General features: G+C 31.9%; 109 protein-coding genes and 1 riboswitch (2 of these 110 running past the window's edge). Of the genes, 28 read left to right on the forward strand and 81 right to left on the reverse strand.

What is annotated here, in order from left to right; genetic code table 11:
- The 6 genes from CLCOS_RS07875 to CLCOS_RS07900 form a co-directional block, all read right to left on the reverse strand.
- A protein-coding gene (locus tag CLCOS_RS07875; protein ID WP_063600597.1) for a HAMP domain-containing sensor histidine kinase crosses the window boundary here: on the reverse strand, positions 1-611 show its beginning. Its footprint begins 916 nt before the window's first position; 611 of the gene's 1,527 nt are visible here — the first part of the coding sequence; it begins with the start codon at positions 609-611; its stop codon lies beyond the left edge, outside the window.
- Positions 608-1,291, reverse strand: coding sequence for a response regulator transcription factor (locus CLCOS_RS07880; RefSeq protein WP_063600598.1), 684 nt, complete (start codon positions 1,289-1,291; stop codon positions 608-610). The genes CLCOS_RS07875 and CLCOS_RS07880 overlap by 4 nt, the downstream gene beginning before the upstream one ends.
- Before the next feature lie 529 nt (positions 1,292-1,820).
- Complete coding sequence (locus CLCOS_RS07885) at positions 1,821-2,606, reverse strand: hypothetical protein (protein WP_063600599.1); 786 nt, start codon at positions 2,604-2,606, stop codon at positions 1,821-1,823.
- Positions 2,606-3,301: an ABC transporter ATP-binding protein gene (locus CLCOS_RS07890; protein ID WP_013239160.1), complete on the reverse strand. Its 696-nt coding sequence runs from the start codon at positions 3,299-3,301 to the stop codon at positions 2,606-2,608. Before CLCOS_RS07890 ends, CLCOS_RS07885 begins: the two co-directional genes overlap by 1 nt.
- A gap of 2 nt (positions 3,302-3,303) precedes the next feature.
- On the reverse strand, positions 3,304-3,672 hold the full coding sequence (locus tag CLCOS_RS07895) for a GntR family transcriptional regulator (protein WP_013239161.1): 369 nt from the start codon (positions 3,670-3,672) through the stop codon (positions 3,304-3,306).
- Between the two features lie 186 nt (positions 3,673-3,858).
- The gene (locus CLCOS_RS07900) at positions 3,859-4,311 is read right to left on the reverse strand and encodes an MBL fold metallo-hydrolase (RefSeq protein ID WP_013239162.1); all 453 of its coding nucleotides are present in this window, start codon (positions 4,309-4,311) and stop codon (positions 3,859-3,861) included.
- A gap of 181 nt (positions 4,312-4,492) precedes the next feature.
- Here CLCOS_RS07900 and CLCOS_RS07905 point away from each other — a divergent pair, with 181 nt between their 5' ends.
- From CLCOS_RS07905 to CLCOS_RS07915, 3 genes are all read left to right on the forward strand, one after another.
- Positions 4,493-5,164 carry an FMN-dependent NADH-azoreductase gene (locus CLCOS_RS07905; RefSeq protein ID WP_063600600.1) on the forward strand — a complete coding sequence of 224 codons (672 nt, stop codon included), beginning with the start codon at positions 4,493-4,495 and terminating at the stop codon, positions 5,162-5,164.
- A 180-nt stretch (positions 5,165-5,344) separates the two neighbouring features.
- Positions 5,345-5,719 carry a BlaI/MecI/CopY family transcriptional regulator gene (locus CLCOS_RS07910; protein ID WP_013239164.1) on the forward strand — a complete coding sequence of 125 codons (375 nt, stop codon included), beginning with the start codon at positions 5,345-5,347 and terminating at the stop codon, positions 5,717-5,719.
- An 11-nt stretch (positions 5,720-5,730) separates the two neighbouring features.
- On the forward strand, positions 5,731-7,257 hold the full coding sequence (locus tag CLCOS_RS07915; protein WP_063600601.1) for a M56 family metallopeptidase: 1,527 nt from the start codon (positions 5,731-5,733) through the stop codon (positions 7,255-7,257).
- 76 nt (positions 7,258-7,333) lie between these two features.
- Here CLCOS_RS07915 and CLCOS_RS07920 read toward each other — a convergent pair whose 3' ends face one another.
- From CLCOS_RS07920 to CLCOS_RS07930, 3 genes are all read right to left on the reverse strand, one after another.
- Positions 7,334-8,431, reverse strand: a complete 1,098-nt coding sequence (locus tag CLCOS_RS07920) for an amidase domain-containing protein (RefSeq protein ID WP_153042919.1) — start codon at positions 8,429-8,431, stop codon at positions 7,334-7,336.
- Positions 8,432-8,556: 125 nt separating this feature from the next.
- A complete protein-coding gene (locus tag CLCOS_RS07925; RefSeq protein ID WP_063600603.1) occupies positions 8,557-9,462 on the reverse strand; it encodes a M15 family metallopeptidase in 906 nt (301 codons plus the stop codon).
- A gap of 274 nt (positions 9,463-9,736) precedes the next feature.
- Positions 9,737-10,588: an alpha/beta hydrolase family protein gene (locus tag CLCOS_RS07930; RefSeq protein WP_063600604.1), complete on the reverse strand. Its 852-nt coding sequence runs from the start codon at positions 10,586-10,588 to the stop codon at positions 9,737-9,739.
- Positions 10,589-10,805: 217 nt separating this feature from the next.
- On the opposite strand from CLCOS_RS07930, the gene CLCOS_RS07935 reads away from it, so the two are divergent.
- Positions 10,806-11,942, forward strand: coding sequence for an aldo/keto reductase (locus CLCOS_RS07935; RefSeq protein WP_063600605.1), 1,137 nt, complete (start codon positions 10,806-10,808; stop codon positions 11,940-11,942).
- 674 nt (positions 11,943-12,616) lie between these two features.
- Here CLCOS_RS07935 and carB read toward each other — a convergent pair.
- The 7 genes from carB to CLCOS_RS07970 all read right to left on the reverse strand — a co-directional run bounded on the left by carB (position 12,617) and on the right by CLCOS_RS07970 (position 22,547).
- Positions 12,617-15,823 (reverse strand): carbamoyl-phosphate synthase (glutamine-hydrolyzing) large subunit, encoded by a 3,207-nt coding sequence (carB, locus tag CLCOS_RS07940; RefSeq protein WP_063600606.1) that lies wholly within the window; start codon positions 15,821-15,823, stop codon positions 12,617-12,619.
- Between the two features lie 43 nt (positions 15,824-15,866).
- Positions 15,867-16,931: a glutamine-hydrolyzing carbamoyl-phosphate synthase small subunit gene (gene carA, locus CLCOS_RS07945; protein ID WP_063600607.1), complete on the reverse strand. Its 1,065-nt coding sequence runs from the start codon at positions 16,929-16,931 to the stop codon at positions 15,867-15,869.
- A gap of 14 nt (positions 16,932-16,945) precedes the next feature.
- Positions 16,946-17,947: an ornithine carbamoyltransferase gene (argF, locus tag CLCOS_RS07950; protein WP_063600608.1), complete on the reverse strand. Its 1,002-nt coding sequence runs from the start codon at positions 17,945-17,947 to the stop codon at positions 16,946-16,948.
- Positions 17,948-18,238: 291 nt separating this feature from the next.
- On the reverse strand, positions 18,239-19,141 hold the full coding sequence (locus CLCOS_RS07955; RefSeq protein WP_063600609.1) for a fumarylacetoacetate hydrolase family protein: 903 nt from the start codon (positions 19,139-19,141) through the stop codon (positions 18,239-18,241).
- A gap of 46 nt (positions 19,142-19,187) precedes the next feature.
- Positions 19,188-19,811 (reverse strand): class I SAM-dependent methyltransferase, encoded by a 624-nt coding sequence (locus CLCOS_RS07960; protein ID WP_063600610.1) that lies wholly within the window; start codon positions 19,809-19,811, stop codon positions 19,188-19,190.
- 51 nt (positions 19,812-19,862) lie between these two features.
- Positions 19,863-22,040, reverse strand: a complete 2,178-nt coding sequence (recQ, locus tag CLCOS_RS07965) for a DNA helicase RecQ (protein WP_063600611.1) — start codon at positions 22,038-22,040, stop codon at positions 19,863-19,865.
- Positions 22,041-22,088: 48 nt separating this feature from the next.
- A complete protein-coding gene (locus tag CLCOS_RS07970) occupies positions 22,089-22,547 on the reverse strand; it encodes a hypothetical protein (protein ID WP_063600612.1) in 459 nt (152 codons plus the stop codon).
- Between the two features lie 87 nt (positions 22,548-22,634).
- Between CLCOS_RS07970 and CLCOS_RS07975 the strand changes: the two genes are divergently transcribed.
- Positions 22,635-22,931 (forward strand): hypothetical protein, encoded by a 297-nt coding sequence (locus CLCOS_RS07975; RefSeq protein WP_063600613.1) that lies wholly within the window; start codon positions 22,635-22,637, stop codon positions 22,929-22,931.
- A gap of 76 nt (positions 22,932-23,007) precedes the next feature.
- On the opposite strand, the gene citX is transcribed toward CLCOS_RS07975, so the two are convergent.
- The 12 genes from citX to CLCOS_RS08035 all read right to left on the reverse strand — a co-directional run bounded on the left by citX (position 23,008) and on the right by CLCOS_RS08035 (position 34,613).
- On the reverse strand, positions 23,008-23,523 hold the full coding sequence (gene citX, locus CLCOS_RS07980; protein ID WP_063600614.1) for a citrate lyase holo-[acyl-carrier protein] synthase: 516 nt from the start codon (positions 23,521-23,523) through the stop codon (positions 23,008-23,010).
- Between the two features lie 13 nt (positions 23,524-23,536).
- Positions 23,537-25,078 (reverse strand): citrate lyase subunit alpha, encoded by a 1,542-nt coding sequence (gene citF, locus CLCOS_RS07985; protein ID WP_063600615.1) that lies wholly within the window; start codon positions 25,076-25,078, stop codon positions 23,537-23,539.
- The gene (gene citE, locus CLCOS_RS07990; RefSeq protein ID WP_063600616.1) at positions 25,071-25,973 is read right to left on the reverse strand and encodes a citrate (pro-3S)-lyase subunit beta; all 903 of its coding nucleotides are present in this window, start codon (positions 25,971-25,973) and stop codon (positions 25,071-25,073) included. The genes citF and citE overlap by 8 nt, the downstream gene beginning before the upstream one ends.
- Positions 25,973-26,269, reverse strand: coding sequence for a citrate lyase acyl carrier protein (citD, locus tag CLCOS_RS07995; RefSeq protein ID WP_063600617.1), 297 nt, complete (start codon positions 26,267-26,269; stop codon positions 25,973-25,975). The genes citE and citD overlap by 1 nt, the downstream gene beginning before the upstream one ends.
- Positions 26,270-26,291: 22 nt before the next feature.
- On the reverse strand, positions 26,292-27,326 hold the full coding sequence (gene citC, locus CLCOS_RS08000) for a [citrate (pro-3S)-lyase] ligase (protein ID WP_063600618.1): 1,035 nt from the start codon (positions 27,324-27,326) through the stop codon (positions 26,292-26,294).
- Positions 27,327-27,366: 40 nt separating this feature from the next.
- Positions 27,367-28,545, reverse strand: coding sequence for an NAD(P)-dependent malic enzyme (locus CLCOS_RS08005; RefSeq protein WP_153042920.1), 1,179 nt, complete (start codon positions 28,543-28,545; stop codon positions 27,367-27,369).
- Positions 28,546-28,986: 441 nt separating this feature from the next.
- A complete protein-coding gene (gene citG / locus CLCOS_RS08010; RefSeq protein WP_063600620.1) occupies positions 28,987-29,859 on the reverse strand; it encodes a triphosphoribosyl-dephospho-CoA synthase CitG in 873 nt (290 codons plus the stop codon).
- Between the two features lie 571 nt (positions 29,860-30,430).
- On the reverse strand, positions 30,431-31,456 hold the full coding sequence (locus CLCOS_RS08015) for an ABC transporter substrate-binding protein (protein WP_082853510.1): 1,026 nt from the start codon (positions 31,454-31,456) through the stop codon (positions 30,431-30,433).
- Positions 31,453-32,196 carry an ABC transporter permease gene (locus CLCOS_RS08020; protein WP_063600621.1) on the reverse strand — a complete coding sequence of 248 codons (744 nt, stop codon included), beginning with the start codon at positions 32,194-32,196 and terminating at the stop codon, positions 31,453-31,455. Before CLCOS_RS08020 ends, CLCOS_RS08015 begins: the two co-directional genes overlap by 4 nt.
- On the reverse strand, positions 32,193-32,945 hold the full coding sequence (locus CLCOS_RS08025) for an ABC transporter ATP-binding protein (protein ID WP_063600622.1): 753 nt from the start codon (positions 32,943-32,945) through the stop codon (positions 32,193-32,195). Before CLCOS_RS08025 ends, CLCOS_RS08020 begins: the two co-directional genes overlap by 4 nt.
- A gap of 4 nt (positions 32,946-32,949) precedes the next feature.
- Positions 32,950-33,609 carry a thiaminase II gene (gene tenA / locus CLCOS_RS08030; protein WP_063600623.1) on the reverse strand — a complete coding sequence of 220 codons (660 nt, stop codon included), beginning with the start codon at positions 33,607-33,609 and terminating at the stop codon, positions 32,950-32,952.
- Between the two features lie 89 nt (positions 33,610-33,698).
- A riboswitch (TPP riboswitch) is annotated at positions 33,699-33,806 on the reverse strand.
- Positions 33,807-34,112: 306 nt separating this feature from the next.
- Complete coding sequence (locus tag CLCOS_RS08035; protein ID WP_013239190.1) at positions 34,113-34,613, reverse strand: TspO/MBR family protein; 501 nt, start codon at positions 34,611-34,613, stop codon at positions 34,113-34,115.
- 156 nt (positions 34,614-34,769) lie between these two features.
- Between CLCOS_RS08035 and CLCOS_RS08040 the strand changes: the two genes are divergently transcribed.
- The 6 genes from CLCOS_RS08040 (at position 34,770) to asrB (ending at position 42,175) form a co-directional block, all read left to right on the forward strand.
- Entirely contained in the window at positions 34,770-35,672 is a 903-nt protein-coding gene (locus CLCOS_RS08040; RefSeq protein WP_023161897.1) for a LysR family transcriptional regulator, read from the forward strand.
- 646 nt (positions 35,673-36,318) lie between these two features.
- Entirely contained in the window at positions 36,319-38,994 is a 2,676-nt protein-coding gene (locus CLCOS_RS08045) for a molybdopterin-containing oxidoreductase family protein (RefSeq protein ID WP_063600624.1), read from the forward strand.
- Entirely contained in the window at positions 38,994-39,608 is a 615-nt protein-coding gene (locus tag CLCOS_RS08050; RefSeq protein WP_063600625.1) for a 4Fe-4S dicluster domain-containing protein, read from the forward strand. The genes CLCOS_RS08045 and CLCOS_RS08050 overlap by 1 nt, the downstream gene beginning before the upstream one ends.
- Positions 39,609-40,277 carry a TorD/DmsD family molecular chaperone gene (locus tag CLCOS_RS08055; protein ID WP_063600626.1) on the forward strand — a complete coding sequence of 223 codons (669 nt, stop codon included), beginning with the start codon at positions 39,609-39,611 and terminating at the stop codon, positions 40,275-40,277.
- Between the two features lie 51 nt (positions 40,278-40,328).
- Positions 40,329-41,387 (forward strand): anaerobic sulfite reductase subunit AsrA, encoded by a 1,059-nt coding sequence (asrA, locus tag CLCOS_RS08060; protein ID WP_063600627.1) that lies wholly within the window; start codon positions 40,329-40,331, stop codon positions 41,385-41,387.
- Positions 41,387-42,175 (forward strand): anaerobic sulfite reductase subunit AsrB, encoded by a 789-nt coding sequence (gene asrB, locus CLCOS_RS08065; RefSeq protein WP_063600628.1) that lies wholly within the window; start codon positions 41,387-41,389, stop codon positions 42,173-42,175. The genes asrA and asrB overlap by 1 nt, the downstream gene beginning before the upstream one ends.
- A gap of 51 nt (positions 42,176-42,226) precedes the next feature.
- On the opposite strand, the gene CLCOS_RS08070 is transcribed toward asrB, so the two are convergent.
- The 3 genes from CLCOS_RS08070 to CLCOS_RS08080 all read right to left on the reverse strand — a co-directional run bounded on the left by CLCOS_RS08070 (position 42,227) and on the right by CLCOS_RS08080 (position 46,360).
- Positions 42,227-44,785: a SpoIID/LytB domain-containing protein gene (locus CLCOS_RS08070; protein WP_063600629.1), complete on the reverse strand. Its 2,559-nt coding sequence runs from the start codon at positions 44,783-44,785 to the stop codon at positions 42,227-42,229.
- Between the two features lie 144 nt (positions 44,786-44,929).
- Positions 44,930-45,760 carry a prephenate dehydratase gene (locus tag CLCOS_RS08075; protein WP_063600630.1) on the reverse strand — a complete coding sequence of 277 codons (831 nt, stop codon included), beginning with the start codon at positions 45,758-45,760 and terminating at the stop codon, positions 44,930-44,932.
- Between the two features lie 168 nt (positions 45,761-45,928).
- On the reverse strand, positions 45,929-46,360 hold the full coding sequence (locus tag CLCOS_RS08080; RefSeq protein WP_063600631.1) for a MarR family winged helix-turn-helix transcriptional regulator: 432 nt from the start codon (positions 46,358-46,360) through the stop codon (positions 45,929-45,931).
- A 294-nt stretch (positions 46,361-46,654) separates the two neighbouring features.
- Here CLCOS_RS08080 and CLCOS_RS08085 point away from each other — a divergent pair, with 294 nt between their 5' ends.
- Both CLCOS_RS08085 and CLCOS_RS08090 read left to right on the forward strand, forming a co-directional pair.
- The gene (locus CLCOS_RS08085) at positions 46,655-47,335 is read left to right on the forward strand and encodes a YczE/YyaS/YitT family protein (protein WP_013239200.1); all 681 of its coding nucleotides are present in this window, start codon (positions 46,655-46,657) and stop codon (positions 47,333-47,335) included.
- A 151-nt stretch (positions 47,336-47,486) separates the two neighbouring features.
- Complete coding sequence (locus CLCOS_RS08090) at positions 47,487-47,735, forward strand: hypothetical protein (RefSeq protein ID WP_013239201.1); 249 nt, start codon at positions 47,487-47,489, stop codon at positions 47,733-47,735.
- Between the two features lie 297 nt (positions 47,736-48,032).
- Here the strand turns inward: CLCOS_RS08090 and CLCOS_RS08095 are convergent, their stop codons facing one another.
- The gene (locus CLCOS_RS08095) at positions 48,033-48,227 is read right to left on the reverse strand and encodes a hypothetical protein (protein ID WP_013239402.1); all 195 of its coding nucleotides are present in this window, start codon (positions 48,225-48,227) and stop codon (positions 48,033-48,035) included.
- Positions 48,228-48,924: 697 nt separating this feature from the next.
- Between CLCOS_RS08095 and CLCOS_RS22350 the strand changes: the two genes are divergently transcribed.
- On the forward strand, positions 48,925-49,083 hold the full coding sequence (locus CLCOS_RS22350; protein ID WP_192847901.1) for a hypothetical protein: 159 nt from the start codon (positions 48,925-48,927) through the stop codon (positions 49,081-49,083).
- A gap of 55 nt (positions 49,084-49,138) precedes the next feature.
- On the forward strand, positions 49,139-49,816 hold the full coding sequence (locus tag CLCOS_RS08100; RefSeq protein WP_082853540.1) for a phosphatase PAP2 family protein: 678 nt from the start codon (positions 49,139-49,141) through the stop codon (positions 49,814-49,816).
- A 61-nt stretch (positions 49,817-49,877) separates the two neighbouring features.
- Here the strand turns inward: CLCOS_RS08100 and CLCOS_RS08105 are convergent, their stop codons facing one another.
- The 9 genes from CLCOS_RS08105 to CLCOS_RS08135 form a co-directional block, all read right to left on the reverse strand.
- Positions 49,878-51,197 carry a sensor histidine kinase gene (locus CLCOS_RS08105; protein WP_063601090.1) on the reverse strand — a complete coding sequence of 440 codons (1,320 nt, stop codon included), beginning with the start codon at positions 51,195-51,197 and terminating at the stop codon, positions 49,878-49,880.
- An 89-nt stretch (positions 51,198-51,286) separates the two neighbouring features.
- Positions 51,287-51,430, reverse strand: coding sequence for a cyclic lactone autoinducer peptide (locus CLCOS_RS21455; RefSeq protein WP_082853539.1), 144 nt, complete (start codon positions 51,428-51,430; stop codon positions 51,287-51,289).
- A gap of 219 nt (positions 51,431-51,649) precedes the next feature.
- The gene (locus CLCOS_RS22970; protein WP_023161902.1) at positions 51,650-51,784 is read right to left on the reverse strand and encodes a hypothetical protein; all 135 of its coding nucleotides are present in this window, start codon (positions 51,782-51,784) and stop codon (positions 51,650-51,652) included.
- 183 nt (positions 51,785-51,967) lie between these two features.
- Entirely contained in the window at positions 51,968-53,167 is a 1,200-nt protein-coding gene (locus tag CLCOS_RS08110; protein ID WP_082853538.1) for a D-glucuronyl C5-epimerase family protein, read from the reverse strand.
- A gap of 209 nt (positions 53,168-53,376) precedes the next feature.
- Complete coding sequence (locus CLCOS_RS08115) at positions 53,377-53,664, reverse strand: putative quinol monooxygenase (protein WP_023161905.1); 288 nt, start codon at positions 53,662-53,664, stop codon at positions 53,377-53,379.
- Between the two features lie 102 nt (positions 53,665-53,766).
- A complete protein-coding gene (locus tag CLCOS_RS08120) occupies positions 53,767-54,963 on the reverse strand; it encodes an alpha/beta hydrolase family protein (RefSeq protein ID WP_063601089.1) in 1,197 nt (398 codons plus the stop codon).
- 2 nt (positions 54,964-54,965) lie between these two features.
- Positions 54,966-55,607, reverse strand: coding sequence for a TetR/AcrR family transcriptional regulator (locus CLCOS_RS08125; protein ID WP_063601088.1), 642 nt, complete (start codon positions 55,605-55,607; stop codon positions 54,966-54,968).
- A gap of 128 nt (positions 55,608-55,735) precedes the next feature.
- Positions 55,736-56,113: a hypothetical protein gene (locus CLCOS_RS08130; RefSeq protein WP_063601087.1), complete on the reverse strand. Its 378-nt coding sequence runs from the start codon at positions 56,111-56,113 to the stop codon at positions 55,736-55,738.
- Between the two features lie 176 nt (positions 56,114-56,289).
- Positions 56,290-56,664 carry a MerR family transcriptional regulator gene (locus tag CLCOS_RS08135; RefSeq protein ID WP_063601098.1) on the reverse strand — a complete coding sequence of 125 codons (375 nt, stop codon included), beginning with the start codon at positions 56,662-56,664 and terminating at the stop codon, positions 56,290-56,292.
- Positions 56,665-56,742: 78 nt separating this feature from the next.
- Between CLCOS_RS08135 and CLCOS_RS08140 the strand changes: the two genes are divergently transcribed.
- Positions 56,743-57,111 carry a carboxymuconolactone decarboxylase family protein gene (locus CLCOS_RS08140; RefSeq protein WP_063601086.1) on the forward strand — a complete coding sequence of 123 codons (369 nt, stop codon included), beginning with the start codon at positions 56,743-56,745 and terminating at the stop codon, positions 57,109-57,111.
- Positions 57,112-57,189: 78 nt separating this feature from the next.
- Here the strand turns inward: CLCOS_RS08140 and CLCOS_RS08145 are convergent, their stop codons facing one another.
- Complete coding sequence (locus CLCOS_RS08145; RefSeq protein ID WP_063601085.1) at positions 57,190-57,771, reverse strand: flavodoxin family protein; 582 nt, start codon at positions 57,769-57,771, stop codon at positions 57,190-57,192.
- Between the two features lie 116 nt (positions 57,772-57,887).
- Between CLCOS_RS08145 and CLCOS_RS08150 the strand changes: the two genes are divergently transcribed.
- On the forward strand, positions 57,888-58,715 hold the full coding sequence (locus tag CLCOS_RS08150; RefSeq protein ID WP_063601084.1) for a helix-turn-helix transcriptional regulator: 828 nt from the start codon (positions 57,888-57,890) through the stop codon (positions 58,713-58,715).
- An 8-nt stretch (positions 58,716-58,723) separates the two neighbouring features.
- On the opposite strand, the gene CLCOS_RS08155 is transcribed toward CLCOS_RS08150, so the two are convergent.
- The 8 genes from CLCOS_RS08155 to CLCOS_RS08185 all read right to left on the reverse strand — a co-directional run bounded on the left by CLCOS_RS08155 (position 58,724) and on the right by CLCOS_RS08185 (position 65,547).
- Positions 58,724-60,187 carry a sensor histidine kinase gene (locus CLCOS_RS08155; RefSeq protein WP_192847900.1) on the reverse strand — a complete coding sequence of 488 codons (1,464 nt, stop codon included), beginning with the start codon at positions 60,185-60,187 and terminating at the stop codon, positions 58,724-58,726.
- A 21-nt stretch (positions 60,188-60,208) separates the two neighbouring features.
- Entirely contained in the window at positions 60,209-61,543 is a 1,335-nt protein-coding gene (locus CLCOS_RS08160) for an erythromycin esterase family protein (RefSeq protein WP_063601083.1), read from the reverse strand.
- A gap of 12 nt (positions 61,544-61,555) precedes the next feature.
- Positions 61,556-62,329 carry an ABC transporter permease gene (locus tag CLCOS_RS08165; RefSeq protein ID WP_063601082.1) on the reverse strand — a complete coding sequence of 258 codons (774 nt, stop codon included), beginning with the start codon at positions 62,327-62,329 and terminating at the stop codon, positions 61,556-61,558.
- A gap of 14 nt (positions 62,330-62,343) precedes the next feature.
- The gene (locus tag CLCOS_RS08170; RefSeq protein WP_063601081.1) at positions 62,344-63,165 is read right to left on the reverse strand and encodes a hypothetical protein; all 822 of its coding nucleotides are present in this window, start codon (positions 63,163-63,165) and stop codon (positions 62,344-62,346) included.
- Between the two features lie 15 nt (positions 63,166-63,180).
- Positions 63,181-63,918, reverse strand: a complete 738-nt coding sequence (locus CLCOS_RS08175) for an ABC transporter ATP-binding protein (RefSeq protein WP_063601080.1) — start codon at positions 63,916-63,918, stop codon at positions 63,181-63,183.
- A 335-nt stretch (positions 63,919-64,253) separates the two neighbouring features.
- Positions 64,254-64,937: a response regulator transcription factor gene (locus CLCOS_RS08180; RefSeq protein ID WP_063601079.1), complete on the reverse strand. Its 684-nt coding sequence runs from the start codon at positions 64,935-64,937 to the stop codon at positions 64,254-64,256.
- A gap of 6 nt (positions 64,938-64,943) precedes the next feature.
- Positions 64,944-65,108: a CDP-alcohol phosphatidyltransferase family protein gene (locus CLCOS_RS21465; protein ID WP_242866916.1), complete on the reverse strand. Its 165-nt coding sequence runs from the start codon at positions 65,106-65,108 to the stop codon at positions 64,944-64,946.
- Between the two features lie 34 nt (positions 65,109-65,142).
- On the reverse strand, positions 65,143-65,547 hold the full coding sequence (locus CLCOS_RS08185) for a DUF5391 domain-containing protein (RefSeq protein ID WP_063601078.1): 405 nt from the start codon (positions 65,545-65,547) through the stop codon (positions 65,143-65,145).
- 116 nt (positions 65,548-65,663) lie between these two features.
- On the opposite strand from CLCOS_RS08185, the gene CLCOS_RS08190 reads away from it, so the two are divergent.
- The 4 genes from CLCOS_RS08190 to CLCOS_RS08205 all read left to right on the forward strand — a co-directional run bounded on the left by CLCOS_RS08190 (position 65,664) and on the right by CLCOS_RS08205 (position 70,464).
- The gene (locus CLCOS_RS08190; RefSeq protein ID WP_063601077.1) at positions 65,664-66,353 is read left to right on the forward strand and encodes a response regulator transcription factor; all 690 of its coding nucleotides are present in this window, start codon (positions 65,664-65,666) and stop codon (positions 66,351-66,353) included.
- Between the two features lie 19 nt (positions 66,354-66,372).
- On the forward strand, positions 66,373-67,425 hold the full coding sequence (locus CLCOS_RS08195) for a sensor histidine kinase (RefSeq protein WP_063601076.1): 1,053 nt from the start codon (positions 66,373-66,375) through the stop codon (positions 67,423-67,425).
- A gap of 323 nt (positions 67,426-67,748) precedes the next feature.
- Positions 67,749-68,516 carry an ABC transporter ATP-binding protein gene (locus CLCOS_RS08200; protein ID WP_013239225.1) on the forward strand — a complete coding sequence of 256 codons (768 nt, stop codon included), beginning with the start codon at positions 67,749-67,751 and terminating at the stop codon, positions 68,514-68,516.
- Positions 68,503-70,464 carry an FtsX-like permease family protein gene (locus tag CLCOS_RS08205; protein WP_063601075.1) on the forward strand — a complete coding sequence of 654 codons (1,962 nt, stop codon included), beginning with the start codon at positions 68,503-68,505 and terminating at the stop codon, positions 70,462-70,464. The genes CLCOS_RS08200 and CLCOS_RS08205 overlap by 14 nt, the downstream gene beginning before the upstream one ends.
- Before the next feature lie 160 nt (positions 70,465-70,624).
- On the opposite strand, the gene pfkA is transcribed toward CLCOS_RS08205, so the two are convergent.
- The 8 genes from pfkA to CLCOS_RS08245 form a co-directional block, all read right to left on the reverse strand.
- Entirely contained in the window at positions 70,625-71,575 is a 951-nt protein-coding gene (gene pfkA / locus CLCOS_RS08210) for a 6-phosphofructokinase (RefSeq protein WP_063601096.1), read from the reverse strand.
- 108 nt (positions 71,576-71,683) lie between these two features.
- Positions 71,684-73,057 carry an MFS transporter gene (locus tag CLCOS_RS08215; RefSeq protein WP_063601074.1) on the reverse strand — a complete coding sequence of 458 codons (1,374 nt, stop codon included), beginning with the start codon at positions 73,055-73,057 and terminating at the stop codon, positions 71,684-71,686.
- Between the two features lie 165 nt (positions 73,058-73,222).
- A complete protein-coding gene (locus CLCOS_RS08220) occupies positions 73,223-74,230 on the reverse strand; it encodes a zinc-dependent alcohol dehydrogenase (protein ID WP_063601095.1) in 1,008 nt (335 codons plus the stop codon).
- A 217-nt stretch (positions 74,231-74,447) separates the two neighbouring features.
- Entirely contained in the window at positions 74,448-75,422 is a 975-nt protein-coding gene (locus tag CLCOS_RS08225) for a transketolase family protein (RefSeq protein ID WP_013239230.1), read from the reverse strand.
- Positions 75,423-75,425: 3 nt separating this feature from the next.
- Complete coding sequence (locus CLCOS_RS08230; RefSeq protein WP_063601073.1) at positions 75,426-76,292, reverse strand: transketolase; 867 nt, start codon at positions 76,290-76,292, stop codon at positions 75,426-75,428.
- A gap of 38 nt (positions 76,293-76,330) precedes the next feature.
- Positions 76,331-77,374, reverse strand: coding sequence for a zinc-dependent alcohol dehydrogenase (locus CLCOS_RS08235; protein ID WP_013239232.1), 1,044 nt, complete (start codon positions 77,372-77,374; stop codon positions 76,331-76,333).
- 19 nt (positions 77,375-77,393) lie between these two features.
- On the reverse strand, positions 77,394-78,179 hold the full coding sequence (locus CLCOS_RS08240) for an SDR family oxidoreductase (RefSeq protein ID WP_013239233.1): 786 nt from the start codon (positions 78,177-78,179) through the stop codon (positions 77,394-77,396).
- 19 nt (positions 78,180-78,198) lie between these two features.
- A complete protein-coding gene (locus CLCOS_RS08245) occupies positions 78,199-79,650 on the reverse strand; it encodes an MFS transporter (RefSeq protein WP_013239234.1) in 1,452 nt (483 codons plus the stop codon).
- 600 nt (positions 79,651-80,250) lie between these two features.
- Between CLCOS_RS08245 and CLCOS_RS08250 the strand changes: the two genes are divergently transcribed.
- Positions 80,251-81,633 (forward strand): helix-turn-helix domain-containing protein, encoded by a 1,383-nt coding sequence (locus tag CLCOS_RS08250; protein ID WP_192847899.1) that lies wholly within the window; start codon positions 80,251-80,253, stop codon positions 81,631-81,633.
- 95 nt (positions 81,634-81,728) lie between these two features.
- Here CLCOS_RS08250 and CLCOS_RS08255 read toward each other — a convergent pair whose 3' ends face one another.
- From CLCOS_RS08255 to CLCOS_RS08270, 4 genes are read right to left on the reverse strand one after another with little or no spacing between them, the layout of a single operon-like run.
- On the reverse strand, positions 81,729-82,586 hold the full coding sequence (locus CLCOS_RS08255) for an ABC transporter permease (protein WP_063601071.1): 858 nt from the start codon (positions 82,584-82,586) through the stop codon (positions 81,729-81,731).
- Positions 82,586-83,494: an ABC transporter ATP-binding protein gene (locus tag CLCOS_RS08260; RefSeq protein WP_063601070.1), complete on the reverse strand. Its 909-nt coding sequence runs from the start codon at positions 83,492-83,494 to the stop codon at positions 82,586-82,588. The genes CLCOS_RS08255 and CLCOS_RS08260 overlap by 1 nt, the downstream gene beginning before the upstream one ends.
- A 5-nt stretch (positions 83,495-83,499) precedes the next feature.
- Entirely contained in the window at positions 83,500-84,606 is a 1,107-nt protein-coding gene (locus CLCOS_RS08265) for an anti-sigma factor family protein (protein ID WP_063601069.1), read from the reverse strand.
- Between the two features lie 2 nt (positions 84,607-84,608).
- Positions 84,609-85,139 (reverse strand): RNA polymerase sigma factor SigX, encoded by a 531-nt coding sequence (locus tag CLCOS_RS08270; protein ID WP_063601068.1) that lies wholly within the window; start codon positions 85,137-85,139, stop codon positions 84,609-84,611.
- A 208-nt stretch (positions 85,140-85,347) separates the two neighbouring features.
- Between CLCOS_RS08270 and CLCOS_RS08275 the strand changes: the two genes are divergently transcribed.
- The 4 genes from CLCOS_RS08275 to CLCOS_RS08290 all read left to right on the forward strand — a co-directional run bounded on the left by CLCOS_RS08275 (position 85,348) and on the right by CLCOS_RS08290 (position 88,499).
- Positions 85,348-85,575 carry a DUF2164 domain-containing protein gene (locus tag CLCOS_RS08275; RefSeq protein WP_063601067.1) on the forward strand — a complete coding sequence of 76 codons (228 nt, stop codon included), beginning with the start codon at positions 85,348-85,350 and terminating at the stop codon, positions 85,573-85,575.
- Positions 85,576-85,606: 31 nt separating this feature from the next.
- Positions 85,607-86,434, forward strand: coding sequence for a pentapeptide repeat-containing protein (locus CLCOS_RS08280; protein WP_063601066.1), 828 nt, complete (start codon positions 85,607-85,609; stop codon positions 86,432-86,434).
- A gap of 612 nt (positions 86,435-87,046) precedes the next feature.
- The gene (locus CLCOS_RS08285) at positions 87,047-87,724 is read left to right on the forward strand and encodes a chloramphenicol acetyltransferase (protein WP_063601065.1); all 678 of its coding nucleotides are present in this window, start codon (positions 87,047-87,049) and stop codon (positions 87,722-87,724) included.
- 220 nt (positions 87,725-87,944) lie between these two features.
- The gene (locus CLCOS_RS08290) at positions 87,945-88,499 is read left to right on the forward strand and encodes a rubrerythrin family protein (RefSeq protein WP_063601064.1); all 555 of its coding nucleotides are present in this window, start codon (positions 87,945-87,947) and stop codon (positions 88,497-88,499) included.
- 262 nt (positions 88,500-88,761) lie between these two features.
- Here CLCOS_RS08290 and CLCOS_RS08295 read toward each other — a convergent pair whose 3' ends face one another.
- The 9 genes from CLCOS_RS08295 to CLCOS_RS08335 all read right to left on the reverse strand — a co-directional run bounded on the left by CLCOS_RS08295 (position 88,762) and on the right by CLCOS_RS08335 (position 102,445).
- Complete coding sequence (locus CLCOS_RS08295) at positions 88,762-89,439, reverse strand: transaldolase family protein (RefSeq protein WP_063601063.1); 678 nt, start codon at positions 89,437-89,439, stop codon at positions 88,762-88,764.
- Between the two features lie 41 nt (positions 89,440-89,480).
- Entirely contained in the window at positions 89,481-90,392 is a 912-nt protein-coding gene (locus tag CLCOS_RS08300; protein WP_063601062.1) for a glycyl-radical enzyme activating protein, read from the reverse strand.
- A 14-nt stretch (positions 90,393-90,406) separates the two neighbouring features.
- The gene (locus tag CLCOS_RS08305; RefSeq protein ID WP_063601061.1) at positions 90,407-92,761 is read right to left on the reverse strand and encodes a glycyl radical protein; all 2,355 of its coding nucleotides are present in this window, start codon (positions 92,759-92,761) and stop codon (positions 90,407-90,409) included.
- A 636-nt stretch (positions 92,762-93,397) separates the two neighbouring features.
- Positions 93,398-93,712, reverse strand: coding sequence for a DUF2149 domain-containing protein (locus tag CLCOS_RS08310; RefSeq protein ID WP_063601060.1), 315 nt, complete (start codon positions 93,710-93,712; stop codon positions 93,398-93,400).
- A gap of 24 nt (positions 93,713-93,736) precedes the next feature.
- Positions 93,737-94,030 carry a DUF2149 domain-containing protein gene (locus CLCOS_RS08315; RefSeq protein WP_013239248.1) on the reverse strand — a complete coding sequence of 98 codons (294 nt, stop codon included), beginning with the start codon at positions 94,028-94,030 and terminating at the stop codon, positions 93,737-93,739.
- A complete protein-coding gene (locus CLCOS_RS08320; RefSeq protein WP_063601059.1) occupies positions 94,005-94,706 on the reverse strand; it encodes a MotA/TolQ/ExbB proton channel family protein in 702 nt (233 codons plus the stop codon). The genes CLCOS_RS08315 and CLCOS_RS08320 overlap by 26 nt, the downstream gene beginning before the upstream one ends.
- A 214-nt stretch (positions 94,707-94,920) precedes the next feature.
- On the reverse strand, positions 94,921-95,799 hold the full coding sequence (gene modA / locus CLCOS_RS08325; RefSeq protein WP_063601058.1) for a molybdate ABC transporter substrate-binding protein: 879 nt from the start codon (positions 95,797-95,799) through the stop codon (positions 94,921-94,923).
- A 246-nt stretch (positions 95,800-96,045) separates the two neighbouring features.
- Positions 96,046-96,921 (reverse strand): molybdate ABC transporter substrate-binding protein, encoded by an 876-nt coding sequence (gene modA / locus CLCOS_RS08330; RefSeq protein ID WP_063601057.1) that lies wholly within the window; start codon positions 96,919-96,921, stop codon positions 96,046-96,048.
- Positions 96,922-97,120: 199 nt separating this feature from the next.
- Entirely contained in the window at positions 97,121-102,445 is a 5,325-nt protein-coding gene (locus CLCOS_RS08335) for an Ig-like domain-containing protein (RefSeq protein WP_063601056.1), read from the reverse strand.
- 818 nt (positions 102,446-103,263) lie between these two features.
- On the opposite strand from CLCOS_RS08335, the gene CLCOS_RS22355 reads away from it, so the two are divergent.
- Positions 103,264-103,404, forward strand: a complete 141-nt coding sequence (locus CLCOS_RS22355; protein WP_156496373.1) for a hypothetical protein — start codon at positions 103,264-103,266, stop codon at positions 103,402-103,404.
- A 66-nt stretch (positions 103,405-103,470) separates the two neighbouring features.
- Here the strand turns inward: CLCOS_RS22355 and CLCOS_RS08340 are convergent, their stop codons facing one another.
- From CLCOS_RS08340 to CLCOS_RS08355, 4 genes are all read right to left on the reverse strand, one after another.
- Positions 103,471-104,448: a Gfo/Idh/MocA family protein gene (locus CLCOS_RS08340; RefSeq protein ID WP_013239252.1), complete on the reverse strand. Its 978-nt coding sequence runs from the start codon at positions 104,446-104,448 to the stop codon at positions 103,471-103,473.
- A 71-nt stretch (positions 104,449-104,519) separates the two neighbouring features.
- Positions 104,520-104,840, reverse strand: coding sequence for a PTS fructose-like transporter subunit IIB (locus CLCOS_RS08345; RefSeq protein ID WP_013239253.1), 321 nt, complete (start codon positions 104,838-104,840; stop codon positions 104,520-104,522).
- A gap of 36 nt (positions 104,841-104,876) precedes the next feature.
- Positions 104,877-105,977 carry a PTS fructose transporter subunit EIIC gene (locus CLCOS_RS08350; protein WP_013239254.1) on the reverse strand — a complete coding sequence of 367 codons (1,101 nt, stop codon included), beginning with the start codon at positions 105,975-105,977 and terminating at the stop codon, positions 104,877-104,879.
- Between the two features lie 31 nt (positions 105,978-106,008).
- On the reverse strand, positions 106,009-106,446 hold the full coding sequence (locus CLCOS_RS08355) for a PTS sugar transporter subunit IIA (RefSeq protein WP_063601055.1): 438 nt from the start codon (positions 106,444-106,446) through the stop codon (positions 106,009-106,011).
- Positions 106,447-106,625: 179 nt separating this feature from the next.
- Here CLCOS_RS08355 and CLCOS_RS08360 point away from each other — a divergent pair, with 179 nt between their 5' ends.
- Positions 106,626-107,390 (forward strand): DeoR/GlpR family DNA-binding transcription regulator, encoded by a 765-nt coding sequence (locus CLCOS_RS08360; protein WP_013239256.1) that lies wholly within the window; start codon positions 106,626-106,628, stop codon positions 107,388-107,390.
- 203 nt (positions 107,391-107,593) lie between these two features.
- On the opposite strand, the gene CLCOS_RS08365 is transcribed toward CLCOS_RS08360, so the two are convergent.
- The 6 genes from CLCOS_RS08365 to CLCOS_RS08390 all read right to left on the reverse strand — a co-directional run.
- The gene (locus CLCOS_RS08365) at positions 107,594-109,306 is read right to left on the reverse strand and encodes a sensor domain-containing diguanylate cyclase (protein WP_063601054.1); all 1,713 of its coding nucleotides are present in this window, start codon (positions 109,304-109,306) and stop codon (positions 107,594-107,596) included.
- A gap of 163 nt (positions 109,307-109,469) precedes the next feature.
- Complete coding sequence (locus tag CLCOS_RS08370) at positions 109,470-109,964, reverse strand: hypothetical protein (RefSeq protein ID WP_063601053.1); 495 nt, start codon at positions 109,962-109,964, stop codon at positions 109,470-109,472.
- Between the two features lie 140 nt (positions 109,965-110,104).
- Positions 110,105-111,409, reverse strand: a complete 1,305-nt coding sequence (locus CLCOS_RS08375; protein ID WP_063601052.1) for an amidohydrolase — start codon at positions 111,407-111,409, stop codon at positions 110,105-110,107.
- Positions 111,410-111,440: 31 nt separating this feature from the next.
- Positions 111,441-113,207 carry an adenine deaminase C-terminal domain-containing protein gene (locus tag CLCOS_RS08380; RefSeq protein ID WP_242866915.1) on the reverse strand — a complete coding sequence of 589 codons (1,767 nt, stop codon included), beginning with the start codon at positions 113,205-113,207 and terminating at the stop codon, positions 111,441-111,443.
- 33 nt (positions 113,208-113,240) lie between these two features.
- Positions 113,241-114,299: an ABC transporter substrate-binding protein gene (locus tag CLCOS_RS08385; protein ID WP_063601051.1), complete on the reverse strand. Its 1,059-nt coding sequence runs from the start codon at positions 114,297-114,299 to the stop codon at positions 113,241-113,243.
- A gap of 3 nt (positions 114,300-114,302) precedes the next feature.
- Positions 114,303-115,343: the 3' portion of an ABC transporter ATP-binding protein gene (locus tag CLCOS_RS08390; RefSeq protein ID WP_063601050.1), read on the reverse strand. Its footprint extends 21 nt past the window's final position; only the last 1,041 of its 1,062 coding nucleotides appear in the window; its start codon lies off the right edge, out of view; it ends in the stop codon at positions 114,303-114,305.

Below are 115,343 nucleotides of genomic sequence, written 5' to 3' on the forward strand. Positions count from 1 at the left end.
ATTAAAACTATGGCACCTATATAAAAATAAAAGTAAAATTCCTTTATTACTGAAGATGCTTCATTTACGGGCTGTAGAGATGTAATTGAAAATATTATCTCCATATTCTTTTTATTAGGCACAACTGTTAATATATTTTTTGTACCATTAATTTTTTTTTGGGTAATTACAGTTACAGACCTGTTATCTCTTTTTACCTGCTCTAATAAATCAGAATTCATAGTCCAACTTACTATAATATCATTTATAGCTTTTATTCTAACTTTATCATAGCTTTGGTCTTCCGGTTTTGTTATAAATTTTATTTTTCCACTTCTATCCATTATAACTATTTTAGCATTATTATTCTGTTCAAATCTTCTAATTAAATTAGCTAACTTATCTTCATCATTTGTCTTATTGTAAAGCGTTCTAAACTTTTCAACCTGATTCAGCATGTTGCTTTCTTTTTTATTTATGTAAAACTTTCCAAAAAACAGCATTTGAAATGTTAATGTACTGCTTATAAAGATTATAAATACCAGAGCCGTTATTATAAACAATTTCCATGTTATATTTTTTCTTATTCTCGTAACAAGTTTGTTTTCACTTATAATATGACTTATTTTCATTGCTTTTTTACCTCAAATTTATAACCCACCCCTCTAACAGTGGCTATTAAATAGGATTTAACTCCTAATTTTTCTCTAAGCCTCTTCACATGAGTATCTACTGTTCTAAGATCTCCATAGTAGTCTATTCCCCAAATTGCATCTAAAATTTTTTCTCTACTTAAAACTATGTCCTTATTTTTTATTAAATAGCAAAGTAATTCGAATTCCTTTGGAGAAAGATATACGTCTTCATTATCTACTTTAACCTCATGACCTTCTCTATTTATGTAGAGTCCATCATAACTATTTTGCTTATTCTGATTTTCTTCCTCAGAATAAGTTCTTTTCAAAAGTGCTTTTATTTTGGCTACCAATACTTTTGGGCTTACTGGCTTAGTTACATAACTATCTGTGCCAAGTTGAAACCCTAAAAGCTGCTCTTCATCCTCAGCTCTAGCTGTAAGCATAATTATAGGCACATTAGAAATTTTTCTAAGTTCTTTACATGCTGTCCATCCATCCATTACAGGCATCATTATATCCAGCACTACTAAGTCTACATGATTTTCATTAAATTTTTCTAATGCTTCCTGACCATTTCCTGCTGGAATCATATTCAATCCTTCACTTTTTAAATAGGCTTCTATGAGAAACCTCATTCTCTCTTCATCATCTACCATTAAAATAGTCTTGTTCATTTAAATATCTCCTAAATATATTATTTTTATATTAAGTTAATTTCTTATATGCTAAAGTTGACTTATTAATATAGATTTCAAATACTATTAAGTTCTAAAACTTATATACATAATTATAATATAATTCTATATTATAATTTACACAACAATATATTTAAAGATATTTATAGGGTTTCTAAGCAATAACTTATCTTATTCATACAATTTTAAAAGTTAAAACTGTTGATATGACTAAGTTTTAATAAATGTATAAGTTAATTCTCGAGTTAGAAACCCTATATAAGTTTTCTAACTTAAAAATCAACTTATACGCAGGCATATTTTTACAATGATGAAGTTCTTTTAAATATTTTGCGTATAAGTCTAAGTAAAAATTCGTAAAAACTTAGAACTTTTGAATTGTCTGAGGTACGAGTTTTCAAAAGTTCTTAGCTTTTTTAGAATTTTTTACTTAGACTTATCAAAATATTTAATGAACTGAATGTTGTAAAAATATCCGAAGTATAAGTTGATTTTTCGTTTAGAAACTCTATAAGTCCAATTTATTTTCTATAAGATATGCTGTAGCATAGAATAATCCTATAAGTACTGCTACAGATACAAAAATTGATGCTATATTAATGTCAACCCCATTAGCTACTACGTTATTCGAATTAACAGAAGGTATATCTAAATTCAATACTTTTAGCTTAAATGTCTGAGGAAACGCCTCAGAAAAAATTTCATCTATTTTTCCCTGTGCTATACATAAAATTACAAATATGATAAAAGATCCAAGCTTACCAAATTTTCTATTCTTTATTGCCACTTTACTTAAAGTTATGGAAATATATACTGTGAGTAAAAAGGTAACGTATATAACTAAAATAGATAAAAAAATAAATAATGCAAATTTAGGATTTATATTTTTTATAAATTGTAAATAACTTATTTTTATATCAATTACCCCACCTTGAACAACTTTAAATATTTGAATCCACATAGCTGTAAAAATAAATATAACAAATTGTACTACGACCATTTGTATAAGAGCTGTGACAATTTTATTCATCAATATATTTTTTCCACTCTTAGGAAGGGTAAAAAGTAAAATGGAAGTATCCTCATGTATATCCCTGCTAAATAATTTTACATTCCATATGACAACTATAATTTCTGCTGCAAATCCTATGGCCATATTTAAAGCTAATATTGATCCTGAATTCCAAACATTTACTCTAGTAAATAATGCTACATTTAAAATTACTATAGCAGATATCATAATCAAAAAATCCTTAAAATATCCTTGAAGGTCATATTTTACTAACTTAAACATTATTTAAATACCTCCCTGTATATTTCATCTATTGACATTTTTCTCTCATTTCTAAGTTCTTCTGCATTCCCAAAGAGTACTATTTTTCCTTCAGATATAAAAGCCACATCATCAAACAATCTCTCAATATCGCTAACAAGATGTGTTGTTATAAGCACAGAACTGTTTTCTGTATAATTTTCAAGTATTGCATCTAGTATTTTTTCTCTAGTTGTAGGATCCACTCCCCCTAAAGGTTCATCTAGTATATAGAGTTTTGCCTTTCTTGAAAGTACTAAACTTAAATATAATTTTTCACTCATTCCCTTTGATAAAGTCTTAACTTTACTATCTGGATCCAAATTCATAAACTTTAACATGTCCTGTGCTTTATCTCCATCAAAATCTGCATACATGTCTTTAAAAAAATTAACTGCATCTTCTATTCTCATCCACTTAAAAAGATAATCCTTATCCGGCAAATAAGATACTTCAGCTTTTGTTTTTGTGCCAGGCTTATTTCCATTTATAAGTATTTCACCTGAACTCTGCCTTAGTATTCCTGCTGCAATCTTCAAAAAAGTAGTTTTACCACTTCCATTAGGACCTAATAATCCTGTTATTTTTCCTTTTTGGATTTCTAAATTCAGCCCATCTAAAGCTTGTTTTCTAAAATAAAGTTTTTTTAAATCTGTGCTTTTAAGCAGCGGTTCCATATCTATTTACCTCCCTGTACTTTTTCTTCTACAATCTTTATTATCTCATCTGAAGAAAATCCTAGTTCCTTCATTCCTATTATAAAACTATATATAATCTTCTGAGCCATTTCTTCTTTTAATTTTTCTACCATAGATATATCCTCCTTTATAAAAGTACCCGTTCCTCTTTGCTTATAAGCAATATCATTTCTCTCTAATTCTTGATAAGCCCTTTGAATAGTATTGGGATTTACTTTAAGTTTTGAGGACATTTCCCTTACAGAAAGCAGTTTATCTCCTGGCTTCAATTCTTCTTTTACTATTTTTCTCTTTACAATATCTATTATCTGCATATATATTGGTACATTGGAATCAAATTCAACATCCATTTTATCACCTCCACAAGTAGCTCATCTAGTGTACTGATATAATAATACACTAGTTTAGTAATAGAGTCAATATATTTATTTAAATAACTAAAATAATCCCTAAATTTTTTGCATTAATACAAATACTTTAGGGATGCTTTTTAATCTAATATTTAATTTTTTAAAAGGTAACCTTACATCACAGTATTATATAAAGAGAATATCATCATTAACCATATATGATATAGACCCTAATTTATGTTTAGGAAATACAATTGATTTTATTCTTATCCCATCTACGTCTACTACATCACCATCTTTAAGTTTTTTGTATTTTTCATTTTCATCACTTTTACAAGAAAACATGCCTTTTCCTGATTTTTTTAAAGAAGTTTCAGCAGAAAAATAGATATCAGCATTTTTAAACAATTTAATACATCCTGCATGATAAAAACTAGGGTAAGTTAAAAATACATGAGATACAGATTTAGGCTCAATATTTATTTTCTTTAATTCCCGATTTACAACGGAAGGTATAAATCCTGTATCAAAACATATAGTTGTTCTGAAATCAGAATATATAAAAAAATTAGAAATGAGTGATCTTACCACATATATATTACCAGTTATCTGTTGAGTTTTACTTAATTTAAACAACATACATCTTTCCCCACTTCCATGTATATCTTTCTTTTAAATAGTAAAATATATTCTTTTTATATCATTTCCCTATTTTATTAGTTTATACACTTCTATGATCTAGCATAAATTAAGATATTAGGTTAAAAATAAAATAAAGATATACAACACTTAAAATATTTTTAATTAGGAGGTATATAAATTGAAAAAGTTATTATATATAACTGCAAATACAAAACCAGAATCTTTGTCTGTCAGCAAAACTGTAGGTAGAAGTTTTGTAAAAGAATTCTTATCGAAAAATGCAGATTATATGGTAGAAGAACTGGATCTATACAATGAAAATATTCCTGAAATAAATCATAGAATATTTAAAGGCAGGGCCGAATTAGTTTCAGGAAATGATTACAATACCCTATCAGATGAAGATAAAAAAATAGTAGACAGAATAAATGAACTATGCAATCAATTTTTAAGTGCAGATACTTATGTTATTGCAGCTCCTATGTGGAGTGTAAGTTACCCAGCAAGGCTTAAATCCTATTTAGATTGTATTATAATAAATAACAGATTAATTAAAATTTCTGAAGAAGACATAAAAGGTCTTTTAGATGATAAAAAAAGAAACATGGTCTATATTCAATCTTCAGCAGCAGTATATCCTAAAATATTTAATTCCAAGTTTAATCATGCCATTGATTATTTTAGAGATGTATTTAAATTTTTAGGAGTGAATAAATTTGACTATATACTGGTAGAAGGCACTGAAGACTCTTCTGTAGGTAAAGCAAAAGCCATAGGAAATGTCCAAAACAATATAAAAAGTGTGGTAAATAAATTTACTGAAAATATTCCTCTAATGGATAGAATGTAAACAGATCTCTAAAGGGCTTATACACTAATTAATTAGTACATAAGTCCTTTAACACATATACATGTTTTTAAACAGTAGAAAATTGATAGTTAAGAAAAACATATTGACTATTTCCGTTTACAGATGTAATATTAAATTACAAATTACACGTGTAAACAGAAATGGAAGGAGCATATATCCATGAAGGAAACATCAAGCATTTCAGATGCAGAACTTACTATTATGAAAATAATATGGAAAAATCCCAATATAACTGCAAATAAAATTATAGAACAATTATCAGATAAAACTAAGTGGAAGCCTAATACTGTAAAAACATTAATAAATAGATTATTAAAAAAAAATGTAATTGGATTTAACAAGGAAGGAAAAGAATATTTCTATTATGCTGTAGTTCAGGAAGAAAGCTATATAAATGCAGAAAGCAATTCTTTTTTGAATAAAATATTTAATGGCTCCGTTATCTCAATGGTATTGAATTTTGTTGATAATAAAAAATTATCTAAAAATGAAATTAAAGAACTGAAAGATATTTTAAATAAAAACCGTGAGTAAGGGGTGCTTATATGTCAACTTTAATGAAAGCTATTTTTACAGCATCACTTAACGGAAGCATATTAGTTATACTAATACTTTTAATAAAGAACCTGTTAAAAGAAAGGTTAAAAACTGAATTTCACTATATACTATGGTTTCTTTTAATAATAAAACTTATTATTCCCTATGGACCTGAAAGTAACTTAAGCATATTTAATATATATAATTCTGTATCAGAAAAAAACTCAACTGTATCCAGTAAATATTATTTAAAAACAAGTAATACATCTAAAAATAAACTTAAAGATTCCAATGTTCCTGTTAATCTAAGCAAAAATAAAAATATAGAGAGTTCAAATAAAAGAATAAATTATAAAAGCATACTGTTTTTTATATGGCTAATAGGAATGGTATTTTTTATAGCTAATACATTATATGAAATTAGAAAAGTTGAACTTATAAAGAAAAATGCAATAAGTAATAAGTCTTCTAATTTTAATAATATATTGAACAACTGCCTAAATATAATGAACATAAATAAAAGTGTATCTTTAATCTACCCATATAAATCAATCGGTCCCTGTTTATGTGGATTAATTAAACCTACAATATTTATTCCACAAAATATTATAAAAAATATTTCAGAAGATGAATTTAAACATATTATAATACATGAACTCTGCCATTTAAAGAGAAAAGATTTACTTATTAACTGGATTATAATAATCTTAAATACTGTTTACTGGTTCAACCCAATAATACGATATGGTTTTTATAAAATGAAACAGGATTGTGAAACATCCTGTGATGCTTATGCCCTTAGGTATTTAGGCATAGATAGAAATATAAATTACGGAAACACAATTATAAAAATATTGCAATTAGAAAATACTACCCCTTCGTTAATTACTTCAGCTCCTATGGCTGTAAATAATTCAGAAATCAAAAGGAGAATTACTATGATATCAAAACATAAAAAGAATTCTTTAAAAAACATAATATGTGGAATTTTAGTTATTGCTGCTATTACCACAGTAGGATTAACAAGTGGTATTTCTAAGGCAAAACCAAATAGTGATAACTACAATTCTAAACCTTACTATGAAAGCATTATGGATTACTTAATAAATTCTGCCAAAGGTCACAGCTTTCTGTACAACATGAATTCTAGTGAAAATAATAATTTCACAAGCAATAACTCGATAGGTTTTAATGCTACAGATGAATTTCAATTTGAAGAACTGGATTTTAATGGCTATCAAAAATATTGGAGTTCTAATTTTGAAAATAATATATTTGCAGCTGATTTTGATTTCTTTAATGGGATAGAATCATATAAAATAACCTCTCATAAAACTAGCTATAGTATAAAAATAAATACAGATATAAAAAGTGGAAATGTATCCATAAAAATTTATAATGATAAAAAAGTATTATTTGAAAAGATAAACCCAGCAAACAAAACTATAACAATTTCAAAGGAAGATGCTAAAAATATTAAGCTTGACTGCATAGGAATAAAGGCTAAAGGTACTATTACACTTGAACTAAACTAACAGCATCAATGAATGGTATTACTTAGTTAGAGAAGCTGTTATATAATGAATATTTATTCACTATACAACAGCTTCTCTAATAATTCACATGAACTAGCCAAAACTTTATATTTTTATCACTCCACCCAAGATCCCAAGGTACCCTACTTCTATCTGTATTATGACAGCTTACAAGAGAATATCCTTTAGAATCCGCCCCTGTTACTACTGAAATATGAGTTATATCTCCTTTCTTTTCATAGGCTACAAAATCTCCAGGCAAAAGTTTATAAGAAGCTTTATATACTTTTTCATAACTTCCATGGGCTACTAGGGAGGCTCTTCCACTGTACATCATATAATCTTTAAATCCACCTGCATTTATCCAGGAAGCAGTAGCTCCAGTCTTATCATAATTCCAGCTAGAATTTTTTCTAAATTTGCCGCCTTCATGAAGTATTTGAGATGCAAAATTCGCACAATCTCCTCCCTGGGAATTATAATTTCTATACTTTCTATTATAGCTATATCCATACTCTTTTTCCGACGCTATACCACAGTACTTATCTGCATATTCCACTGCTCCTTTTCTTCTATCTCCTATATTTGAAAAATCTCTTTTGTTCTGAGACTGTATATACTGATTCATATTGTCAATTTTAAGGTTATTCAAATTTAGAGAGTCTGCAAAAGGATCCTTATACCATTCTTTAGTAATTATCCATCCTTCACTCCTCTTTGCAATATTAAGTATATGAGAAGTACCAATTCTAAATTTATTGATAGGTTTAGGATCATTTTTATATATATAGCTATATTCTGTGGAACATATTAGATTTACCGAATACTTATTATCTTTGCCTCTAATTCTCTTAATAACTATATCCGGTGAAATTTGAGTAAATTTCACATTTTGCTTTTCTTCCCAATTTTTAAGATATTTCATCTTTTTTTCTTCATGTTCATAAGCCCAAGTCCCATACCTGGTATTTTTATCATAATTACCTTCTATTAATTTTAAATCTCCATTCAATATAGCTTTATTTCTATTTTCAAATATATTTTGTATAGAATTTACAGCTTCTTCTTTTGAATTAGCTTCTTCACCTCTAGCTCTATAAAATGGGAATATTAAAAATATAAATAAAGTGATTATTACAACTTGGTAAAGCCTTTTTTTTAGAGAAATTTTCATAGCCATACTCCTCATATAATTAATTTGGTAATTACATAGAATTTATTATATACTTTGCATAGTTATTATTCCCAATTAAAATAATAATCACTCTGTGAATTTCACCCAAGGTTTCATATTTATTACTACTTTAATTTTTCATCTATCTTTTGAATATATCCCTTTACCAATTTATCGTTGTAGGGTGCTTGTGAATACCAAAACTTACTGTTACTATTTTTTTGTCCAAAATATATTGATTTTAAAATTATTTCTGGCCTGTATTCAAAATGCAGAATGTCAAAATGACTCCACTTTCCGCCCCATACAAAGCCATTTTTTTCAAATGCATCTACAATTTCTTTTGGGTATTCCTGTATTCTCTTATCGCCTTCTTCTTTAGTGACCCATTTCCAATAATCTCTTCTATCTCTAGCAAGATCAATAGCTATTCCAAAGGAATGGGGACTTAACAAACTAGTTCCTGAAATACATCTGTAATTAAATGTACCACTACTGGGAAACAAGGCCTTATAAACTTTTGGATTTTTCTGAGAAATAGGCATTAATTCTTTTACAGCGTTTTCAAGAGATTTAGAGGCATTATTATTTCCATTAAACTGAAATCTTCTATATCCCAAATTAGCCATTTTAAGATTAGATTCTATAGACTTTCTATCACAGCCATAAACCTCTTTTAAAAGGGGATATGCTCTAATTCTTCCAGGATCAAAATCCTTTTCCATTACTCCTTTTATAGTGCCTATGGGATAGGGCTGTTCCAACATATCCTGTAGATCCGTATCATACATTTTTTGCTGGAAACTTTTGCTGCTCTTATCATCATATAAAATTTTTTTACCGGACTTTGTAAGCACATATACTTTTCCATCATTACTTTTTTCCAAATCCGTAATATATTCCGGGTAGGCCATCATAAGACACAAAATATCCTGCTTCATTGTGGTATAATAATCATCTGTCAGTGCCTTTACAGGGCTTACACATACACAAATCAATAATAGTACTGCTATAATTATCTTTTTTTTCATAATATAGACTCCTTGTTAATAAGTAAGTGATTCACACCAAATCAAAGATTTGGGTTCTAATTTGCGTAACTCCTTCTCCTTATCAGTCGAATGAGTAAGTGATTCACACCAAATCAAAGATTTGGGTTCTCTACTTATATTATGTTGTTCATGTATTTACATTATACATTCATATAGAAGCTATAAAAAATTGGAATTTACGCAAAAAATAAGCTGACAATCTTCTAACGGTAAGAAGTTTGTCAACCTATTTTAACTGCAAATTCTATAATACTTATGCTCTTTCTTTTTCAAGCCAGCTAAGCACTTCTTTCTGGAGAGATATTCTTTTATCACAAAATCCATGATCTGTATTTAAAATTACACCTTTACAGCAAACATTTTGTTCTTTTAAAGCTCCTATAAGTGGTTTATAGTGTTTATCTATAGTTGCAATATCGTCTCTAATTCCTCCAATTATAAGTATAGAATGTCCTTTTAATTTTTCTACTATATTTATTAGATTCCAGTCTTTTCTATTTTCTATAACTTCTTGTACAACTTTTTCTGCATTTATACCCTTAAGAGGCAAGACCCAATCTTTCCAAGTTTTAATAGTTTCTTTTTTTAAATTACTATCTTTTAAGAGCATTTCTCCCATAAGTCCAAAATTAAATCCGGCTATACAGGCCGCATATTTGATTTCAGGATGTCTTGCTGCAGTCATAAGGGTAGTAAATCCTCCAAGACTGTGCCCCATCAAAATTATATTTTTTTCGTCAACTCTATACTCTTTTGCACAATACGGTGATCTTAAAAAATCAATGGCAGAATCCGCATCCTCAAGTACATTAGCTATAGAATAAGATCCTTCACTTCCCCAACTTCCTCTATAATGAAATACAAACACATTGTATCCTGCTCTCAATAAAACATGGGCAATATCAAAATTTTGCTCATATCCTGGAAATCCATGGAATAAGATTACAGTAGGATGTGGTCCCTTTCCCTGTGCAATATGTATTACACCCAGAAGCTTAGAACCTTTGCTGTTAAAAATAGACCCTTCTACTAATGTAGGGTACTCTTCATCAAATTCCTGCAAATCCTCTCTTATTGGATCTATACATACAGTTTTTAAACTCATAATAATCACTCCATCTTTTACAAATCTTTGTATAATAATTTTAATTTTAAAGTATAAAAATATTACTATATCTTAATTCATAACATTCATTATAACATATAATAGTATGATTTTACTGCGTTGACAGAACTGAACTGTCACTGTACTATACTTATTATAGAGTTTATAATCGAAAGTTAAATTTATACACATAAATATATTTTAAGGAGGATATTTTATGCAATACAGAAAATTTTGTAAAGATGGTTTTAAAGTATCTACTTTAGGTTTTGGATGCATGAGACTTCCAATAATAAATAATGATCCTTCAAAAATTAATGAAAAAGAAGCACTAAAAATCATAAGGCATGCCATTGATAATGGTGTAAACTATTTAGATACAGCATATCCTTACCACGGCGGAAATAGTGAAGTTTTAGTAGGCAAAGTACTTAAAGACGGTTACAGAGAAAAAGTTAGAATTGCAACAAAAATGCCTGTATGGCTAGTAGAAAAGTATGAAGATTTTGATAAATATTTGAATGAACAATTAGAAAGGCTTGATGTAGACTATATTGATTATTACCTGCTCCATGCTATGACCAAAGACAGAATGGATAAAATAGAAAACCTGGGCGTTTTTAAGTTTTTAAATAAAGCCCTAGAGGACGGTAAAATTAATCATGTAGGCTTTTCTTTCCATGACAATTTAATGGCTTTCAAACATATAATAAATCTATTTCCCTGGGAATTTTGCCAGATCCAATTTAATTATTTAGATGAGGATTACCAAGCAGGTATAGATGGACTGGAATATGCAGCCGATAAAGGTTTATCAGTAGTTGTGATGGAGCCTTTAAAAGGTGGACTTTTATCTGGTAATCTTCCAGAAGATATAAACAACATATTCAATAAATCAAAGGTAAAAAAAAGTCCGGTTGACTGGGCTTTAAGCTGGGTACTAAATCATCCTGAAGTATCAGTATTACTAAGTGGAATGAATTCTTTAGAACAAGTAAATGAAAATATATCTATAGCATCAAAAACTCTTCCTAATTCAATTTCTGAGGAAGACATGGATTTAATAGAGCAGGCAAAAGAAAAATTCAATGCCCTTATGAAAATAAAATGCACCCGCTGTGGATACTGTTCCCCTTGCAAGGTAGATTTAGATATTCCAAATATTTTTTCTATGTATAATAATTACTTTATGTATAAAAGTAAAGAATCTATATTTAATAAATATAATAATATGCCAAAAAAATCAAAGGCATCTTCCTGCATACACTGCGGAAAATGTGAGGATAATTGCCCGCAGCATCTTCCAATCAGGGTACTTCTAGGGCAAGTTAAATCAGCCTTTGAAGAAAAATAATGCTAACAAACATTACCCTATATAAATTCTAAACAAAGAATCAACTTATACTCCGTATATTTTTTACAACCTTCAGTTCATTAAATATTTTGATAAATCTAAGTAAAAAATTCTAAAAAAGCTAAGGACTTTTGAAAACTCGTACCTCAGACAATTCAAAAGCTCTAAGTTTTTACGAATTTTTTACTAAGGCTTATATGCAAAATATTTAGAAGAACTTCATTATTGTAAAAATATGCCTGCGTATAAGTTGATTCTTAAGTTAGAATATCCATATGTAGAATTTCTAATTGAGACTTAAACTTATACATGAAATATAATGACAAAATTGAAATCATACTTAAAAACTTTTATAAATAAGTCTTAGCTTGGTATTTTAGAAAACCTTAGGGACTTAGATATGTCTGAGATACGAGTTTATCTAAGTCCCTTTAGGTTTTCAAAATGCCAAGCTTTAGACTTATTAAAAGTTTTTATCCGATGACTACTCGCTCTAATACTCCCACTTGTGCAAGTGTGAGTAAAGAGCGACTACGTCCCTGGATAACGATTTCTAAGCATCAGGTGGAGTTTAAAACTCCATCTGATGCCAAGAACTCTGTTTATGATGATGAAATTTGTCATTATATAATATTGTATAAGTTAACTCTCTAACTGTAAGCCCCATATAATTATTAACTTCTAAGTGCTGATTCCTGCAAATATTCACCCATAGTTCTGTATTCTATATTTTCTTCATTTTTCTCTGTCAAAATAGCATTAATATAGGCATTTGCTGTATCCAAACATGTAAATACTATTTTATCATGAGCTAAAGCTGTATGTCTGAGTATAAAACCTTGCCTTGTAGTGTTATATCCTTGAGTAGCTGTATTTATGACTATATCTATTTTCTTATCTTTTATATATTCCACTGCAGTATCTAAATCAAGCTCACTGCATTTTACTCCATTTTCACTTAAGAACTTATAAGTTCCACTGGATGCACTTATACTAAATCCAAGTTCTCCATATTTTTTGATTACATTTAGTGAAGTCTTTTTATCTATATCATTTACAGAAACATAAAGATTTCCTTCTTGCAGTATCTTAACTCCTGAAGCTTTGAATGCTTTATATATAGCCTTGTCTTTATCAAAATCCACTCCTAAGACTTCTCCTGTAGATTTCATTTCAGGGCCTAGTGCCACATCTACTCCAGATAACTTTTTATTAGAAAATATAGGCATTTTGACTGCGTAAATATTGCTGTACTTATACATATCCTGTTTATAGTTAAAATCTTTTATTTTTTTACCTAGCATAACTTCTACAGCTATTTCTACCATTGGAATATTAGTAACTTTACTCAAAATAGGTACAGTTCTCGATGCTCTTGGATTTACTTCTATTACATACACTTTATCTCCGTCAAAAGCATATTGAACATTTAAAAGTCCTTTAACATTCAACTTTTTGGCAATCTTTACTGTATAATCTTCTATTTTTTTAAGTACATTCTCCGGTAAATCTGATGCTGGATATACTGCTATACTGTCCCCAGAATGTACCCCTGTTTTCTCTATATGCTCCATTATTCCCGGAATTATTAAATCTTCCCCATCTGATATGGCATCTACTTCTATTTCTTTTCCAACTATATATTTGTCTACAAGGACAGGATGTTCCTTAGATAAATTTACAGCGTCCTTTAAATACTTACACAGCTCTTCATAATTGTAGACAACCTTCATCGCTCTACCGCCTATTACATAAGATGGTCTAACGATAACAGGATACCCTATTTCAGCTACTAAGTTATCTGCTTCTTCAAGACTTGTTACAGATCCACCTACAGGTGAATTTATGTCAAGTTCTTTAAGAAGTACTCTAAATTTTTCCCTGTCTTCTGCCAAATCTATAGATTCAAAGGATGTGCCAAGTAAATTTACTCCCCTGTCATTTAACTTTTTAGATAAGTTAAGCGCAGTCTGTCCTCCAAATTGTACTATAACTCCATCCACCTTTTCCTCATTTATTACATTCATAACGTCATCTATATAAAGCGGCTCAAAGTACAGCTTATCTGAGATATCAAAATCGGTACTTACTGTCTCTGGATTATTATTTATTATAATGGCTTCATATCCTGCTTTTTTTATGGCCCAAACACCGTTAACACAGCAGTAATCGAACTCTATTCCCTGTCCTATTCTAATAGGTCCTGAACCTATTACAAGTATTTTCTTATTATTTGAAACAACATTGTCACTTTCTAAATCATAACAAGAATAATAGTAGGAAGTTTTTGCTTCAAATTCTCCGCTGCAGGTATCTACCATTTTATAAACGGATTTTATACCATTTACTTCTCTAAGTTTCTTTAAATCTTCTAATTTCATACCTATTAATTTGCAAATATATTCATCTGTAAATCCCATGATTTCAGCTTTTTGAATGGTTTCAACATTTGGCACATTGCTTGTCAATTCATTTTCCATATTCACTATATTTTCTATTCCACCTAAGAACCATTCATCTATTTTAGTTAGCTCATGGAGCTCACCTATAGTCATTCCTTTTCTAAGAGCTTCTGCTAGGGCAAAAAGTCTTTCATCATCCTGGTTGTTTATCTTTTCTATTACTTCATCTTTGCTCATATTTTCAAATTTATCTAATTTCAGTCCTATTATTTTTCCCTCTAAACTTATAACTGCTTTTAAAAGAGCACTTTCAAAACTCCTATCTATAGCCATAACTTCTCCCGTAGCTTTCATCTGAGTTTTTAAAGTCCTGTTTGCAGTTTTAAATTTATCAAAAGGCCACTTAGGCATTTTTACTACACAATAATCTAGAGCTGGTTCAAACAGTGCACTGGAATTTCCCGTAACATAATTTTTAAGTTCATCTAAAGTGTATCCAAGAGCAATTTTAGCTGCAATTTTAGCTATAGGATATCCTGCTGCTTTTGAAGCCAATGCACTGGATCTGCTTACTCTAGGATTTACTTCTATAACCATGTACCTATTACTATTAGGATCTAATGCAAATTGAATATTGCATCCACCTTCTATTTTTAGGGTCCTTATTATCTTTATGGCAGACCTTCTAAGCATCTGGTACTCTCTATCATTAAGTGTCTGAGATGGAGCTACTACTATGCTATCTCCTGTGTGTATTCCCACAGGGTCCAAATTTTCCATATTACAAACTACCATACAGTTGTCCTTTTTATCTCTCATTATTTCATATTCTAGTTCTTTCCATCCAGCTAGACTTTGTTCAAGAAGTATTTGATTTATAGGACTCTCTTCCAATCCATTTTCACATATTTCCATATATTCTTCATAAGTGCTTGCAATACCACCTCCAGTTCCTCCTAAGGTATATGCAGGTCTTATTATAATTGGAAGGCTGACTTTATCTAAAAACTCTTTACATTCTTCTAGATTTGTAGCAATTTCACTTACAGCTATAGGTTCATCTATTTCATTCATTAGATTTTTAAAGCTTTCCCTATCTTCCGCATTCTTTATGGATTCAGTTTTTATTCCAAGAAGTTCTACATTATACTTTTTAAATACCCCAATTTCATCAAGCTCCATGGCCAAATTCAAGGCAGTCTGTCCACCAAATCCAGCTAAAACCCCATCTGGTTTTTCCCTTCCTATTATTGCCTCCAGCGATTCAACAGTTAAAGGTTCTATATAAGTCTTATCTGCAATATTTTTATCAGTCATTATAGTAGCAGGATTACTATTTACCAGAACAGTTTGTATTCCCTCTTTTTTTATAGCCTCGCAGGCCTGTGTTCCCGAGTAATCAAATTCCGCAGCCTGACCTATTATTATAGGACCCGATCCTATTATCAAAACCTTTTTCAAGTTTTCTCTTAACGGCATTATATCACTTCTCCTTCTAGTTATTTCTTTGAAAATGCCTTATTTATACTAAAGTCATTAATCTCAAAAATTTATCAAATAAATAGCCCGTATCAGTAGGTCCCGGCGATCCTTCAGGGTGAAATTGTGCTGAGAATATAGGCAGCGTTTTATGTTTAATCCCCTCTACCGTATGGTCATTTAAATTAAAATGAGTTACTTCAATACTGTCTTTATTTAAACTTTCTCTTTTAACTGCATAGCCATGATTTTGAGACGTTATAAAAGCTTTATCTATATCCTTATCATATACACCATGGTTTCCACCTCTATGTCCAAACTTCATCTTATAGGTATCTCCTCCAAGTGCAAGTGATAATAACTGGTGTCCAAGGCATATTCCGAATGTAGGTAAATTACCTATTAATTTTTTTATAGTACCCATTATCTCTCCTAAGTCCTTAGGATCTCCAGGACCATTACTTAAAAGTATGCCTTTAGGATTTATACTCATTATACTTTCATAAGAAGCATTGTAAGGAAATATTGTTATATCACAGTCTCTATCCTTCAAATTTTCAATAATGTTCTTTTTGCTTCCAAAATCCAAAAGTGCAACTTTAGGCCCATTTCCTGAAATATGCTTTATGGAGTTTGTACTTACTTGAGATACTAAATTTTTATTTTCATAAGAATTTAGCATTCTTTTTATTTCACTTATAGATTCATTTTCACTGCATATTACACATTTCATAGTTCCACTTGATCTTATCTTTTTGGTTATACTTCGTGTATCTATACCACTTATACCTACGACTTTATTTTCCTTTAAAAAATTTTCAAAACTATTTTCACTCAAATAGTGCGATGTATTATTATACATATTTTTTATTACCATACCTTTAGCCTGTATATCACCAGATTGGCTAAAATTATAGTTAATCCCGTAGTTACCAATATAAGGATAACACATTGTTATTATCTGTCCTCTATAGGATGGATCTGTAAGTATTTCTTGATATCCTGTCATGGAAGTATTAAAAACCAACTCTCCTGCCGTTATTGCTTTATGTCCTATGGCTTTTCCCATAAATACAGTTCCATCCTCTAAATACAATATGGAATTCATTTTATTCCTTCTTTCTAAATATTACTTAAAGTTGCCACCATAACAGCCTTTATAGTATGAAGTCTGTTTTCAGCTTCATCAAACACTATGGAATGAGGTCCTTCAAATACTTCTTCAGTTACCTCTAATGCTTCATACCCAAACTTTTTATATATTTCTTCCCCTACTTTAGTTTCCGTATTGTGAAAAGCTGGGAGACAATGCATAAACTTAACATTTTGATTTTTACAAGCCTCTATAAGTTTGCTGTTTATTTGATATGGCATTAAAGTTTCTATTCTCTTTTTCCAAAGTTCTTTTTCTTCTCCCATGGAAAGCCATACATCAGTATAGAGGACATCTGCTCCTTCTACAGCTTTATACAAATCCTCAGTAATTGTAATAGTGCCTCCACTTTCCTCGGCTACTTTTTTACACTCTTTAACTAGCTCCTCTTCTGGGAAAAGCTCTTTAGGCGCTGCTATTTTAAAGTTCATTCCAACTTTTGAAGCACCTATCATAAGGGCATTTGCCATGTTATTTCTTCCATCTCCGATGTAAACAAAATTTACATCTTTTAACGATTTATCTATGTGTTCTTCTATAGTCAGAAAGTCCGCTAAAACCTGGGTTGGATGATCTTCATCTGAAAGTCCATTCCATACAGGTACTTTTGAGTATTCTGCCAGTACCTCCATATCTCTTTGAGAAAATCCCCTGTATTCTATACCATGAAACATTCTTCCCATTACCCTAGCCGTATCTTTCACAGATTCTTTTTTACCCATATGACTTCCCTGGGCACCTATATAGACTACATTTGCACCCTCATCATAAGCACTGACCTCAAAGGAACATCTTGTTCTCAGGGAATCTTTTTCAAATATAAGGGCAATATTTTTCCCTTGCAGTCTCTTTTTTTCCGTTCCACTATATTTTTCTTCCTTTAACTTCTTTGCAAGATCAATAAAATACTTTATCTCTTCCTTTGTAAAATCTTTTAATGTTAAAAAACTTTTACCCTTTAAATCTATCATTTTTCTTCCCCCTTAAAATCATTTTTTATAAATATAGGAAACAAATATTTCCTTAAACTTTACTTTAAACATTAGAAATATCTTTATATTAATTTATTGATATTTTATAATTATACATTTATATTAATAATAATTCAATATAAATTCAAAATTTTTTTATTTTGTATTGATTTGAAATACCTTAAAATACAAAGTTTAAAAAAATCTTCAATAGAAAATAACTATTGAAGATTTTTTAATCTAAAGTAATTTATACATTTTGTATACATACAATTTTTTATTTTTAATGCACTAATGAAGTTCTACTACCTTATTTACCAAAGTTCCTATTTTTTCAATACTACATTCAACTATATCACCTTGTTTTAACACTTTAATTGGTGTAAATCCCATACCAACTCCACTTGGTGTACCTGTTGATATAATATCACCAGCTTTTAATGTAATACCTTTAGACAAATCACTTATTATATAAGGTATATCAAAAATTAAATTCTTTGTATTAGATTTTTGCCTTACCTCTCCATTTACAGTGCAACTTATATCCAAATTAACGGGAAATGGTACTTCGGTTTTATGAACTATGTAAGGTCCCATAGGACAGAATGTATCCAAACTTTTTCCCTTAAACCACTGTATATGTTTTCCCTGAAGATCTCTTGCAGATACATCATTTATTATAGTATAGCCAAAAATATACTCTTCAGCATCCTCTTTTTTTATATTTTTTCCATCTTTACCTATTATAACTGCAAGTTCAACTTCATAATCTACCTGATTTGTAATTTCTCTAGAAAATTCAATATTATCGGCCGTTCCCACAGCTGGTGATGCTGCCTTTGTAAAATAAATTGGTACCTCTGGAATACCATTTCCAGCTATTCTAGTAATTTTTATTTCCCTAGCATGTTCTATATAATTTTTTCCAAGACAAAAAACATTTCTTTTTGGATATGGTATCGGAGCTTCAATTTTAATATTATTTATTGGTATAGTTTCTATACCTTCCTTATCTATGCACTTTTTAATTATATCCAATTTACAATCATCCAGGTAATCTATAAGCTCCAGCATAGTTCTAGGTGGATTTTTTTCTCCTATACTTTTAAATACATTATCAAAACCTATGACAGAATTGTTCTTTAAAATTCCTATGGATTCTTTTTCTTTATACAGATATGTTAAAAACTTCATATTAACATCTCCCACTTATATTAAATCAATCTTAGTTCAACTTATATTATGCCCTTCCGCTGCAGCACATCCAGTTATTTTCCTCACATACATGTATAGATACATCTTCATAACCTGCATCTACAAAGAGTTGCTTTAACTGTTCTGGGGTGTGCATAGTCATTTTATCCATATATTCATCATTTTTTTCTTTAAACTTATCACTTATGTACATCTCATTTATTACTGTAAAAGTTCCATTTGACTTTAAAACTCTTTTAACTTCTCTAAAGCTTTTTAATAAATCAGGCCAAAAATATATAGTCTCAACTGCAGTTACCACATTAAATTTAGCATCTTCAAAAGGAAGTTTTTCTACATTTGCATTATATACTTCCACTCTTTTTTCATCTATAAGCTCTTTATTAAATTCTTTGGACCAGTTAACACAATCCATAGAATAATCTACACCTATAACCTTTCCCTTTTTTGCTATGTTAGCTAATCTATTTATAGTTCTTCCGCCTCCACAACCAATATCCAAAATAATATCTTCTTGTTTAATAGAAATTTTATTGAGTCCCCAGGTGGTAACTTCAAAATGATCTTTGTTCATAGAACTAGCTATAAACTTACCCACTTCCCCTGTTGGTTTTCTACACTGGTTTAATCTTCTAGAAAGTTCACTCATAATATATTTGCTGCTTGAAACTTAATTTTCAAACAGCATTTCGCCTCCCTGCTATGCATTTTTATCTAACAAAATATAATCTTTTAATATAACCGCCTTTATCTTATCATAACTTATATCTTCAGAAAGTTTCTCTTTTATAGGTTTTAATTTTGATATTCCTATCTTTTTCGTAACTTTTAAAATTTGATTTTCTTCTTCATCTGTAAATATTCCACCAAAATTTATATTTAAATCTAGAATACCCTTTTCTTCTGCATACTTTGTTATATGTGAAAGTACCGTAGATACAGTAATTTGCCTGTCTTTTGCTATTTGTTCAAGGTCTTTGTGCTCTTTAATCATTTCTGCCGTTATTTCATGAGTTTTTAGTTCTAAATTTTTGCCTTCTTTCACATTTTTGTCGTTTTTGTCGTCTTTTAACTCATTTTTAAAAATCCACTGTGGTTTAATTTTACTTTCATCCAGGTAGTTTTTTATAGCTTCTAAAAATCTTTCACCATATTTTTTTAATTTCAATTGACCTACACCAGATACATCCAGCATCTGCTCAAAATTTATAGGACACCTGCTGCTAAGTTCCTTTAACGTAGTATCCGGGAATATCAAATAAGGAGGTATGGATTCCTCTCCTGCTATTTCCCTCCTTAAAACTCTCAAAATTTCAAATAGATCATTATTTAAAGTAATCTTTTTAGCCTTAACAATTTCCTTTAAGGTTACTTTTTCTTCTCCCTTTAGAACCTTTATGGATCTAGGATTCAATATCACAGTAGGATATTCTCCTTCTTTTAATGAAATGTACCCATGAGCTATAAGTGTATTTATGAAATTTGAAAGTTCTTCCTTTGAATAATTTTTCATTATTCCATGAGTGGACAACTTATTAAATCCGTACTGAATCACTTTTCTCTGTGAGGAACCTCTAAGTACATCCACTATCATATTTACTCCAAATTCTCTTTTCATTCTATATATACAGGAAAGTACTTTTTGGCAATCTATAGTTTTATCTACATATTCTCCTTCACTTACACAATTGCTGCAATTCCCACATTCTTCATAGTCCACTTGTTCTCCAAAATAATTTAATATATATTTTCGTAAGCATCCATTATAATGTACAAAATCTATCATTTGTTGAAGTTTTTTATATTCATTTAATCTTCTTTCAGGAGATTGAATACTTGTTTCAATAAGATACTTTTGGGTAATAACATCCTGAGGAGCAAACATTAAAATGCAATCGCTTTTCTCTCCATCACGACCAGCCCTGCCTATTTCTTGGTAATAGCTTTCTATGTTCTTAGGCATATTGTAATGAATAACATATCTTACATTTGACTTATCAATACCCATTCCAAATGCATTTGTCGCAACTATTACATTTACTCTGTCATATACGAAACCCTCTTGATTATTTTTTCTCTCTTTATCAGAAAGACCTGCATGATATCTAGTAACAGCTATATTATTTTCCTTAAGTCTTTCATATATGCTATCCACTTCTTTTCTAGTAGCTGCATATACTATACCAGATTGTTCTTCATTAGTTTTTATGTATTTTAGCATATACCCTAATCTATTTCCAATTTTCAAACATTCAATTTTCAAATTTTCTCTATCAAAACCAGATATGAAAACCTCAGGTTTATTTAGCTTTATTTGATTTACAATATCTTCTCTAACTTCTCTAGTAGCCGTAGCCGTAAAAGCTGTAACCACTGGTCTTTTAGCAAAGCTTTCTATAAACTTCCATATATATGTATAGCTAGTTCTAAAATCATGTCCCCACTGGGAAACACAATGTGCTTCATCTACTGCTATTTGAGATACTTCTATGCTTTTTATAATCTGGCAGAATTCAGAAGACTCCAACCTTTCCGGTGCTACATACAGCATTTTTATATTTCCTGCAGTTAAGCTTTCACATATATGCAAAATATCCTGGTGTGAAATAGAACTGTTTATATAAGCTGCTCCTATACCCAAATCCTTTATGTTATCTACTTGATCTTTCATAAGTGAAATAAGTGGAGATATTACAACTGTTACCCCCTTAAATAACACTGCTGGTATCTGATAACATATGGATTTACCTCCTCCAGTGGGCATTACAGCTAGAGTATCCTTCCCCTTTAGTATACTTTCAATTACCTTTCCTTGATCCTTCCTAAAGTCACTATACCCATAATATTTATGTAGAATTTCCAAAGCACTACTAAGCAATGATTTCACCCCTGTAACATAATCTATTTTTATTATAGCATAGAGATATTATAATATCCTGATTTGCACTTTTAAAAAATAAGCATCCTTTCTCACTACAACTGCACTGTACTTGTAATTAGTAACTATGTGTTCTATAGAATCATAGTATTTTTTATCTATAGAGTATACAGCCTGTTGATTTTTATCTATTAGACTGTAGGCACCATGTTCCTTCTTTATATATAAATTATCCCATTCTTCAATTTCTACTGCACTTTTAGGGATATCAAATAGTATACCCCTTGATTTCAATATTTGCAAAAGATAGGAATAAACTTCATCATAGGATTTTTCCTTTGCAATAAGTTTCTCCTTAATAGCTGAAAGTTTATCTAATTTTTCTTCTTCTTTCTTTAATTGAATCTCTAATTTTTCTTTTTTTGTTCCTAAATCTTGAACTCTATTTTGTTTATTTTCAGTATAGTTTTTTATAAATTTATGCAGCATATTCTCATTTTGATTCACAAATATTCCTCTTTTCACACTTGTTAATATATATAGCTATTGCACTGTAAATCATTATTTTATAAAATTATTATAGAGGTGTCTAAAATGGATAAAGTATATACCTTAATATTAAAGTATATAAAAAAAATTAAAAAGTCAATTATTTTTGGTATGCAAAATTTGAATTTGTTTTTTGATAAGAAAAAAACTATTGATACTGCATATAAACCTATATTAGATGAAAAATTGAAGGAAGTAAAAGATTTAGAAGATAAATTAAATGTCATGCAAAATAAAAATGCCTCTTTTGAAAAACAAATTAAACATTTAAGAGGCTCTATGATGAAAAAGGAAAAACTTATAAAAAATCTCCAGGACATTATATCCCAAAGGCAAAATTAATACTTGTATTCTATTATATCAAAATAAAGGAGAGACATACTTCCCTCCTTTATTTTAACAACCTTAGTATACCCTGCTATAAAGACTTATCCATTAACGAATAAATTTTGTTTAAAAGATCTTCCACGGAATGACGTCTGCTTCTTCCGCATACTTTGGCATTTTCACCACATAAAAGACATTTTCTCTCACTTACACCTAAGTCTGTCCTACTAATCTGCTCTCCAGTTTTAGTGAATACATCAAAATCAAATATTCTTCCAAGTTCATGGTTTTCTTCAATAGATACAGTGATTTTTTTTACACTAATTGCATCTGCATCTACATTTAAAAATGCCTCAGCACCGGCAGCAGAACTATTTAACATTTTGTGAAGTATATCTATGTTATTCTTTTTTAACTCTTCTTCCAGCAAGCAAATCCCCTTTTTATGAAGTTTAGCAAAGGATTTATTATTTTTTTCTGCTCCTGGTATATTTAATGTAAATGAAATTAGTGTGGTTTTAAATATATTCAATAATTGTTTTTGAATTTGTGCCCTTTTTTCTTTAGCTTCAAGTATTTGATCAAGGATATTGCTTGCATTTTTCATAATTATTACCTCACTATTTTACTTGCTTTATAACATCGATAATAGTACCATCTCTATATTCAACTACACCAACAATCTTATCACCATATTCAATTGCCTTAGGTTTTCCTGTAATTTCTTCTGCCTTTTCTCTTAACTCTTCTATAGTACATACTGGAAGCTTTGCTTTCTTAAATTTTTCAAGTAAATCTTTTCTAAGAGGATTTACTGCTATTCCCCTGTCTGTAACTACTACGTCTACTGTTTCTCCTGGAGTTATTACAGTATTTACTTTCTTCACAACAGTAGGTATTCTACCTCTAATAAGCGGACAAACTATCATAGAAAGTTTTGCTCCTGCTGCAGTATCACAGTGTCCGCCTGATGCTCCCCTAATTACTCCATCTGAACCTGTAATTACATTGACATTGAAGTCTGTATCTACTTCCAGTGCACTTAATATAACTATATCTAATTTATTAGATATGCATCCATTATTATGTGGGTTAGCATATAGGGATGAACTTATTTCATAGTGATCTGGATTTTCTCCTATGGATTTTGCTGCTATTAAGTCAAAGCTCTGTACATCGCAGATTTTTGAAATAAGGCCCTCTTTTTGCATTTCTACAAACTGGCCTGTAATTCCACCTAATGCAAAACTAGCTTTAATATCTTTTTCGATCATCTTTTCCCTTAAAAATCTTGCTACTGCAAGGGATGCTCCACCGGAACCACTCTGGATTGAAAATCCTGGTACAAAATATCCTGAAGCTTCAATTGCCTCTGCTGCATACTGTGCAATCAAAAGTTCTCTCGGGTTCTTTGTATATCTTGTTGCCCCGGATGCTATTCCCTTAGGATCACCAATTGCATCTACCTTAACTACATAGTCTACATTATTTTGTTCTATACTTGCAGGTACATTTGGATATGGTACCAAATTATCTGTAATAAGTACTACTTTATCTGCATACTCTGCATCTATTTTAGCATATCCTAGTGAACCACAAAAGGATTTTCCTGTATATCCATTGGCATTTCCATAGTCGTCACAGCTAGGCGCACCTAAAAATGCCACGTCTATTTTTAAATCTCCTGCTCCTATAGCTCTTGCTCTTCCACCATGGGAACGTATTATAATAGGTGTATCTAAAATCCCATTTGATATAGCTTCTGCAAGTGGTCCTCTAACACCACTAGTTATGATTTTAGTAACAACACCATTTTTTATGTGTTCAATTACTGGTTCATGGACACTGCTTAAAGAACTTGGTGCTAAAGTTAAGTTCTTTATTCCCATTTCAGCTATAACGTCCAGCACCATATTTAATATGTAATCTCCAGCTCTAAAGTGATGGTGGAATGATATTGTCATGCCATCCTTTAATCCTGTCTTTATTACAGCTTCTTTTATGCTCTCAAGCAATTTACTCTCTCCAGGTTTTATACTGGATATTTTCCTTGCAAATTTTTTCTTTGTTGGTTTAAAATCAAATGGTCCGCCGTAAGGTACCAGCTTTCCAATTCCTTCTATGTAATCTGGTATTTCTCTTCCTATTTTATTCTTAGTCAATGTCTTCTCCTCCTTCACTTACGCATATACCTGAAGCTTCTGCTAACATCAAAGCTCTCTGTGCACGTTCTATAATAGGCTTATCTACCATTTTTCCGTTTAGAGAAACTACTCCAGATCCTTTTTCTGCAGCATCTTTTGCAGCTCTTATAACACGAACAGATTTATCTATTTCTTTTTGTGAAGGTGTATATATCTTATGCACAGGAGCAATTTGCCTTGGGTTTATTACGGACTTTCCGTCAAATCCCAACTGTTTTATAAGCTTTACTTCATTTATGAATCCTTCTTCATTGTTTACATCAGAAAATACTGTGTCAAAGGCATATATTCCTGCTGCTCTGGCAGCCAATAATACATGGCTTCTTCCTGCAAGAAGCTCTATTCCATCTAAAGAACGGGTTGTCTTTAAATTAGTAACATAATCTTCTGCCCCTATTGCTATTCCCATAAGTCTTTTGCTTGCTGTAGCTATTTCATAAGCATTCATAACTCCTATAGCGCTTTCAACAGCCGCCATAATTTTTGTTTTTCCAACAGGTATTCCTGATTGTTTTTCAATTCTTTCTATTTCTTTTTCTACATCTATAACATCTTGTGCACATTCTGTCTTCGGAAGTCTTATAATATCAGGTTGTGCCCTTACTATTGCCTCTAAATCTTCCATTCCAAAAGGTGTATCAAGTCCATTTATTCTTACTACCGTTTCTGTACCTTCATAATCTATGGATTTTAGTGCATTGTATACTAAGAACCTAGCTGTATCCTTTTCATTTAGGGATACTGAATCTTCTAAATCAAACATTAGAGAATCTGCTCCATATATATGTGCATCCTTAACCATTCCTGGATTGTTTCCCGGTACATACATCATTGTTCTTCTTAACTTGTACATTACTTTTCCACCTCCCAGTTGAATTTTGTTTCTTCTGCTGCCCTCATAACTGCAGCTTGTACCCTTGCTTTTATAACACAATCTAAAGCTCCTTTGTCATTGGCACCCACAATTGCACTTTTTACATCTAGTTCCTCTAAAGTGTCCATTATAACTTTTTTTATCTTGTCTCCAAATTGTTTTTCAACGGAACTTTTTAATTTTATAGCCACCTCATTCTCCGAATTAGGCTGTACTGATATCGTAATATCACTGGACTCAAATGTTCCTGCTATAGCAGCTTTTTTTATTTCCATAAGTGAACCTCCTATATTAAATCTATTTATTTTGAATTTTATTAATTATCGGTATTGCCTCTTTTGAACACAAAAATCTGTAGGTAGTGTTCGGTACTAAATCTTTTACCTGTGAAAACTTCTCCTCTTTTATAAGATTTCTTACCTTTGATGCACTAATAACTTCTTCATTTGTACTAAACCTTGGAATTTCCACAATTTCCACACCACAATTAGGAAGCATTTCTTTCATCACATTATTGTAAGTTCTAGTAACATCACAAAAAGGCTCCTTTCCTACATATCTTCTAGTAATACCTAACGCAGGTACTATGTATTTAGTAAAGATTTCTATATCCAGCAACGATTGCAGCCTAGCTACCTCATTCTGCTTTTTTATAAAATAAGATGGAAAAGTTGCACTTGAGATTACATAATCTTCACCTTTATGAAATACTACATTGTTTAAATGCTGTACTCCCTTTCTCGCTAGTTCATACCTTATACCAGATGGAAAAACTGATTTGTTCTCCCATACTATAAACACATGAACTACATCGCTTTCTCTAGAAGCCTTTTCAATCAAGTACTTATGACCTAAGGTAAAAGGATTGCAGTTAATAACAAGAGCTGAAACTACCCTTCCATCTAACTTCTTCTTTTTTAACTTTTCTATAAACTTATATATACCTAAAGGATCATTTTCCAGCAAAATAACTTTGTCCATAACCTTGGCCACTTTATAAAATCCCATATCACTGAACATTTTATAGTTCTTAGGCTTTGTGTAAATAAAAAGGTGGCTGTTTCCACGTCTGTATTCTTCTGCTACCAGTTCAGATATTATTTTGTTCGAGATTCCCATGTTCCTACAGCTGTCATCTACAGCTATACATTTTAAAATTCTATCTTCAAAGGAACCAGTACCAATTATTTTATCTTCTTCATATATTGCTATTGTGTATTCTACATTTTTATCAAATCTTAGTCCCTGTTTTAAAAGGAATTGTTCTACTTCCTGCAGTCTTCTAAAATCTCTTTTATCTATTATTTCTTCTTGTAAACTAAGGTATTCCACTTCAGCCACCTCCCTCACTAAGCCAACAACAAATACATCCTTATGCTGTAAATTTATTATTTTTTTGTGCTACATCTATAACTGCTTTGGAAACTGCATCACAAACATTTCTATTAAATACACTTGGTATTATATATTCTTCATTCAATTCATCTTTCTTTACTAAATTTGCAAGTCCTTTAGCTGCTGCAATTTTCATTTCATCACATATTTCCTTAGCTCTTACACTTAAAGCTCCCTTAAAAATTCCCGGGAAAACTAAAACATTGTTTATTTGATTTGGAAAATCTGACCTTCCTGTTGCTATAACTTTAGCTCCTGCTTTTTTTGCTTCCTCAGGCATTATTTCAGGTATTGGGTTGGCTAATGCAAAAATTATACTATCTTTGTTCATACCTTCTACCATTTCACCAGTTACTACATTTCCAGCAGAAACACCTATAAAAACATCTGCATTCTTCATTGCATCTTTTAATGTTCCCTTCTCTAAGCCTCTATTTGTTACCTTTGCTATTTGTTTCTGAGGTTCGTTTAAGCAATTATCTCCTTCATAAACTATACCGTTTATGTCACAAAGTACTATGTTTTTTACTCCTGCTGAAATCAAAAGCTTAGCTGTTGCAATACCTGAAGCACCAGCGCCGTTTATAACAACTTTTATATCACTAATATCTTTATTTACTATTTTTAAAGCATTGTACAGGCCTGCTAATACTGCAATAGCAGTACCATGCTGGTCATCATGATATATTGGTATATCTAATTCTTCTTTTAACTTATCTTCAATATAGAAACATTCAGGTGCTTTTATATCTTCAAGATGTATTCCGCCAAATCCCGGTGCAATGTTTTTAATAGTATTTACTATATCATCAGGATCTGTAGAATCTACACATATTGGTATTGCATTTACATTTGCAAATCTTTTAAGTAACAATGCTTTTCCTTCAACTACAGGAAGACCTGCTGCTGGTCCTATATTTCCAAGTCCTAGTACTGCAGTTCCATTTGTAACTACAGCTACTGTCTTTCCCTTTATTGTATACTCATATGCCTTTTCTTCATCCTTGGCAATTTCCAAACACGGACCTGCTACACCTGGTGTATAAGCTACTGCCAAATCATCACCGTTTCTTAAAGGCATTGTTCCAACAACTTCTATAGTACCGTGTTTTTCTCTATGTAATTTTAAGGATTTTTCTTTTACATTCATACCCATACTTTTTTAGTTAGGCTCAAGAATAAACCTAACCATGCCTCCTTTTTATATTAAACTTATAATAAATGCTAAATTAAATTATTTATAACAATATCCCTTATGGTTTTTAATTTAATCTCTTGCTTAATTCACTAATATAATAGCAAACTTATTTAGTTTTGTCAAAACATTTGTAATAAAATTAAACATTTATTTAAATAAATTCTTGCATTTTTCTTTTTATAATCGTATTCAAGCTTTAAAATAGTCTTATATCCTTCTTTTTAGAAATATTTCTTTCAACAAATGTTAAATATATTAACATTTATAAATATGTATTTTAACATTAAACTCCAGTATAGAAGTAATAAAATTACTCCTATTTTTATAAAAAATTTATATAAAAATAAATAAGGTAGCTGCATAAAATATAAACTTATGCAGCTACCTTATCACTTACTTCTATAAACTTTTCATATATTCTTCTACTAAATATAAAAACACAGTTACTCCTAATAAATCTGCACTTCCTCCTGGGCTTACGTTTTTCTCTATGAATCCATTACAGAGATCATTTATTTTTTTTCTTCCTTCACTAGTCCTCATTCCTCCAGTTGAAAGTACTTTCCTAGCTTTTTCTTTAACTTCCTCTAAAATTTCAGGTGAATGCCTATATATTATAGTTGAATCATCACAAATTTGCATTATTCCAATAAGAGTATGTACCAATCTGTCATTAGTATTTAAATCCTCATTTTTCTTATAAAAGTCCAGGGAAAAGTCAAAAACTGTAGGTAATCCCCTCTCTACTTCTCCCCGTACACCTTCTGTCCTATATTTAATAAATAATCTTTCACCATGACTTAAATCTTTTTTATCTTTTAAAGTAAAAAGTTCCTTTGAAACTATGCCCGTTGTCATTTGCTTTATAATACTTCTAATTTCGCTAAATCTTTTTCCCTCATAAATGACCTTTCCTACAGCTGCGCAGGTAACACCCATCAAAAATAGCATTCCCTTATGGGTATTAACTCCCTTTGTCTTAATAAACATATCTTTTTCAGCTTTTATTCCTAAATGTCTAATACTATTAAATAGTTCTTTATAGGATTTATCTGAAAGTCCTTCTTGAACAAACATAATCATATATCTACTTAAAACAGAAGTACTGTCTATAAAAGTAAAAAGGTCCATATCCTTATGAGCACCACAGGATACGGGTGACACAAGACCAGGACTGGGATAACACGAAACCTCATAAATCATAGCTTGTACTGCGAAACCTCCAATTATCATAGAAATTTCGTTTATCTGAAACATCTTCTCATTTTTCATATTGTTTTCTCCACATATTATTTTTAGCCTATAGTTGTTTTTAGCCGTACAAAATACGGGATATATTTTATCATAGTTACAGGTAAAATGCTATAGGAGATAACTTATATAGAGTTTCTAGATTGAAAATTAACTTATACAATATCATATAATGACAAATCTCACCACAATAAAAACTTTTGGCAAGTCTAAATCTCGGTATTTTGATAATCTAAGGGGCTTATCTAAACTCGTACCTCAGACATATCTAAGCCCCTAAGATTTTCTAAAATACTTCGCTAAGACTTATGGAAAAGTTTTTAAATGTGCTTTCAATTTTGTCATTATATTTTATGTATAAGTTTAAATTTCAAGCAGAAACTCTCGTATAGATAGTTAACTCTACAATTAAACTTTACGATCTATATATAGGTATTCTAACTTAAGAATCAACTTATGTGAAGGCATATTTTTACAATAATGAAGTTCTTTTAAATATTTTATATATAAGTCTTAGGAAAATATTTAATGAACTGAAGGTTGTAAAAAATATTCGGAGTATACGTTGATTCTTTGTTTAGGAAATCTCCTTTTATTTATTGTTATCCAGAATATTTACATAAAGATCTTCTGGTTTTATATCTTTCTTTAGAAGTCCTTGTTTCTTTAACCAATCGATATTGTTCTGCCAAACACTTTTATCCTGACTTAAGAACGGTTCACCATTTGACTCCATCTTAGGAATAAGTATGTTCATACTTTTTTCCTCTACTGCTTGCACTAGTGGAAAACTATCCTTTTTTTGGTTGTCCATAAGTATCTTTAAAGCTGCCTTAGGATTTTTCTTAGTATATTCAAAACCCTTTTGAGATGCCTTCATAAACTTTTTAAGTACTTCAGGTTTTTCCTTAAGAGTTTTGTCACTAGTTACAAACACTTCTTCATAATAATTTGGCACTCCATACTTTGCAGGATCAAAATAATTTACAGGATGTCCTTCATTTTGAAGCACTGGAACCTCATGATTTATAAGTCCTCCTGTAGTTGCATCCACCTTTTTAGTTACCATAGAAGATAACAAATCAAAGCCTACATCAACCATTTTAACAGAGTTTGGATCTCCCCCTTCTTTTTTTACCATAGTTTTTACATATTGAACATTTAAAGAATTTCCTGAATAACCTACAGTCTTTCCTTGAAGATCTTTCGGTGAATTTATATTCTTTTCCTTTAAAGCTATTATTACATTAAGCGGTGTATGTACAATAGCTCCTATAGATTTCACAGGAACCCCCTGATTCGCTCTCGCAATTACAATATCCGGTTGATAGTATATTCCAATAGTAGCTTTTCCTGCTGCTGGAAGTGAAAGAGGATCTGTAGTATCTGATGGAAATTTAATATTTACGTTAAGTCCTTCTTCCTTATAGTACCCATTTTTAATAGCAGCATATATAAAACTATGTATTGCATTTGGATACCAATCAAGTACTAAATCCACATTTTCTAATTTACCATCCTTGCCTTTCGATGAATCACTACTGTTTCCACACCCTACTAACATAGCAGCTATCAATAAGAATGCCATTACAAGAGATAAATATTTATTTTTTTTCACACTTCATTCCTCCATTTTACTATTTTATTTTCTAAAACATTTAGTATTTCCACTAAAATTAGAGCAGCTAGTGATAATATGACAATAGGCGCAAACACTCCTGCACCATCCATTTGTGTCATCATTCTCTTACTAAAATATCCAAGGCCTGCTTCTGCTCCAAGCCACTCACTTACAGCTGCACCCACTACACTTAAAGGTACTGCCATTTTAAGTGCAGAAAAGAAGTAAGGAAGTGAAGCTGGAAACTTTAACTTCATAAATATATCTTTTTTGCTAGCACCATAGGTAATTAAAAGTTCTTCCATATCTTTTCTTGTAGAACGAAGTCCATCATATACATTTATAGTTATAGGAAAAAATGTTATAAGTACCGTTACAAGTACCTTACTCCATATACCATATCCAAACCAAAGTATGAATATAGGTGCAAGTGCAGTAATTGGAACTGTTTGGGTTACAATTACAATTGGATAAAGAGCTCTTTGTATTCTTTCACTTATATTCATAGCCACAGCAAGCACTACCCCAAGCACTATAGATATTAAAAGTCCCTCAATAGTAATCAAAAGAGTAGCAGGAAGATGTACTAAAAATAAAATATCTTTAAGTTCCCATATTTTTTCTAAAATGGCAATAGGAGAAGGCAGTATATACATTGCATCTATATACATTGCTAAAGCTTGCCATATTGCAAAAAACAATATTGCAACTATTATGGAAGATCTATACCTTTTCACAGCTTAACCCCCTTTTTTAGCTCATTTATAAGTTCCTCTTTTATCTTCAATATAGGAGGCATGTCTATCATACTTCTAGTCCTTGGATAGTTGAGAGGCACTTTTATTTCTTTAAATTTTCTTATTGGAGTTTCAGATGTAACAAATATCTTAGTTGATAAAAAAAGAGCTTCTTCTACATCATGAGTTATAAATAATATAGTTTTATCTAAGGCTAACCATTTATCAATGAGCCATTCCTGCATAGAAACTCTTGTTATAGCATCCAATGCACTAAAAGGTTCATCCAAAAGCAGCACTTCTGCTCCCGTAAGGAGAGTTCTTGCAAAAGATGCCCTCTGCCGCATACCTCCTGATAAATCCTTCGGGTATTTATTTTTATATTTTTCAAGTCCAAAATCCTTTAACATTTTTTCTGCTTGAACCTGTGCCTCTTTCAAATTTTTACCTTTAACTTCAAGAGGAAGATATACATTTTGAAGTATAGTTCGCCAGGGTATAAGAAGATCATTTTGCGGCATGTATCCTATATAACCTTTTAAATCATTTATATTTTTACCTTTTAAAATTATATCTCCTTCAAAAGCCTTTTCCAGCTTACAAATAAGTCTAAGTACAGTACTTTTCCCACATCCGCTAGGACCTACTATACTTATAAATTCCCCTTTGTCCACATTAAAATTGAGATTTTTTATAATGAAATCAGGATCTTCCTCATATTTGAAGCTTACATTTTTAAATTCCAGCATGATTTCACATCCCCTTGTTATAAGCCATGTCCCAGAACATACATTCATACTTGCTTGTATTTATAAATATTTCCTTTAACCTGTTAAATTTCTTTTCCGATATATTTTCCGTCAAATAATCTAACAAATCTATCACCCACTTAGTCTCCTTTTCATAATCACTAGATATATATCCTTTTATCCACTGTCCGTAAAACTCGTTGTCCAGTGACCCCTCTATTTTACTCAACTTTTTACCAATTAAATAATAACTCCACATACAAGCTAAAAGAGAAGTAGTTAAATCCATTAAATCTCCCATTTGAGATACAGACAGCATATAACTTGTATACGAAATATTTTCAATAGAGGCTTTAACATTTTCTATTTCCTCTTTTCTAATACCAATTTTTTTCATATAATGCCTATGAATATTCATTTCTCCATTTAATATATTGTCCACCATCTTTGAGAACCCCTGCATTATACTTTCTTCACTGGCTTTTACCACCCCTAATGCATACACTTTTGCATAATCAAAAAGATATATGTAATCCTGAATCATATAAAATTTGAATCTATCTATTTCTAAGTTTCCCTCTCCTATTCCCTTTACAAATGGATGTTCATAGTAAGAATTCCATATGTCTTTTACGCTTTCGTATAATTTCATAGATGTTTTCATAATAAGTTTCTCCTTTTTCATCCGACATACACATTATTAATTAAAATAAAAGGTACAAACCTCTTAGGAAGTTTGTACCTTTATTTATCAATTACATAAAAACCTCTTCCTACGCTGGCATTAACCAGATCAGGTATAGGGTCTAAGAATTATATTCTTACTCTCAGCCGGTAACACCAGCCCCCCTGGGATATTAAATCTATTTAATTTTTACATTATCCATCCAATTTTTATATTACTACAATAACAAAAATTGGTCAACATGCTAAAGAGAAAGCGACTATCATCAAATCAAAGATTTGGAATATCTGCTTGCACACAGCGAAAGCGACTATCACCAAATCAAAGATTTGGGATATCTGCTTTTCCCACTAAGTAAGATTCATTGATACATATCTTTAAAAACAAAAATCCACTTCTGAACGTAAAATAATTAATTTTAACATTCAAGAGTGAATATATAAAATATTAAATATTTTCAAAGTAATACCTAATTATATATGTCATTTATTTAGCATCCATATTGCATAATTTAATATACCTGCAAATGACACCCAAAGTATGTATGGTATCATTAAATAAGCTGCTGTTTTATCAATTTTACTGAACTCAAAAGTCGTCATTAAAATAAATACTAACAAAATCATCAATTCTAGAAAAGCTAAACCATATAACTGAAATCTAAAAAATATAATTGTCCACATAAAATTTAATGCCAATTGAATAACATACAGCACCAGTGCTCTCTTAACATCTTCTCCTTGCTTTCCTCTAATCCATATTCTATATGCAGCTGTACCCATAAGAAAAAATAAAATAATCCACACTATAGGGAATATCCAACCAGGTGGTGAAAACACAGGTTTAACAAGCTGACTGTACATTTCTTGATTAGACATTCCTAAAAAAGCACTAATAGCTCCGACTCCTTCTGCAATTATAATACTTATAATAAGTTTTCCAATATGTTTTTCTCCATTTACCTTAAATATATTACAAAACATAAATTCACCTCCTACTGCTATTATATTTTAAAGAAAAGACTTTTATTCTGAAAAATATAATAGCTATTAAGTGAAAGAATCCTATGTGAAAATGATACTTGTAATCAATTTCAAGTTATTATATAATTAATTAAAAAGCAGAATAGGTGAGGTAAAATGACAGAAGAACAATTAAAATATTTTATAACTGTAGTAGATACTGGCAGTTATATGGAAACTGCCTTAGAGCTAAATATTACTCAATCTTCTGTTAGTAAACAAATACAAGCATTAGAACATGAATTAGGTGTTCAACTCTTTAATCGTAAACATAGACGTGTAAAATTAACAATTGAAGGAAAACGATTATTACCTCAAGCTAGGCATACATTAGACGAGATTTATCGTTTAGAATATATGTCCAAAAAACTACAGCCTGGATATAAAGATAAAATAACAGTACTTTCTTTACCTATTATTGGTAACTTTGATTTGTATATTCCAATGAGTCGCTTTGAATTAGAGAATCCTTCTTTTCTAATCAATTTAGTAGAACTAGAAGAACCACGACTATTTCATAGATTGCAAAATAATAGTTTTGATATAGCACTAACTTATTGGTATGGAGAAAATCTAGCTAATAGTAAAACTCTTTTTATTCCTGCTGCTGAAGATGAAATTGTTTTAGCTGTTCACAAAGATACTCCTTTAGCAAAATTGCATTTTATTTTTCCAGAACAATTAAAAAATTCTTCTCTTATGTTAATGGAACCCTATACATGTATATCTAACTTATGTATGGCTTTCTTTGATGAACATGATATTGCTCCAGATATTATATTTAGAGGAAGACCTGAAACTATTTTGAGTGGTGTAGAAGCTAACTATGGTGCTGCTTTAATAACACGTAAGCTAGCAAGTAATTCATCATTTAATAATGTTGTTTTAATACCATTTTCACCTAGTATTTCAATTACACTAGGTGCATTTATTAATAAACATAGTCAAAAGAATCCTAAGATTAACGAACTAGTCAATATGTTAATAGCTAAAATGGCAAATGACAAAAATAAATCTTAGAAGTTCTCTATAACATAAAATTCTATTTTCCTACTTGATACATATTATTAATCATATCTAAATTTCTAAATTGGAGTTTACACAAATAATCCATACATAATCTAAAATTTAATTGTACTCTATATAAGCATTCTATAACAGCAAGTTTATAGATCAAAAAAGATCAAAAAAGATCAAATGAACTTGCTGCTACTTTATTCAAGTCCAATATGAATTCCACTCAATGGTCCTCTTTATTTTATTTCATCACAAATCATTTTACATGAATTACCTGTATAATACAGCTAAGAAAAATATGAGCTATAAATTAATATTTATCTGATGGCTACCTACTGTAATACTCCCACACACTCTGTGAAAGCGATTATCACCAAATTAAAGATTTGGGATATCTGCTTGCACACAGCGAAAGCGACTATCACCAAATCAAAGATTTGGGATATCTGCTTTTCCCACTAAGTAAGATTCATTGATAAACAATTCGAAAACGAAATAAAGCCAATTATTCATTTTTGGAATAAGCAATCAGCTTTTTTTGAATTGGAAAGCCAACATATAAGGTGGTATCTTAAAATTAGATAATTAATTTATTCACAAAATATGCACACAATTATCTAAGCCTATTAGTAGTAAAGGAGGTAAATAAATGGAAAATCAAAAAACGAATAGAAGCGATTTTCTTAATGCAACAAACATAACAGGAATTACATCAGCTATTAACGGCTCAAGTGGATTAGTAAAAAGTGAGTCAGTCCAGGATGATGCATCATCCGCTACTAAGATCGTCAGAACATGTTGTAGAGCATGTATTTCCAATTGTGGTGTTATTGCACATATTAAGAATGGACGAGTAATTAAGCTTGAAGGCGATCCTGAGAACCCAATGAACAAAGGATCAATGTGCGCCAAAGGACTCTCCGGTATACAAGCTCTTTATAATCCAAATCGTAATAAGTATCCAATGCTGAGAGTTGGCAAACGAGGTGAAAATAAATGGAAGCGTATTTCTTGGGATGAAGCTATTGACATTCTTGCCAATAAGCTTATGGAAACCCGTGAAAAGTATGGGGCAGAAGCTGTAATATGCTCTACCGGAGGAGGTGGAAACCCTGAGTTTTGGAGTATCTCTAGATTTTGTAATGTATTTGGTACTCCTAACTGGTTTGAGCCTGGTTGTGCTCAATGTTATCTACCACGTACGTTAGCCAATGGCCTGATGTACGGCGGTTCGGACTACAGTATCGCCGATTCAAACTGTCTAGAAATTTACGATTCCTATGAAACACCAATCAAATGTCTAGTCATGTGGGGATCCGCTCCTTCATACTCCAGTCCTGCAATGGGCGGAGGCGCCGTTGCAGACCTTCGTGCCAATGGAGTAAAAACCGTTGTAATCGACCCTCGTATGACTCCAGATGCAGCCAAAGCTGATGTTTGGTTACCTATAAGGCCTGGAAGCGACGTGGCGCTCATGCTGGCTTGGACACGCTACATCATTGATAAAAAACTTTACGATGAAGATTTCGTCATGAAGTGGACAAATCTTCCCTATCTTGTAAACGTCAAAACCAAGATGTTATTACGTGCTAATAAAAGTAATAACCCCAAAATTCCGGATACCTTTATGGTGTGGGATACAAAAACTAACTCAGCTAAGCCGCTTGCCTATCCTTGGAATGATAACCTAACCCCTGCACTTGAAGGAACTTTCATGGTGAACGGAATTGAATGTAAAACTGGTTTTCAGCTTTTAAAGGAAAGGGTTGAACCTTATAATCTTGAAAAGGCAGCAAAAACCTGTTGGCTTGATGTAAACAAGATTGAAGAAGCTATTAATTTATACACACAAAATTCCCCTTCAGGTCTTAACCTAGGCGTTGCCACCGACCAAAGCCCTAATTCAGTACAAGCAGCCATGGCAGCAGTTAACCTAAATGCACTAATGGGTAATATTGAAAAACCGGGAACGCTTATGCAGCGTTTTGAAACAAGTGGTGCTACACCTGTTTTAACGTATATAGTCCCACCTGCCCAGAAAATGCTTCCTGAAGAACAACTAAAAAAGCGTCTGGGTGGTACCGAATACAAAGGGCTTCTTCAATGGTGGGCAGCTCAACCTTCCAGTGTTAGGGATGCAATTATTACCGGAAAACCTTATAAACCAAGAGTATGGATTGAACGATCTGGTAATAAGTTAGGTGCTGTTGCCGAGAGTGCATCATGGGTTCCTGCTCTTAAAGAAATGGATTTTATTGTACATATGTACATGTATCCTACTTCATTCTCTAACTATGCAGACCTACTCCTGCCCGCATCAGAATGGCTAGAAACAGATATGCCTGTAGAATCCTGTAATAAAATCTTTGTTAGACAAGCTGTTACCCACCTATGGGAAACCATGGATGAAACGTTGTTTTGGTCAAAGCTGGCAAAACGCTGTGCAGAACTCGGACACGAAAACTGTAAGAAATCATTTGATGAAGAATATATGGGCGCTGATCTTCCTTACTGGAATAGCATGGAAGAACTTCTTAATCGTTGTACAAGTGTTTTTGATATGACATGGGATGAATTCAAGAAAAAAGCTCCTTTTGAATTCTTGCCTAAAAATGAATGGAAACAGTACTATGTTTACAAGCAGATCGATCCAAAGACAGGTACGGCAAGAGGATTTGATACACCTTCTAAGAAAATTGAAATTTACTTGGAAAGCCTGATTACTTTAGGAAGAACAGGAATGCCTTATTCCACATATAAATTACCTCCTGCTTCAAAGGACTATGATCCACTGCCATACTACTTAGAGCCTTCTGAAAGTCCTCTTGAAGGCAGTGAACTGGCTAAAGAGTATCCTTTAGTTATGACCAATGGGCGAATTCCTTTTTATCATCATAATACATTAAGAAATGTCCCATGGCTAAGAGAGATGTACCCTGTGCCTGAAATATGGATTCACCCTACAGCTGCAAAAACTTATGGTATTTCCCATGGAGACTGGGTATGGGTAGAATCTCTAAGGGGCAAGATTAAAGCAAAAGCTAATGTAACAAAAGGCATAAATTCCGGAACCGTATACATGGAACGTTTTACCTTCCCTGAAAATTATCATACTGAGACCGAAGGATGGCGTGAAATGAATGTCAATGTACTTTCAAAATCAACTGCTCCATTTAATGATGTTGTTGGAACGTACACTTTAAGAGGCTATCTTGTAAAAATTTCAAGAGCCGATGATGGTCCGCCAAAAGGTGTCTGGACAAAACCTGAGCACTTTAAGGCATGGCTTCCTCAGCCATCTGATCCTACGGAGGTGGTTAAGTAATGAAACAGAATATTTTGGTAATTGATGTAGATAGATGTATTGGCTGCTATGGCTGCAAGGTAGCGTGTAAAATGGAGAATGGGGTTGCTCTCGGCTCCTCAAGGAACAAATTATTGACCATAGGCCCCATAGGAACATATCCAGATATACAAATGTATTTTTTACCAGTGATGTGTCAGCAATGTGAGGATCCTGCTTGCGTCAAAGTCTGTCCTACAGGGGCATGCTATAAACGTAGTGAGGATGGTGTTATTGTTATTGACAAAGAAAAATGTATTGGTTGTAAAAGCTGTCATAGAGCCTGCCCTTACGAAATAAACAACTTCAACAACGAAATGAAGGTAATGGATAAATGTACTCTTTGCTCTCATTTAACACAAAATGGCGAAAAACCTGCATGTGTAAAAACTTGTTCTAGCAGAGCCCTATATTTCGGTGATATCAACGATCCTAATAGCGATGTATCAATAGCACTAAAAGAAGCCGGAAGTGAAAATATATACAGTTTTCGTGATTTTGGCAATCATCCTTCTGTTCGATACATTTTGCGCCATGACAAATGGATTGATGTTATTCCACAGGAGTGTAACGAACAAGATGGGAGGAAAAGATAGGTGGATAGAAAATCGGATTCCTTGAAGCTTATGAAAAACCGTGAAAATCTATATCGCTTTTTGGTACGTCTTTATAAAATAGAAATAGATGAACCGTTACTTACACAAATGAAAGCTATGAGCTTTCCTGTAGAATGCTGCCAAACTAAACTCAGTGAAGGATACCGGATACTTAGAGAATATCTCGATAATTGCAGCAGTGATCCGATCACCGACCTAGCTAGTGACTACGCAAAAATTTTTCTTGCTGCAGGTATAGCGGATGGCTCTGCTGCCTTCCCATACGAATCAGTATATACCAGTAGAAAAAAGATTATTATGCAGGATGCTTATGATCAAGTAAAGGCGATATATGCTGCAAAAGGTCTTAAAAAAAATGATGATGAAGGATCGGAATTTTATGAAGACCATATATCTTTAGAACTTGATTTTATGGCTTTTCTATGCCATGAGACACAATACATTTTAGGCACACAGGATGAATCAAAATTTCTATCCTGTGTAAAAGAGCAGATGGATTTTCTAAGTAAGCATCTGTTGAATTGGGTTCCTAGATTTTGTTCTGATATAGAAAAATATGCTGATACAAAATTTTATAAAGGAATTGGAAAAATAACTGATAGCTACTTGGCCTTGGATTATACAATTCTAAAAAGTTTGACAGATTGAATATAAATATGTGTTGTAAAAGAATTTATAGAAAGATAGGAGGATTAATCATTGGGTTACTATGTAAGTTCGAAAAGAATGGATCAAATAATCAATGAACTAAAAAAGGAATATAAAATTTATGCTCCAAAGCGTTTTAAAAACCGCGGTTGGAAGCCTAATACCGACTTAATACGTTACGATGAAATTAATTCGGTATCAGAGATTATTTATGATGAAAAATCCGATTTTTCACCGAAGGAAGTCTTTTATCCTATTAGTCAGACGCTTCTTTATTTTACTGAAGATAATTGTAAAGAAAGTAGTATTGATGATAGTAAAAATATCATTCTCTTTGCACGTCCCTGCGATATTAACGGCATTAAGAGATTAGACACTATTTTTCTTAAAAATGGTAATCAGGAAGATAACTATTATAAACGGCTGCGTGATAAATTAAAAATCTTTATGTTGGAATGCCGGGAAGGGTTTGATAATTGCTTCTGTGTTTCCATGGGTTCAAATCAAACTGACAATTACAGTGCAGCAGTGAGGTTCGAGCAAAATGGTTTACTAGTAGAAATCAAAAATAATGAATTCAAAAAATACTTTGACGGCGAAATTTCAAGGAACTTTACTCCTGAGTTTGTTCAAAGCAATCAAAAAAAGGTTAACTTACCAAAAATCGATAGCACCGACACTTTGAAAAAAGTGTACAGTTTGGAATTTTGGAAAGACTTCAATGATAAGTGTTTAAGCTGCGGTGCTTGCAATACAGTCTGCATGACATGCAGCTGTTTCGATACCAGGGACATCATATATAACGAAACCAGCCTTAACGGAGAGAGAAGAAGAGTGTGGTCATCCTGTATGCTTGAAGATTTCACAATTATGGCTGGTGGGCATGGTGTTAGAAATACAGCTGGTGAAAGAATGAGATTTAAAACCTTGCACAAGGTTTATGATTACAATTCCCGTTTTGGTGGAGATGAACATATGTGTGTGGGATGTGGACGCTGCGTTAAACGATGCCCACAAGAGATTTCATTCTCTGACACTATAAGCAAATTGAGTGAAGAAGTAGCAAAAATATCAAATGAGAAAAAAGCATCTACGGAGGTGACTAAATAATGAAAAATATCACACTACCGTCACCACATAAAATTCTAAGTATCATACATGAAACTAATGCAGAATACACCTTCAGGGTAGAATGTGACGTTGAAACCAAGCACGGCCAATTTTTTCAACTATCAATCCCCAAAGTAGGTGAAGCTCCAATATCTGTAAGTGGCAAAGGAGATGGCTGGATTGAGTTCACTATCCGAAAAGTAGGACAACTTACCAATGGTCTTTTTGCTCTAAAGCCTGGAAATATGTTGTTTATGAGAGGACCTTATGGGAACTCCTGGCCGATAGATAAATTCAAGAGCAAGGATTTGATAGTAATTGCTGGTGGTACCGGCCTGGCTCCAGTTAGAACTCTTTTGAACTATTTTTATAATCACCCAGATGAGATCAAATCAGTTAATGTGATTGTAGGTTTCAGAGACATCAACTGCGTTTTATTTGACTATGATCTTAAAAGATTTAAAACTAAATTCAATATGATCTGCACCTTAGATAATGATAAAGCAGATGGATTTGAAACTGGAATGGTCACTGCACACATCAAAAAAATCCCATTTAGTAGCTTTGAAGACTACAATGTAGTTATTGTTGGACCTCCAATAATGATGCATTTTGCAGGTAAGGAGTTACTTGTAAATGGTGTTGAAGATTCTAAAATGTGGGTATCATTTGAAAGGAAAATGTCTTGTGCAGTAGGTAAATGTGGTCACTGTAAGATAAATGAAACTTACGTTTGCCTCGAAGGGCCTGTTTTTAATTATACCAAAGCCAAAGACTTGCTCGACTAAATGACAACTTAAAAACAGGAACCTTGAGAAATATCAAAGTTCCTGTTTTTATTAAAAGCTTAAATTTTTTATTCCTGATTTTGTTATAAGAGCATCATTCAATGCACTATAAGTCCAAGTTCCCACTGTTCCGCTTGCTGGTATTCCTGCATCTGTTTGAAAAGCTATTACTGCACTTTTAGTTTGGGTTCCAAAATATCCTGTAGCACCAGAAACATTATATTCCAATTTTATTAAAGCATTCTGCAATGCTGCTACATCACTACTTGTCATCCCTAAACTTAAAGGCAATGTAGAAATATACAAAGGCTTACTATTTACTGTAATATTAAACTGCTTTATACTATCATAGCTCTTTGTACTTAACCCATCCTTACCATAAACTTTAACTGTATAAGTTCCATTTACAACAGGTGTAAATGAAAACGTACTGGAAGTGCTGAAATTACTGGATGCCACTATATTCCCGTTATTATATACCTCATATCTGTAGCTCATTCCAGAAGGACTTGCCCCTGTACCGTTGGCATAAAAACTTAATATAGTTCCTACATAAAAATACCCACTTACGTTCACATTTTTGATTTGGGGATTATACACATTTAAATTCAAGTTACTTTGAACATCAAAGGTCTTTTCAGATAGTGAATCCTTAAGGTACCCAACTACTTGATAACTTCCTGCAGCTGCTGCTTTAAAACTAAAAGTATTCGAACTTAAATAACCACTATCAGCTGCTATGCTGCTTCCATTCATAACTACAAATCTATATTGTGCACTGCCGGAACCATTTACTTCACTTATAGTATAATTAACAGTATCTCCAATAAAAATAGAATTTTTTGTACTGGCATATGTCATAGTAGGTTGATCATACACTTTAACAGCCGTAGTTTTCATGTCATCATAATCCTTTGTTGAAAGCGAATCTTTCACATATACCGTTATATTATAATTTCCTGCACTATTAACTTTGTAAAGTAAATTTGCATTACTGCTATAATCTACAGTCGTCAAAGTTGTTCCGTTTAAAGAAATTACATACTTATAAAGGTAACTCCCAGAACCTGACGCAGCAGTTGTGTTTATATTAACAGTTTGTCCAGTCAAATATTGTGGTTTATTAGTAGTTAAATTGTTTATAACAGGGTTTCCATAAACTATAAAAGAAGATGTCTTTGTATCATCATAATCAGCTGTAGAATTTTGATCTTTCATATAAACTTGCGCAGTATAATTTCCTTGAGTACTTGGCACATAATCTAGTGATGAAATATTGTTATAATCTTTTGTGTATACAACATTAGCTCCATTCATTACCACATACTTATATAAATAAGTTCCACTACCAGATGTTGCCGCCGCATTAAAGGAAATAGTGTTTCCAATAAACAAGCTATTTGTACTCTGAGTAAAGTTATTTAAGATAGCACTTGTAATGAGATTTTGTAAATATACATTTTGATAATAGAATTTTAAAATCTGATCATAAGTTTGTCCTGCACTAGCTCTGTTTTTAGCTCCGATCTGACTCATTCCAAGACCATGTCCATTTCCCATTCCTGAAAAAGTGTAAGCTCCATTTACTGCATCATAAGTTACAGTATAAAGATTACTTGGCAATCCAAGGAAAGTTCTTGTACAATCATTTGTTACAGATTTTGTTTGTATCGCTCCTGTTGCATCCTTATAAATAATATTAATGTTTGACACTCTACCACTTGCAAATTTAGTTATTGAACTTAAATCTAAACTTACAAAGGTATCTGTGGAAGCTATATATTTCCTATTTACTAAAATTGATTGTATCTGTGCATTGTTCAATACTATATTGCCCTTAGGCCAAGGTAATTTTTCAAAGGGATCTTGTACAGATCGTAGATATGGGACATAATTTCCCCATACATTTTCACTATCTTCTGATACTCCCCCATGCCAAGCGGAATATAAAGTCTCTACTAATTTATCATTGTATAAAAGAACTTGTCCTTTAGTTTGATCCACAGCACTAATCACATTAGTAAGATTTGCATCGTAACCTTTATATGTCTGATAAGCTGGAGTATCATCAAAATCATAGCCATTAGCTACAGCATATCCTATTCGTGATATTGCATAATTTCTTGCTGCCACTGATTGAGCCTTTAAGGACTCAATTGGACAACTATTATCCAATTCATATCCTACTACACCCTTTAGATAGTTTTCAATGTCAATCATATTAATAGGCAAAACTTTTCCATTATAAAACTTAATTGCAAAGGAACCTAAGTACTTATTTGACACTGAACCAGAAGTTAAAGTTATCAAGTTAGAGCTATTATTGGGAGTTAAAGTAATCTGACTCTGTACTACTCCATTTAGTGTGATACTTGTTCCACTTATCCCAAAATTTAAAACAGATCCAGATGGATATACTTGTCCATTTAAAGTATAATCTCCATTTAATGCAGCAGTAATAGTGGTAGAGGACATGCTTAAAAGTCCTACCTTTACATTATTAAAGTAACCACTGTTTTGATAAGCATAAGCTTTTTGTGTAAAGGCAATTAGAAACATAGCAGCAAAAAAAGTAAATATTATAAAACTTAGGTAACAGCGTTTAAACATAAACCATCCCCCCTCCAGATAATTTAGCCTTTAGTAAAGTATCGATAGAATACTTATTAAATAGACTGGAACCTGCAGGAAAAAAAACGAAATCACAAGATAGTACTGTGTGATTTCGCCTAATATTTATTTTAAATTGCTACTTTAAACTAATGAATAAGAACCAAGAATTTTAACTATATTATTCTTACTAATTTTGTCAATTACTTCTTTAACACTTTTTTCTTCAGGATAATGTCCATCAATGTCAATAAAGAAATAATATTTTCCAAGTGCTTTTTTAGTTGGACGTGACATTATGGAAGTTAAATTAATATTTTTCTCAGAAAATTCATTTAAAATTTTTGATAGTGCCCCAGGTTTATTGTCTGCAGCATCCATAACAATTATTGAAGTTTTATACCGTCTATTAATATCATATTTTATAGTATCTTTTGAAAGTACAATAAACCTTGTATCGTTTTCTTCCGAATCAGTTACATTCTCAATATTAAAAGAAAATTTATTACTAGCTTTTAGCATATGTCTTGGAATTATAGCTGCTTGTCCTAAAATGCCTCTTTCTACTTTTTGAAATGATTCTCCATTACTTTCTGTAGTTATAACTTTAGCATTAGTAACCTGTTCTAAAAAATTATAGCATTGTCCTTGAGTTTTAAATTGAACGTATATTTTCTCAATATCAGATATACCTAAAGTATTACTAACAATTGAAAACTGAATTGGAACAACAGTCTCATATATTATATTGAAATCTGTTTGTGAAAGTAAATCAAGTGTAAGTTGTACATATCCATCAAGGGTATTTTCAATGGGTATAATTCCTAATTCACATTCCTTACCAATTCCTTTAAAAACTTTTGTTATAGTAGGATAAAACGTCATTTCTGCACTTTTGTCAAATGTTTCGATGTATTTTTTTGCAGCAAGTTCACTAAAAGTACCTGCTGGGCCAAGTGTAGCAATCCTATTCATTTATTTAATCCTCCAAAGTACCATCTCTTTAATTTTATCTTAATTTATCAATATTGCCTGATTGAATATTTGCCTGTATTCTAACTACAATTCACTTTCTCATAAAACCACACCTCAAAATATATCTAATATGCAAGGTACTATAAATTCTATTATCATAGTATATCATTACACATATTTTTTGCAATTTTTAATACTATTCTCCATAACCTTTTCCATTAACTTTTGAAAAACGTCACATTCTATATCGCTCAAATTTTCAGTCAATCTATGATGCCACTCATCCTTTATTTCTAATATTTGGGGATAAATAGCCATAGCTTTATCTGTAGGAAAAATATTGAATGCACGTCTATCATTTGAATTTATTGTTTTAGTAATAAATCCTTTTGTTTCAAGTTGTGATAAAACCTTTGCTACAGTGCTCTTATCTATAATCAATCGTTGAGATAATTCATCTTGTGTCTGTCCAGCATTTTCACAAATACAGACTATATACATAAATTGTCCACTAGTAATTTCTAACTTTTCAAGATGCTCTGTATAAAACATTTGTGTACGACGATGTGTCACAGAAACATATTTTGATAAATCCTTCATAATAGCCCTCCTAATTAAAGTTTCATATGCAACTTTAATTTTAAAATAAGCAAACTATTATGTCAATAAATTCCCTAATAATAGAAATAGATTAGCCTAAATATTGACACTCTATTAGTAAAACATTATAATAATAGTTGCATATGAAACTATTATTATCAATGAATCTTACTTAGTAGGAAAAGCAGATATCTCAAATCTTTGATTTGGTGATAGTCACTTTCACAAAGTGCGTAGGAGATAACAGTAGGTAGCCATCAGATAAATAAAACTTCTCATTAGGAGGCATTGTTAATGTCAAAACTTAAAATAATTATAAGATATTTTATATTTATAACTGGCTTATTTTTTATGGGTTTAGGAATAAGTCTAACCACAAAATCAAATATGGGAACTTCACCCATCAACAGTGTCCCATATGTACTTTCCATGATATTTCATCTTACCCTTGGACAATTCACCTTCTTGTTGAGTATTTTATTTTTACTTACAGAGATAATTATTTTAAGAAAAGATTTTCCAAAGGAACAATTTCTTCAAGTGTTTGTAGGCCCATTCTTTGGTTTGTTCGTTGATTTAGGAATGAGCATATTTCGTTTTGTAAATCCAAATATTTATATAGAAAAAATAATCGTTTTACTTTTGGGCTGTTTTGCTCTTGCTTTAGGCGTGTATTTACAGGTTATTGCCAATGTAATTATAAATCCTGGAGAAGGTGTTGTAAAAGTTATTGCTAATAAAACAGGGAAAAAATTTGGAAACATAAAAATTATGTTTGACTCCACCCTATGCATAATTGCAATAGTGATTTCACTTTTTACTTTTGGAAAAATAAAAGCAGTACGAGAAGGGACAATAATTTGTGCCGTACTTGTAGGAAACATTACAAAAATATATAGTTTTATTTTTAAACGTTTTAAATATAAAAAGACTAAATATGAAACTGAGAGCTATGAAAGCAGTGAGAGTATATAACATTCTAACTGCTTTTAGTTTATCATAAATTTAACTCTCCTTCAAAATCATTTTTTTAACAATATAAGTTAGAAATTTATTTTTATCTACAAATTCCTAACTTATATATGATATACTATAAAAAATATTACATATTTAGGGGAGGTTCATAATGAAAAATAAAACAAAATTATTTGCAATTGGATTACTTTCAGCTGGAGCTTTAGTTCATGTTATTCATAAGGTAAGGAAAAAATCTAAATCAGAAAATATGATTATAATATCAGATGACGATTCTGATATTGATGATAAATTAAGGCTGCTTTTATCTCAGGGCAAAAAAATTAGAGCAATTAAGGAAGCTAAACATGATTTGCATCTTAATTTAAGGGATGCCAAAAAATATGTAGAACAATTATAATCCATACATTAATGTAGAATGCAGAAATTGAAAAAGCTCCGGATTTCCGGAGCTCCCTTTTTAATGTCATCAATACATTTAATATTTCAAAATCACTAAAATAATTAAGGGATGTTCATGTTGTAAATTTAAATAATAAAAATATAACACAAATTTTAATTATATAGTGTATTTTTCACCTAGTTTGTAATATAATAGTAAATATGTAGGGTGAGTGGATTGCAGGAAGCTGTATACATTCACAAAACTATGTCATGCATGAAAAAACTTATATGAGCAAGTAGCTTTTAGCCGAAGTTACTTGCTATTTTCTTTTTTAGGTTTATCTACATCGACCCTAACATCATTTAAAACTTTATCTTTTGAAACACTTGTCTTGCTTTCAAAAAACATTTTAATTTTATCTTGTTTATAACAAAATACTGATAAAATACATAGACTTGATACTTCAGTTATGGAAAGCACTATAATGCACAAAAAGAAAAAGCTCATTCATATTACCTCCTCCCATTGTGTCAACCCATTATACCTGCAATCCACTCATATAGCAATTACGGGAGAAGGTAATTTACATAACATAATTTACTGCTATTGAATACATTATATCACATTAAACCATAATTATGGTAAATCAAAGAATAACAATTTGTGAATTTATTAAAATTTTAAAAACAATTAAATTATACTGAAAAAGATATGCCCAACTGGGGATTGATCTAAGTTCTATATATAATTATATGCTATTACCTATTGAATAAATTCCTATTTAATACTATCATTTTATTAATAAATCCATATCTTGACAAATATTATCAAAACCTGTGTTTACCTATTAAATTGCAGGTTTTAAGATATATCTATTTTAAAACCTGCTTATATATTTGAATAATTTCTAATAATCAGTTCACTATATTTGCACTTTTTACCAACATGCCTTTCTACTAGATTATGGCTTCTCTTAACTTCATCTATACTAAAATCTTTATATAGATCTCTTATTATAATTTTAAGAATTAGAAACCAGTTAGAAAAATTTTAAGCAAACTCTTTATTATGAGTACTTCTAGGATTATAATGAAAATAAGAAATTGCTAACTTACACAGGTTGAGATAGAATCCAATAACTTGGCAACTGAACTTTTAATTGATAAAAAAGACATACTGATTTACATAAGAAAGGAGTTTGTTTATGGAAGAAAATAAAAAGGCAAATAAAAAAAGTTATTCTTATTTGGCTCTTGGAATAAGTTTAGGAATTCTGTTTGGAACATCATTCCATAATCTTGCTTTGGGGATAGCACTTGGCTCTGCTTTAGGTATAACTTTAAGTGACAATAAGACAGCTTAGTATTACAACTTTATAGTGTTAATAAACTTTGGTATTATTAACAGGGAGGAAGAAAATGATGTTATTAGCAAAAAGTACTTATAAAAAATATAACCACTTTTTATCGTTAACTATATTTATATTTTTAACCTTATGGTTTGCATATCTAAAAAAAACTATAGTTTCTCAACATATTATGTATTCTTATCTTGATTCTAAAATACCTTTTGTGAAAGAATTCGTTTTAGCATATTATTTCTGGTTTGCTTATATGTCTATTGGTTTTGTATATCTTGGTTTTGTATCAAAAATAGATTTCTATAAAATGGAGCTATTTCTTTCATTAAGCATGACTATTTCCTTTATAATATTTATACTATATCCAAATTCTCAATTTCCCAGACCAAGTGTATCAGGTAAAGATATTTTTTCTCGGCTAGTTAATTTTATTTATGACCATGATGGCACAAACAATGTATTTCCAAGCATTCATGTTTGTAATTCCATTGGAGTTCATATAGGATTAATTAACTGTTATAAATTAAAAGATAAAACTTTAATTAAAAATTTATCACTTATAGCTACTATATTGATATGTGCTTCTACAGTGTTTATAAAACAGCATTCAATTATAGATATTGTTGGGGGAGTTATTCTTGCTGCAATAATTTACATATGTATTTATCAAATGCCAAAATTATTTATATCTTCACTAAAAATAGGAAATTTAAAAATTGAAAACAAAAAATACTAATTCGATATCTATAATTTTCAGAGATAAATAATAGAGCGGTCTTAGGTTATAGTTCCATTATTTATCCTCCTATCTTAAATTTCACTAAAAACCTAGTGATTTCAGGACTACTTTCCACATATATTCTTCCATTATTTTCTTCAACTAATTGCTTAATAATATACAAGCCAAAGCCATGATCACTTTTCTTAGTGGTTTTTGTGGAAAATCCTCTATCAAAAATCTTTTTTCTCATGTTCTCTGGAATGACATCCCCATTATCAGCTACTTCAATACAAAAATCTTCATGTTCTATAAAAGTACTGACAGCTATCTCCTTATAATCTGTATATGTCTTAGATTGAAATGCTTCAAAAGCATTGTCTACCAGGTTGCTTATTATACTTATCAATTCATTCTGTTTAATGCTTATCAAATCAAAGGGTTCATCAATCATTACTTCAAAGTCTATATTATTTTTCATGGCATAATTGTTTTTAATAGACAGCAATCCATCTATGTAATCATTTCCCGTATTCAAGTATTTAAAAGTTGATTTTACGGTATCTGAAATTTTCAACACATAGTCATTTATTCTTTCAACAGTATTAGGCTTGTTTAACAAACATAATCCCTGTATAACATTAATATGATTTCCAAAATCATGTTTTTCCTGCCTTATTATGCTAATTATTTCTTCCATGTTTTTAATTTGGCTTTTTTTAATTTTATACTTAGCATTTATATTTACAAGTGTTTGTTTTTCTTTTAAGTTTTTGAATTTAAAGATTAGAAATACAAAATATACGGTAAAAATTAAAATATTATATATTTGTATATTTTTTATATTAAGAATGCTAAAGTTAATACAAAATGCAAAGAGAGTAACTACTCCTGATTCAATTATTAAGTTAGAAAAAACGACACCTTCTTTTTCAAATATTTTGAGTTTAACAAAATAGGAATTAAATTTAAAAATCATAGCTACAATAAAAATTTGTAATACTTTAGAAATTATTATTGTAAACCAAAAATATATAGGCTTTAAAACAGTTTGATTTAAAACTATGTTATATGCAAACATTTCAATAATTTGAATAAAAAATTCTGTACTAAGAATTATTGTAAAAAATAAAGAAACTATAACTGTAGAATCAAAAATTTTTATTTTTGTAATCCATGCTAGTAATAAAATGTCAAATATTACAAGAATCAGTGAATGATAAGCCAAAGGAATATACAATGTACTCCAATAAGTGCCAAGAATAAACAATATACAAAATAATCCTGACCTAACTTTATTTTGAATTATAAATTTTTTCTTATCACATAGTGCTTCAAAAATACCTAAAATAAGTAAAGCTTCTATAATATCTAATACTATTTCTCTTATAATAACCATATACTATCCCCTTTGTTTTTTAATTTGATTTTTTATAAACATTATAAATTAATATTTTTAATGTTTATAAAAAATCATAAGTTAGTATATTACTTCAAAAGTTCATCAGGACATTTGGGTTGATGGCAGGAACCTGATGATGCTGGAGTTATAACTAATGCTGCCAGAAACAAAGACAAATAACCTACCATTTTCATACTTTTATTTGAGAAATTCTCTTTTAAATTTTTCATTTTTCATATACCTCCTATAATGTTTTAATTTATAAGTTTTACAATAATTTAGATTTTCCTGCTATATATTACAAAAAAGAATAAAAATAAGAAAATTAATTTTTGTTTTGTAAATATTTGGCACATAAGATTCATAAAAAAATGGAGCTATATTAGACTATAGCTCCATTTTTTTGATATGATAAAGCTTATTAGTACAGCAAGCCCCTATTCTATAATTTAACTCTTTTTAACAGAATTATATTTGGATTTAGTTTTATCTTCAGGATTTATATATTCAAAGTCTCCTTGTGAATTTTTTCTTATTCCCATCTTTTCATATTGCTTATCCTTAACTTTACGCTTATTAACCATTAGTATCACCTCTAGCTTATTATCTATAACAATAAGCCATTATATTCAACGTAACTTTTATATTCTTTTCATTCCATTTTTATCAAACAATTTTCTTAAATGAATTTCTGTAAGAGGAATCGAAGCTAAAAGTAAAATTACAGATATCTTAGATGAAACTCACAAATCAGTAAAAATATTATTTTATATCAGTGTAACATAACTATTCCATAAATCTCTCATATCCTTAAAATACTTGTCTTTGGTAATATAATATATTGTGTCAAGCTGCTTTACATGTACAGAATGATAGTATCCTGCACTATTGGGTTTGGAATTGTTTGTTATATAGTACAAATCATAACTCGTAAAACCTCCAATATCGTAGTAAGGCAAAATACATTTAAGGCTGTCAATCCCCTTATTGAAATACTCATAAGCAATATTAGAATAGTACTTGTTTTGAGTTTCTTTAACGTGCCACCAATCATATAATCCCATTAAAGTGAAAATATATCCATTTAATGTATATGAACTAGTAGTATTTACATATTCCTGAAAAAATACCTTGTTTCCTAAATTCGGGTCCAATGCCTCCAGTGTATCCATTACACCTCCTTCTGAAACAGGTGTAATGAGATACTTTAAAGCCTTATTTCCAGCTTCTATATATTTTTTATCTCCTGTTATTTTAAACGCCCTTTCAAATACACTTAAAGCCTGACCTTGTGCCATACTCGATGTCCATCCAGGTTTCAAGTCCTCATAATGATTGTATGCAAAATTATATTTTAGAGCACCTTTTTTATCCATGTAATTAACTAAAAAATCAGCACAGTTTAAAAAACTCTTTTTTGTATCATTTCCATTTATATATTTACCATACATAGACAATGCATATAATTCTACTGATACAGGATTATAATAAAACTTACCACTATATTTACGCATAGGTATATTATTTAAATCAAACTTAAAATCAGCACAGTTTTCATCATTATTCTTTTCACAATCAAAATAGCACTTATAAGGACTATAATAATGACTTAATTCAACTGAATATCCCTTTAACTTATACTCCTCTTTTGATTTAGACACTAGTTGAATAAAATTTGGACAATATCTATATTTTGTGGAAATTGGTTTTTTTACCTCAGCTAGTTTCTTATAGACAATTACTTCATTTTTAATATGCCTTGGTGCCTCACTCTTTAGTATTGAATTATATCCTTTAATGGCAGATTGAAATTTTCCCAAAGCTTGATATTTTTTACTTGTAGAAAGTATTTCATTAAACGTAACTTTTCTATTTTTATTATTCAAACGTACTGAGGCATACCCTATATTGCTGCTAGAAATAATTATAATACTAAAAATTAGCAATATTCCTTTTACAAATTTCATCAGTTTTCTCCTTTTTTAATCAAAATTCTTACTATTAGTATTATTTTTCAAATGTATAGTTTTTATTAAAAATTTGCATATGAAATAAACCTCACTTTGTATAAATTCATATAGTTAAAAATTTATACAAATGAGGTTTTTATATAGAAACTCCATGCTAATAAGTTCTATGTTGTAATTCTATTCTTTGTGTCAATAAATAATTTGGATTAGAAACAATTAGTATATACGTTTATATCCATATCATTTTCTTGAATTTTTGCAAGCTGTGCCATTATTCTTACAAAATGAGGTGACTTCATGTGTCTAGTCAAACCATCTTCATCCTTCCATTCTTCTATAAAAGTTAGAATTTGTTTATTACTAATATCTTCATATAAATTATAAGATATATTAGCTTCTTCTTTTAAACTTTCTGTAATCAATTCAGAAGAAAGTTTCTTGAATTTTTCTGTTTCACCTACTTTAACACAAGCTTTTGCTACAACTTTAAGCATACTATGTCACACCTTTCCTTAAATTATGAACATTATATCATATAAATATCAAAATAAGAACATTCATGGTACACTCTTTTCTTAAAATATATACTCCATATTCTAATGTTTTTTATTAATTATTGTCTCAATCCAGTTAAAAATACGTTCACCTGCAATTAACTTAGCTCCAACCTGGCAGTGTTCTTCAGCACCTTCTTTTTTAGTAAAAAGCATAAAATCCTTTTTACACTTGAGATCATCATAGAGAAGTTTAGCTTGTCCTTTAAAGTATCCTTCATTTTCAGTATCAATAACAAGTGTAGGACAATCAATTTTTTCTGCTATTCCTTTAAGGTAATAATTTTCTGTTTTTAGGAAGCACTCAGCAGGCGTCTTTGCATCAAATACATACATTGCATTTGAAATTGACCACTTAATCGCTGAACTTTTTTTCATCTCTTCATACATACTGTTATTAACTTCTTCTGGATTATTACGCACATATTCGAAAAAACCTTCCCTTGAAAAATTAGAAGGTCTCCTGAAGCCCATGAAATCATATACCCCTCCATTAGCAATGCAGGCTGCTATACGTTTTTCATATACTGCCGCTCTTGGGGCAAGATATCCTCCAAAACTTTCTCCCATAAGCACAATACGATTTGAATCTATCTCTTTTCTTGAAATTAGATAATCTATTACAGGTGTTACAACTTTTTCATAATCATATCTAAAGAATAAATGCTGCTTTCTCACAGCTTCTCCCTGTCCAGGACCTTCAAAGGTAAAAAAGTTCATACCCCTTGCTAAGGCTGACATTGCCATTCCATAAAATTCTTCTTTAGTTCCATCAAATCCATTCACAAGAACTAAAACAGGTCTTTTTTCATCTCCTTCATAATAAAAATGTCCTGGAAGTGTTGTATTTTCGTATGGTATTTTAACAGCTTCTATAACAGGTTTGTTTAATTTCATAACCTTGGAAAAACATTTAATACCTGCATCATAGAGTTCATTTATTCTTGGATCATTTGGATTCTCATGCAAATAAAATTCAGCTGTCCTATAATAGTTAGAAGCTCTGAGATATGCCTGCTTTGCACTAACTAAATGGCCTTCCAAATAGCATTTGTCTGCAAATTCATGAATTCTCTTTGCAAGTTTAGTCCATTCCCTGCACCAGCTTTCAAAATCTCCTTCTACTATCTTGTTTGCAGTTGAAATAACTTCTCCTATATCAGAAGCTCCAGAAACAGCTCCTCCAAGAAGCCTCAGTACTTGAAATGAAAATTGGTCATCTTTAAAAATTACCTTCATAATTAATTTTCTCCCTTCACTAATTGGTTAATATTGGGTATATTTAAAATTCCTTTATGTACTCCTAGTATTCTTTCAGCTATATCTTCAGCAGCTTTAGCCTTTATTTTTAAATCTTCAAGATTTGTATGGAAAATTCCAGGATCAAACATAAATCCAGTAGCTACTAGCATATACTCTGCAGCTTCTTTTGGATACTTAGTATTAAATGCTCCCTCAATTACTCCCTGTTCTATAATTGAAGCATAAACAGGTATTAGTTTATTTATAGAATTTATAATAAATTTTTGGTGAACCCCAGCATTTTTTTCAGTATGAAGCTCTAAAAACAAATCATCTTGTCTTCTATCTAAGTTAAATTCAATTTTTGCAATTAAATTTAACTTTTCAATTGCATTTAGATCTTCTCGTTTTTGAATATCAATAATTTTCCCAATTCTTTCTTCTGATAAATTTTCAAGTACTGCAAGAAAAACATCCTCTTTGGACTTATAGTAAATATAAAATGTACCTTGAGCTATACCTGCTAATTTTACAATGTCACTTATTACTGTCTTTTCATAACCTTTTTCTCTAAACAACACTTGTGCTGCTTTTAATATATCTTTTTTCCTCTCTTCTGGTTCTTTAACTGTCCTGCTCATTTTTTCCTCCTCATTTTGAATGACATCATTCAGTAAATATATAATACCATAATGAATGATGTCATTCAACAAAAAGTTATACTTAACTACCCTATGTTAAATATAGAGCAGTTAAGTATAACTTTAATTTAAAATGTGCCTCCCTTTAAAACATTCATTAATTGTAATAAGTCTGTTTCATTAGCACCTTGTTTTTTTGCCTTATGGTCGATAGACATATGATTTTTACCTGATAAAGCAGATAAGCAATATTGTGTTGCATCATACCCTGTTAAATTTTGCGATGATTTTTGCTTTTCCATTTTATCAATAGGAATCTTACTTATTAAATGCTTATTATTACTTTCATCTACTACATATGTACAATAATATTTTCCTACTTTTTCTGATATAACTTGTTTACTTTTTTTTGATTTCTTCATATCATTGGTGCTCTCTTTACTATCTGTTACTACAGGATAAGCATAAGAATTACCACTAGAAATACTATTTACAGCTGAACTCATTTTTATACCTCCTTAATGGAATTTTTATTATATATTGTATATTATAGCATATTGTTTTCTAACCTTGAAGAACAATGCCTTTGAGAAATCCTATATATCTTATTTACATAATAATTTCTTTTCATCTGCTTTAAACGGAAGGTATAAGTGTTAATAATGGGACCGTACAATATCTGCTACTTTAGAACCCTGGTTTTAGCTATCATTTTCTTATATGTATTGATTTTTTTCTCAAGATGCAGTATATTATCTTCTATTTTACTTCTTTCAAAAGTTAACCTGTCCATTTGCTCTTCTAATAATTTTAATCGCTCTTCCAGTGTTTTGTCTCCTTCATATCTCAATTTAGAATAATATTGTATATCCTTAATTGGCATATTTGTCTCTTTTAGACGAATTATGAACTTTAACCACTCTACATCTTTTTCATTATATATTCTTCTGTTAATCTTGTTTCTCTCAGGATAAATTAAACCAAGTTTCTCGTAATACCTCAATGTGTCACTACTTAAACCAATCTTTTTAGAAAACTCTCCAATATAATAATTCAATTTGATTCCCTCTATTGACATGGAGTTAACTCCATCATATATGATAATACTATCATGAAATTAGGAGGTATTTCAATTATGGAAAATAGATATGAAAAAGGAACAAATAAGCTTAAGGAAGTTGATGGAACAGGGGGAACAGAAGTAGTAGAATCTCTTAAAGATATTGCTCCAGACTTAGGAAAATACATTATTGAATTTGCTTTTGGAGATATTTATACCAGACCAACATTTGACTTAAAACAGAGAGAACTTGTTACTTTATCTGCACTAACTGCATTAGGTGGATGTGAAAAACAGCTAAAAGTTCATATTAATGGTGCATTAAATGTTGGGATAACAAAAAAGGAAATTATAGAAGTTTTTCTACAGTGCATCCCTTACGTTGGTTTTCCAAGAGTCCTAAATGCCGTTTCAGTTGCAAAAGATATTTTCTTAAATAACTAACAAATGAAAGCCTAAAATTCTTACAAATAAGGATTTTAGGCTCTCATCCATTTCTAATTTAAATTTTATACAATCTAATTATGATTGTATATTTACTCCGATAACTTTTGCTTGTTCCTGAATCTCTAATGGAATACCCTTTCTAAAACCTGCTCCATCTAAAATTATACTGCCAACTACACTAAATCCTCCAGCTTTAACCACCGTTTCCACAGCCTGTAGTGTACCTTCACCTTGGTTTATAAGCTGACTAATTGGAAATGGGGAATTACATGCTGTAACCACAGCAGCCTTTTTACCTTTGTGAAGAGGAATAGGCTTTTCAAGTCCACTTGAACCCATTTTTTCAAAAGCAGTAAGATTCCTATCAATAAGTGTTTTTAAAGGTCCTGACATATTTCCAAAATAAGTAGGACTGCCAATAACTACTGCATCAGCAGAACGAATTTTATGCCATACATCATGCCCATCATCTTTTGAAAGAACACATATTCTATCAGGTCTGCACTTTAAACAACTTCGGCATGGTTTTATATTTAAATCATATGCATGTATCCATTCCACAGTATGCTTCAGGTCAATTGCTTTTTCAATGCATTTCATTATAGCAACCGTATAGCTATTTTTCCTAGGTGATCCATTTAAAAATAATATTTTCATATTTAATATTCCTCCAACTATATTGTTGTAAATATATTAACTCATCATTTATAATTGTAATAGAAGTTAATTTATACTAGTATAAATTATAATAGGATAGAAAGAGGATTTTAAATATGGAAGAACAACGTTATGAAGAACTAGGAGACTTTTTAAAAATAAAGAGAAATGAAATTTCACCATCACAAGTAGGACTTCCAGAAGGCTTAAGACGTCGTACTCCAGGTCTTAGGAGAGAAGAAGTTGCATATCTTTCAGGCGTAAGCTTAACCTGGTATACATGGCTTGAACAAGGACGACCTATAAACGTTTCTGCAGAAGTTATAGAAAGTCTGTCAAGGGCACTAATGCTTGATAAACAGGAGAGAGTACACCTTTATACTCTCGCAAAGCAAGTACCTCCATCTGCTATCCCCTTATATCAATCAACTGTAAATACATCTCTCCAGCATGTATTAGATAATTTAATATTAAGTCCATCTTATATCATGGATGCAAGATGGAATGTTATCGCATGGAATAAAGCAGCAAGTGTTGTATTTGCAGACTTTAATAAAATCCAAGTAACCCAGAGAAATATCGTATGGATGATGTTCAACAATTTTGATTATAAAAATTTGTTTATAGATTGGGAATCTACCTCCCAAGGAATAATATCTCGGTTTCGTTCAAATTATGCAAAATATATTGATGATCCCTGGATAGTTAACTTTGTCCATGATCTTGAGAGCAGAAATGAAGAATTTAATCTATTTTGGTCAAAACATAATGTACAGATAAAAAGTGAAATTCATAAAAAAATCAACCATCCAATTGTGGGTACAATGACTTTTGAATTTAACAGTTTTGATATTTCTGATAGTTCAAACTTAAAATTAATTGTCAATACTCCACTTTCAAAAACAGATACTAATGTAAAAGTTAAATCACTGCTAGATAAATAATTCTTTTATTATGCTCTTTTATTTGGATTTTTTATAGGTATACAAACTTTGACTTCAGCTCCACCTTCATCATTATTTTTAACTTCAACAGCACCTCCTAATTTATCTACCAAAGTTTTGACAATATAAAGTCCTAAACCTGAATGTCCTTTTTCCTTTGATCTGGATTCATCCCCTTCATAAAACTTTTTAAATACATTTTCTAAATCTTTTCTTGAAAATCCACATCCAGTATCGCAAACAGAAAAAATCACTTTATCTGAATTTAACTTTAAATTTAAAGTTATTCTTCCATCTTCTTTAGTAAACCTTAAACTATTGGAAACTAAGTTATCAAGTATTTCTGACAATACATAAGTATCCATTTTTATTAGATCATTAGAACTTCTCAAATCTTGAATATTGCATACAAATTTTACTTTTTTACCCTGTGTTAGTACATCATAATCCATACTTTTTTCGTTTATATAAGCTATTAAATCACATTCACTATCACTTAGCTTAAAAGTTTCATTTTCAATCTTAGTTAGTAAATTTATTCTTTGAACTTGATTGGACATTCTATCTATATTTCTGTTTATTAAATTTAAATATCTATATAGCTTGTCCTCATTCAATTTCTTACTTTCTAAAAGTCCCTCTACATGCCCTTTTATAATTGTAATGGGGGTTTTTAAATCATGTGCAACATCACTTACTACCTCTCTTCGCTCTTCTTCCATTTTCCACTGGTTTTCTAATGACTTCTTTAAATCTACTCTCATATCCTCAAATGACTTGCAGAGTTTTCCAAGTTCATTATTATTTTCATAACTTATCTTAAACTCCAAGTCCCTAACTCTTGTTCTTTCTGCAGCCTCCATTAACTGTTTTAAAGGTACATTTAATTTCTTGTTAAATCTACGGCCAAAAAATATACTAAATACTATGATATACACAAATGGGGAAAGTATTACAAAAGTATCTGAATACCTAGCAATAAAGTTAAAGTTAGGATTTTTAGCACTACATCTTATATAATATTTTAATATAACCATTCCTTTTAAGTCTTTGTTATCTATAATAGGGATAGACATTATAATTTCTGGATTTATCCGTCCATTAATTTGGGTTGTTTGCTCTTTACTTATAGGCACTTCTGATGCAATAGGCTTTTTAAAATAACCATAAGAAAGTTTGCCAGCTGAATCTACTACCTCATATTCAATACCAACTGTAGGTATTACTTTTTCAAGTTTATTTTTAAAATCTTTATTTAATATTTTATCCTTATTCTTATTTATATATTGTTTTATTCCAGGTACTAAATCACTATAATAACCTGCTCTTAATATTACTCCTTTATTAATAAGCTGAATATGCAATACCAAACCTGCCAAGGTAAAAAAAATGCTTAATATAATTACTGAAATAATTGAAAGCATAAATTGTCTCTTAAAAGTTATATTTTTTATTATATTTAATTTCCCCATATGTAATCTGCTCCTATATAATTAGTTAGGCTCTACACTACTTGTAGTATCTGCAAATATCAATCCATCATATCGAAGGTCTAAAATTTCAGATTCAAAGCTTTTATTTTCTCCAGGAAAAACAGCACCTATATCATGACAATATTGAGGTTTTGACAAAATATTTTTTGCATATTTATTTTTCTTACAAGTGTTGAAATCAATGAAAAAAATAGGATTTACCTTAGAGAAGATGTATGCTGCTGAATTTTCTTTTGCTGCTTTTAAGGTACATTTTCCATTAACTGTTTGTCCATTTTCCTTATTTGTATAGTTGGCTATTAAATCACCTTTATTAAACTCAAAACCAATAACATACATTTTGCTACCATACATATCATATAAGTTTGAGCCCATTCTCTTTACATTTCCTTCTGGATAATCTGAATTTGAACTACCAAACTTGTCTATTCCTTTTGACACATGTAAATTATGTGCCCACAGCATTATCTTGCTGTCTTCTCCTTCATGATCTAAAATCCACTTTACATTTTCCGCCATATATTTATCTCTTTTAGTTTCTTTTTGAAAATCACTGCCTCCTGTGCCGAACATATCATAAAACTCACATATGACATTTAAATTTTGCATATAAAGCTCGTATTGTTCTTTTGAAGACTTTTTTATATATTCATCTTTATTTTTTTCAAAAATATTTTTTATTTGCTTAATGCCATCAATTGGAAGCTGTTTTTTTACTCCATAATCTAATATTTTGTCATTAAACTTTGAAAGTACTTCATGTACACTTGCTTCATAGGATGGATCAACTTTGTTTAAATAATTTATAATATTTTGAGCCGCTGTATGGCTGGACTGCATATCAAAACCATAGAACTTAATTTTCTTTTCATGTGTTTTATTGTATTCCTTCATCCATTCTACCATATCTAAAACTTCCTTAGTATCCCAAGTCCAAAATCCCAAATTTTTTATAAGCTTACTCGGGTCGCCATTACCATTTAAAATGTAGTCATTTACTGCCATACAGTCAGCCTGTGAAGCTTCCATAGCAAAAACATTATAACCCATTTCTTCCACAAGGAACTGAAACATTCTATGTTTCATCTGAAAAAATTCTTTAGTTCCATGAGTAGCTTCTCCCATAGCAACAATTCTTTTATCCTTTAATATAGCTTTTAAAGGCATTAAGTCTTCAAAACCACTATTATATTTTACTGTCTTTAAATTCACCGCTTTAGTTTTAAAAGCCTGTACAACTTTATTTGATTTATATTTACTAGATTGGTTATTAATTTCAATACCTATTAGTATAAATATAAACGCAGAAATCACTATAATTATAATTTTTTTCAATAAAATCAGCTCCTAATAAAGATAATCTTTCTTTTGCCATAAAAATATACTTACAAGTAATCCCCCAAGCAAGGTGATTATTAAAGTGATGTAAAAACTCATAGGAGCTGTATTTGATAAAACATGGAAACCATATTTTGTAGTTTTATCTAAAAACTCAAAGGGCTTTATATATAAGCCCAAACCTACAAGTGCAGCTATAACAGCTAAAATTGAAATTATAGAATTACTTATTACTAATCCAATAATGCTTGATATTGATAAGACACATAAAGCTATTATAAATTGTATGATGAAAAATTTAGCAGTGTATAAAAGTGCTCCAGACATTGAAAATTCCTGTTGTATTTTATAAAACCTTACACTTGATACATTAGGCATAAACAAATATCCAAAAATTGTACTTATTATAAAGGTCATAAATATCAGTACAAATGTACTTAAAGTTAATACTATCCATTTGCTTATTATAAATTCATATTTTTTATAAGGTCTTGTTACATACATTCTAAAAGCGCCTATGGATTGTTCATAATTAATTGAAGTTATAAATAGAATAGGTAAAATTAAATACATCACTTCTATTCTTATTTCATAAAATGCAAAAGGTGAAAAATTAAGTCTGTTCAAATCTACATTATAATTTACACAATCATAGGACCCCCCTGGAGCTATATACCTAAATATACAGCTTAGTATTATCATGCCTAAATAAAATACTATTAATAATTGATTCCTTCTATTTTGAATCATTCTTTGAAATTCTGAAGCTATTAGTCTTTTCATATTCGTGTTACCTCCTAACAATAACAATCTTGATCACTAAATAAACTATGTGCAATTAAATAAAAGACAATTATGTGAAAAGCAATGGATGTAAATATTATCCCCACTTGCTGGGGCGTTTGTGCCAAAAGTGTTTCTATCCCTATATATTGAATTCTTGTAATAAAAGAAAAGTATAAAATGTTATATATTTGAGAAGCATTATCCATAAGAAAGGAAAATATCTCTGGTAAAATTATAGATACAAGTATAAATGCTAAACTAGCTGAAAGTGTACCTATAGTAGTTTTACACATCATTGATATACACATAATAACTGATATAACAGCAGCTAAAACTAAAAAGGCAATAATATAATATTTTATGTTGTAGATCATACTTTCACTTATTGTAAACTTATTTGAATAGTAAGGAAACTTAACCTCCTGTTTTGATAAAGCTAAATATCCTAAAAAGCTGCTTAAAATAAAATTCGTAATTAAAAGTAAAAATACTGTACTCAATGTAACTAGATACTTTACTTTAAAAATTTCACTAAAGGAAAAACTTCTTAGCATTACCATTCTCATTTGCCCTTCTCTATACTCACTGGTTACAGCCATGATAATAAGAAGGATTACTATAACATCAAAAAACAATATGCTTTCGTTTCTTAAGATTACGCTTGGAAAATTTAAGCAAGAAACATATTTAGGGCTATTTAGAGTAATTAAAGCATCTGTTTTAATATAGTGTTTTATAGCAATTATAATTGCCAGAGGTATTAGCATAAATGAAATCCATGTAGATTTCCTATTCCACAATCTTTGCCATTCACTAATAAATAATTGTTTCATAATCACGTTTTCCTCCTAACATCCACTTACTAATTTTATAAAGGCATCATCTAATCTACCGCTTTTGCCCATGGATTCTAGTTCATCCTTACTTCCCTGCCATACAAGTTTTCCTTTGTTTATTACTACAAATCTATTGCAAAGCTGTTGAAGTTCATCTAGCAAATGACTCGATATAAAGAAGGTTATTTTCTTTTCTTTTTGGAGCTTAAATATAAGTTCTCTTAAATCTCTCATGCCCATTGGATCAAGTCCATTTGCAGGTTCATCTAAAATAATTACTTCTGGATTGTTTAAAAGTGCTTGTGCAATTCCAAGCCTCTGCTTCATTCCTAAGGAATAAGTTTTAACTTTATCTGAGCCCCTATCTTGAAGGTCTACTATCTTTAAAACCTCCTCCACTTTTTCTTTTTGTTCAGACTTTGACATACCTGGATTTAACATAGCTAAGTTCTGAAGATTTTTTCTTCCTGACATATATGGAAAGAATATAGGTTCTTCAACTATTGCTCCAAGTTTTAATAATGCATTTTTTCTTTCTTTGACTATATTAGCTCCATTTATAGTTACTTCTCCTTCCGTAGGTGAAATTAAATTTGTTATTACTCTTATCATAGTAGTTTTTCCTGCACCGTTAGGTCCAATAAAACCACAGATATCACCTTCATAAACATTGAAGGAAATGTTTTCTAATATAGTTTTTTTCCCTATCTTTTTGCTCACATTTTTAACTGCAATTTTTTCACTTGACATAAATTAATGCCTCCTAATTACTAATACTTTTTAAACACAAGGTAATTATAAGAGGCAATTTTAAAGTTTTCTTAAAGTTCCTATATTTATCCGATGACTACTTGCTCTAATACTCCCACTTCTTCAAGTAGGAGTAAAGAGCAATTACGTCCCTGGATAACGATTTTCCCTAAAGGATAACGCCTTCTAAGTGCTGAAGCACTAAGAATCCTGTTAATAAGCATCAGGTGGAGTTAAAGCTCCATCTGATGCCAAGAACTCTGTTTATTGCATAAAAAATAGACTAAACCAGGTTTTTGGCTTAGTCCTATCTGCTCGTAAAAATTTTAATAGTCTTACTTTTCCCACTTATACCCTACTCCCCAGACAGTAGAAATATATTCTTCTTCAGGATCAAAGTTTTGAATCTTATGTCTTATCTTTTTAACATGCTCTGCTACCGATGCTGAATCTCCTTCAGCATCATACCCCCATACTTTCTCGTATATCTGTTCCTTTGAAAAAACTTGTCCACAATTTACCGACAAAAATTCAATTATATCAAATTCCTTCTTAGTTAAAATTACTAACTGACCATTACAGTAAACTTCTCTATTTCTTAAGTTTATACTCACATTTTTAAAGTATAAATTGGCCTTTTCAGAATTATTTGCGTTTCTTTTTTCTCTTCTCAAATGAGCATGTATTCTTGCTTTTAATTGTCTTAAACTAAATGGCTTTTGAATATAATCGTCCCCACCAGAAGCAAGCCCCTTAACTATATCTCTTTCTTCTCCTTTAGCAGTTAAAAAAATAATTGGACAGCTTACTATATCTCTTATATCATTACATACCTCATATCCATTTTTACCTGGCATCATAATATCAAGTAATATTAAATCTGGATAAAACTTTATTTTTTCCAGGGCTTCTTCACCACTAGAGGCAGTAAAAACTTCATAATCATCTTCCTCCAATGAATCTTTTAAAAAAGATATTATATCCTCTTCATCATCTACTACTAATATTTTTTCTCTCAATTTTTATCACTCCAATAATAATTTTGCTACATATCCATCAAGAACATCAGTAATTTGACAAGCAAGAAATATTATAAAAAATAATTCACTCAAAGGTCTTACAAATAACATCATAATTGCAAGAAATATTCTTAAAAGCGATATACAATTTGCTGCTGAATTAATTATCATTAAATTATCCTTCCTTGTATAATCATACTTTGCCTTACTTTGATGATGAACGAAATACTACTAAAAACCAAATAGCATTTACAATTAATGAAACAATGCAAATAACTCCTATTAATGTATATAATAAATTTTTAGCAAATAAACTAGACATAAAGACAACTGTCGTTAATGAAAAATCTGATAATATTCCAACGGCAAGAACAAATGCCATTACAAATCTCACTGCTCTTATTCCTAATATATAAATGATTAAAGGTACTATATACAATAATAAAACAATACCCACAGATAACCACATACCAAAAGAATTAAATTTATTTGCATTAGGCCCAGAATTAGTAAGCGGTGAAAGAGAACTTATAACTATTAGCGAGCAAAAAAGTACTGCAGAAACTAATGTTATAAAAATAACCTTATACTTATTTTTTTGTTCTATCATTATTTAAGCATCCTTTCTTAATTCTTCTATTTTGTTTCAGCAAAAAATGAATTATTAATTATATTATATTATGATAAAATGGAAATAAGCAACATTACTTTTAAGAGGTGTATTGAATGTACAATATAATGTTAATTGAAGATGATAAAAAATTAAATAGTCTTATAAGAAATCATCTTAAAAAGTATGGATATCAAACTTGCTGTGTAAATGATTTTTGTGATATAAAAACTGAATTTATTAAAAATAACCCCCATCTTGTTCTCATGGACATTAACTTACCCTTATATGATGGTTTTTACTGGTGCAGAGATATAAGAACAATATCTAATGTTCCTATAATATTTCTTTCAGCTAGAAATTCTGATATGGATCAAGTTATGGCCATTGAAAATGGAGGAGATGATTATATAACCAAACCTTTTTCCTATGATGTACTCATTGCAAAGATAAAAGGAGTTATAAGAAGAGTTTATGGAAGTTACTCAGAAAACAGCAGCAGTGAAGTATTTGAATCAAATGGACTTTTTTTGTATTTAAATCAAAACGTAGTAGAGTACCAAAGTAAAAAAATAGAACTTAGCAAAAAAGAATTTCAACTTTTATACTCTCTAATTAAAAATGCAAATAAAATTGTCTCAAGAGAAACATTACTGGAAGTTTTATGGAATGATATTGACTTTGTTGATGACAATACATTATCCGTTAATATGACCCGAGTGAGGAAAAGGCTTGAAGAACTTGGAATTACTAAAGTTATTGAAACCAAGCGTGGGCAAGGTTATAAAATAGTCCCTAATTGGTAAAACAAAGCAGGTGAAATAAATGAATTTCAAAGACTTTCTTAAGGATAAGATACCTTTTGCAGTAATTTATTTTTTAGCTACTGCTGCAGTTATACTTGTAATGTATCTTACTTTAATCATAAACAAAATTGAACTTATGAATAATAACATACTTTACGCCTGGTTAATTTCAATAATCTTTTTTATACTATTTTTAATATATGATTATTTAAAAAATAGACATTTTTATAATCAGCTAAATGTAATGTTAAATGCAAAGGAAGATTTAGATAACATACTTAATATAGGTAATTGCAGCACTCATGAGCAGGAAATGTTTAAAAAGCTCCTACTTAAAACTTATAAAATCTACAGTGAAAGAACTATAAAATATGAAGAAACACACAAAGAATACATAAATTTTATAAATAAGTGGGTACATCAAATGAAAACTCCTGTATCTGTTATGAATCTCATACTTCAAGATGAAATAAATGAAGATAATAGAGCTGTATTTGACAGTATATTAGAAGAAAATGAAAAGTTATCTCATGGTCTTGATATGATGCTTTGTAATGCAAGAGTTAATGAATTTAATCTGGATTTTAATGTAGAAAGTTTAAATATAGTATCTATCATTAGAAAAGTTATTAATGGCAATAAAAAATCTCTCATAAGGAACCATGTATTTCCTAAAATTACAACTGATGCAGCTGTAACAGTAGAAACAGATAAAAAGTGGATTTACTTTGTAATAAATCAAATAATTATAAATGCTATAAAATATTCAAAGCTGAAAATTCAGGACAACAAGTACATTACCTTTAAAATCAAAGCTGAAAATTCAAAAATTATATTATCCATAGGTGATGAAGGAATAGGTATACCAAAAGAAGATCTAAGTAGAGTATTTAATGCTTTCTTTACAGGTAAAAATGGAAGAAAAAGTGATGAATCTACAGGCATGGGAATGTATCTTGCCAAGAAAATATGTGATAAACTTGGTCATGAAATTCTTGTAGAATCAGAAGAAGGCAAAGGTTCCACCTTTTCTATTGTATTTTTCAAGGGTAAAAACTTGTTTAAATTTTAATCTTTCAATATTGTAAGATTAAAATTGTATTTGAAAGAGAAATCGATACATTGATTTCTCTAATTTTTTTATAATATATACATAAACAGAGTTCTTGGTTTCAGGTGGAGTCTTTTCTCCATCTGAAACTTAGAAATCGTTATCCAGGGGCGTAGCAGCCGTTATGCACAGCATAAGAACTCTAAATCGCTGAAGCTCAAGAGTTCTAATATCACCCACTTTATAAGAAGATGGGGGTATTACGGCTGGTAGCCATCGGATAAAGTTCAAGATATTTCTCATCTAAAAGAATGATAATATTATGAGATGAAAGGAATGATAACATGTCAGTATTAAAGGCTGAAAATATAAGTAAAATTTATGGTGATAAAAGAGGAAGCTTACAAGTAAAAGCCCTTGATAAATTTAATATTAGCATCGATGAAGGAGAATTTGTTGGAGTTATGGGCCCTTCTGGAAGTGGAAAGAGCACTCTTTTAAATATTCTTGCAACAATAGATACTCCAACTTCAGGAGAGCTTTTCATAAAAGGGGTTAATCCAGAAAAACTTGATGAAAAGAAAGCTGCACTATTTAGGAGAAAGGAACTTGGATTTATATTTCAAGATTTTAATTTACTAGATTCCCTATCAATAAAGGAAAATATAATACTTCCTTTAGTACTCAACAAAACAAATACTCATGAAATAGAAAAAAAAGTAGATGATATTGCTTCACTTTTAAATATAAAAAAGATTTTAGATAAAAGACCTTATGAAACTTCAGGTGGCCAGCAGCAAAGGGCCGCTTGTGCAAGAGCACTAATTCACAATCCATCTATAATACTTGCAGATGAACCCACTGGAAATCTTGATTCTAAAGCTTCTCAGGATGTTATGGAATCTTTGACTAACTTAAATAATGAAAGAAAAGCAACTATAATGATGGTTACTCATGATCCTTTTGCAGCTAGCTTTTGTAAAAGAATAATAATGATTAAGGATGGAAGATTCTTTTTAGAAATTGTAAAAGGAGGTAATCGCCAAGCTTTCTTCAAGGAAATCATGGATTCACTTACTTTAATAGGAGGTCACTATAATGACATTGCATAATATCGCTGTTAAAAACATAAAAGGAAATTTAAATAAATTTATAATGTACTATTTAAGTAATACCTTTGTAGTTATGGTATTTTTCATATTTGCAAATTTTCTTTTAAGTCCTAAGGCTTCTAGTTTAAAAAACATGGGGCAAGCCGGCGCAATTATGACAGAAACAGTTTATCTTTGTGAGTTTGTAATACTCATATTCACAGTTGTATTTACTAACTATTCTATATCAACTTTTTTAAAATCCAGAGAAAAAGAATTTGGGCTTTTATCAATGTTTGGACTGACAAGAAGCCAAGTAAGAAATTATGTTATGTTTGAAAACTTAATTGTTTCTTTATTTTCTATAAGTACAGGAATTATACTTGGTACTCTTTTTTCTAAATTATTTTTTATGTCAATTTCAGCTATTTTGATTTTAAATGCTGAAATTCCTCTTACAATATCAATTAAAGCAGTAATATTAACTTCAGTATGTTTTTTAATATTGTTTCAAATAACTTGTTTTAGATCAAGCTATAAAATAAAAAGCAATAACATAATAGAGCTTTTAAAAGGCTCACGGGTTGCAAAGCCAGTACCTAAATTTTCTAGTAAAAAAGCAATTTTATCTATAATATTAATTGGCTTTGGATATATTTTAGCAGTTTTTTCAGGTCAGGCTATTGTACTCACTATGTTCCCTATTTTAATTGTAGTAGTAACTGGCACCTATATGCTATACTCTCAATTCAGCATATATATTACAAGTAAACTTAAAAATAATAATAAAATCTTTTATAAAGGCATCAATATGATAACATTATCTCAAATAATATATAAACTTAGTGACAATACAAAAATACTATTTGCTGTTTCAATACTTTCAGCTGTAACCTTGACAGCTTCTGCAAGTGTATACTCATTTCAAAAAACTGTACAAAAACAAACTATAATAGACTACCCACAGGATATAAGTTTTATTGAAAATGGATTAAATACACACAATGTAATATCTCCTAAAGAAGTAGAAAAAATTTTTAAATCCTATGGAAATGAAATAAAATATAAAAATAAAATTATACTTATAAAAGCAACTAACAATGATTTATCTTCAAATAAGCACTCAAATTTTGAAGAACTGATCAATAAAAAAGATTTCTATATTATGTCCAATACTGATTACAACACTTTAGCAAATGAGCAAAAGAAATCAACTATTAAATTAAATAGTGGTGAAGTAATTGTTCACTATCATAATGTCATTGCAACTAAAGATACAGGATTATTTGCTGATAAAAATTATTTAAAATTAAATACCCAAAGCACTTCCATAAACTTAAGGCTTAAAAATGAAATAAATGGTGGAATAATTAATCAGGATAGCAAGAACTCCAATACCGCAGTAGTAAGTGATGATGACTTTAACAAGCTTAAAGCTGATATTAAGGATGATAATCTTCAAGTTTATTATGGTTATACTATAAAAAATGGACTTAAAGCAGTTAACTCAGTATCAAAGATAAAGAATGAAATTCCAAAGGAAATGAAAAGCAGCTTTTCTGAAAGAGTGTTAAGCTTTTCTAAAATGATGGAAGTTATGTCTACATTTTTCTTTATAGGAACCTTTATTTCAGTATTGTTCTTCATAGCAACCTGCAGCATAATATACTTTAAATTATTTAATGAAATTCAAAATGATAAGCATGAATTTACAGCTCTTAAAAAAATGGGAATGTCTGTAGATGAAATAAAGAAAATAGTAAGTACTCAATGCTTTATAATGTTCTTTCTACCTTTTGCAGTATCCTTTATTCATACTAGTTTTGCAATAAAGGCTTTAAGCAACATATTACAAACAAGCCTTAGCCTTTATTTAATGATCATAGTAGGAATTTATTTTCTACTTCAGACAATTTACTTTTGCTTTTCAAGGACTATGTACGTAAAACAAATAAATACATGGCAATAATTACATTACCACGTTTAAAAAAAGTAAGAAAATGCGATTACTTTCTTAAAGAATTTAGAGGCAGTACTTTCTCAATGTGCCTCTAATTTTTTTTTAAATGCATATCAGTTCTATGTGATACTTTATATTTAACTGCTATTTCTAAACTCATTATGGAAATCTATAGGAGCAACTTTAATAAATCATATTCCTTTTGTTTATCAGTATTTTTGCTATTTACCTTGCTGAAATCTACATCTATTATTTTGTTATCCTTAATTCCAACAGCCCTTCCTGCAAAACCTTTCATCAATAGTTCTACAGCTTTAACCCCCATTTTACTCGCTAATACTCTATCAAAAGCAGATGGATTTCCTCCTCTTTGTATAAATCCTAAAACAGTGTTCCTTATACTAATTTTTAGTCTTTTTTCTATATACTTTTGAAGTTCTTCTATATCATACATTCTTTCAGTTATTATTATCACGTTATCATTTTTTCCTTTGCTTATGTTTTTACTCAATTTATTACATATAGTATTAAAATCCAATTTTCTTTCAGGAGTAGATATTATTTCTCCTCCTCCAGCTAAAGCTGAATATAAAGCTAAATCACCACAATACCTTCCCATTACCTCTACAATAGTAGTTTTTTCATGTGAAGAATCTGTATCTCTTATTTTACCTATACATTCTAAAACCGTATTTAAGGTTGTATCAAACCCTATACAATAGTCTGTATAAGCCAAATCATTGTCTATAGTTCCTGGTAATGCTACAACTTTTACCCCTAATTTGTTAAGTTCTTCTGCCCCTTGAAAAGATCCATCTCCTCCAACTACAACCACACTATCTATTTCAAATTTTTTTAATGTCTCTAAAGCTTTTTTTCTTCCACCCTCATCCATAAATTCTAGGCATCTAGCCGTTTTTAGTATAGTTCCTCCTTTTTCTGCAATACCATCTATATCTAAATTATCTAATTTTATTATATCTTCTTCTATCAAGCCCTTATATCCATATTTTATGCCCAAAACTTCTATGCTATTATAATTTGCAGATTTTACTACTGCTCTAATAGCAGCATTCATTCCTGGAGCATCTCCTCCACTTGTTAAAATTCCTATTTTCATATATTTCACCTGCTTAATATAACTTTTAATAGCCTTGTGTATACTGCATATTACTACAAATTTTTTCAGTTTCAAAAACACTATGCCTCTTTCTTTTGAAGTAAGTTTTTATTGTGCCTTGTTTATCTCTTCAATCATGTGTATATGTGTTTTCTTATCTATAGTATAGAAATACAATATGATACCTGCTCCTAGTAACGCAATGCCACAAACTAAATTCATGCTAACATTTATCGCTGTCATAACCTTTATGCTCTGAACCTGATTTGCTGCATACCCTAAAGCTCCTAGTACCCAGCCAATAACTGCTGTACAGATTGCCATACCTAGTTTAAATGCAAAATTAATGTATGCAGATAAAAAACCAGCTGCATGTTGATGATACTTATATTGGGTATATTCTGTTGTATCTGGTACCATACCAAATAGAGAAGCGATACCAAGGCCTCCTCCAATACCTGTCAAAAAAGTAAGCCCATGATATAGATTAAGTCCCACGGCAGTGTGTACTGGTAAGTAGTTCATGATAATCATAAGAATACCAGAAAAGGTAAACCCAATCATTGGAAGTGTTCTCTTATTATTTACTTTAGCTACTAGATATGCTAATGAAAATGTTCCTATAACACGTCCTAAGAACATTAATCCAGAATTCAGCATAAATAATTTATCGTTGCCTACATAATATTTAAAATAGTACATTCTTACCGCGCCACCTGCTGCCTCATAAAAGCCCCAACATACAAATGAAACCACTAAAATCATTACAGGGGTATTGCCTTTTAACACCTTAATTACATCTTTCCAACTTACCTTTTCTACCTTTACCTCTACAACCTCTTTAGTTGTTTTAAAACAGAAGATATATAATGGTAATGCTATACATGAGAAAATGACTGCTGCCCAAAAAAATCCTTTTTCTTCATTTCCTCCGCCAACCCATTGAACCACACGTAGAACAAGCTGTGAGAGAAGCAATGTTGCAATAAATGCACCAGTCATACGATAACTAGAAAGACTAGATCGTGTATCTCCATCTCTGGTTAAAGTTGCTGGCATTGCAGAATAAGGAACATTTACACATGAATAGACAAGTACTAACATTAAGTAACACGCAAAACAATAAAATGCTCTTGTGTATGCAGATTGCGAAGGTAATACGGTAAAGCACATAATATTTAACAACAACATAGGGATACATGCAAATAGAATCCATGGTCTGTAGCAGCCCCATTTTGATTTAGTTCTATCAGCTATTGCACCTAAAATAGGATCAAACACCGCATCGCATAACTTAGAAACCAGCATAAAAGTACCGCAAAGTATAGCAGGTATAAGTGCAACATCTGTCCAAAAATACATCAAATAGGTAGAAACCAATGACCAACTAAAATTATTTGCAACGTCACCAGAAGCATACCCTATTTTTTTGAACTTAGAAAGCTTAATATTTTCGGAATTCACCTTATCAGTAACAGACATTTTGAAAATTCCTCCTTTTTTATAGAACTTTAGGCTTGATCATAACTGTTGCCCTTTTATTTTAGTTCTGGCATAGCTCAAAATCATTTGCTATGCCTTTATCAATTGTAGCTGCAAACGCATACCCATGTTCTATTGAAATACTTTTCTTCACATATTCCTGTATTATTTAGAGCAATCAAATAAAATTTTAGGATAAATTGATTTATTAAACAGTTCAAACCCTTTCACTGCATCACTCAGTGGCATTACCTTGCCAATAACCTTATCAAGCTGTAATCTTGGGATAAGATTGATGGTACGAGGCATAATTGAAGTTGTAGTAAATACTGTTTGAATCCTACCTTCCTTCATATATAGTTCATAGAGATTCAGTGGCATTTCATATTTAGGGGGAAATACTGCAAAGTAAACTACTGTACCACATTTGCCCATAATTTTTAGTGCTGGTTCTGCCGCTTTAGGAGAACCTGATGCCTCAAATACGTAATCAAAGCCATTACCATCTGTAATTTCCATTGCACGCTTTTCCATATTTTCATTGAATGGGTCAATCACATACTGTGCTCCCATGTTAAGTGCCATTTGACGTTTAGATTCTACAGGATCAATAGCAGTTACCTTTGCACCACCTGCAAGTAAAATCATATTTAAAAGAATAGAACCAATACCACCTACGCCTGAAATTGCAACCGTATCACCATGCTTTATTTGCGCTAAATCCATAGCGCGGACAGTACAATTTGCTGGTTCTACTAAACTATACCATTGTAAATCAGCATCATCTGGAATCTTGAAAACAGCACTGACATCAGTCACCACGTATTCTGCAAAAGCACCTGTGTCTTGAGAATTATGACAATATTGGGGCTGTCCTTTTTTGCAGGCTGGACACTTTCCACAACTTGTTACTGGAAAAAGAGAAACCTTATCACCAATTTTAAATCCAAACTTGTCAGCTCCTTCGCCTAACTCTTCAATGATACCAGATGCTTCATGACCAAGACGCATTGGCGGTTTTGCACCTAATACTCCCATAGTTACCATATGCACGTCTGTTGCACAAAGAGCAGCATATGCAATTTTCACCTTTACCTGATTCGCAGCTACTTTTGGAATTTCCACATTACGAACTTCTACCTTATTTTCATCTGCAAACCATACCTGTTTCATTTTTTCCAATTTCCTTCACCCCTTCTATTAACATTAGACTTTTAAAAAACTATTTAGTCCACTTTCCCATTTATACAAATCCTTTAAATTTCGATAATTTAGTCTCTATGCTGTATACATTTCAATGGAGACTATTTCTTAAAAGGCATAGTTCAAATTAATAGTATAACTTTTACACTAACCTTAATTTGAACTACGCTTCATATATATCGCTTTTTTACTTACCAGCAGCAAGCATCTTTTTCACTGTTTCAGCAATACTATGTGAATCTAGTCCATAATATTTGTAGATTTCAGTATCAGGACCAATAACACTGAACTCATCAGGTAACCCAATTCTCTTAAACTTGCAATTTATACCCGCTTCTGCTATAACCTCAGCTACTGCACCACCAAGACCACCATTAATGCTCTGATCTTCAACGGTTACAATAAAACCTGTTTCCCTTGCAGATTTTAAAACTATATCAACATCAAAAGGTTTAATAGTGTGCATATCTATAACTCTGGCATTTACACCTGTTTCTGCAAGCTCCTTTGCTGCCATAAGAGACCAATACACACTGTTACCTGTCCCAATTAAAGTCAAATCATTACCTTCCTTTACAGTAATAGCTTTACCAATTTTAAATTCATAATTATTATCTTTATATACATCTGGCTCAGCACCTCTTGCAATACGGATAATCATAGGTCCTTTATAAGTCATTGACTCCCTTACAACTTTCCTACACTGACCTGCATCTGCTGGAACACAGATTGTTAAATTTGGTATTGCTCTATAAAATGACAAATCAGCAATAACATTGTGGGTAGGACCTCCACCAGATGTAACTCCAGAGTGAGTTCCAATCAATCTTACAGGCACATCATTATAAGCAATATCTGTGTGTATCTGGTCTGCTGCCCTTAAAGGAAGAAATGGTCCAAATACTTGTGAAAACACAATTTTACCAGAAAGAGCTAATCCTGCAGATATACCAACCTGATTGGCTTCTGCAATACCAATATTAAAACAACGTTCAGGATATTTTTTTATAAACTTTCCTGTAGATGTGGAAGGTGCAACATTATCAGAATAAGTAAATGCAAATTCTAATCCTTCATCTGCCATTTTCATCAATTCGACCCCATAAGCTTCTCTTGCGGATGATAACATCTGATCAAAATCGAAAGTTGTTTCAACTGCCATAATTTATCTCACCTTCCTATTATTTTCTATTGATTTTAGTGCCTCGTCCAACTGCTCTTTGGCAATTCCTCCGCCGTGCCATACTGCATTATTTTCCATAAATGAAACGCCACAGCCTTTAGTAGTATTTGAAATAATACATATTGGCTTTCTTCTAGTTTCTGGATCTGCTGGTGGAAGAGACTTCAGGGCACTACAAACTTCATACATGTCATTACCTTGAATCTCTATAACATCCCACCCAAAAGCTCTTATTTTATCTCCTAAAGGATCAATATTCATTACATCTCTTGTGAAACCTGTCATCTGTAGACGATTTTTATCAACAATTGCTACAAGATTACCAAGTTTATAATGACCTGCTGCCATGAAGGCTTCCCAATTTGAACCTTCTTCAATTTCGCCATCTCCTATGATGCAGAAAGTTCTCCAGTAGGCCTTTGACATTCTAGCACCTAATGCTAAACCTGTAGCTATGGATAATCCATGACCCAGAGAACCTGTTGATACTTCAATGGCAGGAACATACTTTCTATTAGGGTGCATACCAAATTTAGCAGTATCTAAGGTTTCAAAATGTTCTATCATATATTCCATTGTATACATTCCTAAATCTGAAAATATAGTATACAATGTCTCACCACAATGGCCTTTACTTAAAATCAATCTATCTCTTTTTTCCCATTTAGGATTTTTAGGATCGTAGTTCATGTACTTGTAATAGAGAGCAACAGCCATATCAACAATGGATAATTCTCCTCCAAGATGACCCATACCTATTTCATAGATAAATGAGCATAACTTTTTTCGAATCTCTACTGCCTTATCTTCTAATTGTTTAACTTGTTCCATATCGACATTACAATACATAATAGGCATCTCCTTTTTTCATTTATTTACAAATGTTATTAAAAATCATTACATTTAATAAGTATTTTGGGATATTTTCCACTAATTTGAGCAGCAAAAGCTTCTTCTGCCTGATCAATAGTGAAAATTTTCTGTATAAAAGGTTTCAAATTCATTCTAGGCATAATTTGAGCAGCACGTGGATATGCATATGGAGCTACATTTATACTAGAAATAGTCAATTCCTTACTATACAATTTGTCATATAGATTCAGTGGCATATCATAATTTTTTGGAAACATTGCAATATAAAGAACAGTTCCCCCTTTTGCAGCTATTTCACTAGCTGCCGGTGCAGCATTAGGTGATCCCGAAGCCTCTATTACCAGGTCAAAACCCAATCCATTAGTTATTTTATTGGATTCTACACATACATCCTGCTCCAAAGGATTGATAACATAATCAGCACCAAATTCTTTGGCAAGTTCCTGTCTTTCCTTAATAGGTTCTATAAGTGTCAATGATGTAGCTCCAAACATTTTCATTGCTTGAAGTGACAATAATCCTATAGGTCCACCTCCTGAAATGGCAACTCTTTGACCAATCTTCATATTTGTTTTGTCTACAATTCTAACTGCAATTGACACAGGTTCTAACAAGCATGCTTCTTCTAAACTGACATCATCCGGAACTTTAAAAACCTGAGATTCATGCCACACTACATATTCGGACATACCAGGCTTATTATCCTGATATTCACAAAACTGCTCCTGACCATTTCGGCAATAATAACATGTACCACAAAATCTTAAAAAGTTTCCTGCAACCCTGTCCCCTACTTTTAATCCCTTTTTAGTAGCCTTTTTACCGATTTCCACAATAGTACCTGAAATCTCATGTCCTATTCCAAAGGGAGGTTCAAGACCAAAAATTCCTTCTACTAAATGTGGATCAGAACCACATATTGAACAGTAAGCAACCTTTATTTTAACATCCTCATCTCCCATTTCCTGCTCAGGCATATCTATAACCTGAACACGTCCCCTTTTATTAACATCAGGATCTTTTAAACTTCCTACCTTAACACAAGCAATAGTCTTCATAAATTAAAACCTCCTTATTTTATAATGTTGTCTGGAATCCACCATCAATACTTATATACCATCCATTAATATAATCTGATGCACTACTTGCTAAAAATACGGCAGTTCCCATTAGATCATTAAGTTCACCCCATCGACCACTTGGAATTCTATTTGTAATTTTATCGTAAAAATTTTTATCAGCACGTAACTCCTTGTTAACATCAGTTGCCAGGAAGCCAGGGCAAATTGCATTGGTTTGAATATTATACTTGCCAACCTCATTTGCAAATACTTTTGTTAAACCAAGAATAGCATGTTTACTTGCTGTATATGGTGGACATTTTTTATCCGCAGTAAAGGATAATGCTGAACCAATATTTATAATCTTACCGGAATTTTGTTTAACCATTTCTTTAACTACCCTGTGGCTGAGATAGTACACAGAGTTTAAATCAATATCAATAATCTTCTGCCATGCTGAATCTGGATACTCTAAAAATTCCGCAAACGTACTTCCACCTGCATTATTTACTAAAATGTCAATTTTACCATATTCTTTCAAGCAGGTATTGACAACCTGCTCAATATAATCCTTTTTCGTTAAATCTCCTTGCAAGAACTTAACCTTCTGACCAGTTTCCTCTATGAGGCTCTTAATTTCAGATACATCATCAGTAAAGTGAGGTATAAAAAGATCAGCACCTGCTTTTGCAAAAGCAACAGCATAAGCCATACCAAGACCTTGATTTGCACCTGTAACCACAGCTACTTTACCTTTAAGCGAAAATGCATTCATTGAAAAATCACTAAGCTTTTTTTCCATAATAACACCTTCCTAATATTTATAATTTTGTTGATTGGTCAGGGATTTCCTCTACTAACTCAACCAAACAATTTTCTTTATCATTTTTATGTCTTATATCTAGTTCTGCCATTATATCAGCTACTCTTTCTTCTGTTAAATTATAGAATACCATGAATATGATCAATGTAACTACACAGACAACAGCTGGCAAAATAGATGTCATAATTAAAATTCCATTCAAAGATTTTGCAGTTTGAGGTACATTAGGAATATATCCAACGTTAGCTAATATCAATGTAGGTATAACTCCCCCTACTGCTAATGAAACCTTTAATCCAAGAGTAATAAGTGAGTACACAACTGCGGCATGTCTTTTGCCAGTATTGTACTCAGCATACTCAACTGCATCCGGAATGATTGACCACAAACTGCCCATAAGTATACCATAGCCAAATGTAGCTACTGATTTAGCTATCATCATTGCTGCAATTTGTGAGACCGGAATGATATATAAAGCTGCTGATCCAATGGCACCTAAAATCAAACCAAGTGCAACAGTTTTTTTCTTTTTGATATGTCTAAAAAGCGAAGGCACAAAAGGAACTGCCACAACTGAAGGTAAAACATTCAACATAGAAAATAAAGCAACTAGATCTTTTCTATTTACGTTATAAGTCATATAATAAATTCCTGAAGCTGATTGTATAGACGAGAATGCATAAACACCAACAAATAGTAAAAACAATACGACACCTGGCTTATTATGTGTAATCTGATAAATAAATCCTTTAAAAGTAACTGGATCTAGATGAGATTTTACTCTGATACGTTCATGCAAAGTAGTATAACTATAAATCAAGATAGACGCACAAATAATAGAAAGTAAAATAATAGTCATCTGGTAACCTTTTGCTGCATTACCTCTGCCGAAAAATTGTGATAAAATAGGAATAAACAGTGCAACTACTACACCACCGGACTGAGCAAACATCATTCTTACGGAATTTAGCCTAGTCCTTTCCATAGGATCTGCTGTCATGACAGTTGTACAAGATACATATGGATTAATTATGAAAGTATATAATGTGAGCATCAAATTGTACGTGGCATACGCCCATATCAATTTGCCCGTATGTCCCAAATTAGGTACTGTAAAAGTCAAAATACCTGCAATGGCAAAGGGAATAGCTCCATAAATAAGATAACTTTTGTATTTACCATGCTTTGGATTCATTCTTTCTGCAATAATACCCATGGTAGGGTCCCATATAATATCCCATCCTCTAGAAATAAGAAACATAACAGAAACTTCTACAGCAGTTAATCCATAAACATCAGTATAGTAGAATGTGAGAAACATTAAAATTGACTGAAAAACTAAATTCATTCCACCGTCTACAAGTGAATATCCTACTACTTCTTTGGTCGGAAGTTTATAAAAACCAGGGTTATCACCACTTTTTTCATACAAATTTATCGTTTTTGCCACTATTTCGTCAACTCCTTTTCAAATTTATAATAGCTTACAATTTTTAAAATCCATAGTAAGTTCAATGATAGTAAACGATTGCAAAATGTACCTTCTAAATAAAATGGCATGGTTCAAAAGCTTAGCTCCTCCTTTTCATTTTATTCACCACTTCTTAGTTATTAATTTTATATTATTTAGTCTTAACTTAAGTGTGTTTTTTTTATGAAAACGTGTACTTTTCTATATTAATTTCATTATCTGTTATTCTTAAATATATTTTTTAAACATATAACTTTTTATATATTGGGGAAATAATATTTACAAATTGCTAATATATGTATACAATAAAATCATAGTTTAAAATTTATATACGAGTAATTAAGGTATCTTGGAGGTACTATGTAAATGTTTTCTAAAATTGTCTTATATGCAGAAGATAAAATTGCTAATATGATATGTAACTTCTACAGGACAACTAAAAGTGATTTTTATATTTCTTATATTGCTAACTCTTATAAAAATAGTATTGAAAAAGCAATAGAACTTAATGCTCAAGTTATAATTCTTCAACTTAAACACCCTGTATATAAAATTCATAATTTTTTCTACGATTTAGCGATGTCAAATATATATCCAATGATCCTAATTTTTAATGTCATTTCAGAAAATCAAATTATATACTCTATTACAAGTCACAAGGACATTACTTATATTAATAAAATAAAATCCTTTTTTACTCAGTCTTTAAGTAAAAAATATACTTGTCATTTTAACTATATTGGTGAAGAAAAAGATTCAAACTTGATAATGGACTTCAGAATCAGTAAACTAGAAAAAACCGAATATCTAAAAGATATTCTACGGGGAGTAATTAAAAGTGAATTTTTATATTATAAAAAAAAAGTAAACTTAAATCTAAATGATTACGGTTACTACGTATATATTTGTAATCTTATGGAAATTGAATATTCAGACCACTATTTAAATAAAAATATTTACTACTTAACTGGAGAAGAATTTATTAAAGAATGTGAAAACGTTCTTGATGAGTACAGCGGAGGTGAGGTTTTTTATATTGATCCCGATATTTTGTGCATAATTATCAATGATTTTAATTGTAGAAGTATTGCTAGCAAACAAAATAAACTTTTTGAAATTACTAACAAATTGAATAATGTAACAAAATCTAAGACAGCATTCAGATATATGAGCAGCTATATCAAAGATATTGAAAATATAAGAGATGCTTATGAATCTTTCCATTGTTTAAAAGCATATAATTTTTTCTGTTCTGACGCTAAATTACTCACTCAAAAATATATCAATTCAATAAAAAAAGAAATAGACTACACTTTAGTAGATAACACTCTAAAACAAATAAAAGAACTTATAAATTATGATATTTTTAATATTAAATTGAATAAGTTAATATATAAACTATTTTTAGATATTGTAAAACCAAGTCTTGACTACAATCTTTATTATTATTGCCATACTTCGTTGTCATCGGCATTAGCTGACAGGTATAGCAATCTATATAAAAAAATATTGCCGGAGAGTTCCCTATCCAAAAAAGTATTCTTCATCTCCATAGAGGATAAATGCAGTGAGTTTATAGATTCTGTAAATCAACTCAAGTCTGAGCTTTCCAACAAATATATGATAAAGAATTCTATAGTTATTCAAGTATTAAACTTTATACATATTCACTATATGGAGAATATTACTGTAAATCTTATTGCATCTAGCTTAAATATTAGCAACTCATATTTAAGTCAAATATTTAAAAAGGAGATTGGTACAAGCATTATAAAATATATTATTAACTATAGAGTAGAAAAAGCCAAAGAACTTCTTTCTTCAAGTGACGAACTAATTTACAATATTGCTGAAAAAGTAGGCTTTTGTGATGAAAAACACTTTTCAAAAACATTCAAAAAAATTACTGGTCTAACTCCTATGCAGTATAAAAAGCAAAATGAGAAAGCCAAATATATCTAAAAACAAAGGGATAACTGTTCACCTAGGGTATTTCAATATTAAATATACGTAAGACAAACAAATACGTGGCAGTAAATAAATTACTACCATGTATTTTAGCCAATATCCTTTTTAGCAAATCCTTTAATACTCATAAATATGAAAAATACTAAATATACACATACATAGACCATCATCCATACACTTGGTGTAGTAGACTTCCCTGGTATACCAAAACCAAAACCTGACATAGGATTAAATGTTCCTAAAGAAGTAAAAATAGTAGAAATCATTTTTCTGTAAATTACTTCAAAAGGAGAAATTAAACTTGAAATTATTCCAATTGTAGAAAGGGAATCATTTTCAATATATGCTCCTGCTTGTTCCATCACTCCACCAATTAATCCAAGTACATATAAAGCCACTACTACTATCCCATTATTTAAGGTTTTGAATTTAGTACTTCCATAAAGAGATATTGATAATATAGTCAAAGGCTGCAAAATAAAAAACAAGAATCCCTTAGCAAGTGCTGCTGTCCCAAAAGTTTCTACCATAGATATTCTATTTACAGTGGAAATAATAATTACTGCTATATAAAGAAAAGTACTGTATAAAATAATAAGAATAGCTGTACCCAGGTATTTCCCAAGTATATATTCTTCTCTCTTAATTGGCTTTGTTAAAATGGTTAAAATAGTTCTATTTTCTATTTCAGAAGAAACCATTCCTATGGACAGCATTATAGTTAAAAATGCTACAAGTATGCTAGAAAAATAAAACCCGACTATAGAAATAGTTGAAGAAAGATTAGCAATAATATCTATCATGCCATTATTACCAGCTGTATTATTACTTATAAATTTAAAAATAATAGTTAAAAGGATAAGATATACTATGGTCAATATGCCTATAAAATGAAAGATTTTCTTTCTATAAATTTCCTTAAAAGTGGAAAGTGCAATAATAAACATTATTCTTCACCTCCTTCAATAAGTTTTATAAATATCTCTTCCAGACTATTTCTGTGAGGAGTAAGTCCATACAACTTTCCACCACCTGATATAATTAATGAAGCAGCTTCATGTATCTCATAGTTTTCCTTAACATGCATTTTAATAATGTTTTTCCCATCGAAAGTCATATCTTCATCAATTTTTTCAAGCTTATTTAAAATTTCATTATTCATATTTTCTACATGAATGTCCAAACCAGTGTTTCCTTCTAAAAGATCATCGATTTTTCCTTGTTTTACAATACTTCCTTTACTTATAATAGCTGCACTATCGCAAATCATTTCTACTTCACTTAAAAGGTGACTATTTAAAAATACAGTTTTACCCATATCTTTTAGCTTCAACATAATATCTCTAACTTCTTTTCTACCTATAGGATCTAATGCAGAAGTAGGTTCATCTAAAAAAAGAAGCTCAGGATCACAAAGAAGAGCACTTGCAATTCCTATTCTCTGCTGCATGCCTTTACTATAAGTACCTATTTTACTTTTTTCAGCACCTTTTAGATTAACAATTTCAAGGACTTCTTCTATTTTTATAGAAGAAGTCTTCTTATCAAGTTTATATAATGAAGAGTGGAAGGACAGGAGGTCTAATCCCGTCATCCATTCTTGATATTTAAAAAGTTCAGGTAAATATCCTATCCTTTTCCTGGTCTCCAAATCCCTAATAGGCTTACCTAATATACGTGCATTTCCTGAAGTGGGAAACAGCAGCCCCACAAGGGTTTTTATAAATGTGCTTTTCCCTGCACCATTAGGTCCTAGAAATCCATAAATTTCACCTTTAGCTACAGATATATTTATATTTCTGCATCCTTTGTTATTCTCATATATTTTAGAAAGATTTTCTGTTTCAATTACCAAATTTATCACCTCATAGACTTTGCTGTTTCCAGTAATTTATTTTTATCTACATTACCATCAATGCTAATTAAAACATTGTCTTTAAGAATTAAAATAGAAGAATGTATCTTTTCCTTATCATGTTGACTGGTATCAAAGCATCCAATGGCTTTCATACCATTTATATTCATTTCTTCAGATTTACCTCCTACATTTGGAATATACAAAGTACTTTTCCAATCCTTCATGGATTTCAGCTGATTTTGCATATCTTGCGGCAGTACTGAAAGATCTGAAAGAGCATTAAATATTTCATCCACATCTGCACCATCAGGTGCCACAATTTCCGGTACTTTAGTTTCTGACACAGCTATACGGTCGCCATTTGTTGAATCTTCATACATAATGTTTAACCCTCCAGCCATATTTAAAGAAAAAGTTTTTCCATCTAAGTCTTTAGGAAATAGCTTTTTTCCTCCTAAAGATTTAAGAAGCCCATTTATATTTTCTACATTTAAAGTAAAATCCATTTTGGAAGGCTTATTTATTGAAATATTCTTTACTTCTTTTGATGGCATATTTTGAGGCATAGATATTGTGAATGGCAGTGTTTTTTTTGCTTCATCTATAGTAACATTTTTTTGTTCACCGCCCTGATATTTAACTTTGCCTATTTTATCAATATTAATATCTGCCTTATGGTTTATGAGTTGAGTTTTAAGTTTTGTAATATCATCTAATGAAATATTTACACTTTTAATATCCTTTGCTCTAAAAATTGAAACTGCATTAATAACTGACGCTCTTATAGGCTCTACAGAAACACAAGTAGTTATCACAATAGCTGCACAGGCTGCCGCTGCTATTTTTTTATACTTTTTCATAATTTTAAACTCTCCTTTTTTATTTTTTACTTCAATATCCCTATTTTCTATTTCTACATGATTTATTTTAAAATCTCTCTCATAATCCTGAAGCTTTTCCACGGCAAAACTATTTATAAACTTCAATTCTTTATAAACTTCTTTGCATTTTCCACATTGAAAAAGGTGCATTTCTACTTCTTTTATTTCAGTATTACTAAGTTCTCCATCAATATATGCTTGAATGCTTCCTTCACTTAGACACTTCACTTTTATTCACCTCTCTCTTCTAAGCTTAAATAGCTTTCTTTAAACTTTCTTTGTGCTCTTGATATAAGTGTGCCTACAGAGTTTTTATCTACTCCAATTATTTCTGCAATTTCACTATATTTGTATCCTGAAAATTTAAGAACCAGACACATACGATCCCTAGGTGGAAGTGCATTCAGTACTTTTTTAGTTAAATCTACCTCACAATTGTTAATTGCAGCTTCTTCAATTGAAATAACGTTATCTGTTTCTTTTTTATAAATCATCTCATTTTTTCCTTCATGAATTTTTTTATTTCTTATATAATTGTAGGAAGTATTGGTAGAAACCTTATTTAACCATGCAGCAATGTTATTGTGGTCAGGTGGTGAATTATATAACTTCATAAATACTTCCTGTGCCAAGTCTTCAGCTGCATGCATGTCCCCAGTAAGGTAGGAAATTCTTCTGAAGATGGTGTCATAATATTTCTCATATACAGCTTTAAAATTTTGCTCATATTTTTTCTTTTTAAAATAACTGATAACACCCATATTTTTGACTGTATTCCTCCTTCTAGGTAACCTTGTTCAAAAGCTTTTGATTAATATATTCTAGAATATACCTGATACCTTTTTTGTTAAATTTGGTATCTATAATATTAACACATAAGTATTAAAAATTATGACAAGAATTATGATATAATTAATAAACTATTTTAAAATCATGAAAAATAACAATTTTAAATGGAGGTATGCTATAATGAACAAAATTAAATTAAACAAAGAAAAAAAGCAAGAAATGATTTCTACAATAAAGGATTATTTTCTAAACGAAAGAGATGAAGAATTAGGCGATTTGGCCTCAAGCTTGATACTAAATTTTATAGTAGAAGAATTAGCTCCAGAATTTTATAATCAGGGAGTTTATGATTGTTATAAATATATTACTGATAGAAATGAAGATTTATTATCCCTTCAAATATATTAACTCATATGCAAATTAGGAGAATGTTAAAAATATGATATATAAACATGAAGATAAACGTACTAAAGAATTGAGAGTTGATTGTAAAAAATGTTTTGGATTATGCTGCGTTGCATTATACTTCTCAGCGTCCGAAGGTTTTCCAACTAACAAAGATGCAGGTAAATCCTGTATAAATTTACAACCTGACTTTGCCTGTTCTGTTCACAAAAATCTTAGGAACAAAGGCCTTAAAGGTTGTACTTCCTATGATTGTTTTGGTGCTGGTCAAAAATTAGCCCAGATTACCTGCAGCGGACGTGATTGGCATCAAGGCTCTGAATACGCTAAGAAAATGTTTGATGCCTTTTTAATTATGAGACAGCTTCACGAAATACTATGGTATCTTTCTGAAGCACATACCCTACAAACAGATAGCAATATCAAAAAAAATATAAACTCCTTAATTGAAAATACCGAAGGCCTTACTCTTCTTGACATTGATTCTCTATTATCACTAGATGTAGAAACTCATAGAAACAAGGTTAATGTAATACTTAGAAATACAAGCGAGCTTATACGTTCCAGAGCTCATAGAAAAAACCCTTTATCTCACAGATTAGATTATTTTGGTACAGACCTGAGAAAAACTAATCTTAGAGGTGCAGACTTAAGGGGAACATGCCTTATTGCTGCAAACCTTAGAGGAGTTGATTTAAGTTATGCTGATCTCATTGGAGCTGACCTGCGAGATGCTGATCTCAGCGAAGCCAATCTCTCAAAAAGCATCTTTCTTACTCAGTCTCAAATCAATACAGCTAAGGGTAATTCCCATACAAAACTGCCTATAATGATAATCCGCCCAAGCTATTGGTCAAAATAATTATAGCTAATATTATTAAATAAACAGAGTTCTTGGCATCAGATGGAGTTTTGACTCCACCTGATGCTTATTAACAGGCTTCTTAGTGCTTCAAGCACTTAGAAGGCGTTATCCTTTAGGGGAAATCGTTATCCAGGGATGTAGCTGCTCTTTACTCCCACTTGGATAAGGGAGTATTAGAGCAGATAGTCATCGGATAAACATCCTATGTTATAATTAGAATATAAATAACTTAACTTTCTCACATATAAGATTTTGATTTAATATAAAAATAACGCGAAACATTTTTTAGAGGACAATTGACAGAGGACAGAGGACAGTGAAGGTAAGTTTTCTTCCTTATGTCAGAAAACTAATTTATTTTTTTAGGCTTGTTTTGCTAATGCAAAACAAACTCCAAATTTATATAAGTCAGCAATATTTTGCTTTATCCAAATAAGTCATTAGAAATTTAATTAAAGATTTTTCGTAGTGCAGCGAAGAAAAATCCTCCTTCACTGTCCTCTGTCAATTGTACTCTGTCCTCTCAAAAATATTGCTTCGCAAAGTTTTTAAACTGCGAAAGTTGAGTAAATAAGCTATACTATAATATAAGGAATGAGGGGTTAGTTTATGTTTCATGTAGTTGATTTTGAAAAATGGGAAAGGCGTGAACACTTTAAATATTATACTGAACGGCTTAAATGTGCCTATAGTATTACCGCAAATCTTGATGTTACTTTATTTAAGGAATCATTAAGAAAAAATAATTTAAAATTTTATCCTTCATTTATCTATTGTGTTAGTTATAACATAAATTCTATGCCGGAATTTCGTATGCGTCTTGGGGAAAACAGCCAATTAATTGTATATGATATTGTCCATCCTAACTATACAATTTTTCATAAAGATGATCATACATTCTCGGACATTTGGTCAGAATATACAGATGACTTTTATAAATTTTATGATAATTATAAATGTGATATGAAAAAATACTCACATATTAAAGGTGTAAAAATTAAGGCAAACCAGCCTAAAAATTTCTACTGCATATCTTGTGTCCCATGGCTCACATTTACAGGATATTCAACATACAGCAGCGAATCAAGTCCATCTTTAATGCCAATTATAACCTATGGGAAATATCATGAAGAAAATGGAAAATGGTTAATGCCATTTACTGTGACAATATCACATGCAGTGGCTGATGGATATCATGTAAGTAAATTAATTAACAGCATCCAAGAAACAATAGATAAACAGAGTTTCTTGGTATCAGATGGAGTTTTGACTCCACCTGATGCTTAGAAATCATTATCCAGGGACGTAGCTGCTCTTTACTCCCACTTGGAAAAGTGGGAGTATTAGAGTAGCTAGTCATCGGATAAATTTAATATTGAAAAAAGTAAATCAGTTTTATGATTAATGCGCTATTGCAAGTTATGTAGTCAATTTAATTTACCATATGAATATTAATATATATTATAGATAATAATATATATTACAGATATGAAAGGATGTGTACAAAATGGCATTAAATAATGCAATGACCGCTGATTTTTTACGATCTGCATATGGTGGAGAAAGTATGGCTCATATGAGATATCTCATTTGGGGAGATCATGCTGAGAAAGCTGGATATCCTAACATTGCCAGACTTTTTAGAGGCATAGCCTATGCAGAATGGGCACATGCTAAAAATCATTTCAATGTACTTAAAAATCAAGTTGGTGACAATACAGTTGCAGCTGGTGCTGTATTTGGAAATACCGATATTGTAGAAAACCTTCAGGGAGCAATAAATGGAGAACTTCATGAAGTAGATCAAATGTATCCTGTATATCTTGAAACTGCAAGATTTCAAAATGAAAAAGATGCTGAAAGATCATTTCATTTTGCACTAGAAGCTGAAAAAATACATGCCAATATGTTTAAGGGGGCACAGGAAGCAGCTAAATCAGGAAAAGATATTCCAAATCAAAAGATATATGTTTGTCCAATTTGCGGATATACATACATGGGTGATAATGTCAGTGATTGTCCAGTTTGTGGTGCAAAAAAAGAAATTTTCAAAGAATTTTAATATCAACAATATTTTTAACGTTTTCTCATAAACAGAATTCTTGGTTTCAGGTGGAGTTTTTTTTTCCATCTGAAACTTATTAACAGGATTCTTAGTGCTTTAGCACTTAGAAGGCGTTATCCTTTAGGGGAAATCGTTATCCAGGGGCGTAACGGCCGTTATCCCCCACTTTATAAGAAGATGGGGGTATTACGGCTGGTAGCCATCGGACAAATACATTGAGCCTGTATCAAAATAATTTTGATACAGGCTCAATCTTAAATTAACAATCTAGCATAGTTTTTCCTTCACCACACAGCTTTTCAAAATCTTTTGTAAATGCCTTTATTGCACAATCAACTGCATCTAATTTAATTAATCCTTCAATTACATCTGGAGCAACTGTTGCGGCGCCAACACCATATTTCGCTAATTCTAAAACTTGTTGTGAATTTTTAAAACTTGCTGCAAGAACTTCTGTTTTTAAATCATTTTTTTTAAATATATCATGAATATCTTTTGCAACTTTTATACCATCTGCACCTATGTTGTCAATTCTATTTACATATGGAGCTGCATAGCTAGCACCAGCTTTTCCTGCCAAATAAGCCTGCATCTGTGTATAGACAGCAGTTGCTGTAATATTAGTACCTTCTGCTGCAAGAGCTTTTATTGCCTTTAATCCTTCTCTTGATACTGGAACCTTTACATAAGTACTAGACCCCAATTCTTGTTGAATTTTATGTGCCTCTCTAACCATTGATTCAGCACCTTTGGAAACAACTTGTACGTGAAGTTCTGCATCTTTTCCAATAAACTTTCTAATTGCCTTTAATACCTCATAGGGATTTTTTCCTTCTTTAGCTAGGATAGATGGATTAGTAGTTACTCCATCTATTGGATAATAAGCATACATTTCCTTAATTCGATCTAAATTTGCAAAATCTACAATAAGTTTCATAAATCTGATTTCCTTTCTTCCATTGCATATTGCAATTTATTTTAAGCTTCAATAATGAGGCTTTTTACTCCTGCGTTTCTTGCAACTTCTCTAAACTCATTCATTTCACCTTCAGTATACATTTTAGGATTATCGTAAAAGCAATATTCTTCTTCCACTAAATTATACTTTGCCTTGGCAAGAGGATTATAATTCAATAACTCATATTTTACATCTGGATAAATACCAGTGATAAATTTACCTATAGCATAGATATTTTCTTTAGTTGCCGTCATTTTGGGAATAAGCGGCGTTCTAATAATTACCTTATTTTTTTTATTCGATTCCAATATAAATTTTATATTTTCTTTTATTTCATCATTGTAAACTCCAGTTAACTCTTTATGTTTTTCCCTATTAAATACTTTTAAATCTGCATAAATAGAATCCAAATAAAAAAGAGCATCCTTAATTGTATCTTTAGCTGCGTAAAGTGAGGTTTCTATTGCTGTATGAATTCCATTTTCTTTTAACATCTTTAGTAGGGATATTGCAAAGTCTTTCTGAAAAAGTGGTTCTCCTCCTGATAAGGTAACTCCTCCACCATATTTAAAAAATGCTTTATCTTTTAACACAAACTTCACTAATTCCTCCACAGTATATAACTTACAATCCATAGTCAAGCATCCTGCTGGGCATGCATCTATAGGATCTTTCCACTCATCTGCCGCATTTTTATCAATATAAAGCTTGTTGTTCTTTAAAATAATGGATTTATTTTTGCACACTTTAGTACAGCTTCCACAGTGTATACACTGATTTTCTAAGTACATGAGCTTAGGCTCTAAGGAAAATCCCTCTGGATTCTGGCACCACACACATCGAAGTGGACATCCCTTTAAAAAGATTGTGGTTCTAATTCCATCTCCATCATGCGTTGAAAATCTCCTAACATCAAATACTTTACCAATCATTTAATCACCTGCACTTATATATTACCATAACTTGTTCTAGCAATAATTTCATTTTGAAGTTCTCCTGCCAATTCTGTAAAATAAGCAGTATATCCTGCAACTCTAACAGTTAAACTTCTATAATTTTCAGGATTCTTTTGTGCTGCAATCAAATCTTCTTTTCTCACTACGTTGAATTGTATATGTGGTATTTCTAAATCCACAAAAGTTCTTAGAAATTTAGCAAACTTATCTATATTGTTTTCAGTCTTAAAGAATTCAGGTAAAAACTTCATATTTAAGAGTCCACCATTAGTAGTTAAGTAATTGTCCAATGAAGAAACAGACTTTAATACTGCTGTGGGGCCGGCGATATCTCTCCCATATACAGGAGACATACCTCCATCTGCCAGAGGTGTTTTTGCATATCTTCCATCTGACGAAGCTCCAACATTTTCTCCCATAGGTACGTGAGCAGAGACTGTATACATTCCTGTATGATATCTGCCGCTACGATAATTTGTATAGCAACTTAACTTTTTACTGAAAAATCTTGCCCACTTTGCGCCAAGTTCATCAACATAGTCAATGTCATTGCCATACTTTGGTGCACGCTTAAGCAGCATAGTACGTATTACTTCATATCCTTCAAAATTATTTTGCAGTGCTTTTAGTAAATCTTCTTTTGATATTCTCTTTTCTTCATATACTAAAAGTTTAATAGCAGCTAAACTGTCTGCCAGGTTAGCTATTTGTATCATCTGAATTCCTGAAAAGTTATAAACAGCTCCTCCTTTTGTAACATCCATTCCCTTTTCAATACAATTGTCAATTACAGAAGATAAAAATGGGGATGGCAATATATCCATGTGTGCTTTTTCTATCTCTTCACAAGCTAGTATCATTTTATCCATAAAATAAGTTATATTCTTTGCAAAAGCTCCTTCCAATTCTTCAAAAGTTTCATAATCAGTTAAATTTCCTAAATCAGGGCCAATTTTGTCCCCACTTAATAGAGACTTTCCATTGTTTAAAGTTAACTCCAATGTTTTGTCTAAATTAAACATAGCAGCATCACTCCAGCCAAGATTATTGCCTTGGGTAGTGATTTCCACACATCCTACAACAGCGTAATCCCTTGCATCTTTTTCTTTTACACCTAACTTCATCATGGAAGAAATAATAGCTTCATCGTTAAAAAATTGTGGCATTCCACTTCCCTTTGACACTACTTTTACTGCTTCCTTTAAAAACCTCTCATTAGTTTTTTTGTGAAGCCTTACTGATAAGTTAGGCTGTGGTAATCCTAAATGCTCTTGTGCTTTTAAAAATAGAAAAGATAACTCATTAAAAAAATCATTACCTTTTTCATCTTGGCCGCCAATTACAACATTGAATCCAATTGGAAAACCTGCAAAAAACTTTGCACTGTGTGAGTTTCTCAAATAGACAATTTGATTGAATTTAAGCCAAAGACATTCTATAATTTCCAAAGCTTTTTGATTATCAATTTTTCCACTGTCAATGTCTTTTTTATAAAAGGGATACAAGAATTTATCCATTCTACCTGGTGAAAAAGAAGATGCATTTGATTCCATGTGAAGAATAACAAATAAAAACCAAACAGACTGTACAGCTTCATGAAAAGACTTTGGAGGATTCATACTCAAGCTTTTACAATTTGCTGCAACCTGAAGCATGTTGGCCCTATTTTCTTCATTTGATTCTTCCTTTGATCTCTCTATTAAAAGATCATGATATCGCATCATAAACCTTTGGGTACCTTCCATTACCAAAATAACACTGTTATAAAAATCCTGCTGCTTTTTACTAGCATCTTTTAATCTCACAGCAGCTTGATTTTTTAATCCCTCAGGTCCGTATTTTAACCAGCTTTCACAATCTGGACAAATATGCCCCTGCGCATGATCTTTTTGATTGATTTTAACTACCTTTGCAATTTCATCTATCTCTTTTCCATACCGTTTTCTAATTACATCTTCTAAGGATTTTCCATTAAAATATGGTTTAATAATTTCTCTAAAAGTAGTAATATCTTCTTTTCTTACATTAAATCTATCTTGAGGCCTTGTTGGAAGGGTTTCTATTTCACGATCAACCCAAGAACTTCCGCTTTCAGGAAATACAACACCATATCTTACACCCATTGTACGATTTCCAACAATCATCTCTTCTGGTTCTACCGCGATATTCAAGTGTGTCAATGCATTTTTTAGAGCAAGTGCCCTTTTAATAATAATGGGTTTATCTTCATTTTCTTTATATGTTTTTGTGATAATAAGTGCTTGCTCAATAGATACGTATCTCGGCTCATCCATCATTTTTTTCTTCAGCCAAGCTATTCTGTCAGTTTGAATTAACTCTTCCATACAACTCACCTCTTTATTACCTATAGAATATTTTTATTATTATCTATTATTTGCACTTATATTATACAGTGCTTTTTAGTTTTTTACAATAATATTTGTATTGTTTTGTATTTATTTTTATTATTTATTATTGTTTTCTGTTTATATTATGATATGCTCTTTAAGGCATTTGAAAGAAAATAACAAGTCAAAGATGCGACGAATATTTTTTATCGGACAAGGAGTCAGGTTCCGCAGATAGTAAATCCTATCTAAGGGTTCTACCGACGCAGTATGATAAAAAATAGGCTAGCATACTCAATGTTGTATTTTATACATAAAATATAAACAGTGTCTAATTTTTCCTTTATAAAATTTGCATATTCGTTCATGAGTGAACCTCCTTAAAAATCAATGTAATTAAGGGGCTTCGCCACATTTTTTCTACTATTTGTCAAGTCTTTTTCAAGATTTTGATAAATTTATTATGTAAAAAAAGAACAGGTATGTATTTTTAAACACACTCTGTTCCATAACTATAGCTTGTTTCAGAAATTGAGCAATTTTAATGACTATCATCATGTGAGTTTATACTTAAATATGATAGTTTTTATCGGCTCAACTTCTGAATCCAAACCTATTCATTTTTTCACAATGTTATTTTTTCTGTGGCTTCACAATATAAATTTTTCCTGTCTTGGGGTCCAAAACGGCAGATCCTACATTGCCACTTGAACTTTTATCTTTCATCTGCGTGGTTAATTCTTTCGGATTATTGATCTTTATAAGCTGTTTTTGGTTTAAAATGATCACCAAGTTTTTCATGTTTATATTCCAGAAAATCATAATTGAAAGTAAAAGTCCGCAGATAAAAACAAGCATAACATCAACAAGATTTACCACGCTTTCCATGGGACTTATCTCTTCCCTGTAACTGGCTCTTTTGGATTGAAGTCGTCCTCTGTTCAACATAATCTTCTCCTTTTCCTGTATAAATTACTTCACCCCGGTTTTAGAAGTATCTTTGCTTTTACTCTCGTCGGTTTTAATAATATACATTTTTTTTGTCACCGGATCTTCATAAACCTGTCCCATATCTTGATAACTATTACTCTTTGTCTTGTTAATCTGGTTACTCGCATTCATTTTAATATTCCAGAGAGAAGCAATTGAAACCATTAAGCCGCAGGCGAAAATCAGCATGATGTCAATCAAATTGACCACACTTTCCATCGGGTTAATTGCCTGCCGATTATTTTTTCTTCTAGACTTGATTAATCTTCTTCTCATAGCTTTTTTTCATTCCTTTCTCATCAATTAAGCCGATTAGCTTATCAGGAACATCAATGATTTTATCCATCAAACTTTCTAGGATAGCTTCATTGGTGCTGATATAACCCTCATACCAGTGACCTCTCAAATAGGAAATTGAGAAACAAATCGCTGCGACGAATACTCCGGATATGGTCGTATCAAAACCGACGCCGATAGAGCTGGAAAGAGTCTTGATATCGCCCTTCCCCAAGGCTACGATTCCGGGACCCAATGGAATCAAGGTGCCCATCAGGCCGATCATTGGCCCCAGTTTGGCGATTAGATCAGTAGGCGCCATAATTTTCCGATAATAAGCGTCTTCTATGCTTATTAGTTTTTGCGCATAGGCTGCCAGAGAATTTTCTGGCATATTTTCGGCCTCAGTTAGTTTTACGGCGAGCTGTTTCTGACGCTTAAGCAGTTTGCTGTCCTTGATGATTTGTAGGGCGAGCTCCTTCCCCACACGGTTGATTTTCTTTAATAGTTCCGGAATGTCTTCTTTCATTTTTCTACGTTCTATGATGTACTCCATCAGGAGATCCCCAATTTGCCAGATTGTGATGACAATCATAATAAGCAGGACAACCATACAAGGGTTGAGAATGCCTTGGCCGAAAGTGTGAAGAATATTTCTTAAAAAATTTCCTATCATAATAACCTCCAAATTTTCGTGATAAGGTAGTTGGTTAGTTTCAATTTGAGAGCTAACCGACTATCCTTTTTTTCTTAAATGTAAAACTATTATTTCTATCAATTCACGAACGATAGCGTTTGTTTATTATTGTGAGGCAAACGCTGTCGTTTGATTAGCGCAATGATAGAATGCCCTATTGCCTGATAACAAATGCCTTCTTAATTCTTAACTATTACTGCACTACAGGGCTAAATCCAAAGTTTCTGAAAACACTGCTACCGTCTGTTTTAGCAATATCTGCTTTGAGAAAATCAACAAGTGCCTGGGCTGCTGGTTTTCTGACAGTATCATTCATGGCAGCATTCGTGACGCCAATAGGATAGATGATATTAACATCTTTGCTATCTAACACGATAAGATTAGAATTAGTTTTAGCGTCAGTTGCATAGACAGAACCGAGTTGGTTCACATTATTAGCAACAGCGTCCAGCACATTGGTAACGTTGCTATATAGCGTTGCATGAGTTAAGATGTCATTCCATGTAGTGCTGTCGATGGCATCGAATACCTGCTTTGTGTAGGTTCCTGCTGGTACAACAGCCGGGTCTCCAACGGCAATTGTCGTGCCGGGATTATCATTCAACCAACCTAATACGTCTGAATATTGAAGGCTGTTTTCTGTAAGACCGGTGCTTGGATTTGCGATGAGCATCAATTTGTTATTAAGCAAATTGTATACCGTGCTAGCTTGTATGATATTTGCAGTGACCGCAGAATTCATTCGCGCCAAGTCTGCAGAGAGGAAAACATCAGCGCTATGATTGGGATCCGCTTTCATCTGATTGAGCAGATTTCCGGAGCTGTCATAGGTCACATTAACCTTTGTGTTGGGATTCTGGTCCTCAAACGTTCTTAGCAGGGTGCCGCTCGGATACACTCCGTTCACCCGCTCACCAAGAGAATAACTCGTGCTGGCGGCTGCCATTAAATTAAGCGTTGTTGTTGAATTGGTGCCGGTGGACGCCGCAAATGTAGGAGTCGCGAGGCCCAGCATTAGTACTATGCTCAGCGCAAAGGATGAAACGAACTTTAAGAGTTTATTGGATTTCATTATTTATCACTCCTTAATAATTTTTTTGTAAATGTGCCATGAATCAAGGCATTTGTTATGAAGGCTTAAGGCACTCTATCATTGCGCTAATCTGGACTAAGAAAATATATATCTTTTCAACGTGTACCGTTTAACAGCAGTGCACGTTGAAATCTAAGTTAAGCACATTTTCTCTTATTTTTATCAATTCCCGGAGCGTTTACTGCTCGCGGCTTTTTCTGTATCGCCTAAATCCTCCTAGACCCGCTAAGGCTGTATCGGAATGCTAAATCCACGGCCTTGGAAAACACCGTCTGGATTAACGATATCTGCTTTGAGAAAATTAACAAGTGCCTGGGCTGCTGGTGCTCTGCTGACATTATCATTCATGGCAGCATTCGTGATGCCAATAGGATAGATGATATTAACATCTTTGCTATCTAACACGGTAAGCTCAGGTCGACGTCTAGCGTCAGTTGCATAGACAGAACCGAGTTGGTTCACATTACAAGCAACAGCATCCAACACATCGGTATCATTGCTATATAGCGTTGCATGAGTTAAAATGTTATTCCATATAGTGCTGTCGATGGCATCGAATACCTGCTTTGTGTAGGTTCCTAATGCTACAACAGCCGGGTCTCCAACGGCAATTGTGCCGGGATTATCATTCAACCAATCTAATACGTCTGAATATGAAAGGCTGTTTTCTGTAAGACCGGTGCTTGCATTTCCGACGAGCACCAATTCGTTACTAAGCAAATTGTATACCGTGTTAGCTTGTATGATATTTGCAGTGACCGCAGAATTCATTCGCGTCAAGTCATCAGAGAGGAAAACATCGGTGCTATGATTGGGATCCGCTTTCATCTGATTGAGCAGATTTCCGGAGCTGTCATAGGTCACATTAACCTTTGTGTTGGGATTCTGGTCCTCAAACGCTCTTAGCAGGGTGCCGCTCGGATACACTTCGTTCACCCGCTCACCAAGGGAATAACGCGTGCTGTAGTCTGCCATTAAATTAAGCGTTGTTGTTAAATTGGTGCCGGTGGACGCCGCAAATGTAGGAGTCGCGAGGCCCATCATTAGTACTATGCTCAGCGCAAAGGATGAAACAAACTTTAAGAGTTTATTGGATTTCATTATTTATCACTCCTTAATAATTTTTTTGTAAATGTGCCATGAATCAAGGCATTTGTTATGAAGGCTTAAGGCACTCTATCATTGCGCTAATCTGGACTAAGAAAATATATATCTTTTCAACGTGTACCGTTTAACAGCGGTGCACGTTGAAAGCTAAGTTAAGCACATTTTATCTTATTTTTATAAATTCCCGGAGCGTTTACTGCTCGCGGCTTTTTCTGTATCGCATAAATCCTCCTAGACCCGCTAGGATAACAATAAATAAAAGCAATACTCTAATGATGATCGGATTATTTTGGATTGCATTCTGGACAACCTCGTAAACGTTCGCACTTTTTGAAACTGGTTTCGTTGCTTTTGCTGTCGATTTGCCCGAGGTATTGCTAGCATCTTTTACAGGTGCTGGTTTTTTTACCGTGTTTGTTTGCACGGGTTCTGGTTTCGACGCTGTAACCGATTTGTTTGTTATCGGTGTAGTATTAGGGCTGTTCGATGCTACTAATTTAGTCGCTTGAGCAGCAAGTGCGGTGCTGCCAGGCTTACCAGAAACAATTGGATTGCTATTGCCCTTTGGATTGTTATTACCTGTTGGATTATTATTACCTGCTGGATTGTTACCACCAGTTGAATTATTACCACCAGTTGAATTGTTACCACCAGTTGAATTGTTACCACCAGTTGAATTGTTACCACCAGTTGAATTGTTACCACCAGTTGAATTATTACCACCAGTTGAATTGTTACCACCAGTTGAATTATTACCACCAGTTGAATTGTTACCACCAGTTGAATTGTTACCACCAGTTGGATTATCGCTAGAAGTATTGTTGTCGCCGATACCGGGCTGGTTGCCCGAGCCGGCAATTGGGCCTCCGTTTGTGGCGATGCCTTTATCGACGTCGCCGAAACTGTTGTTGCCTGAGATGTCGAGCCCGCTTAGATCCTGTGTGGTACTGCCTATAATGCCGCCGACGTAGATATAATCTGGGTTAATCGGTCTATTCGGATTCCCTGGATAGCTGTTATCCACGGCATTGGGGTCAACCGTGCTGATTACCTTTCCAGAGTTGGTGGAGTCCGTAATCTTTATGCTCGTTTTGCCATCGATGCCCCATGAGGGGCCTGCAACGCCGACGATACCGCCTAGGTTATTCGCCGTGCCCGTGACGACACCGGAGTTTTGACAGCCTTTGATGTTCACGGTGAGGTCAATTGCACCACCGAGTATTCCGCCGGCAGAATTCATATAAGGCGGATTGTATATTCCCGTCGCACCCGACGATGTCTTAGCTGTTGAGATGACTTTTCCTGTGTTGCTGCAGTTGATGAAGTCGGCGGTGCAATTGTCGCCTTCGGTTTCCCCGCAGATTCCGCCGATTGTTAATTCGCCGGTGATATTGCCTGAGTTTACGCAGTTAATAATAACCGAATGCGTCGGCACTGCAACGTCAAATCCGCCGAGCTCACCGACAATGCCGCCGATCGTGCCAAGTTTACCTCCCGTGATATTGCCGCTGTTCGTACAGTTCGAAATGGTACTGTTCTGCGCAGCATACGCAATACCGCCGGCAAGGCCTTGGGGTGAGTTGATATCCGCTTTGTTGTGGCAATTTTCGATGAGGCCGTCTTTGATTGTATTGACGATACCTCCGCCTCCGACAGACCCCAAGTTAAGCGAGCCATCAACGGTCAGGTTTTTAATCGTAGCGCCTTCGCAGTCGCTGAAGAGTGAGGAATTTTTGATAGTCACTGTATATCCCGCGCCATCGAACGTGCCGGCGTAACGATTATAAGCTAAGCCGTCGGTTAATTCTCCTATTCCCGAGAATTGCGACGACGGCACTTTGGACATATCAATGTTGTTCACAAGCCGGCCGTTAATCTTGTTTTGCGTGCCTGATGCCACATTATTGTTTACGGTCTGATAGAACCAGAGGATGTCGCTCACAGTTGACAGCAAATAAGTCCCGTCCGCGTCGGTAAGAGGCGGCTGCAATTTGTAGATGTATATACCGGGCGAACCTGAAGTTGCTTTCGTAAGAGAGAAGCTATCGGGGTTGGAGGCACCATTTGCGTTCGAATTCCCGCTATCAACCGTAAACGTCGTATTGTCTAGCGCGTCGCTAATGCCCGAATTGATCGAGCCGTTCTTAATATAGTAGTTGCCCGTATAAACCGCCGGAGCCGCTGTGACCTTGCCGACAATCCCTCCTGCATTCAGCTTGGAGTCCGCTGCGGTGACGTTGCCGAGATTGAAGTTAGCTGCGATGGCCGAGTGGGACGAGTCGTTTTTGCCTACAATTCCGCCGGCAGAAGCATCCGAACTGGTGACCGCGGCTTTATTGTACGATTGCAAAACACTTGTGCCAGTGCCGTAAATGGCACCGACGATGCCGCCGGTACTGCCGCCGGAACCGCTGACCGCGCCGGTGTTGAATACGTTGTTGAACTTCGTGCCGGTGGCTTGCCCGGCAACGCCGCCGGTATTGCCGCCGCCGCTGACTGCACCGCCGCCGCTCCATAGTTTATGGGCTGCGTCGTAAACGCCGTTGCCGCTTTGCTTGATAATGCCGTTTTTAATCGAACCGACGATACTCCCTGTGTTGGTTCCGCCGCTGATATTGCCAGTATTGAAGCAAGAGAGCATCTCCCGGTCCAATTCTTTCGTCTGATCCGTCCCGTCAAACGTGCCCGCGATGCCGCCGACATTGACGTTACTGCCTTGTGCCGCCGTGACGGAAATACTGCCATTGTATATTGTTTTGCCGTAATGGCTACTGCCGTAGTTCGAGACTCCGACGATGCCGCCGATATTCGCTCCGTCAGAGGCTGTGCCGGATATCGACACGCTGCTTATGGTTGGCGGGTAGATGCTACTACCGGTCGATGCGCCCACAAGACCTCCGACGTTCGCGCCTTCGAAGGCTCCGGTAATGGTACCTGCCATCGATACACCGGTAACAATACCGCCGCTGCCCAAGTAGTTGACCAAACCGCCGACGTCTGAGCTTCCGTCCGTTACCACGCGGGCGATTTTGATCGTGTGATTCCCGCCTGAAATCGTTCCTACAAACGGATGGTCCTTGGTGCCGATACCGGCGAAAGCCGTTCCTGTCATGTCAATATCGTTTTTTATAGTAGCGTTGATAGCGGTATAGCCCAAAGTATTGACCGCGTCCGCAAACGCCAGCACGTCGGCCGGAGTGTATAAGTTGTAAGAACCCTCGTTGCCGTAGACGGAAGACATGGTAAGGCTGGTGATTGCCCTCGTCAGCGTTATACTTCCGTCCGTAGATCCAGCGATAGCAATGGTCCCGAGGCTTTCCTGAGTTGGTACCGTGTACAGGGTAGAGTCAGGAAAGTTCATCGACGTCAGGCCATCGCCCGTGGCTTTCGCGCGTATGGACGGGTCGGTGAACAGCACCATTGGATTATAGGGTGAGACGGTGACCTTACGCGTACCCTCGCTGTCGAAAGGCAGTATTTTGAACACCAGCTTGAGATCAACTGTCTCACCCTTTTTAATAATAGGGGTCACTCCGTCCGATTCGACCCATATATCCTCGGTATAATATTGTAGATCCTGGAACGGCAGATTTTCGGGGACATTCAACTTTCCCCCAAAAATTCCGGCGTTGGCCGCTTTAGTGGCGGCAGAATCCAATTGTAAATCCGATGTAAAGTTATTATTGGTATAATACATGATCGTTGCTTCAAATCCGTACACGTCCTTATCGGTGGGTGCCGTAATCTTTGCAGTGACCGTAGTGGGCTGCTCGTTGCCGCCAACATTGGCGGTAGGCGTGTCAAACACCACGCTGGCGTAAAATAAAGTATGCAGATTGGCGGCGGAACCGCTGAGTGAAGCGATGGAGGCCTTACCAGCCATTACTGCGCCACAGATTTTGGTATAGGTGTCAAGTTCTGCGCTGGTTTCACCTGGATCCGTGAACAGCACCAGCTGGTCTTCCAAACTGTCGACATTGACAGTAAGGTCTTCCGTCGCCGACTTCGCCGTGCCGACTACCTTAAACTTCAAGATAAGAGTAAGCGGTGTGCCTGCAGTGATAACCTTCGTTTGCTCCACCGGATCACAGGCAAAACTCACATGTCCGGCCACCGAGGTATCCACCGTCAGACCCCTTATCCCGATGTTTGCGGCTTGAGTGGCAATTAGATCCGGCATTATCTTGCCGTAAGGCGTATCGTCACTGGAAGGGTCTTTAAACGTTACCTTAAAGCCGTACGCGTCCACTTCCGAGTTGATTGTCGCCTTGACTGTAAGCGTGTCACCGATTTTACCGGAATCCGGGCCGTCCACCGCAAGTGTAAAGTTTGGGGTCGGCAAAGTCTTCGTTTTCGCAGTAATACTGCTCAATTCTTTACCATCGATGTCCAAAGCCTTGACAGTAAACGTATAATCTGTGTCAGCAGTTAAACCAGTGACATTGTACTCCGAGTCAGTTTTTGTGCAAGTAGCTATCTTTGTAATATCATTAAACACTTCATAAGTGTTTATATCTGAATTAGCCGATTGTGGCCAGTTTAATGTCAGAGTAGTTGATTTAATATTCTTGACACTAAGCACATCAGTTGGCACCCCTGAAGGTGCCGCTTGAACGGTGACGGCGCAATTCGCCGTAAATCTCCCGTCAGTTGTAGTGACAGTAATGTTTGCTGTACCTGCCGCCATTGCGGTGACGATACCATTTGCATCTACTGTAGCTACGGCTGTATTGTCCGAAGCCCATGTGACACCTTTATTCGCGGTATCCGCCGGAGCTACCGTAGCTGTAAGCTGGCTGGTGCTGCCGACATCAATAGAAGCGCTTGTCCTATCTAATGTGACGCCTGTAATACCTGATGAAGGTGCCAATGCTTTAGTCTTGAACAAGATTTCATACGCATTGGTTGTTAATGTAACAGGTGTTTGGTCCGCCGTGATACCTGAACTTACTTTTACTTTATAAGAAGTGCTAGGTTCCAATTTTGTTGTTGGAGAAACAAAAAGGCTTCCATTAAGACTCTTATTCATAGTAACATTAGTAGCTACACTACTTTCTGTGGCATCGGCATTTACTTTTACCAGTGTTACTAGACCTTTGTTGTTAGTATAGTTGCTATATGTATCTGACTTACCAAGGATATTTTCATTGAATGCAATTTGAAAATTAGGTAAGAGGTCTACTCCATTTCCGTCTGCACCATTGAATTGACTAGCAGGATATGAAGCATTATTAGGTATTCCTGCTTTCAATTCCCTACTAGCAGTATAATTACCACTGGAAGAACTATAGTCAGAATCAGACGCATCACTTAAATAAACACCTATTAATGATGCATTATTAATAGTGCTATCTCCCACAATCGACGTATCATTCGGGTATGAATAAGGCGATGCTGTAACCGCCCAAACCTGCGCGGTATTACTGAAAAGCATTACAAATATAAGTAAAAATGTAAAAAATCGAGCACTATATCGTCTAATTTTTCTTCCCACATTGGGAATAATACTTTTACACATAAAACTCCCCCATTTTTCTTATAATTTACCATAAGTAAATAATATTACAGTACATATTGATTATATTTTGATTAGGCCACAAAAATTTTGTAATTACTACCATCGTTGATACATTTATAAACTCTCAACAAATCACAGCTATACAAGCTTGTACATAAAAATTGGTTTGAAAATAAAGCATCACGTTTCAAAAATACAAAAAATTTAAAAAGACAAATATGCTCTCTTTTTTACTTTTGTTTCAATTTGTATCCCCTCCTAAAAAATATAATTTAGTACAAAAGTAAACATACAAGGATATTTTTATACTAAATTATATTATATAGCATAACATGACATAACAATACAATTTTGTAATTATATTATATCACATAACAGTACAATTTTGTAATTATATCATATGACACAACACGACATAACATTACATAACAACACAATTTTGTAATTTATATTTTCTAAATATGAAGGGTTGGGGTACCTGTAGTAATGGAGCAGAAAGTTACAACTTGATCTCAATTATTCCCATATATACAACAAACACTTACTAATCCTAAGCTTAGCAATTTATTGTTATTACAAATTTACAGTATCATTCATACAGGCTTTATTTTTGTTGAAATATAACTTACTTAACAAATTTCCTTAGCGTACGCTAAGGAAAATACAACCCCATAAATGTAATAATTCAGGCTGAAATGTTACGTCTTTCTAATATGCCCATATGGAATTAGAGCTAATATTATAGGAAAATTTAAAAATACAAAAACACCTTTTCATATAGACATGGGAGTTGGAGATGTTATAGTTTCTAAAGCCAAATGTTAATAGAAATTGAATTTGCAAAGGTAATTGAAGTAATATATTCTTTTTTGAATCCTGTATTTGAGGCAGTGGTAAATGAAAATGAAATGTTTGAAACCTGGAATCCTTCTTTACTTAAATATGAGAAGAATTTTTAAATTAAAATAGACTAAAATAAAAAAGAAGGGGATTTTCCCAAATATTCAGCATTTCTTTGAAAATGCCTAAACATCTGCTGGAAATTTAATCCCCATTTTTCTTCTTGCTTCATCCATTATGCTAAGTTCCATAAGAGAACATTTATTATACACATCTGCATTTCCCTTTATTTGAATAAGCCTAATTAACTCTTCTACTTCGTAATACATATTGTTATCACATTTATTGATACTTATATGTTCTTCTTTTCCATTATTATATATAATAGTAACTTCCCTTGTATCAGCTATTTCTTTTATGATCATGCATCCCTTCTCACCTTGAATTTGACTTGGTAATTTAGAATTGGTAATTTTAGAGTATAAAAGTTCCCCCTGCATATTTCCATAGTTCACCATAATAGTTCCAGCACCATCCACTCCATTTTCTAAAATTACAGAATTTGCCCATATACTTTTAGGCATTCCAAAAAGCTTAACTAATGGATGAATACAATATACCCCAATATCCATTAGTGCCCCGTTAGAAAAAACAGGATTAAATGCATTTTCAACAATTCCTTTTTTGAAATTATCATATCTGGAAGAGTATTGACAATATTGAAATGTAACCCTTCTAATAGTTCCAAGCTTAATAAGATTGTTCTCTATGGCCTTAAAGCCTGGATCAAATACAGAACGCATTGCTTCTAAAAGAATTACTCCATTTTCTTTAGCTGCTTTTATCATATGCTCTAATTCCTTTTTATTAGATGCTATAGTTTTTTCACATAATACATGCTTTTTACCCCTTAGCATTTTAATTGACTGAAAAGCATGAAAACTATTTGGACTAGCTATATAAACAGCATCTACTTCTCTACTTTCTGCAAGTTCATCTAAATCATCATACGCCAATGCAGCTTCGTATTTACTCCCATATTCTAAAGCTCTTTCTTTTGTCCTTGAATACACTGCAGTGAGTTCAAAATTCTTGCATAACTTAGCTGCTTCTATGAACCTATCAGTGATTTTACTTGTTCCTATTACAGCAAACTTCACCATTATGCTTCCCTCTTCTTTCAAATATTTAAATTATATCAAATAAGCTGTTGGAGTAACCAACAGCTTATTTATTATTGTTTTTTGCTATTAATATATGCTTCAACTTTGTCAATTATTTGATCTGATTTTTTAACTACATCGCTAACTCCAACTTTGACAGTTGGCAATCCGTTAAATCTTTCCGTTTCCTTTATACCAATATCTTTAGTTAATATAACTACATCTGCATCTTTTACATCATCCATAGTAATTTTATTTTCTATACCTATTGATCCTTGAGTTTCAACCTTTATTTCAATTCCTTTGGCTTTTGCTGCTTTTTCCAATGCCTCTGCAGCCATATAAGTATGTGCAACTCCTGATGGGCAAGCCGTAACTGCTAATATCTTCATTTTAATTCATCTCCTATTATCGTGTTTTAGCCTATATTATTCGAAATCCAAGTTTATTTCCTCACCGCCTCCACCATGGTCATCATTACGCTTTTCTGTGACTGGTTTCTTTAAAATATTTACCATCAATGCGGTTACAGCAACACCTACCAAAGTAGCTATAATGTAACCAAATTTGCCAGTAGCTACTGGCAATACTATCCATCCACCCCAAGGTGCAGGATTTCCAGACCCTAATAACATTGCAGTAACTGCTCCACTGGCAGAACCCACTATTAAAGAAGGAATAACCTTCAATGGATCTGATGCAGCAAAAGGTATAGCTCCTTCTGTTATTCCTATTAGCCCCATCAATATACCAGCTTTTCCTGCTTCCTTTTCTTCCGTTGAGTACTTTTTAGGTGCTAAGAAAGTAGCTACACCCATCCCAATTGGAGGAGTACATATTGCAACACCTATGGCTGCCATTATTTTTAGTGCTATAGGACTTGCCATTCCAGTTGTAGGATTTATCGTTCCTACCATTGCCGCTCCAAATCCATATGCAACCTTGTTTACAGGACCTCCCATATCAAAAGCTATCATTGAACCTAAAACTATTCCTAAAATCACTAAATTTCCAGTACCTAACCCTTCTAGCCAAGCCTTCATTCCCTTCATAGCCCCTGCAACAGGAGTTCCTATAACCCAAACCATAAGTGCACCAATGATAAATGTACCTATTAGTGGAATAACAAATATTGGCATTACAGAACGCATAATTGAAGGAACTTTTATTTTCTTTAAATAAAAAACTACTATACCTGCAAGCAAACCTGCTATAATTCCTCCTAGGAATCCCGCTCCAATTTGATTTGAGAGATAACCACCAATAGCTCCTGGTGCTATACCTGGCCTATCTACCATTGAAAATGCTATAAACCCTGCTAGTATAGGAACCATTAATCCAAGTCCAGCTGCTCCTATATTAAACAAATCATTTAACCTTGTTCCTTTAGGTGGAACTGCTGCTGAACCGTATAATAAAACTGAAAGTGCTAATAAAACTCCTCCTGATACAACAAAAGGAATCATGTATGAAACACCTGTCATTAGATGCTGTCTCGTATTTTTTAATAAATCCTTTAAATCATCCATTTTAATTACCTCCACTCTTATTATTTAATTCTTAACTATCTAATGCTTCTAATATCTCTTCTATGCTAGAAGCTTCACATAACTTAGTTCTAAACTCCTCTCTCATAATCTTTCTAGAAAGTTGAGCAAGAATCTGCAAATGCCTATCTCCGGCTTCTTTCTCTGGTACAGCAATTAAAAATACATACTTTACCGATTCTTCTTCACTCCACTTAACTTCTTTTTTTAGTCTAGCAAAAGCTACTGCAGCACTTTTTACGGAGTCAGATTTGCCATGGGGAATAGCTACATCAAATCCTATAGATGTAGGGAAATCCTTTTCTCTTTCAAATACCTGCTTGACATAGCCATCAAAATCTATTAATTTCTCCTGTTTTTCTATAAGCTTTGAAAGCTTTCTAATAACTTCTTCTTTAGAAGAAGCCTCTAAATCCAATACAACAAGGTCTTTATTTATTATGTCATTCATTATTATATCCTCCTCAGTAAAAACATTAATTATCTTATCTATGCCATTTTACATTTGTTTCAATCATAATCTTTTTTGAATTCTTCAATGTATTTCCACATTATAAATGAAATTTTGATATAATAATATTAGTATGAATCAATAAGATTCTATTATGTAACATAAAGGGGAGGTAACTTTTGTTTCCAGAAGAAAGACATGATAAAATAATAAATATTTTACATAAAGAAGGAAAAGTGGTTGTCAAAGATTTAAGTTCCAGATTTAATGTAACAGAGGACTGTATTAGAAAAGACTTGAAAATACTAGAAAATAAAAATTTGCTGCAGCGAACTTATGGAGGTGCCGTATCTGTTAGACATTCAGCTCCCAAGCAGGACATTTCTATAAGGAAAAATATTAGTGTAGAATCAAAAGAAGTTATAGCTGAAAAAGCCTTTAATTCTATTTTCGAAAATGAAACGATTTTTCTAGATATATCAACTACAAATATGATGTTGGCTGAAAAGCTTTCAAAGAGCCCAAAGAAGCTCACAGTAGTAACCAATATGCTTGATATAATCTCAATACTAAATAAACAAGATAATAACATTAAAGTTATTTGTACTGGAGGAGTTCTTAGCAAAGATTTAGATGGATTTACAGGTTCAATGGCTATTGAAAGTATCATTAACTACAAGCCCAACAAATGTTTTATAGGAAGCTGTGGAGTAAACATATTTGACAAAAGTGTCACTACTTTTGATGTAGAAGATGGAAACACAAAAAAAGCCATAATAAATGGCAGTAAAGAAATATTTTTGGTTATGGAAAATAGAAAATTTTATATTGATGGTACTTATAAATTTGCTACCCTTTATGATATAAATACAATTATTACAGAGTCTCCACCAGACAAGGAAATTACAAATTTATTAACTAAAACTGATACCAAATTCATCTAATATCAATGAATCTTGCTTAGTCGCTTTCGCTGTGTGCGTAGAAGTGTTACAGTAAGTAACCATCAGATAAACTTTTGTAGATAAATCTGCTTTAAAAGTTGAGAATTCGCAATAAACAGTTGACAGTTAATTGTCAACTGTTTAAAAATATGTATACATGTTAAAAAAGTTGGCATACTAATTAATCAGTGCAATATATTTAGCTATACTACAATTTTATTTCTTCCACTATTCTTAGCTTCATATAATAAATCATCAACAATTTTTATACATTCCATATTTGTATTTGACTTATTTTCATATAATCCACCACTTATAGTAACTTTTATTCCATCTTCCCATGGAAAAGTATTGATTTTATTTCTAATTCTTTCTCCTATTTCTACTAACCCTTCCTGCTTTGTATTAGGCAAAATAACAATAAATTCCTCTCCACCATATCTTCCTGCATAACCCGTGTCTCCTATACATTCCGTTATTACTTTACTTATATCAGTTAAAACCTTGTCTCCCTGTAGATGCCCATAATTATCATTAATCAATTTAAAATAATCCACATCAAACATCATTATGCTAAATATTTCACCTTCATTTATATATTTTTTTATAACTTCATTTAATATTCCTTCAATATAATTTCTTTTATATAATCCTGTAAGATCATCTTTAATAGACTTCTCATATATAATACGATTTTCTATTTTTAATTTTTCTGCATTAATTATCTCATCAGAATATTGCATTATAATTACATAAGTTTCTAAAAAAGCAAAGATAAGCATACCTACTTGAAAACCATACCTGCCATATATCATTCCATTATTTATGAGTACATCATTTGCTGCTGTAGCAATTAAAGCAGTAAATGCCACAAACGATATTATTCCTTCCCCTTTTTTTGCTTTTTTTATAAAAAATATTAATATACCAATCACAATAAATATCAAAATAGCTTCACTTAAAAAAGACAATCTATCGTAAAAAGTATTATTAGTTATAAGGCATATAGTGGTAAAGAATATTGAAAAGCAAAATGATATATTAACTAACTTTTTAGGAAAGTCTGGGAATAATTCTTTTAAAAGCAAAACATAAATTGGCATATATAAATAGTACGTAATTGCCGCCGTTTTGCTAAGCAGCTCAAAAGGCATATTAGGGAAAATATGAACAATTACCCTTTCATTTAGAAACAAGCACCTTAATTGTGTAAATAAGCACAATATAGAAAAATATAAAAAGAATTTATTGTTCTTTAATCTTCCATACAAACATAAAAATAACAATTCTACAATAAGCAGAACCCCTACTATAATTAAATCCCCACTTGCACTTATTATAAATCTATTCATAATTCTATCTTTAAGACCAAGTTCCATAGGTTTTAATACAGGATAAAGAATTGTGTAATTGGATGCTTGAATTACTATATCAGCAGCTCCATTTTGTGCTGTAAAATATGTATAACTTGGCAAATATATAGATTTTTCTTTCTCATAACTTTTGCCTACTTGTCCCACTTGTCCTTGTAAAACACCATTCACCCAAATCTTTGAAGCTGACAAAAAACTTCCTATTCTAAGTCCATAGACAACCCCTTTTGGAAGAAATACTTTTAAGTGTACTGTCATATATCCAGTATTTTTTCCATTTAACTGTGTTGTAAGTTTATCAGGTAAAATTAAATACTTATCAGTTTTTTCATGCGCCACTTGTTCTGGGTTAAGAAGTTTATTCACATACAGTTCCAACTGCCCTTCAATCTTTACATTTCCTCTTTGCTGAAAATTGTAATTACTTAAATTTAGAATCCCTTTATCTGCCTTAATATAATTAAGGTTATTAGAATCATTAAAAGCTGAAAATATACCTACTAATAAAGCTATAAAAATAATAGGTAAAATAATTTTTTTCATATGATACCCCCGGTTAACAGTGTATTACTAAAATAGTATTACATACTTACTGAATTATCAATGTAACAAATTAACATACTGTTTATAGGTTTTTCTATATATAAATAAAACAAGTGTAAATGCCATTTGTAATTAACATTTACACTATAAATAACAACATTTATTATTTAGATTTAACTTCGTAATAGGCTGTTTTATGTGTTATAACACTGTCTGTTGTCTTATTGTTATTATATTGAACAACATCTACCTTATGTTTTCCTACTTTAAGAGCATTGCCCTTAAGATTTATAGAGGATTGGCTTTCTGCTAATTGTTCTTTAGAATTTAGCACACCATCTACAAATATATAACTTAAATTTTTACCATTAAAGCCACTTGTATTTATTCCAATTTGTTCAATTTGAGTATTTTTATCTGCATATATAACTGGGACAGCTCCATTTTGAGAAGTACCTGATGGAGTAGAAATATAAAAGGTACCTGTACCCATGTCAGCTTGTAGATTTTTAGGGATTTGCATAACATCATTTTTTGCTTGTTCTGTTGCATTTTTTGCTTTATCTTTCACCTCAGTAACACTCTTTTGAGTTCCACAGCCTACTAGATTTATAATAAGTAATGAAATTGCCATAATTAAAGAAAGCTTTTTTTTCATTTAGACATCTCCTTTGCCTTATACATAATAATATATTTTTATTATGCTTATTTCTGAAAATAATATTAATTTCAATATTTTATATAAGGAAAAAACGGATAGTTTTACTCTATCCGTTTCCGTATATATTTCACTTTTCTTTAGAAAAATTTAATTATACTATTTTTAATGCTATTTATTTTATCTATAATATCGTCAATATCTATACCTATGAGTTTTCTATTCTTTACAAGGACTTTACCATTTATAATTACTGTATCCACATTTGCTGGATTGGCGGAATAAACTACCGCTGAATAATAATCATATATAGGATGCATATTAATGGACTTGGTTTCTATTATAACTAAGTCCGCATTTTTTCCCTTCTCAATAGATCCTATAGTTTTATCCATATTTAATACTCTTGCACCACCAATAGTTGCCATTTCAATTATTTCAGAAGCTGGGAAAAGAGTTCTATCTCTATTAACTAATTTATGGATTTTTCCAACAAGAGACATTTGAGTTATTATGTCAAGAGTATTTCCACTCATTGGTCCATCAGTTCCTAGTCCTATTTTCATACCTCTTTTATACATTTTAACTGCTGGTGAAACTCCCTTTGCTCCTTTTGAATTTGCACCTATATTGTGAGCTATTCCAATTTTATTTTTGCAAACAACCTCCAAGTCCTCATTGGTTATATTTACTAAGTGTGCTGCTACAAAATTTTCATCTAAAATTCCTATACTATTTAAATATTGTACAGGTGTCATGTTATATTCTTTTTCATACTTTTCAGTTTCATAATCCATTTCTGCCACATGCATCATCATTGGAATATCGTATTTTTGAGAAATATTATGTGCTTTTACTAAATGCTCAGTATCATTACTATAAGGAGCATGAGGTGCTATTGCTGGAGTTATTAATTCTTCTTCTCTCCAGTTTTTAATGAACTCTTCGCCGTATTCAATTCCTCCATAGGATTCTTTAGAATCTGGTGATGGAAAATTAAGTACTGTTTCACCCAATACTGCACGGATTCCCATTTTCTTTGCAGCCCTTGCAACTTCATCTTCAAAGTAATACATATCAGCAAATGTTGTAACTCCTCCTAAGAGCATTTCTGCTATTCCAGCTCTTGCTCCTTCATAAACAAATTTTCTATCAACAAACCTGCTTTCAAGTGGAAATATATACTTCTTAAGCCTGTCAGCTAAATCATCTCCAAGACTTCTAAATGGCAGCATAGATGCATGAGTATGGGTATTTACCATGCCAGGCATTAATATTCCGTTATTTCCATCTATTACTTTCTCTCCAGCATACTTTTTTAAAAGTTCACTTTTTCCTATGTCTTCAATTATATTCCCATTTATAACTACTACTCCATTTTCTATTACTTCTTTTTCTTTATTCATAGTAATTATATTTACATTTTTTATTATTGTTCTATCCATAAAATCATCCTCATATAAATAATTTTGATATTTACTCACAAAATAAGCTTACTATTTCCTGGGTATTAACTCTTATAAGACCTTTATCCGTAATTTTTAGTTCCGGGCTTACTGGAAGAGATAGCGTACTAAAAGACATTATTTCATTATTATGTTTATATCCAAGTTTCTTTAATGCCATTCTCACTTCTTTTAAATTTAAAGCTATGGACTCTATTGGTTCTTCAGACAATATACCACCAACGGGAAGAGCAAGATTTGCTATAATTTTTCCATCCGAAGCTACGCAGTAACCCCCATTGTTTCTAATAATCCAATTTGCTGCTACTTTCATATCTTCTGTATTTCTTCCCATTACCATTAAATTATGATGATCATGAGCATAGCTAGAAGCAACTGCTCCTCTTTGGATTATACTACCTGAAACAAGTCCATAAGATCTTTTTTTAGTATTATCATATCTATTAAAAATCGCAATAAGTGCATACTTAGAAGTTTCAAAAGAAAGCCTTGAGTTTTTCACCTCTACAAAATCACTTTCTTCTTTTGTAAATGTACTATCACTTTGAACCTTCATTATTCTGCATTTTACTTTACCCTCTTTTACAGGTGCTTTAACTGAAAAGTCTGAGTCACTAACTGGATTCATTTTAATGCTTTTATAAAAATGATCTGGAAACTCACGTTCTTTTTTCTCACTAACACCCTTACATGCAAGTTCACCATTTTTATATACTTCATTTATACTAAATGATTTTAAATCATCCAATAAAATAAAATCAGCTATCTTTCCAGGTGCAATGCTTCCTCTATCGTAAAAATTCATTCTTCTTGCTGGAATAAAAGTACTTGCATAAACAGCCATTTCCGGCTTCATACCCATGCCAATAGCTTTTTTAACAAGTCCATTCAAATGCGAAACAATTAATTTATCTGCCATCGTATCATCAGTAACAAAACAAAAATGCTCATATAGGTCATTGGAAATTAAATATTCCATGTTTTCTTTTGTCATTGATTTTTCTTGAATTTCTAAAAACATGCCATTTGATATCTTTTCCTCAATGGATTTTGGATTTTGCTGAGTGTGGTCTGCATCTACACCTTGATATATGTATCTTGCTAGATCAAGTCCTGATATTTTAGGACAATGTCCTTCTATTTTGAAATGAGGTTTTTCCTTTTTTATCAATTTAATTATATTATTTATAAGCGAATCTTCACTATAAACCAAATCCTTAAAATTCATAACTTCACCAATGCACCATATACGGTCATTTTTTATAAGTTCTGATACTTCTTTTATCCCTATTTGTCCACCTGTAGTTTCAAATTTAGCCGATGTTGATGGTACAGAACTTGGAATGCCATAAAATATATCCATTATATGCTGCCTGTCAGAATTTATCATAGCTTTTATGCCTTCTATTCCAAATACATTTGCAATTTCATGTGGATCAGCAACAACTGTTGTAACTCCATTTTTAATGACAGCATTTGCAAAGTTTGTTGGTGTAGTCATTGAACTTTCAATATGCATATGTATATCAATAAGGCCAGGTATTAGATATTTCTTATTACCTTCTATAATATTTCTTGCACTTATTTTTTCATGACAATCCTTACCTATATATAAAAACCTTCCATTTAATATTGATACATCACCGTATATAAATTTTTTAAAATAAGCATTAAAAACATAAACATCTTTTATGATTAAATCTGCTTTCATATGATCACCTTTCTTAAACGTAAATAAGACATCTGAAAAAATAAGTTCATCAGCATATGGATTCATTATTTTTCAGATGTCTTCTATTTAAAATTAAAACTAATTATTGTAAATCTTGTTCCACTGATCAATCCAGTTTTTATTGTTCTTATTTATAAATTTGAAATCCAAAACATTTGATTTTTCAACTTCATCTCCATATGTTAGACCCTGTGTTTCCGTACCTTGTAATTTTACATCGCTGTTAACTGGTGATTCGCCTACATCTTTAGATGTTTTTTGTTCAACTTCTGCACTCAATACATAATTTATAAATTTCAATGCTAACTCCTTATTTTTTGAACTCTTTACTATATTTACAGTATTAAAGTTAAGATATGCTCCTTCACCTGGATCAACAAATTTTACTGAAGGAACTGCTTTTTTAATTGAGCCATAAACAAAATCCGCAGCAACTGCAGCTGTTATTTCTCCATTAGAAAACATATTTACAAGATCAGAAGATTTAGTATATGTCTTAACTACATTTGGTTTTAAAGCTTGAAGTGATTTAAATGCATCTACACCTTTATCACTTATTACATCAACACCATCCTTCTTTGAAGCTGCACAAACCATAGCAGGTCCAAATGTTGTTGTTATATCTGGTATTGCTATTTTACCCTTAAAATCAGGACTCCATAAATCTTTCCATGAAGCTATATTTCCATTTACTTTTTCAGGATTATAAACTATAGCTGCTCTATTTAAAGTATATGCTGGACCATATCCTTCAGTTATAAACTTTTGTGCCTTAGGTATTACTTTCTTTGCATTTGGTACCTTACTATAATCAATTTTTTCAAATAATCCATCTTGTATGCCTTCTTCAGAAAAAGATTCTGCAAGGTACATTATATCAACGTTACTGTTTGGATTATTTTTGAGTTTAGTTAATCTTTCTCCATTATTTCCTGTTTCCAAAACTATTTTTACATTGTTTGCTTTCTCAAAAGGCTTAAAAACATCTTTTTGAAGAGCATCTTCATTTAATCCCCATGTTGATATTACAAGTTGCTTTTGATCACTTTTTGAATCTGTACTTTGCGCTGCACTTCCACATCCAGAAAGTGCTGATAGCAAAAATATGGATGCTAAAGCCAAAGGTAATTTTTTCATTTTTTATTCCTCCTCAGATTTTTTAACAATTATTAATTTATTTGAAGGTAAATAAAGCTTTACCTCATTTCCAATATCATACACTTCATCATTTCCATTGTTTACAATAATTGATCCAAGCTTTGTATTGACAGAATACTGGTATGCTTTTCCCAAATATGTTCTAACTTCGATTGTTCCATCTAGTATATTTTCATTGCCTGTAAAATCAGATGCTAATATTTTAATATCATCAGGTCTTATAGTAGCTTTTATTTTGCCAGGAACATTTTCATGATTTTTAATATGAATTTCAATATTGCAATCTGCATTAAATACATCATCTTTAACATATTCTAAGTCAATAAAATTTTCGAATCCTACAAACTTTGCCACAAATTCTGTATTAGGCTTTGAATATATTTTTTCTGGAGTATCATATTGTTCAATTACACCTTTATTCATTACTGCAACTTTATCTGATATGGAAAAGCATTCTTCCTGATCATGTGTTACAAAAACAGTTGTAATTCCAAAACGCTGCTGTAATTTCCTAATTTCTACCCTCATTTTTAATCTCAATTTAGCATCTAAATTACTAAGTGGTTCATCCAGCAAAAGAAGATCAGGTTTTATAACAAGTGCTCTAGCTATAGCAACTCTCTGTCTTTGTCCTCCTGACAATTCTGCAGGATACCTTTTGCCATATTCTTTTAAATCTACTATTTCAATAAATTTGTTAACTGACTCAGTTATAGTTTTTTTATCTACATTTCTCATCTTAAGTCCAAAAGCTATATTATCAAAAACATTGAGATGAGGGAAAAGTGCATAACTTTGAAATACCATTCCAAAATTTCTCTTATTAACAGGTATTTTAGTATAATCCTTACCATCAAATATAAATTGACCACCTGTTGGCTCTAAAAAGCCGCTTATTACTCTCAATGTAGTAGTCTTTCCACACCCGCTTGGTCCAAGAAGTGAAACCAACTTTCCCTTTTCAATATCAAGGTTTAATTTTTTTAATATATTTGTTTTTCCATCATAAGAAACTGCAATATC

It is taken from the genome of Clostridium coskatii (genome assembly GCF_001675205.1).
Lineage (GTDB): Bacteria > Bacillota > Clostridia > Clostridiales > Clostridiaceae > Clostridium_B > Clostridium_B ljungdahlii.

Excerpts from the sequence above, each read along its gene's own strand:
- CLCOS_RS22355 (WP_156496373.1), top strand. The coding sequence starts at position 103,264 with ATGTTAATAGAAATTGAATTTGCAAAGGTAATTGAAGTAATATATTCT.
- CLCOS_RS08080 (WP_063600631.1), bottom strand. The coding sequence starts at position 46,360 with ATGAAGGATTTATCAAAATATGTTTCTGTGACACATCGTCGTACACAA.
- CLCOS_RS08340 (WP_013239252.1), bottom strand. The coding sequence starts at position 104,448 with ATGGTGAAGTTTGCTGTAATAGGAACAAGTAAAATCACTGATAGGTTC.
- CLCOS_RS07910 (WP_013239164.1), top strand. The coding sequence starts at position 5,345 with ATGAAGGAAACATCAAGCATTTCAGATGCAGAACTTACTATTATGAAA.
- CLCOS_RS08105 (WP_063601090.1), bottom strand. The coding sequence starts at position 51,197 with ATGGTTATTATAAGAGAAATAGTATTAGATATTATAGAAGCTTTACTT.
- CLCOS_RS08240 (WP_013239233.1), bottom strand. The coding sequence starts at position 78,179 with ATGGAAAAAAAGCTTAGTGATTTTTCAATGAATGCATTTTCGCTTAAA.
- CLCOS_RS08290 (WP_063601064.1), top strand. The coding sequence starts at position 87,945 with ATGGCATTAAATAATGCAATGACCGCTGATTTTTTACGATCTGCATAT.
- CLCOS_RS08170 (WP_063601081.1), bottom strand. The coding sequence starts at position 63,165 with ATGAAACAATTATTTATTAGTGAATGGCAAAGATTGTGGAATAGGAAA.
- CLCOS_RS07880 (WP_063600598.1), bottom strand. The coding sequence starts at position 1,291 with ATGAACAAGACTATTTTAATGGTAGATGATGAAGAGAGAATGAGGTTT.
- CLCOS_RS08275 (WP_063601067.1), top strand. The coding sequence starts at position 85,348 with ATGAACAAAATTAAATTAAACAAAGAAAAAAAGCAAGAAATGATTTCT.
- CLCOS_RS08150 (WP_063601084.1), top strand. The coding sequence starts at position 57,888 with ATGGAAGAACAACGTTATGAAGAACTAGGAGACTTTTTAAAAATAAAG.
- CLCOS_RS22970 (WP_023161902.1), bottom strand. The coding sequence starts at position 51,784 with ATGGTTAATAAGCGTAAAGTTAAGGATAAGCAATATGAAAAGATGGGA.
- modA (WP_063601058.1), bottom strand. The coding sequence starts at position 95,799 with ATGAAATCCAATAAACTCTTAAAGTTCGTTTCATCCTTTGCGCTGAGC.
- CLCOS_RS08380 (WP_242866915.1), bottom strand. The coding sequence starts at position 113,207 with ATGAATCCATATGCTGATGAACTTATTTTTTCAGATGTCTTATTTACG.
- CLCOS_RS07900 (WP_013239162.1), bottom strand. The coding sequence starts at position 4,311 with ATGTTGTTTAAATTAAGTAAAACTCAACAGATAACTGGTAATATATAT.
- CLCOS_RS08195 (WP_063601076.1), top strand. The coding sequence starts at position 66,373 with ATGAATTTCAAAGACTTTCTTAAGGATAAGATACCTTTTGCAGTAATT.
- CLCOS_RS08250 (WP_192847899.1), top strand. The coding sequence starts at position 80,251 with ATGTCAAATATATATCCAATGATCCTAATTTTTAATGTCATTTCAGAA.
- CLCOS_RS08085 (WP_013239200.1), top strand. The coding sequence starts at position 46,655 with ATGTCAAAACTTAAAATAATTATAAGATATTTTATATTTATAACTGGC.
- CLCOS_RS07955 (WP_063600609.1), bottom strand. The coding sequence starts at position 19,141 with ATGAAGTTTTTAACATATCTGTATAAAGAAAAAGAATCCATAGGAATT.
- CLCOS_RS08045 (WP_063600624.1), top strand. The coding sequence starts at position 36,319 with ATGGAAAATCAAAAAACGAATAGAAGCGATTTTCTTAATGCAACAAAC.
- CLCOS_RS08125 (WP_063601088.1), bottom strand. The coding sequence starts at position 55,607 with ATGAGCAGGACAGTTAAAGAACCAGAAGAGAGGAAAAAAGATATATTA.
- CLCOS_RS08095 (WP_013239402.1), bottom strand. The coding sequence starts at position 48,227 with ATGAGCTTTTTCTTTTTGTGCATTATAGTGCTTTCCATAACTGAAGTA.
- CLCOS_RS08090 (WP_013239201.1), top strand. The coding sequence starts at position 47,487 with ATGAAAAATAAAACAAAATTATTTGCAATTGGATTACTTTCAGCTGGA.
- CLCOS_RS21465 (WP_242866916.1), bottom strand. The coding sequence starts at position 65,108 with ATGATAATTAATTCAGCAGCAAATTGTATATCGCTTTTAAGAATATTT.
- carA (WP_063600607.1), bottom strand. The coding sequence starts at position 16,931 with ATGAATTCCATATTGTATTTAGAGGATGGAACTGTATTTATGGGAAAA.
- CLCOS_RS08220 (WP_063601095.1), bottom strand. The coding sequence starts at position 74,230 with ATGAAACAGGTATGGTTTGCAGATGAAAATAAGGTAGAAGTTCGTAAT.
- modA (WP_063601057.1), bottom strand. The coding sequence starts at position 96,921 with ATGAAATCCAATAAACTCTTAAAGTTTGTTTCATCCTTTGCGCTGAGC.
- CLCOS_RS07890 (WP_013239160.1), bottom strand. The coding sequence starts at position 3,301 with ATGGAACCGCTGCTTAAAAGCACAGATTTAAAAAAACTTTATTTTAGA.
- CLCOS_RS08130 (WP_063601087.1), bottom strand. The coding sequence starts at position 56,113 with ATGAGTTCAGCTGTAAATAGTATTTCTAGTGGTAATTCTTATGCTTAT.
- CLCOS_RS08295 (WP_063601063.1), bottom strand. The coding sequence starts at position 89,439 with ATGAAACTTATTGTAGATTTTGCAAATTTAGATCGAATTAAGGAAATG.
- CLCOS_RS08280 (WP_063601066.1), top strand. The coding sequence starts at position 85,607 with ATGATATATAAACATGAAGATAAACGTACTAAAGAATTGAGAGTTGAT.
- CLCOS_RS08100 (WP_082853540.1), top strand. The coding sequence starts at position 49,139 with ATGATGTTATTAGCAAAAAGTACTTATAAAAAATATAACCACTTTTTA.
- CLCOS_RS08285 (WP_063601065.1), top strand. The coding sequence starts at position 87,047 with ATGTTTCATGTAGTTGATTTTGAAAAATGGGAAAGGCGTGAACACTTT.
- CLCOS_RS08040 (WP_023161897.1), top strand. The coding sequence starts at position 34,770 with ATGACAGAAGAACAATTAAAATATTTTATAACTGTAGTAGATACTGGC.
- CLCOS_RS21455 (WP_082853539.1), bottom strand. The coding sequence starts at position 51,430 with ATGAAAAATTTAAAAGAGAATTTCTCAAATAAAAGTATGAAAATGGTA.
- CLCOS_RS08270 (WP_063601068.1), bottom strand. The coding sequence starts at position 85,139 with ATGGGTGTTATCAGTTATTTTAAAAAGAAAAAATATGAGCAAAATTTT.
- CLCOS_RS07915 (WP_063600601.1), top strand. The coding sequence starts at position 5,731 with ATGTCAACTTTAATGAAAGCTATTTTTACAGCATCACTTAACGGAAGC.
- CLCOS_RS07895 (WP_013239161.1), bottom strand. The coding sequence starts at position 3,672 with ATGGATGTTGAATTTGATTCCAATGTACCAATATATATGCAGATAATA.
- citD (WP_063600617.1), bottom strand. The coding sequence starts at position 26,269 with ATGGAAATAAAAAAAGCTGCTATAGCAGGAACATTTGAGTCCAGTGAT.
- CLCOS_RS08370 (WP_063601053.1), bottom strand. The coding sequence starts at position 109,964 with ATGAAAAAAAAGCTTTCTTTAATTATGGCAATTTCATTACTTATTATA.
- CLCOS_RS08335 (WP_063601056.1), bottom strand. The coding sequence starts at position 102,445 with ATGTGTAAAAGTATTATTCCCAATGTGGGAAGAAAAATTAGACGATAT.
- citG (WP_063600620.1), bottom strand. The coding sequence starts at position 29,859 with ATGAAAAATGAGAAGATGTTTCAGATAAACGAAATTTCTATGATAATT.
- citX (WP_063600614.1), bottom strand. The coding sequence starts at position 23,523 with ATGAAAAATGCAAGCAATATCCTTGATCAAATACTTGAAGCTAAAGAA.
- CLCOS_RS08070 (WP_063600629.1), bottom strand. The coding sequence starts at position 44,785 with ATGTTTAAACGCTGTTACCTAAGTTTTATAATATTTACTTTTTTTGCT.
- CLCOS_RS08355 (WP_063601055.1), bottom strand. The coding sequence starts at position 106,446 with ATGAATGACATAATAAATAAAGACCTTGTTGTATTGGATTTAGAGGCT.
- tenA (WP_063600623.1), bottom strand. The coding sequence starts at position 33,609 with ATGAAAACATCTATGAAATTATACGAAAGCGTAAAAGACATATGGAAT.
- CLCOS_RS08165 (WP_063601082.1), bottom strand. The coding sequence starts at position 62,329 with ATGAAAAGACTAATAGCTTCAGAATTTCAAAGAATGATTCAAAATAGA.
- CLCOS_RS08365 (WP_063601054.1), bottom strand. The coding sequence starts at position 109,306 with ATGAAAAAAATTATTTTACCTATTATTTTTATAGCTTTATTAGTAGGT.
- argF (WP_063600608.1), bottom strand. The coding sequence starts at position 17,947 with ATGATAGATTTAAAGGGTAAAAGTTTTTTAACATTAAAAGATTTTACA.
- CLCOS_RS08385 (WP_063601051.1), bottom strand. The coding sequence starts at position 114,299 with ATGAAAAAATTACCTTTGGCTTTAGCATCCATATTTTTGCTATCAGCA.
- CLCOS_RS07975 (WP_063600613.1), top strand. The coding sequence starts at position 22,635 with ATGGATAAAGTATATACCTTAATATTAAAGTATATAAAAAAAATTAAA.
- CLCOS_RS08350 (WP_013239254.1), bottom strand. The coding sequence starts at position 105,977 with ATGGATGATTTAAAGGATTTATTAAAAAATACGAGACAGCATCTAATG.
- CLCOS_RS07930 (WP_063600604.1), bottom strand. The coding sequence starts at position 10,588 with ATGAGTTTAAAAACTGTATGTATAGATCCAATAAGAGAGGATTTGCAG.
- CLCOS_RS08255 (WP_063601071.1), bottom strand. The coding sequence starts at position 82,586 with ATGTTTATTATTGCACTTTCCACTTTTAAGGAAATTTATAGAAAGAAA.
- asrB (WP_063600628.1), top strand. The coding sequence starts at position 41,387 with ATGAAAAATATCACACTACCGTCACCACATAAAATTCTAAGTATCATA.
- CLCOS_RS08120 (WP_063601089.1), bottom strand. The coding sequence starts at position 54,963 with ATGAAGGTAATTTTTAAAGATGACCAATTTTCATTTCAAGTACTGAGG.
- CLCOS_RS08190 (WP_063601077.1), top strand. The coding sequence starts at position 65,664 with ATGTACAATATAATGTTAATTGAAGATGATAAAAAATTAAATAGTCTT.
- CLCOS_RS08315 (WP_013239248.1), bottom strand. The coding sequence starts at position 94,030 with ATGAGAAGAAGATTAATCAAGTCTAGAAGAAAAAATAATCGGCAGGCA.
- CLCOS_RS08205 (WP_063601075.1), top strand. The coding sequence starts at position 68,503 with ATGACATTGCATAATATCGCTGTTAAAAACATAAAAGGAAATTTAAAT.
- CLCOS_RS08115 (WP_023161905.1), bottom strand. The coding sequence starts at position 53,664 with ATGCTTAAAGTTGTAGCAAAAGCTTGTGTTAAAGTAGGTGAAACAGAA.
- CLCOS_RS08185 (WP_063601078.1), bottom strand. The coding sequence starts at position 65,547 with ATGATAGAACAAAAAAATAAGTATAAGGTTATTTTTATAACATTAGTT.
- CLCOS_RS07925 (WP_063600603.1), bottom strand. The coding sequence starts at position 9,462 with ATGAAAAAAAAGATAATTATAGCAGTACTATTATTGATTTGTGTATGT.
- CLCOS_RS08035 (WP_013239190.1), bottom strand. The coding sequence starts at position 34,613 with ATGTTTTGTAATATATTTAAGGTAAATGGAGAAAAACATATTGGAAAA.
- CLCOS_RS07920 (WP_153042919.1), bottom strand. The coding sequence starts at position 8,431 with ATGAAAATTTCTCTAAAAAAAAGGCTTTACCAAGTTGTAATAATCACT.
- CLCOS_RS08175 (WP_063601080.1), bottom strand. The coding sequence starts at position 63,918 with ATGTCAAGTGAAAAAATTGCAGTTAAAAATGTGAGCAAAAAGATAGGG.
- CLCOS_RS08310 (WP_063601060.1), bottom strand. The coding sequence starts at position 93,712 with ATGTTGAACAGAGGACGACTTCAATCCAAAAGAGCCAGTTACAGGGAA.
- CLCOS_RS08300 (WP_063601062.1), bottom strand. The coding sequence starts at position 90,392 with ATGATTGGTAAAGTATTTGATGTTAGGAGATTTTCAACGCATGATGGA.
- CLCOS_RS07935 (WP_063600605.1), top strand. The coding sequence starts at position 10,806 with ATGCAATACAGAAAATTTTGTAAAGATGGTTTTAAAGTATCTACTTTA.
- CLCOS_RS08320 (WP_063601059.1), bottom strand. The coding sequence starts at position 94,706 with ATGATAGGAAATTTTTTAAGAAATATTCTTCACACTTTCGGCCAAGGC.
- CLCOS_RS22350 (WP_192847901.1), top strand. The coding sequence starts at position 48,925 with ATGGAAGAAAATAAAAAGGCAAATAAAAAAAGTTATTCTTATTTGGCT.
- CLCOS_RS08075 (WP_063600630.1), bottom strand. The coding sequence starts at position 45,760 with ATGAATAGGATTGCTACACTTGGCCCAGCAGGTACTTTTAGTGAACTT.
- CLCOS_RS08155 (WP_192847900.1), bottom strand. The coding sequence starts at position 60,187 with ATGGGGAAATTAAATATAATAAAAAATATAACTTTTAAGAGACAATTT.
- CLCOS_RS08110 (WP_082853538.1), bottom strand. The coding sequence starts at position 53,167 with ATGAAATTTGTAAAAGGAATATTGCTAATTTTTAGTATTATAATTATT.
- CLCOS_RS08225 (WP_013239230.1), bottom strand. The coding sequence starts at position 75,422 with ATGGCAGTTGAAACAACTTTCGATTTTGATCAGATGTTATCATCCGCA.
- CLCOS_RS08305 (WP_063601061.1), bottom strand. The coding sequence starts at position 92,761 with ATGGAAGAGTTAATTCAAACTGACAGAATAGCTTGGCTGAAGAAAAAA.
- pfkA (WP_063601096.1), bottom strand. The coding sequence starts at position 71,575 with ATGAAAATAGGAATTTTAACAAGTGGAGGAGATGCTCCAGGAATGAAT.
- CLCOS_RS08005 (WP_153042920.1), bottom strand. The coding sequence starts at position 28,545 with ATGGGTATGAATGTAAAAGAAAAATCCTTAAAATTACATAGAGAAAAA.
- CLCOS_RS08375 (WP_063601052.1), bottom strand. The coding sequence starts at position 111,409 with ATGGATAGAACAATAATAAAAAATGTAAATATAATTACTATGAATAAA.
- carB (WP_063600606.1), bottom strand. The coding sequence starts at position 15,823 with ATGCCGTTAAGAGAAAACTTGAAAAAGGTTTTGATAATAGGATCGGGT.
- CLCOS_RS08345 (WP_013239253.1), bottom strand. The coding sequence starts at position 104,840 with ATGAAGATATTAGCAGTTACGGCTTGCCCATCAGGAGTTGCACATACT.
- CLCOS_RS07885 (WP_063600599.1), bottom strand. The coding sequence starts at position 2,606 with ATGTTTAAGTTAGTAAAATATGACCTTCAAGGATATTTTAAGGATTTT.
- citE (WP_063600616.1), bottom strand. The coding sequence starts at position 25,973 with ATGTACAAGTTAAGAAGAACAATGATGTATGTACCGGGAAACAATCCA.
- CLCOS_RS07960 (WP_063600610.1), bottom strand. The coding sequence starts at position 19,811 with ATGAGTGAACTTTCTAGAAGATTAAACCAGTGTAGAAAACCAACAGGG.
- CLCOS_RS08145 (WP_063601085.1), bottom strand. The coding sequence starts at position 57,771 with ATGAAAATATTATTTTTAAATGGATCACCTAGGAAAAATAGCTATACG.
- CLCOS_RS08050 (WP_063600625.1), top strand. The coding sequence starts at position 38,994 with ATGAAACAGAATATTTTGGTAATTGATGTAGATAGATGTATTGGCTGC.
- CLCOS_RS08025 (WP_063600622.1), bottom strand. The coding sequence starts at position 32,945 with ATGCTGGAATTTAAAAATGTAAGCTTCAAATATGAGGAAGATCCTGAT.
- CLCOS_RS08200 (WP_013239225.1), top strand. The coding sequence starts at position 67,749 with ATGTCAGTATTAAAGGCTGAAAATATAAGTAAAATTTATGGTGATAAA.
- CLCOS_RS08215 (WP_063601074.1), bottom strand. The coding sequence starts at position 73,057 with ATGTCTGTTACTGATAAGGTGAATTCCGAAAATATTAAGCTTTCTAAG.
- CLCOS_RS08140 (WP_063601086.1), top strand. The coding sequence starts at position 56,743 with ATGGAAAATAGATATGAAAAAGGAACAAATAAGCTTAAGGAAGTTGAT.
- CLCOS_RS08235 (WP_013239232.1), bottom strand. The coding sequence starts at position 77,374 with ATGAAGACTATTGCTTGTGTTAAGGTAGGAAGTTTAAAAGATCCTGAT.
- CLCOS_RS08230 (WP_063601073.1), bottom strand. The coding sequence starts at position 76,292 with ATGTATTGTAATGTCGATATGGAACAAGTTAAACAATTAGAAGATAAG.